This window comes from Sphingomonas sp. DC1600-2 (assembly GCF_049897605.1).
Lineage (GTDB): Bacteria > Pseudomonadota > Alphaproteobacteria > Sphingomonadales > Sphingomonadaceae > Sphingomonas.
In genome coordinates this window covers 488,487-601,781 of the sequence record NZ_JAFCWO010000002.1, presented here as the reverse complement: position 1 = coordinate 601,781, position 113,295 = coordinate 488,487, and the positions used below count along the sequence as shown (strand labels likewise).

108 protein-coding genes, 1 tRNA gene and 1 pseudogene (2 of these 110 running past the window's edge) are annotated in these 113,295 nt (G+C 64.7%); 64 read left to right on the top strand and 46 right to left on the bottom strand.

What is annotated here, in order from left to right; all coding sequences use genetic code 11:
* Positions 1-788, bottom strand: the 5' portion of a protein-coding gene (gene rsmI / locus ACP7BL_RS06405; RefSeq protein ID WP_426257888.1) for a 16S rRNA (cytidine(1402)-2'-O)-methyltransferase. 46 nt of this gene lie to the left of the window's left edge; only the first 788 of its 834 coding nucleotides appear in the window; it begins with the start codon at positions 786-788; the stop codon falls past the left edge of the window.
* An 11-nt stretch (positions 789-799) separates the two neighbouring features.
* Between rsmI and ACP7BL_RS06400 the strand changes: the two genes are divergently transcribed.
* A complete protein-coding gene (locus tag ACP7BL_RS06400) occupies positions 800-2,008 on the top strand; it encodes a penicillin-binding protein activator (protein WP_426257887.1) in 1,209 nt (402 codons plus the stop codon).
* A 77-nt stretch (positions 2,009-2,085) separates the two neighbouring features.
* Complete coding sequence (locus ACP7BL_RS06395; RefSeq protein ID WP_426257886.1) at positions 2,086-4,020, top strand: AsmA family protein; 1,935 nt, start codon at positions 2,086-2,088, stop codon at positions 4,018-4,020.
* A gap of 63 nt (positions 4,021-4,083) precedes the next feature.
* Here the strand turns inward: ACP7BL_RS06395 and ACP7BL_RS06390 are convergent, their stop codons facing one another.
* From ACP7BL_RS06390 to rplK, 3 genes are all read right to left on the bottom strand, one after another.
* On the bottom strand, positions 4,084-4,290 hold the full coding sequence (locus tag ACP7BL_RS06390) for a cold-shock protein (RefSeq protein WP_010404074.1): 207 nt from the start codon (positions 4,288-4,290) through the stop codon (positions 4,084-4,086).
* Between the two features lie 337 nt (positions 4,291-4,627).
* Positions 4,628-5,320, bottom strand: coding sequence for a 50S ribosomal protein L1 (rplA, locus tag ACP7BL_RS06385; protein WP_010404067.1), 693 nt, complete (start codon positions 5,318-5,320; stop codon positions 4,628-4,630).
* A gap of 4 nt (positions 5,321-5,324) precedes the next feature.
* Positions 5,325-5,756 carry a 50S ribosomal protein L11 gene (gene rplK, locus ACP7BL_RS06380; protein WP_033966441.1) on the bottom strand — a complete coding sequence of 144 codons (432 nt, stop codon included), beginning with the start codon at positions 5,754-5,756 and terminating at the stop codon, positions 5,325-5,327.
* A gap of 260 nt (positions 5,757-6,016) precedes the next feature.
* On the opposite strand from rplK, the gene ACP7BL_RS06375 reads away from it, so the two are divergent.
* Complete coding sequence (locus tag ACP7BL_RS06375) at positions 6,017-7,798, top strand: sensor domain-containing phosphodiesterase (protein ID WP_137902804.1); 1,782 nt, start codon at positions 6,017-6,019, stop codon at positions 7,796-7,798.
* 31 nt (positions 7,799-7,829) lie between these two features.
* On the opposite strand, the gene ACP7BL_RS06370 is transcribed toward ACP7BL_RS06375, so the two are convergent.
* Entirely contained in the window at positions 7,830-10,394 is a 2,565-nt protein-coding gene (locus ACP7BL_RS06370; protein ID WP_426257885.1) for a TonB-dependent receptor, read from the bottom strand.
* A gap of 100 nt (positions 10,395-10,494) precedes the next feature.
* Entirely contained in the window at positions 10,495-12,090 is a 1,596-nt protein-coding gene (locus ACP7BL_RS06365) for a sulfotransferase (RefSeq protein ID WP_426257945.1), read from the bottom strand.
* 128 nt (positions 12,091-12,218) lie between these two features.
* On the opposite strand from ACP7BL_RS06365, the gene ACP7BL_RS06360 reads away from it, so the two are divergent.
* Entirely contained in the window at positions 12,219-13,493 is a 1,275-nt protein-coding gene (locus tag ACP7BL_RS06360; protein ID WP_426257884.1) for an APC family permease, read from the top strand.
* Between the two features lie 120 nt (positions 13,494-13,613).
* Here the strand turns inward: ACP7BL_RS06360 and ACP7BL_RS06355 are convergent, their stop codons facing one another.
* Together ACP7BL_RS06355 and ACP7BL_RS06350 are read right to left on the bottom strand one after the other, a co-directional pair.
* A complete protein-coding gene (locus tag ACP7BL_RS06355) occupies positions 13,614-15,209 on the bottom strand; it encodes a phytoene desaturase family protein (protein ID WP_426257883.1) in 1,596 nt (531 codons plus the stop codon).
* Positions 15,206-16,453, bottom strand: a complete 1,248-nt coding sequence (locus ACP7BL_RS06350; RefSeq protein ID WP_426257882.1) for an aromatic ring-hydroxylating oxygenase subunit alpha — start codon at positions 16,451-16,453, stop codon at positions 15,206-15,208. The genes ACP7BL_RS06355 and ACP7BL_RS06350 overlap by 4 nt, the downstream gene beginning before the upstream one ends.
* A 67-nt stretch (positions 16,454-16,520) precedes the next feature.
* On the opposite strand from ACP7BL_RS06350, the gene ACP7BL_RS06345 reads away from it, so the two are divergent.
* Positions 16,521-17,132 (top strand): TetR family transcriptional regulator C-terminal domain-containing protein, encoded by a 612-nt coding sequence (locus ACP7BL_RS06345; RefSeq protein WP_426257881.1) that lies wholly within the window; start codon positions 16,521-16,523, stop codon positions 17,130-17,132.
* On the opposite strand, the gene ACP7BL_RS06340 is transcribed toward ACP7BL_RS06345, so the two are convergent.
* The 8 genes from ACP7BL_RS06340 to ACP7BL_RS06305 form a co-directional block, all read right to left on the bottom strand.
* A complete protein-coding gene (locus ACP7BL_RS06340) occupies positions 17,099-18,475 on the bottom strand; it encodes a M20/M25/M40 family metallo-hydrolase (RefSeq protein WP_426257880.1) in 1,377 nt (458 codons plus the stop codon). The two genes, ACP7BL_RS06345 and ACP7BL_RS06340, sit on opposite strands and share 34 nt — an antisense overlap.
* A gap of 211 nt (positions 18,476-18,686) precedes the next feature.
* Entirely contained in the window at positions 18,687-19,988 is a 1,302-nt protein-coding gene (locus ACP7BL_RS06335; protein WP_426257879.1) for a dicarboxylate/amino acid:cation symporter, read from the bottom strand.
* Positions 19,989-20,114: 126 nt separating this feature from the next.
* Complete coding sequence (nusG, locus tag ACP7BL_RS06330) at positions 20,115-20,651, bottom strand: transcription termination/antitermination protein NusG (RefSeq protein WP_033966826.1); 537 nt, start codon at positions 20,649-20,651, stop codon at positions 20,115-20,117.
* A gap of 17 nt (positions 20,652-20,668) precedes the next feature.
* A complete protein-coding gene (gene secE, locus ACP7BL_RS06325; RefSeq protein WP_029622476.1) occupies positions 20,669-20,866 on the bottom strand; it encodes a preprotein translocase subunit SecE in 198 nt (65 codons plus the stop codon).
* Between the two features lie 194 nt (positions 20,867-21,060).
* On the bottom strand, positions 21,061-21,735 hold the full coding sequence (locus tag ACP7BL_RS06320; RefSeq protein WP_426257878.1) for a glycoside hydrolase family 25 protein: 675 nt from the start codon (positions 21,733-21,735) through the stop codon (positions 21,061-21,063).
* Positions 21,736-21,868: 133 nt separating this feature from the next.
* Positions 21,869-21,945: transfer RNA gene (locus ACP7BL_RS06315), tRNA-Trp, on the bottom strand.
* A gap of 46 nt (positions 21,946-21,991) precedes the next feature.
* A complete protein-coding gene (locus ACP7BL_RS06310) occupies positions 21,992-24,349 on the bottom strand; it encodes a putative bifunctional diguanylate cyclase/phosphodiesterase (protein WP_137902779.1) in 2,358 nt (785 codons plus the stop codon).
* A 65-nt stretch (positions 24,350-24,414) separates the two neighbouring features.
* Positions 24,415-26,205 (bottom strand): fatty acyl-AMP ligase, encoded by a 1,791-nt coding sequence (locus ACP7BL_RS06305; RefSeq protein ID WP_426257877.1) that lies wholly within the window; start codon positions 26,203-26,205, stop codon positions 24,415-24,417.
* 121 nt (positions 26,206-26,326) lie between these two features.
* Between ACP7BL_RS06305 and ACP7BL_RS06300 the strand changes: the two genes are divergently transcribed.
* The 5 genes and pseudogenes from ACP7BL_RS06300 to ACP7BL_RS06280 form a co-directional block, all read left to right on the top strand.
* The gene (locus ACP7BL_RS06300; protein WP_249340845.1) at positions 26,327-26,887 is read left to right on the top strand and encodes a regulatory protein RecX; all 561 of its coding nucleotides are present in this window, start codon (positions 26,327-26,329) and stop codon (positions 26,885-26,887) included.
* Positions 26,888-26,982: 95 nt separating this feature from the next.
* The gene (locus ACP7BL_RS06295) at positions 26,983-27,576 is read left to right on the top strand and encodes a cold-shock protein (RefSeq protein WP_126847149.1); all 594 of its coding nucleotides are present in this window, start codon (positions 26,983-26,985) and stop codon (positions 27,574-27,576) included.
* 10 nt (positions 27,577-27,586) lie between these two features.
* Positions 27,587-28,084: a DUF192 domain-containing protein gene (locus tag ACP7BL_RS06290; protein ID WP_126846876.1), complete on the top strand. Its 498-nt coding sequence runs from the start codon at positions 27,587-27,589 to the stop codon at positions 28,082-28,084.
* A 41-nt stretch (positions 28,085-28,125) separates the two neighbouring features.
* Complete coding sequence (locus ACP7BL_RS06285; RefSeq protein ID WP_126846878.1) at positions 28,126-28,518, top strand: NADH:ubiquinone oxidoreductase subunit NDUFA12; 393 nt, start codon at positions 28,126-28,128, stop codon at positions 28,516-28,518.
* Positions 28,519-28,706: 188 nt separating this feature from the next.
* Positions 28,707-28,940, top strand: a pseudogene (locus ACP7BL_RS06280) (DUF2155 domain-containing protein); the annotation flags it as partial.
* A 35-nt stretch (positions 28,941-28,975) separates the two neighbouring features.
* Here ACP7BL_RS06280 and aat read toward each other — a convergent pair.
* The 3 genes from aat to ACP7BL_RS06265 form a co-directional block, all read right to left on the bottom strand.
* Positions 28,976-29,737, bottom strand: a complete 762-nt coding sequence (gene aat / locus ACP7BL_RS06275) for a leucyl/phenylalanyl-tRNA--protein transferase (RefSeq protein WP_426257876.1) — start codon at positions 29,735-29,737, stop codon at positions 28,976-28,978.
* On the bottom strand, positions 29,734-30,459 hold the full coding sequence (locus ACP7BL_RS06270; protein WP_426257875.1) for a ParA family protein: 726 nt from the start codon (positions 30,457-30,459) through the stop codon (positions 29,734-29,736). The genes aat and ACP7BL_RS06270 overlap by 4 nt, the downstream gene beginning before the upstream one ends.
* Positions 30,460-30,530: 71 nt before the next feature.
* A complete protein-coding gene (locus ACP7BL_RS06265) occupies positions 30,531-30,905 on the bottom strand; it encodes a hypothetical protein (protein ID WP_137902776.1) in 375 nt (124 codons plus the stop codon).
* A 241-nt stretch (positions 30,906-31,146) separates the two neighbouring features.
* On the opposite strand from ACP7BL_RS06265, the gene ACP7BL_RS06260 reads away from it, so the two are divergent.
* From ACP7BL_RS06260 to ACP7BL_RS06165, 20 genes are all read left to right on the top strand, one after another.
* A complete protein-coding gene (locus ACP7BL_RS06260) occupies positions 31,147-32,136 on the top strand; it encodes a cysteine synthase A (protein WP_033964888.1) in 990 nt (329 codons plus the stop codon).
* Positions 32,137-32,190: 54 nt separating this feature from the next.
* Entirely contained in the window at positions 32,191-32,499 is a 309-nt protein-coding gene (locus ACP7BL_RS06255) for a hypothetical protein (protein WP_310065588.1), read from the top strand.
* Positions 32,500-32,832: 333 nt separating this feature from the next.
* On the top strand, positions 32,833-33,333 hold the full coding sequence (locus tag ACP7BL_RS06250) for a division/cell wall cluster transcriptional repressor MraZ (RefSeq protein ID WP_033964889.1): 501 nt from the start codon (positions 32,833-32,835) through the stop codon (positions 33,331-33,333).
* On the top strand, positions 33,330-34,289 hold the full coding sequence (rsmH, locus tag ACP7BL_RS06245) for a 16S rRNA (cytosine(1402)-N(4))-methyltransferase RsmH (protein WP_137902775.1): 960 nt from the start codon (positions 33,330-33,332) through the stop codon (positions 34,287-34,289). The genes ACP7BL_RS06250 and rsmH overlap by 4 nt, the downstream gene beginning before the upstream one ends.
* On the top strand, positions 34,289-34,882 hold the full coding sequence (locus tag ACP7BL_RS06240; protein ID WP_341203016.1) for a hypothetical protein: 594 nt from the start codon (positions 34,289-34,291) through the stop codon (positions 34,880-34,882). The genes rsmH and ACP7BL_RS06240 overlap by 1 nt, the downstream gene beginning before the upstream one ends.
* Positions 34,879-36,618 (top strand): peptidoglycan D,D-transpeptidase FtsI family protein, encoded by a 1,740-nt coding sequence (locus tag ACP7BL_RS06235; RefSeq protein ID WP_033967286.1) that lies wholly within the window; start codon positions 34,879-34,881, stop codon positions 36,616-36,618. Before ACP7BL_RS06240 ends, ACP7BL_RS06235 begins: the two co-directional genes overlap by 4 nt.
* Positions 36,615-38,030: a UDP-N-acetylmuramoyl-L-alanyl-D-glutamate--2,6-diaminopimelate ligase gene (locus tag ACP7BL_RS06230; protein ID WP_310065590.1), complete on the top strand. Its 1,416-nt coding sequence runs from the start codon at positions 36,615-36,617 to the stop codon at positions 38,028-38,030. Before ACP7BL_RS06235 ends, ACP7BL_RS06230 begins: the two co-directional genes overlap by 4 nt.
* A 115-nt stretch (positions 38,031-38,145) precedes the next feature.
* On the top strand, positions 38,146-39,519 hold the full coding sequence (locus ACP7BL_RS06225; protein ID WP_426257874.1) for a UDP-N-acetylmuramoyl-tripeptide--D-alanyl-D-alanine ligase: 1,374 nt from the start codon (positions 38,146-38,148) through the stop codon (positions 39,517-39,519).
* Complete coding sequence (gene mraY / locus ACP7BL_RS06220; protein WP_033967285.1) at positions 39,519-40,589, top strand: phospho-N-acetylmuramoyl-pentapeptide-transferase; 1,071 nt, start codon at positions 39,519-39,521, stop codon at positions 40,587-40,589. The genes ACP7BL_RS06225 and mraY overlap by 1 nt, the downstream gene beginning before the upstream one ends.
* A complete protein-coding gene (gene murD / locus ACP7BL_RS06215) occupies positions 40,586-41,989 on the top strand; it encodes a UDP-N-acetylmuramoyl-L-alanine--D-glutamate ligase (RefSeq protein ID WP_426257873.1) in 1,404 nt (467 codons plus the stop codon). Before mraY ends, murD begins: the two co-directional genes overlap by 4 nt.
* The gene (locus ACP7BL_RS06210; protein WP_010404008.1) at positions 41,986-43,224 is read left to right on the top strand and encodes an FtsW/RodA/SpoVE family cell cycle protein; all 1,239 of its coding nucleotides are present in this window, start codon (positions 41,986-41,988) and stop codon (positions 43,222-43,224) included. Before murD ends, ACP7BL_RS06210 begins: the two co-directional genes overlap by 4 nt.
* Positions 43,221-44,381 (top strand): undecaprenyldiphospho-muramoylpentapeptide beta-N-acetylglucosaminyltransferase, encoded by a 1,161-nt coding sequence (murG, locus tag ACP7BL_RS06205; RefSeq protein ID WP_426257872.1) that lies wholly within the window; start codon positions 43,221-43,223, stop codon positions 44,379-44,381. Before ACP7BL_RS06210 ends, murG begins: the two co-directional genes overlap by 4 nt.
* On the top strand, positions 44,378-45,781 hold the full coding sequence (gene murC / locus ACP7BL_RS06200; protein WP_426257871.1) for a UDP-N-acetylmuramate--L-alanine ligase: 1,404 nt from the start codon (positions 44,378-44,380) through the stop codon (positions 45,779-45,781). The genes murG and murC overlap by 4 nt, the downstream gene beginning before the upstream one ends.
* A 122-nt stretch (positions 45,782-45,903) precedes the next feature.
* Positions 45,904-46,776, top strand: coding sequence for a UDP-N-acetylmuramate dehydrogenase (gene murB, locus ACP7BL_RS06195; protein WP_426257944.1), 873 nt, complete (start codon positions 45,904-45,906; stop codon positions 46,774-46,776).
* Positions 46,773-47,702, top strand: a complete 930-nt coding sequence (locus ACP7BL_RS06190; RefSeq protein WP_426257870.1) for a D-alanine--D-alanine ligase — start codon at positions 46,773-46,775, stop codon at positions 47,700-47,702. The genes murB and ACP7BL_RS06190 overlap by 4 nt, the downstream gene beginning before the upstream one ends.
* Positions 47,699-48,661: a cell division protein FtsQ/DivIB gene (locus ACP7BL_RS06185; RefSeq protein ID WP_033966107.1), complete on the top strand. Its 963-nt coding sequence runs from the start codon at positions 47,699-47,701 to the stop codon at positions 48,659-48,661. The genes ACP7BL_RS06190 and ACP7BL_RS06185 overlap by 4 nt, the downstream gene beginning before the upstream one ends.
* A 33-nt stretch (positions 48,662-48,694) precedes the next feature.
* Positions 48,695-49,957, top strand: a complete 1,263-nt coding sequence (gene ftsA, locus ACP7BL_RS06180) for a cell division protein FtsA (protein WP_033966106.1) — start codon at positions 48,695-48,697, stop codon at positions 49,955-49,957.
* A 112-nt stretch (positions 49,958-50,069) separates the two neighbouring features.
* Positions 50,070-51,536, top strand: a complete 1,467-nt coding sequence (ftsZ, locus tag ACP7BL_RS06175) for a cell division protein FtsZ (protein ID WP_033966105.1) — start codon at positions 50,070-50,072, stop codon at positions 51,534-51,536.
* A 249-nt stretch (positions 51,537-51,785) separates the two neighbouring features.
* Entirely contained in the window at positions 51,786-53,795 is a 2,010-nt protein-coding gene (locus ACP7BL_RS06170) for an SPOR domain-containing protein (protein WP_426257869.1), read from the top strand.
* A gap of 16 nt (positions 53,796-53,811) precedes the next feature.
* Positions 53,812-54,981 carry a deoxyguanosinetriphosphate triphosphohydrolase gene (locus ACP7BL_RS06165; protein WP_126846922.1) on the top strand — a complete coding sequence of 390 codons (1,170 nt, stop codon included), beginning with the start codon at positions 53,812-53,814 and terminating at the stop codon, positions 54,979-54,981.
* A 68-nt stretch (positions 54,982-55,049) separates the two neighbouring features.
* On the opposite strand, the gene ACP7BL_RS06160 is transcribed toward ACP7BL_RS06165, so the two are convergent.
* Entirely contained in the window at positions 55,050-55,337 is a 288-nt protein-coding gene (locus ACP7BL_RS06160) for a hypothetical protein (RefSeq protein ID WP_033967042.1), read from the bottom strand.
* Positions 55,338-55,550: 213 nt separating this feature from the next.
* Between ACP7BL_RS06160 and ACP7BL_RS06155 the strand changes: the two genes are divergently transcribed.
* From ACP7BL_RS06155 to ACP7BL_RS06140, 4 genes are all read left to right on the top strand, one after another.
* On the top strand, positions 55,551-57,089 hold the full coding sequence (locus tag ACP7BL_RS06155) for a DUF1800 domain-containing protein (protein WP_137903096.1): 1,539 nt from the start codon (positions 55,551-55,553) through the stop codon (positions 57,087-57,089).
* Positions 57,090-57,093: 4 nt separating this feature from the next.
* The gene (locus ACP7BL_RS06150) at positions 57,094-58,242 is read left to right on the top strand and encodes a DUF1501 domain-containing protein (protein WP_137903097.1); all 1,149 of its coding nucleotides are present in this window, start codon (positions 57,094-57,096) and stop codon (positions 58,240-58,242) included.
* 61 nt (positions 58,243-58,303) lie between these two features.
* Positions 58,304-59,485, top strand: a complete 1,182-nt coding sequence (gene ubiM, locus ACP7BL_RS06145; RefSeq protein ID WP_033965059.1) for a 5-demethoxyubiquinol-8 5-hydroxylase UbiM — start codon at positions 58,304-58,306, stop codon at positions 59,483-59,485.
* A gap of 28 nt (positions 59,486-59,513) precedes the next feature.
* The gene (locus ACP7BL_RS06140) at positions 59,514-59,912 is read left to right on the top strand and encodes a group II truncated hemoglobin (protein WP_126846931.1); all 399 of its coding nucleotides are present in this window, start codon (positions 59,514-59,516) and stop codon (positions 59,910-59,912) included.
* 14 nt (positions 59,913-59,926) lie between these two features.
* Here the strand turns inward: ACP7BL_RS06140 and ACP7BL_RS06135 are convergent, their stop codons facing one another.
* The gene (locus tag ACP7BL_RS06135; protein WP_426257868.1) at positions 59,927-61,681 is read right to left on the bottom strand and encodes an aspartyl protease family protein; all 1,755 of its coding nucleotides are present in this window, start codon (positions 61,679-61,681) and stop codon (positions 59,927-59,929) included.
* Positions 61,682-61,909: 228 nt separating this feature from the next.
* On the opposite strand from ACP7BL_RS06135, the gene argS reads away from it, so the two are divergent.
* From argS to tatC, 8 genes are all read left to right on the top strand, one after another.
* Positions 61,910-63,634: an arginine--tRNA ligase gene (gene argS, locus ACP7BL_RS06130; RefSeq protein ID WP_033965028.1), complete on the top strand. Its 1,725-nt coding sequence runs from the start codon at positions 61,910-61,912 to the stop codon at positions 63,632-63,634.
* Positions 63,634-64,311 (top strand): SPOR domain-containing protein, encoded by a 678-nt coding sequence (locus ACP7BL_RS06125; protein WP_426257867.1) that lies wholly within the window; start codon positions 63,634-63,636, stop codon positions 64,309-64,311. The genes argS and ACP7BL_RS06125 overlap by 1 nt, the downstream gene beginning before the upstream one ends.
* A gap of 78 nt (positions 64,312-64,389) precedes the next feature.
* Entirely contained in the window at positions 64,390-65,397 is a 1,008-nt protein-coding gene (locus ACP7BL_RS06120) for a glycoside hydrolase family 3 N-terminal domain-containing protein (protein WP_426257866.1), read from the top strand.
* Positions 65,398-65,437: 40 nt separating this feature from the next.
* On the top strand, positions 65,438-66,169 hold the full coding sequence (locus tag ACP7BL_RS06115; protein WP_033965033.1) for a segregation and condensation protein A: 732 nt from the start codon (positions 65,438-65,440) through the stop codon (positions 66,167-66,169).
* Entirely contained in the window at positions 66,166-66,753 is a 588-nt protein-coding gene (gene scpB / locus ACP7BL_RS06110) for an SMC-Scp complex subunit ScpB (protein WP_426257865.1), read from the top strand. The genes ACP7BL_RS06115 and scpB overlap by 4 nt, the downstream gene beginning before the upstream one ends.
* A gap of 26 nt (positions 66,754-66,779) precedes the next feature.
* Positions 66,780-67,016 (top strand): twin-arginine translocase TatA/TatE family subunit, encoded by a 237-nt coding sequence (locus tag ACP7BL_RS06105; protein WP_033965037.1) that lies wholly within the window; start codon positions 66,780-66,782, stop codon positions 67,014-67,016.
* 17 nt (positions 67,017-67,033) lie between these two features.
* Entirely contained in the window at positions 67,034-67,429 is a 396-nt protein-coding gene (tatB, locus tag ACP7BL_RS06100) for a Sec-independent protein translocase protein TatB (protein ID WP_126846935.1), read from the top strand.
* Positions 67,426-68,205, top strand: a complete 780-nt coding sequence (gene tatC, locus ACP7BL_RS06095) for a twin-arginine translocase subunit TatC (protein ID WP_137903099.1) — start codon at positions 67,426-67,428, stop codon at positions 68,203-68,205. The genes tatB and tatC overlap by 4 nt, the downstream gene beginning before the upstream one ends.
* A 55-nt stretch (positions 68,206-68,260) precedes the next feature.
* Here tatC and ACP7BL_RS06090 read toward each other — a convergent pair whose 3' ends face one another.
* From ACP7BL_RS06090 to ACP7BL_RS06080, 3 genes are all read right to left on the bottom strand, one after another.
* Positions 68,261-68,395, bottom strand: coding sequence for an entericidin A/B family lipoprotein (locus ACP7BL_RS06090; RefSeq protein WP_010403958.1), 135 nt, complete (start codon positions 68,393-68,395; stop codon positions 68,261-68,263).
* 283 nt (positions 68,396-68,678) lie between these two features.
* Positions 68,679-70,265: a sensor histidine kinase gene (locus ACP7BL_RS06085; protein WP_126846939.1), complete on the bottom strand. Its 1,587-nt coding sequence runs from the start codon at positions 70,263-70,265 to the stop codon at positions 68,679-68,681.
* A 7-nt stretch (positions 70,266-70,272) separates the two neighbouring features.
* Positions 70,273-70,629 (bottom strand): hypothetical protein, encoded by a 357-nt coding sequence (locus ACP7BL_RS06080; RefSeq protein ID WP_137903100.1) that lies wholly within the window; start codon positions 70,627-70,629, stop codon positions 70,273-70,275.
* Between the two features lie 82 nt (positions 70,630-70,711).
* Between ACP7BL_RS06080 and ACP7BL_RS06075 the strand changes: the two genes are divergently transcribed.
* From ACP7BL_RS06075 to ACP7BL_RS06030, 10 genes are all read left to right on the top strand, one after another.
* A complete protein-coding gene (locus tag ACP7BL_RS06075) occupies positions 70,712-71,518 on the top strand; it encodes a response regulator (RefSeq protein ID WP_126846943.1) in 807 nt (268 codons plus the stop codon).
* Between the two features lie 69 nt (positions 71,519-71,587).
* Positions 71,588-71,728: a hypothetical protein gene (locus tag ACP7BL_RS06070; protein ID WP_033965040.1), complete on the top strand. Its 141-nt coding sequence runs from the start codon at positions 71,588-71,590 to the stop codon at positions 71,726-71,728.
* A gap of 78 nt (positions 71,729-71,806) precedes the next feature.
* Positions 71,807-72,451 carry a sigma-70 family RNA polymerase sigma factor gene (locus tag ACP7BL_RS06065; protein WP_126846945.1) on the top strand — a complete coding sequence of 215 codons (645 nt, stop codon included), beginning with the start codon at positions 71,807-71,809 and terminating at the stop codon, positions 72,449-72,451.
* A 279-nt stretch (positions 72,452-72,730) separates the two neighbouring features.
* Entirely contained in the window at positions 72,731-75,400 is a 2,670-nt protein-coding gene (locus tag ACP7BL_RS06060) for a glutamine-synthetase adenylyltransferase (RefSeq protein ID WP_426257864.1), read from the top strand.
* Positions 75,397-75,867, top strand: coding sequence for a peroxiredoxin (locus ACP7BL_RS06055; protein ID WP_126846949.1), 471 nt, complete (start codon positions 75,397-75,399; stop codon positions 75,865-75,867). The genes ACP7BL_RS06060 and ACP7BL_RS06055 overlap by 4 nt, the downstream gene beginning before the upstream one ends.
* A gap of 223 nt (positions 75,868-76,090) precedes the next feature.
* Positions 76,091-77,284 carry a M23 family metallopeptidase gene (locus ACP7BL_RS06050; protein WP_010403942.1) on the top strand — a complete coding sequence of 398 codons (1,194 nt, stop codon included), beginning with the start codon at positions 76,091-76,093 and terminating at the stop codon, positions 77,282-77,284.
* 59 nt (positions 77,285-77,343) lie between these two features.
* The gene (gene erpA / locus ACP7BL_RS06045; RefSeq protein ID WP_426257943.1) at positions 77,344-77,685 is read left to right on the top strand and encodes an iron-sulfur cluster insertion protein ErpA; all 342 of its coding nucleotides are present in this window, start codon (positions 77,344-77,346) and stop codon (positions 77,683-77,685) included.
* A gap of 30 nt (positions 77,686-77,715) precedes the next feature.
* Positions 77,716-78,486: an exodeoxyribonuclease III gene (gene xth / locus ACP7BL_RS06040; protein ID WP_341203040.1), complete on the top strand. Its 771-nt coding sequence runs from the start codon at positions 77,716-77,718 to the stop codon at positions 78,484-78,486.
* Between the two features lie 41 nt (positions 78,487-78,527).
* Positions 78,528-79,328, top strand: a complete 801-nt coding sequence (locus ACP7BL_RS06035; protein WP_426257863.1) for a transporter — start codon at positions 78,528-78,530, stop codon at positions 79,326-79,328.
* Between the two features lie 182 nt (positions 79,329-79,510).
* Positions 79,511-79,765: a hypothetical protein gene (locus ACP7BL_RS06030; RefSeq protein WP_426257862.1), complete on the top strand. Its 255-nt coding sequence runs from the start codon at positions 79,511-79,513 to the stop codon at positions 79,763-79,765.
* Positions 79,766-79,828: 63 nt separating this feature from the next.
* Here ACP7BL_RS06030 and ACP7BL_RS06025 read toward each other — a convergent pair whose 3' ends face one another.
* Complete coding sequence (locus ACP7BL_RS06025; RefSeq protein ID WP_426257861.1) at positions 79,829-80,986, bottom strand: N-acetyltransferase; 1,158 nt, start codon at positions 80,984-80,986, stop codon at positions 79,829-79,831.
* Positions 80,987-81,108: 122 nt separating this feature from the next.
* On the opposite strand from ACP7BL_RS06025, the gene ACP7BL_RS06020 reads away from it, so the two are divergent.
* Positions 81,109-82,209, top strand: coding sequence for a fatty acid desaturase family protein (locus ACP7BL_RS06020; RefSeq protein WP_426257860.1), 1,101 nt, complete (start codon positions 81,109-81,111; stop codon positions 82,207-82,209).
* 83 nt (positions 82,210-82,292) lie between these two features.
* Here the strand turns inward: ACP7BL_RS06020 and ACP7BL_RS06015 are convergent, their stop codons facing one another.
* From ACP7BL_RS06015 to ACP7BL_RS05965, 11 genes are all read right to left on the bottom strand, one after another.
* A complete protein-coding gene (locus ACP7BL_RS06015; RefSeq protein WP_426257859.1) occupies positions 82,293-84,377 on the bottom strand; it encodes a catalase in 2,085 nt (694 codons plus the stop codon).
* A gap of 80 nt (positions 84,378-84,457) precedes the next feature.
* A complete protein-coding gene (locus tag ACP7BL_RS06010; protein WP_426257858.1) occupies positions 84,458-84,652 on the bottom strand; it encodes a hypothetical protein in 195 nt (64 codons plus the stop codon).
* A gap of 5 nt (positions 84,653-84,657) precedes the next feature.
* Positions 84,658-85,755: an LPS export ABC transporter permease LptG gene (gene lptG / locus ACP7BL_RS06005; RefSeq protein WP_426257857.1), complete on the bottom strand. Its 1,098-nt coding sequence runs from the start codon at positions 85,753-85,755 to the stop codon at positions 84,658-84,660.
* On the bottom strand, positions 85,752-86,963 hold the full coding sequence (lptF, locus tag ACP7BL_RS06000; protein WP_426257856.1) for an LPS export ABC transporter permease LptF: 1,212 nt from the start codon (positions 86,961-86,963) through the stop codon (positions 85,752-85,754). Before lptF ends, lptG begins: the two co-directional genes overlap by 4 nt.
* Before the next feature lie 90 nt (positions 86,964-87,053).
* Positions 87,054-89,009 (bottom strand): ATP-binding protein, encoded by a 1,956-nt coding sequence (locus ACP7BL_RS05995; protein ID WP_033965050.1) that lies wholly within the window; start codon positions 89,007-89,009, stop codon positions 87,054-87,056.
* A gap of 51 nt (positions 89,010-89,060) precedes the next feature.
* The gene (gene spt, locus ACP7BL_RS05990; protein ID WP_126846965.1) at positions 89,061-90,323 is read right to left on the bottom strand and encodes a serine palmitoyltransferase; all 1,263 of its coding nucleotides are present in this window, start codon (positions 90,321-90,323) and stop codon (positions 89,061-89,063) included.
* A gap of 4 nt (positions 90,324-90,327) precedes the next feature.
* A complete protein-coding gene (locus ACP7BL_RS05985; RefSeq protein ID WP_010185174.1) occupies positions 90,328-90,570 on the bottom strand; it encodes an acyl carrier protein in 243 nt (80 codons plus the stop codon).
* A 60-nt stretch (positions 90,571-90,630) separates the two neighbouring features.
* The gene (locus ACP7BL_RS05980; RefSeq protein WP_426257855.1) at positions 90,631-91,536 is read right to left on the bottom strand and encodes an NAD(P)H-binding protein; all 906 of its coding nucleotides are present in this window, start codon (positions 91,534-91,536) and stop codon (positions 90,631-90,633) included.
* Positions 91,537-91,558: 22 nt separating this feature from the next.
* The gene (gene proB, locus ACP7BL_RS05975; protein WP_033965051.1) at positions 91,559-92,671 is read right to left on the bottom strand and encodes a glutamate 5-kinase; all 1,113 of its coding nucleotides are present in this window, start codon (positions 92,669-92,671) and stop codon (positions 91,559-91,561) included.
* 9 nt (positions 92,672-92,680) lie between these two features.
* On the bottom strand, positions 92,681-93,724 hold the full coding sequence (gene obgE / locus ACP7BL_RS05970) for a GTPase ObgE (protein WP_010403913.1): 1,044 nt from the start codon (positions 93,722-93,724) through the stop codon (positions 92,681-92,683).
* A 35-nt stretch (positions 93,725-93,759) separates the two neighbouring features.
* The gene (locus ACP7BL_RS05965; RefSeq protein ID WP_426257854.1) at positions 93,760-94,341 is read right to left on the bottom strand and encodes a TetR family transcriptional regulator; all 582 of its coding nucleotides are present in this window, start codon (positions 94,339-94,341) and stop codon (positions 93,760-93,762) included.
* Between the two features lie 56 nt (positions 94,342-94,397).
* Here ACP7BL_RS05965 and ACP7BL_RS05960 point away from each other — a divergent pair, with 56 nt between their 5' ends.
* Entirely contained in the window at positions 94,398-95,258 is an 861-nt protein-coding gene (locus ACP7BL_RS05960; RefSeq protein ID WP_426257853.1) for a metal-dependent hydrolase, read from the top strand.
* 494 nt (positions 95,259-95,752) lie between these two features.
* Here the strand turns inward: ACP7BL_RS05960 and ACP7BL_RS05955 are convergent, their stop codons facing one another.
* The 8 genes from ACP7BL_RS05955 to ACP7BL_RS05920 all read right to left on the bottom strand — a co-directional run bounded on the left by ACP7BL_RS05955 (position 95,753) and on the right by ACP7BL_RS05920 (position 102,949).
* On the bottom strand, positions 95,753-96,508 hold the full coding sequence (locus ACP7BL_RS05955) for a phosphoadenylyl-sulfate reductase (protein ID WP_426257852.1): 756 nt from the start codon (positions 96,506-96,508) through the stop codon (positions 95,753-95,755).
* Entirely contained in the window at positions 96,501-96,998 is a 498-nt protein-coding gene (locus ACP7BL_RS05950; protein WP_260591525.1) for a DUF934 domain-containing protein, read from the bottom strand. The genes ACP7BL_RS05955 and ACP7BL_RS05950 overlap by 8 nt, the downstream gene beginning before the upstream one ends.
* Positions 96,991-98,670: a nitrite/sulfite reductase gene (locus ACP7BL_RS05945; RefSeq protein ID WP_426257851.1), complete on the bottom strand. Its 1,680-nt coding sequence runs from the start codon at positions 98,668-98,670 to the stop codon at positions 96,991-96,993. Before ACP7BL_RS05945 ends, ACP7BL_RS05950 begins: the two co-directional genes overlap by 8 nt.
* A 1-nt stretch (position 98,671) precedes the next feature.
* Entirely contained in the window at positions 98,672-98,968 is a 297-nt protein-coding gene (locus ACP7BL_RS05940) for a DUF2849 domain-containing protein (RefSeq protein ID WP_126846979.1), read from the bottom strand.
* Positions 98,965-99,753, bottom strand: a complete 789-nt coding sequence (gene cobA / locus ACP7BL_RS05935) for a uroporphyrinogen-III C-methyltransferase (RefSeq protein WP_426257850.1) — start codon at positions 99,751-99,753, stop codon at positions 98,965-98,967. The genes ACP7BL_RS05940 and cobA overlap by 4 nt, the downstream gene beginning before the upstream one ends.
* A 92-nt stretch (positions 99,754-99,845) precedes the next feature.
* On the bottom strand, positions 99,846-100,022 hold the full coding sequence (locus ACP7BL_RS05930) for a hypothetical protein (RefSeq protein WP_231564988.1): 177 nt from the start codon (positions 100,020-100,022) through the stop codon (positions 99,846-99,848).
* An 87-nt stretch (positions 100,023-100,109) separates the two neighbouring features.
* Positions 100,110-101,522 carry a succinylglutamate-semialdehyde dehydrogenase gene (astD, locus tag ACP7BL_RS05925; protein WP_126846983.1) on the bottom strand — a complete coding sequence of 471 codons (1,413 nt, stop codon included), beginning with the start codon at positions 101,520-101,522 and terminating at the stop codon, positions 100,110-100,112.
* 68 nt (positions 101,523-101,590) lie between these two features.
* A complete protein-coding gene (locus ACP7BL_RS05920) occupies positions 101,591-102,949 on the bottom strand; it encodes a protein adenylyltransferase SelO family protein (protein ID WP_426257849.1) in 1,359 nt (452 codons plus the stop codon).
* A gap of 50 nt (positions 102,950-102,999) precedes the next feature.
* Between ACP7BL_RS05920 and ACP7BL_RS05915 the strand changes: the two genes are divergently transcribed.
* Genes ACP7BL_RS05915 through ACP7BL_RS05905 form a run of 3 tightly spaced genes read left to right on the top strand, consistent with a single transcriptional unit; the run spans position 103,000 to position 105,779 of the window.
* Complete coding sequence (locus tag ACP7BL_RS05915) at positions 103,000-103,875, top strand: alpha/beta fold hydrolase (RefSeq protein ID WP_426257848.1); 876 nt, start codon at positions 103,000-103,002, stop codon at positions 103,873-103,875.
* Between the two features lie 33 nt (positions 103,876-103,908).
* Positions 103,909-104,667, top strand: a complete 759-nt coding sequence (locus tag ACP7BL_RS05910) for an SDR family oxidoreductase (protein ID WP_400135955.1) — start codon at positions 103,909-103,911, stop codon at positions 104,665-104,667.
* A complete protein-coding gene (locus tag ACP7BL_RS05905; RefSeq protein ID WP_341203057.1) occupies positions 104,664-105,779 on the top strand; it encodes a glycosidase in 1,116 nt (371 codons plus the stop codon). The genes ACP7BL_RS05910 and ACP7BL_RS05905 overlap by 4 nt, the downstream gene beginning before the upstream one ends.
* Positions 105,780-105,818: 39 nt before the next feature.
* Here ACP7BL_RS05905 and ACP7BL_RS05900 read toward each other — a convergent pair whose 3' ends face one another.
* Both ACP7BL_RS05900 and ACP7BL_RS05895 read right to left on the bottom strand, forming a co-directional pair.
* A complete protein-coding gene (locus ACP7BL_RS05900) occupies positions 105,819-106,457 on the bottom strand; it encodes a Bax inhibitor-1/YccA family protein (protein ID WP_126847167.1) in 639 nt (212 codons plus the stop codon).
* 82 nt (positions 106,458-106,539) lie between these two features.
* Positions 106,540-106,719, bottom strand: coding sequence for a YdcH family protein (locus ACP7BL_RS05895; RefSeq protein WP_341203058.1), 180 nt, complete (start codon positions 106,717-106,719; stop codon positions 106,540-106,542).
* A gap of 241 nt (positions 106,720-106,960) precedes the next feature.
* On the opposite strand from ACP7BL_RS05895, the gene ACP7BL_RS05890 reads away from it, so the two are divergent.
* The 7 genes from ACP7BL_RS05890 to leuB form a co-directional block, all read left to right on the top strand.
* A complete protein-coding gene (locus tag ACP7BL_RS05890; protein ID WP_426257847.1) occupies positions 106,961-108,100 on the top strand; it encodes a glycosyltransferase in 1,140 nt (379 codons plus the stop codon).
* Positions 108,101-108,168: 68 nt separating this feature from the next.
* Entirely contained in the window at positions 108,169-109,572 is a 1,404-nt protein-coding gene (locus tag ACP7BL_RS05885; protein WP_426257846.1) for an NAD(P)H-dependent flavin oxidoreductase, read from the top strand.
* Between the two features lie 70 nt (positions 109,573-109,642).
* Complete coding sequence (locus tag ACP7BL_RS05880) at positions 109,643-110,599, top strand: polysaccharide deacetylase (protein ID WP_426257845.1); 957 nt, start codon at positions 109,643-109,645, stop codon at positions 110,597-110,599.
* Positions 110,596-111,510 (top strand): GNAT family N-acetyltransferase, encoded by a 915-nt coding sequence (locus tag ACP7BL_RS05875; RefSeq protein ID WP_426257844.1) that lies wholly within the window; start codon positions 110,596-110,598, stop codon positions 111,508-111,510. The genes ACP7BL_RS05880 and ACP7BL_RS05875 overlap by 4 nt, the downstream gene beginning before the upstream one ends.
* 170 nt (positions 111,511-111,680) lie before the next feature.
* Positions 111,681-112,265: a hypothetical protein gene (locus tag ACP7BL_RS05870; protein WP_426257843.1), complete on the top strand. Its 585-nt coding sequence runs from the start codon at positions 111,681-111,683 to the stop codon at positions 112,263-112,265.
* A gap of 150 nt (positions 112,266-112,415) precedes the next feature.
* Positions 112,416-113,042, top strand: a complete 627-nt coding sequence (gene recO, locus ACP7BL_RS05865; protein WP_426257842.1) for a DNA repair protein RecO — start codon at positions 112,416-112,418, stop codon at positions 113,040-113,042.
* A gap of 47 nt (positions 113,043-113,089) precedes the next feature.
* Positions 113,090-113,295, top strand: the 5' end (the start) of a protein-coding gene (leuB, locus tag ACP7BL_RS05860; protein ID WP_426257841.1) for a 3-isopropylmalate dehydrogenase. The gene runs 847 nt beyond the window's last position; the window shows 206 of its 1,053 coding nt (coding positions 1-206); its start codon is at positions 113,090-113,092; its stop codon lies beyond the right edge, outside the window.

Here is a 113,295-nt window from a genome sequence, read left to right as displayed (position 1 = left end):
AGCCCGAGTTTCTTGGCGACTTCGCTCGCCGCCTGGCCGGTCGACAGCCGCGTCAGTGCTTCGGTGAGCGCTGCATCGGCATCGTCGGCGCTGGCGGCTTCGGGGGCGCCGGGCGGGGCGACGACCACGACGATCTCGCCTTTGGGCGGTGCGTCGGCATAGCGCGCGGCGAGCTGCGACAGCGTGCCGGTTACCGCTTCCTCGAAATGCTTGGTGATTTCGCGGGTTACCGCTGCCTCGCGGTCGCCGAGACCTTCGGCCAGTGCGGCGAGCAGCGCGGCGAGGCGCGGGCCGGATTCGTAGAGCACCAGGGTCGCGCGGATCGCGGCCACTTCGGCGATGGCGGCGGCGCGCGCTTGCGCCTTGGAAGGCAGGAAGCCGAGGAACAGGAAACGGTCGGTCGGCAGCCCGGCGAGCGTCAGCGCCGCCACAGCCGCACAGGGGCCGGGAATGGTCCACACGGCATGCCCAGCCGCGCGCGCATCGCGCACAAGCTTGTAGCCGGGGTCGGAGATGAGCGGCGTGCCCGCGTCGGACACCAAGGCGACCGCTTCCACCCCCATGCGGGCGATCAGGCCGGGGCGGACTTCTTCGGCATTATGGTCGTGATAGGGAACCATTTGCCGCTTCACGCCGATATGATGCAGAAGTTTGGCCGTCACGCGGCTGTCTTCGACGGCAATTACGGCGGCATGCGTCAGGATGTGCGCGGCCCGCGGCGAAAGATCGCCGAGATTGCCGATGGGGGTGGCAACGATGTAGAGGCCGGGCGAAAGATCAGGGGTCATCAGGAGCGGTCATGGCAGAGCGGGATACGACAGGGCAACGGCCCATCGGCTTTAAACGACTTTTGCGGTTGGCGGCGATTGCGGGGGCGGTGGCGCTGGCCGGGTGCCAGACGGTCGTCCCGCGTGGCCCCGCGCAGGTAAAACGCCCCCCGGTCACCCGCCCGGTGCAGCCGCAGCAGCCCGTCGTCGAACAGGGCATCCCGACCGATACCCAACGCCACCGCGTCGCGCTGCTGGTGCCGCTCAGCGGCCCCAATGCCGGGGTCGGCCAGAGTCTCGCTAACGCCACGCAGATGGCGCTGCTCGATTCGAAGAATGAGCGCATCCGCATCACCAGCTACGACACCGCCACCGGTGCCGCGCTGGCCGCGCAAAAGGCGCTGGCGGATGGCAATCAGTTGATCCTCGGGCCGTTGCTGGCGGACGACGTGCGCGCAGTGGCACCGATTGCGCATCGCGCGGGCGTGCCGGTGGTCAGCTTTTCCAACGATGCGACCGCCGCTGGAAACGGTGCCTATCTGATGGGCTATGTGCCCGCCCAGTCGATTGGCCGGGTGGTCGATTATGCGCGCGAACAGGGCGTCACCACCTTTGGCGGATTGGTGCCCAACGGCACCTATGGGCAGCGGGCATCGACCGCCTTCCTGCGAGCGGTCGAATCCGCCGGGGGGCAAGTTGCGTCCTTGCAGACCTATGATCGTGTCCCCGGATCGATCACCAGCGCGATCGTCCGCATGAGCAAGAGCGCACCCTATCAGGCGATCCTCATCGCCGATGGCGGCAATGCGGCCTCGGCGGCGGTGCCGGTGCTGCGCAAGAACGGCATGGGCGGCGCGCGCGTGCTCGGCACCGAATTGTGGAATTCGGAAAGTGCGATTGCGAGCAAGGCCGCGCTGGAAGGCGCGTGGTTCGCCAGCGTATCGGACGGTCTCTATCGCCAATATGCCGCGCGCTACCGCGCACGCTTCGGCGCGGCACCGTTCCGCTTGTCGAGCCTTGGCTATGATTCAGTGTTGCTGACGATCCGCATCATGCGCGACTGGCCGATGGGCGCGGCCTTCCCGGAAGATCGCTTGAAGGATCGCGGCGGCTTTGCCGGGATCGATGGCGCGTTCCGGTTCGGTCGCGACAATGTCGCTGAACGCGCATTGGAAGTGCAGGAAATTCGCGGCGGCACCACGGTGACGATCTCGCCCGCACCCAGCGGTTTCGAGCGGTGACGATCCCGAGGGCGCAGTAACGCGCGGGATTTCGCTGCGGGGGTGAAACAATCGGGGACGCGTCGGGTTGTAGTGGGGTGATTGCTTCCGAAACCGCCGCTCCCGCCCCTCGCGCACCGCGCTGGCGCAAAATCCTGCTGGGAACGGTGCTCGCCATCTTTGGCGTGGTGACCCTGCTGGTGTTGGCGCTCGGTGCCTTTCCGGTGGGAATGATGCGGGGCCTGGTCGAAAGCCGTATCTCATCGGCCTGGGGCAGCCCCGTGCGGGTGGGCGCGGTGACGCGTGACAGCATTTTTTCTTATACGCCGGTCATCTCGGTGCGCGACGTCCATATCGCCCAGCCCGATTGGGTGGGACCGGGCGATTTCGTTCGCTTGTCGTCGGCCAGCGTGCGTGTGCCGGTGTTCGCGTTGCTGTTCGGCCATTTCCAGCCCGACCGCGTGACCATCGACGGCGGGCGCATCGCGCTGGTGCGCGACGCCACCGGACGCGCCAACTGGAAGCGCGAAGGCAAGCAAGGCGATGGACAGGGCGGTCGCCCGACTCTGTCGGACCTGACGGTCACCAACACGCAACTCGTGTTGCGCGATGCCAAGCGGCAATTGGTGGTCGCCGGACCGCTTTCGGTCGATGCGAGGAACGGGTTGCGCCTCTCCGCGACGGGCACGTTCCTCGATACGCCAGTGCGGCTCGATGCGACCGGCGGACGTATCACCGGGATCGACCCTGCTGCGCCCTATCCGTTCAGCGCCACGCTCGTCTCGCCCGCGTTGCACATGAGTGCCAAGGGCCAGATGGCGGGCGTGCTCGATACTCGCCACTTTACGGCGGCCATCACCGCTCAGGCACCCACGCTCAAGAATCTCGATCACATCATCGAGGCCGGGCTGTTTGGCACCCAGCCGATCAACCTGACCGGGGCGATCCGCCATGACGGGCATGACTGGTATGTCGACCGGATCGGCGGCAGCGTCGGGCGATCGCGCTTCGCCGGGCTGGCGACGGTCCACAAGATCGATGGCCGCACCAAGATCGATGCCAGGCTGCGTGCGTCGCAGTTCGATTTCGATGATTTGGCGGATGCGCGCGGCCATGCCGACTCGGCGGCGCGGTCGGCAGCAATTGGTCCGCGGGTGATTCCACCGACGCGGATCAACCTCAGCAAGCTCGGCAAGACCGATGGCACGATTGCCTTCCGCGTCGATCGCATCCTGGCCGGCAAGGGCACGGTGTTCCGGACATTGTCGGGCAGACTGACGCTCGATCACCGCGTCCTGACCGTCAGTAACGTGGTGGCGACGCTCGCCACCGGACGCATGGCGGGTACACTGCGGGTGGACCATCGCAGCGGACGGCCCAAGCTCTCGGTCGACCTTCGCCTTGCCGGGCTGACGCTCGATTCATTGATCGGCAAGCCCGACATGGTGTCGGGGCGCGTGCGGGGGCGCATCGTGTTGAGCGGGCAGGGGGATACGGTGCGCGAGGCGCTGTCGCGGGCGAATGGCAAGGCGGCGATGGTTGCGACCCAGGGCGAGGTGCGCCGCATGGTCGCGGATGTGCTCGGCCAGAATTTGAGCGGGGCGGTGGTGCATGCGCTCGGTTCGCCGAGCCGGATGGTGCCGCTGCGCTGCCTCGTCGCGGATTTCCGTGCGACCGATGGCGTGCTCGTGCCGCGTCCGCTGGGCATCGATACCGGTAGTTCGGTGGGGCGAGGGGCGGGCCGGATCGTGATGGATGGCGAACGGATCGCCCTTACGCTGGCTGGGACGAGCAAGAGCCGCGCGCTGTTGAAGATCGCCGATCCGATCCAGATTGGCGGCACGCTGAGCAAGCCGACGGTGACCGTGGCGGGCCTGGGCACCGCCGACAAACCGAGTAACAGCAATTTGCTGAAGGTGTTCGGGCGCTCGCTCGGCCGGGCACTCGGGCTCGAAAAGACGCCACCCGCCGTCGTTATTCCACCGCCCGCCCATTTCGACTGCGAGTCGGCGGTGGCGGCTGCGCTGCGGTGAGCGCATAGAAAAAGGGCCCGGCGATTGCTCGCCGGGCCCTTGGTCGTTCGCTTGCGCGGGCGATTAGGCCTGCTGCAGGTTCACGGCGCTCATCTTGCCGCGCTTGTCCTGCTCCAGCTCGTACTGAACGCGCTGGTCCTTATCGAGCGTGCCCATGCCGGCGCGCTCAACGGCCGTGATGTGCACGAACGCGTCTTCGCCGCCGCCTTCCGGCGCGATGAAGCCATAGCCCTTGTCTGCGTTGAAGAATTTTACGGTGCCGATGGTCATGATGGTCGTCCTTCTTATTGGGTGACGCGAGAGTCGCGCCAACCCGTGCCTAGATCAGCAGTGAAAGAAGGAAGATGGGGCCGCAAAGCACCAGAGACCGTCGATTTGCGACTGTAGCAAGCACCTGCCTAGGCGCATTTGCGGGGAATAGCAAATGGCTGGTGTTTATCGTCACCCCGGGCTCGTCCCGGGGTCTACCGCTCGCCAGATCTATCGTCCGGAATTGTGCGGCACGGTGGACCCCGGGACAGGCCCGGGGTGACGGCGTAGAGGGGTGCGCATGAAAAAAGGGCCGGGGTTTCCCCCGGCCCTTCATTCCGTAGCAAATCGCGGAGGCTTACGCCGCCGAAACCTCGGCCACGTCGACCTTGATGCCGACGCCCATGGTCGAGCTGACCGCGACCTTGCGGACATACTTGCCCTTGGCACCCGACGGCTTGGCCTTGACCACGGCGTCGACCAGCGCGTCGAAGTTGGCGCGCAGGTCTTCCGCCGGGAACGACGCCTTGCCGATGCCCGAGTGGATGATGCCGGCCTTTTCGACGCGATATTCGATCTGGCCGCCCTTGGCTGCCTTGACCGCTTCGGCGACGTTCATGGTGACCGTGCCGAGCTTCGGGTTCGGCATCAGGCCCTTCGGACCCAGCACCTTACCGAGGCGACCGACGATGCCCATCATGTCCGGGGTCGCGATGCAGCGATCGAAATCGATCGTGCCACCCTGGATGATTTCCATCAGGTCTTCCGCACCGACCACGTCCGCACCAGCGGCGCGGGCTTCATCGGCCTTCGCACCCTTGGCGAACACGCCGACGCGCACGGTCTTGCCGGTGCCCTTGGGCAGCGTGACGACGCCGCGGACCATCTGGTCGGCATGGCGCGGATCGACGCCGAGGTTCAGCGCGACTTCGATCGTCTCGTCGAACTTAGAGGTTGCGCCGGCCTTGGCGAGCGCGATGGCTTCGTCCACGCCGTGCAGCTTCTGACGGTCGATGGTGACGGCTTTTTGCTTCTTGCTGACAAATGCCATGATCTTAGCCCTCCACCACTTCGAGGCCCATCGCGCGGGCAGAACCCTCGATGATGCGCGTTGCCGACTCGAGGTCGTTGGCGTTGAGATCCTTCATCTTCGCGGTCGCGATGTCGGCGAGCTGCGAACGCTTGATCTTTCCGGCGGACACCTTGCCCGGCTCCTTCGAGCCCGACTTCAGGTTGGCGGCCTTCTTGATCAGATACGATGCCGGCGGCGTCTTCGTTTCGAACGAGAACGAACGGTCGGCATAGACGGTGATCACGGTGGGGAGCGGCGTGCCGACTTCCTGGTCACCGGTCGAGGCGTTGAACGCCTTGCAGAATTCCATGATGTTGACGCCGCGCTGACCCAGCGCCGGGCCGATCGGGGGCGACGGGTTGGCCTTGCCGGCCGGCACCTGCAGCTTGATATAGCCTGTAATCTTTTTTGCCATGTGTACTCACTCTGTAAGGGGCGGCGAGGGGAACCCACGACGCCCGGTTCAAGTTTAGCGGTTCAAGCGGATGCCATGGCACCCTCCCGCATATTCCGACAGCTATGTGCAGGAAGCTGGCGCGCATAGCGCAAACGGCAATCGGGTGCAATCGCCGTTATATCTTGCGACAATTTCGGCTCGCAAGCCCGATCCACCTGAAAACGAATCCTATATTGTAAGGTGGCGCAGTGCTGCGTCTTACGAAGGAGAGTTCGTCAATGTGTCCCGAGCAAGCCCGCCTCGACGCATTGCGGCAGCTCAATTTGCTCGACACGCCGCCGAGCGACAGCTTCGATCGGATCACGCGGATGGCAGCGATGCTTTTCGGGCTGCCGATCGCCGCAGTGTCGCTGACCGATCGCGACCGGCAATGGTTCAAGTCGCGCGTCGGGGTAGAGCACACTTTCATCCCGCGCGAGCAAGCGCCCTGCGCACAGGTCGCGGAATCCACCGGATTTGTGGTCATCTCGGATCTGCTGTCGGATCCTGCCTATAGCGACTGTCCCCTCGCACGCGACGGCATTCGCTTCTACGCCGGTGCTCCGCTTACGACGAGGAACGGTTTTGGGCTGGGCGCGCTGTGTGTCCTTGGTCACGAGCCGCGCACCGTTTCCGAGGCAGAGATGGCGGCTTTGACCGATCTTGCCGACATGGTGATGTCGCAAATCGAGCTGCAGCACGCGATCGGTCGTGTCGATCCGGTTTCGGGACTGCTCAACCGAAACCAATTGCTGGAAGATCTGGAGGATTTGGGCCGCAATACCCCGGGGGAGCGCCGCCTTCTGGCTTTGGTGGATCTGGCACCCAGCGAACAGCTCAGTCAAGGCATGAGCGTCATGGGCCCGACGTTCATCGACCAGATCGTCCAGGCAGCAGCGGAGGGCTTACGCGCGGGACTCGGTCCAGGCCGCATCGCCTATCATGTCGCAGCGACGCAGTTCGCCTTTCTTGCCTTGCCGGAGATGGAAGACGCGGCGTTTGTGGCGCGCCTGAAAATCGCATTGAACGATGCCCGCAGACGGGGGGCACACGAGCGGTTCGTGTTAACCAATACGATCGGCGTCGCGCCCTTTGTCGCGGGGCAAACTCCGGGCAGCGACGTGCTGCGGATGGCTTATAGCGCGGCGCAGGACGCGCGCCTCGCCGGGGGGCAAATCAGCCTGTACTCATCGACCAGTGACGGGAAACAAGCGCGCCGTTTCAGCCTTTTGAAGGACTTTTGCGACGCCTTCGATCTGCCGGGCGAGTTGCGCCTTGTCTACCAACCGCGAATCGATTTCGCATCGGGCCAATGCTGTGGGGCGGAGGCGCTGCTACGCTGGACGCATCCGAAACTGGGCGACGTCTCGCCGAACGAGTTTATCCCGATCGTCGAGCAGACCGCGCTGATGCGGCCGGTGACCACCTGGGTCTTGGACAAAGCGCTGGAGCAACTCGCCGTGTGGCACGCGAGCGGGATTGACCTGCAATTGTCGATCAATGTGTCAGCGGCAAACCTGGATGAGACGGATTTCGTCGAGCGGGTGCAGTTATACCTGTTGAAGCACCGCGTACGGCCCGAATTTCTGGAGTTGGAAGTTACCGAAAGTGCGATGATGTGCGATCCGGTGGTTGCACTCGCCAGGCTGCGGGCGCTGGCGGACCTCGGTATCCGGATCGCGCTGGATGATTTCGGTACGGGCCATAGCAGCCTGGCCCATTTGCAACGTTTCCCGATCAGCGTCGTGAAGATCGACCGGTCCTTCGTACAATCGCTCGATCGTGAGGTGGACCAGGCCGGCATCCTGGTGCGGACCATGATCCAATTGTCGCATGGCCTTGGCCATCGCGTCGTCGCGGAGGGCGTCGAAACGCCCCGAACCGCGGAAATTCTCGATGCACTGGGATGCGACGAGGCGCAGGGCTATCATTATGCGCGCCCGCTGGAACAACAGGATTTCGAGTGGTGGTTTCGTCAAAGGCAAGGCGCGGCGGGTAACGGATCGGCCTGCGCCGCCTGACGAAGTGCCAGGCGGCGCTACTCGTATCGCGCTAAAAGTCCGTATGCAGTCGTACGCCGATCGTCTGGGGTGTGACGGGCACGATATAGGGCCGCTGACCGCAACTGCCGCATTCCTGGAAGCGTGAGAGCTGCCCGCGGGTATCGAAGGCATTCTGGACGAAGAGTTCGAAGCTGTAGCGCTGGAACTGCACACCGGCCGCGAAATCGGCGGTGGTGAAGGCAGATAATGGCCCGAGCTGTGCGGCCGGGTTGAAGATGATGCCGCCCGGTCCAAAGGTCGCCGATCGAATGTCGGACGCGGCGGAGCCCTGGTACGACACGACCGCCTGGCCATAAGCTTTGGCTGCTCCGACCGGCACCGTGTAGCGCGCCGATCCGCTCGCCTTGAACTTGGGCGTGATCGGCAGACGGGTTCCAGCCTTTGCCGACAGGAGATTGCCCGCGCCGGTGCAGGTGAAGGTCGGGTCGTCGATCAGGCAAAGATTCTTGCGCGTCTTGGCATCGGTATAGGAGCCCGAAGCGCTCACCGACAGTGCACCGACATTGAGATTGGCGATGATCTCCGCGCCGCGAATGCGCGCATTGGGCCCGTTGTGGATTTCAGTGAAGCTGTTCGCCCCCAGGAAGGAGAATTGGAACTTGTCCCAATCCTGCTGGTAGATTGCGCCGTTCAACCGCAATGCGCCGCCCAGTAGCGTCGTTTTGGCCCCCAATTCATAGTTGGTCAGGTAATCGGCGGCATAGGCTGCGACGTCGGCGCGGCGGTTGATGCCGCCCGGGCGGAACCCGCGCGAGGCGGTGCCGTAGAGCAGAACGCCCTCAACCGGTTTCCAGCTCAAATTGAAGCGATACGTCACGCCTTGCCCGGATGCCTGCACGGGCACGACACCTTCTCCGACGCGATAGACGCCAAGATTGGTGCAGGGGCCACCCGCCACCGCAGCCGGAAGCAACGTGGTCGATCCGCCCGCTGCCACCGCATCGCGCAGGCGCGTGCCGTTGGTGGTGAAGCACCCGGCGACGCCGGTGCGCGAACTGCCCGCCGCATTGTATGGCGTGGTGCTGTAGCCATTGGCCGGATCGCGACCGAAGCCGAAAAAGCCGATCAGCGAATTGTCATAGATGAAGGCGCGCCCGCCGACGGTCGCGGTCAGCCGCGGCGTGATGTCGTAGCTGGCCTCGCCGAACATCGCATAATCCTTGTCGACGCGATGCTGTTGCGTCAGCCACAGGGTGCCGGGGTGGCCGTTAACCGAGAGCGTGTCGGCCAGACCGGGCACCTGATAATCCTGATGGATGTCATTGCTCTGGCGTTGGTAAAAGGCACCGGCGACCACGCGGAACCGCTCGCTAGACGGGCTGGCGACGCGGAATTCCTGGCTCATTTTCTTGAAATGGTCGCTGCCGATCACGCGTTGACGCGGGTCGATCGTTTTGCCGGCATTGTCCTTGAAGTAGAAATACCCCGCGATGCCGCCAACCGACGCATAGAGATTGTCATAGGCCTCGGCGTAATCGGTATAGTCGCTAGACGAGAAATCCTTGCGGTCGAGATAGGCCCCGGCATAGGTCACGTCCCAATTGCCGATCTTGCCCGCGATTGTCAGCCCGGCCTGGATGAAGCGGTCGCGGCGATATTCGGGGTAGAAATGCTGCACCTGCAGGTCGCCGACCTTGGGATCATAGCCATAGGCACCGTGGCTGCGCGTATCCTGGTACATGACGGTCGGGGTGACCGTCCAATTGCTGTCGAGATCGACCTTCAACGCCGCGCGACCGCCCGCGATTTCGGTGTCGTTATAGTCTTTCTTGACGAAGGCGCTGTTGTTGACGGTGAGGCCGTCCTTCACGCAATTGCCATTGGCATCGAAAGTGGTGCCGCTGCAGAAACGCCGCGTGCCCGGCACATTGTCGATATAGCCCGCATCGCGCTGGTAGAAACCGACGACGCGCAGCGCCATTGCGGGCGATAGCGGGATGTTGACCATCCCCTCGGCCTTGCCGCCAAAGCCGCCCTTGCTGACCTTATTGCCTTCGATATCGGCGCGGCCGTAGAAATGCGAGAGATCGGGCTGGTTGGTGATGATGCGGATCGTGCCCGCTTCGGACGAAGCGCCGTACAGCGTCCCCTGCGGCCCGGACAGGCTCTCGATTCGCGCAATGTCGTAGATGTGGACGTCGAGATTGCCACCGATCGTGGTGACGGGCTGCTCATCGAGATAGACGCCGACCGAGGGGAGCGAACCCGAATGGTTGCCATCCCCGCCCGAGGCGACGCCGCGCATATAGATGACGTTGGTGCCGGGCGTCCCGCCCAGCGCCTGGAACGACACCGAAGGCAATTGCTGCGCATATTGCGAGAAGTTCGAGATATTGAGTTCGTCGAGCTTCTTGGTGGTCAGCGCCTGGACGCTGATCGGCACATTCTGCAATGTTTCGGAGCGTTTGGTTGCGGTGACGATAATGTCGCCGCCATCGGTCGGTGCGGTGGCCGGGGCCGGTTCGGGCGGGGCGCTCTGCGCGAACGCGGGGGCTCCGAAGGCGGTCGACGACAAGAGTGCGAGAATGGCGGCACGATACCCGAACGACGACATCAGATTCCCCCTGTATTGTTTCAACAAGGTGTTCGCGACCGCAGCATCCGTCAAGCACGGTGCCGCAGGTGTGTAACAATCTTACGCGGGCGTGGCGAAATTACAACGTTGTGACGGTGGCGGAAGGATAACGGTCGAGCACGTCGCCCAGCGCGTGTCGCAGCGGGGAAAGCCACGGCTCGAACGGCTTCCACGCTTCGGTGCCCTCGCGAAAGATCGGTTGGCGGACCTGCTCCGAACTGGCGGTGCGTACGGCGCGCGCGGTTTCGTGAAAGGCGAGGCAGGCGGGCTCGAACGGCAGGCCGCAGGCGGCGAGCAAGGCGCGCACGGTTGCCTCGGTATCCTCGACCATATCCTCATACAGCACGCGGTGGACGCGGCCCGGCAGGACGGTGTCGACATGCTCCATCAGCCGCACATAATCGCGATAATAGCGGCCCATATCATCGAGCGCGTAGCTGAAGCCCTGGCCGCGCGCGAAATGCTGTTTGAAGTTGGAGAAGCAGCAGCCGAGCGGATGCCGCCGCGCATCGATGATCCGCGCGCTCGGCAAGATCAGGTGGATGAAGGGGACATGCGCCCAATTGTTGGGGAGCTTGTCGATGAAGAACGGTCGGTCGGTGCGGCGCTGGATACGGGTGCGTTGGAGATACTCTTCGCCGGTTTCGCGAAGCCGTTCGGCGGACCAGGTCGCCAGCCCCTCGGGATAGGCCGCATCCCGCCTGGCGAGCGCCGGGATATCGGGCAGTTCGCTCGTTCCCTCGACCTGGCTGTGGCTGGAGAGGATCTGCTCTATCAACGTCGATCCCGCGCGCGGCATCCCGAGGATGAAGATCGGGTCGGGCGCGGCGAAGCCCTGGCCCGCGCGTTCGGCGAAAAATCCCCTCGTGAACAGCGCAATGCTGCGGTCGACAAGGGCTTCGGTCTCGTCGGCGCTGTAGCGGATGTGCTTGCGACGGAGCGTGTTGCCCGCCGCATAATGCGCGAAGGCGCGTTCGGCGTGGCGGCGATCCTCGAACGCCTTGCCCAGCGCGAAATCGAGATGGAAGCGGTCTTCGTCGGAAATGCCGGGCTGCTCCAGCGCGGCCTGCATCGCAGCGATGTCGTCTTCGGTGAAGGTCACCGTCTTCAAATTGGCGAGGCTCCACCACGCTTCGCCCAGCGTCGGCAGCAGCGTGATCGCGCGGCGATAGGCGGCGATGCCATCGGCCTGCCGCCCGACCGTCTTGAGCATATGGCCATAGCTCATCCACACGCGCGGTTGCTCCGGCGCGTCGCCCAATACGCGTTCGTACAAGGCGATCGCTTCGTCGAACTGGCCGATCCGCCCGAAGGCGGCGGCCTGGAGATTGGCGTGGCCGGGATTGTCTGGGTCTTCGGCCGCGACGACGTCGAGTTCCGCAATTGCCTCGGCAGGGCGGTTGAGGCGGTACAGCACCAGCGCCAGATTGGCGCGCGCGGCGGTGAAGGCGGGGGACAGCTCGACCGCGCGACGCAGCAGCGTTTCGGCATCGCGGTAGCGCCCGATCCGCCCGGCCAGTTCGGCCAGCATACGGATCGCCGCGACATCGAACGGATCGTCCTTCAGATGCGCTTTGAGCAAGGGCTCGGCCTCGCCCAGCCGATTGTCGTGCAGCGCCAGCGCCGCCGCGATCAGGCGCGGGGGATAGCGACCGCTCGCCGCCATCCAGTCCATGTCCGTCGTGCTTGCCGTCTGTGTCATGGGACGGTGGTAGCGCAGAGTTGCCGAAAAGGAACTATGGCGTTGGCGCGCCGGGCGTGCTGCATTCGTGACCGGGGTCCGCCCGATCCCGGGAGACATGCATGGAGTCGGCACCGCGCCCCTTTGGCTTTTGGACCGCGACCGCCCTGGTGATGGGCGGGATGATCGGATCGGGCATCTTCGTGCTGCCCGCGCAACTGGCACCCTATGGCTGGACGAGCGTCGCGGCGTGGATTGCGGGGGTAGGGGGCGCGTTGCTGATCGCCTGGGTGCTCGCGCGCCTGACCGCGGCAATGCCCGAGGCGACCGGCGTGGTGGCGATCTGCGGTGCGGGGCTGGGGCCGTTGCCGGGGGTGCTGGTCGGCTGGAGCTATTGGGTCAGCGTGTGGTCGGCCAATGCGGTGATCGCGCTGACCGCGATCCGCTATCTCGCGCAATTCGTGCCCGTGCTCGGCGCGACATCATTGGCGCAGGCGCTGTCGGCGACGGTGCTGCTGTGGTTGCTGACCTTGCTCAATCTCGGCGGCGCGCGGCTGGCGGGGGCGTTTCAGGTGGTGACGACCTTGCTCAAATTGCTGCCGCTCGCCGCGATCGTGCTGATCCTCGCGGGCGTTGCGCTGGGCGGTGGTGCCGCGTTCCATGGCGAGTCGCACCCGCCCTTCGCCTGGTCGAACCTGACCCCGGCGCTGACCCTGGCCTTTTTCGCGATCGTCGGGTTCGAGGCGGCGAGCGTCGCCGCCGAGCGCGTGCGCGATCCGGCGCGCAATGTCGTGCGCGCGACGCTGTTCGGGTTGGGGCTGACCGGGTTGCTGTACATTGCGGTGTGCAGCGGGATCATCTTCGCACTGCCGACCGCCGAGGTCGCCAACGCGCAAGCGCCGTTCGCTCTGTTCGTCGAACGCTTCTGGGGGCATCGGGCGGGGCTTGCCACCGCTGCCTTTGCCGCGATTGCGGCGATTGGGGCGCTCAATGGCTGGACGCTGCTGCAAGGCGAGGTGCCGCTCGGGATGGCGCGCGCCGGGTTGCTGCCGCGCTGGGTCGGGCGCACCAGCGCGCGCGACGTGCCGATCCCGATGCTGTTGCTGGCGACCACCCTGGCGAGCGTGCTGGTGCTGTCCAATGCGACGCGCTCGCTCGGCGGGTTGCTGGATTTCATGCTGCGGCTGACGGCGGCGGCGGCGATCTGGCTGTATATCGGGGCGTGCCTGACCGCCTTGGTCAAGCGCATCGCGCCGGTGGCGGCGGTGGCGGGGCTGGTGTTTGCGCTCTGGGCGATGTGGGGGGCTGGGCTGGAGGCGGCGGGCTCGAGCGTTGCGCTGATGCTGACGGCGCTGCCGCTCTATTGGCTGCGGTTTGGGAGAGGTGACCTGACCTGACCGCAACCGTCACCCCGGGCTTGTCCCGGGGTCCACGGTGCCGCACTTTCTTACGCCGTAGAATGCAAACCCCCGGTGGACCCCGGGACAAGCCCGGGGTCCACCGGCGGCGGCGGCCCCCTACCCGAACAGCCGCCCCACCAAGCTCCGATCCCGCAAAATCTCGTGCGCCGCATTATGCCCTGGCGCGCCGGTCACGCCGCCGCCGGGATGCGTGCCCGATCCGCACATGTACAACCCCTTGATCGGCCCGCGATAATCGCCGTGGCCGAGCATCGGGCGCGCGGCCCATAATTGGTCGAGCCCCATGGTGCCGTGGAAGATGTCGCCGCCGATCAGCCCGAATTTACGTTCGAGATCGAGCGGGGAATGGATTTGCCGTGCGATGACCGAGGCTTTGAAATTGGGCGCATGTTCGGTCACCGTGTCGATGATCAGATCGGCCACCTCCTCGCGGTGCGCGTCCCAATCGACCTTGGGGTCGAATTGCTGGCAGAACAGGCTGGCAATATGCTGCCCCGGCGGGGCGAGGCTGTCATCGACCGTGGTCGGCAGCTTCATCTCGACGATCGGCTTTTTCGACCAGCCATGCTGCTGCGCGTCGATGAACGCCTGGTCCATATAATCCATGCCCGGCGCGATGATGATCCCGGCGGTGTGGTGCTCGGCCTTGTCCTTGCCGGGGAAGACGGTGAAGTCAGGCAATTCGGACAGAGCGACGTTCATGCGGAAGGTGCCGCTGCCCGTTTTGAACCCATTGATCCGGCGCTTGAAATCGGCGGGCATGTCGGCGGAATCGACCATCTGGCGATAGAGCAGGGCCGGGCCGACATTGGCGGCGACGGTGGTGGCGGCGATTTCCTCGCCTGATTCGAGCCGCACGCCCGCGACCTTGCCGCCTTCGGTCAACAGCTTGGCGACGGGGGCCTCGAGGCTGATCTCGACCCCGGCATCCTCGCACGCGCGCGCCATCGCCTGCGTGATCGCGCCCATGCCGCCGACCGAATGGCCCCACGCGCCATATTTGCCGTTCACTTCGCCAAAGACGTGGTGGAGCAGGACATAGGCGCTGCCCGGCGTCGATACCCCGGCATAATTGCCGACCACGGCATCGAAGGCGAAGGCCGATTTGACGTGATCGTCCTCGAACCAGCCATCGAGGAAATCGCGCGCGGATTTGGTGAACACGTCGAGCAGGTCGCGCTGCGCTTCGATCTCCATTTTTGCGATTGGCCAGCCTTGCGTTGCGCCCGAGAGAAGCGCGCGGAGGCCGCCGCCGACATTGGGCGGGGTTTTCAGCGCCAGATCGCGCAGCACCTGCGCTACCTTTTCGAGCGCGGCGTCATACGCGGGATAAGCGTCGGCATCCTTCTGGCTGAAGCGGGCGAACTGCTGTTGGGTGCGGGCGGTGCCGCCGCCGAGCGTGAGATAGGTATCGGGGAAGGGGAAGAAGTTGCTGATCGTCCGCTCGATGATGCGAAAGCCGCGATCGTGCAGCTTCATGTCGGCGATCACCTTGGGGCGGAGCAGGCTGACGGTGTAGCTTGCGGTCGAATTGCGGAAACCGGGGTGGAATTCCTCGGTCACCGCCGCGCCGCCGACGACATGGCGGCGTTCGAGCACGCGCACTTTCAGCCCCGCGCGGGCGAGGTAGAAGGCGCAGACCAGGCCGTTATGGCCACCGCCGATGATGAGCGCGTCGTAGCGTTTCGTCATAAAATCTCCCCTCCCGCTTGCGGGAGGGGGAGGGGATTTGCACCCCCCGCGCCCGCATTCCTTCCCTCCCCTAGCCCCTCCCGCAAGCGGGAGGGGGATTTTGACCAGCCCGCCGCCGGCGCGCGGTGCAGCCTTGCTTCGGGAATCCGCTCGCGGATCTTCCGCGCGAAGCTGCGCAGGCAGACCTCGCTCGCGCCGATTGGCCCGGCGGTGTAGCTGTGCGAGGCCATGCCTTGCTGGACACGCTCGATCAGCCAGGTGTCCTCGGCATTGACGACGCGGTTGATGCGCCAATTGGCGTAGCGCACCAGCTTCATCTCGCGCCGGTCATCGGGCAAAGCGAACGCCATTTCGCGCAGCACGCACGTCGTCGGCGAGGTCGGCAGCCACTGCATGAAATCGATCTGATCGGCATAGAGATCGAACGCCATGTTGGGCCACAGCTTGAAATAGAGCCACAGCCGCTGGTTCGCCTCGGGCAGATGTGGGACTGGTGGCAGATGCGTCTGGTAGAAGCGCTCCCACGGGTTGTCGGAGGGGCGATCGACGAGGCGACCCGACATCTTGTCGACCCAGGGTTCGGCCTCGATCGCATAGCTCTTGCCGAACAGTCGGGTGAGGCCGTCATGCGCCACCGGGATGTGGAGATTGTCCGAATAATTGTCGCCGACATTCTTCCAATTGACCGCGCGGTCGCGCAGCCGGACTGGGCTGAGCGTCTGCATCTCCTCGAAGCGATAGGGGGCGATCTGCGCGTCATACAGGGCCATCATCTCGGCGATCGAGGGGCCGTCGCCCTCCAGCCGGACGAACACGAAGCCGCGCCAGATCTCCAGATCGACGCGCGCGAGGCCGTTTTCGGCCAGGTCGAGCGCGGGGTAATCGCGTCGCATCGGCACGCCGGTCAGCCGCCCGTCGGTTTCATAGGTCCAGGCGTGATAGGGGCAGACGAGCTTCTTGGCGCAGCCGCTTGGCCCCTCGACCAGCCGCATCGCGCGGTGGCGGCAGACATTGGCGAAGGCGCGGATCTCATGATCGTCGCCGCGCACCGCGATGATGCTCTCGCCCAGATAGTCGAGCGTGTGGAACGCGCCGGGTTCGGCCAGATCGTTCTGGTGGCAGACGATCTGCCAGGACGGGCGGATCACCCGCGCCATCTCGACCGCATAATATTCGGGGTCGGTGTAGAGCCAGCCGGGCAAGCTCCAGTCGGCGTCGGGATCGTGATCGGCCGAGGGGGGCATGCGTGGCTCCGGTTGCTTGTTGTACGATCGTATAATAAGAATTGGCGGACTGCAATAAGGCCTTCGCATGAGCAAACCCGCTTTCTCCCGCGCCGAACCCGATGCGCGCCGCCAGTCGCTGATCGAGGCGACCGCGCGCGTGCTGGCGCGCGACGGCGCTACGGGCGCATCGGTGCGCGCGATCGCGCTGGAGGCGGGAGTGTCGCCGGGGCTGGTCGGGCATTATTTCGCCGGGATCGATGGCCTTGTCGCCGAAACCTATGCGGCGGTCGGGCAGCAGGTGCATGTCGCGCTGGCGGCGGCGGTCGCGGCGGCGGGCGATGATTCGCGCGCGCGGGTGGCGGCCTATGTCACCGCCAGTTTCGCGCCGCCGATCGCCGATCGCGCGCTGTTCGCGACCTGGATCGCGTTCTGGAGCCTGTCGGCCAAGCCAATCATCGCCGCGCGGCATGATGCGCTGTACCAAGCGTATCGCGACGATCTCGAAGCGTTGCTCGCCGCCTGCGGGCTGCCTGCGGCCGACCGTCGGCTGGCGGCGATCGCGATCACCGCGTTGGTCGATGGGCTATGGCTCGAACTGTGCCTGTCGCCGGGCAATTTCACCCCCGGCGAGGCGCGTGTCCTCGCCGAGCGGCAGCTGGAAAGCTATTTCGACAGATCGGCGAAGAGCAGCCGGTAATACCGGATCCCCGGTTCGATCGTCGAAATCGGGGTGCGTTCGTTCAGGCCGTGGCTGAAATCCTCGGACGGCTTGATGAAGGTCGGGCTCGCGCCATAGCTTGGCACATGGTGATAGCGGAACCACATGCTGTCGCTCGCCCCCGACGCCATCGCCGGGAACACCGGCACGCCCGGATAGACCTTGCCCATTGCGCGGTCGATCGCGGCGATGAAATCGGGGCGCATCGGCGAGGCATCGTTGGGGACCGAGCCTTCGCTGACATCCTCCAGCTTGACGCCCGGATCATCGATCACGCGGCCCAGCTCGGCCATGATGTCGGCGGGTTTGTGGCCGGGGAAGATGCGGCAGTTGATGTTGGCGGTGGCGCGCTGCGGCAGCGCGTTTTCGGCATGGCCGCCGCTGACCAACGTCGGCACGCACGTCGTGCCGATCTTGCCGACCGTCGCCGGATTGGCGGTTAGCGTTGCGATCGCGGTCTTGTCGGTCGGGTCGGCGACGAAGGCCTTTAGCGCGGCGCCGATCGCGGGTTCCTCGAACGGCGCGGCCTTGGCCAGCGCCTCGCGCGTCAGCGGGCTCAGTTCGGGCGTGAAGTGATAGGCACCGACCTTTTCGAGCGCCCTGGACAGCTCGACGATCGCATTGACCGGGCGCGGCATGGACGAATGGCCGCCGGGGTTGGTGACGGTCAGCCGGAAATCGGCATAGGTTTTCTCGGCACCGTTCCAGGTCCAATATTTGGGCTTGCCGGTGGTCTCATCGAGCACGCCGCCGCCGCCATCGATGTTGAGCACGAGTTCGGCGTTCTTCAGCCGCTCGGCGATCAGCGCCGAGGTCTTCATCGCGGTTTCCTCGTCGCCCGAAAACTCGATGATGATCGTGCGCTTGGGCTTGTAGCCGGTGCGGCGCAGGTCATTCAGCGCGGCGATGGCGATCGTGCCGTCGAGCTTCATGTCGGTCGCACCGCGCCCGTAGAGATAGCCATTTTCGACCACGGCGGTGAACGGGTCGCGCTGCCAATCGGCGGGCTTGGCCTCGACCACGTCCATATGGCCGGAAATGACCAGCGGCTTGAGCTTGGGGTCGCTGCCTGGCCAGGTGCCGATGAGATAGGCGGTGTCGTCGACCGGCACGATCTCGACGTCCTTGTCGGCAAAGCCGCCCGCGACCAGCGCCGCCTTGTACAGAGCGGCGACCTGCGGAGTCTGATTGCCGGGGCCTTTGACCGAACGCAGCGCGATCGCCTTCTTCGCCAGATCGAGCGCTTCGTCCGCCGCTGGAGTGGCCGCTCGCGCAGCGCTGGTCAGGAGGGTGCCGGCAAGCAGAAGGGCGAAGATGCGCATACTGGAAGGTCCTCGGGGGGCGGGTAAAGCGCGAGCGTAGCGTTTGGGGGGATTGGCGCAAGCGGGGGCGGTTCGGGCGTAGATCGAGCGCATGCATACCTCCCGTTCGCCCTGAGCTTGTCGAAGGGCTGCTTTCCCCTTGCGAGCGCCCCGCAGTGGGAGGGCAGGGCTTCGACAAGCTCAGCCCGAACGGGAGGGGGTGCGGTCTATTTCAGCCGAAACGGTGCGCCCCGCCCGACAACACCTCCTCCAATTTGGCACGGTCGAGCTTGCCCTCCCAGCGCGCGACGACGATCGCCGCGACCGCATTGCCGATGAAGTTGGTCAGGCTGCGGCATTCGCTCATGAAGCGATCGACGCCCAGGATCAGCGCCATGCCCGCTACCGGCACCGACGGCACGATCGACAGCGTGGCGGCCAGCGTGATGAAGCCCGCCCCGGTCACCCCGGCCGCGCCCTTCGAACTCAGCATCGCCACGCCGACCAGCAGCAACTGGTCGCCGATCGACAAAGGCACGTTGCAGGCCTGCGCGATGAACAAGGCGGCCAGCGTCATGTAGATATTGGTGCCGTCGAGATTGAACGAATAGCCGGTCGGCACGACCAGCCCGACCACGCCCTTGTCGCAACCCGCCGCCTCCAGCTTGGTGATGAGGTTGGGCAGGGCCGCCTCGGACGAAGAGGTGCCGAGCACCAGCAGCAACTCGGCCTTCAAATAGGCGAGCAAGCGCAGGATCGAGAAACCGTGTAGCCGCGCCACTGCGCCGAGGATGGCCAGCACGAATACGATCGAGGTGAAATAGAAGGTCGCGACCAGCCCGCCGAGATTGATCAGGCTGCTCGCGCCATATTTGCCGACGGTGAAGGCGATCGCGCCGAACGCGCCGACCGGGGCCGCGCGCATCAGGATGCCGACGATGCGGAACACGATCAGGGCGAGCCGCTCGATCAGATCGAGCACCGGCTCGGCCGCTTCGCCGACCAAAGTCAGCGCGATGCCGAACAACACCGCGACGAACAGCGTCTGCAGGATCGATCCTTCGGTCAGCGCCGAGACCATCGTGTTGGGGATGATCGACATCAGGAAGCCGACAAAGGTCGTTTCATGCGCCTGATGCGCATAACCGGCCACCGAACCGGCATCGAGCGTTGACGGATTGATGTTCATGCCCGCGCCCGGGTGAACGACATTGGCGACCACCAGACCAAGGATCAGCGCCAGCGTCGAGAAAAACAGGAAATAACCGAACGCCTTGAGCGCGACGCGCCCCACCGACTTCAACTCGCGCATGCCGGCGATGCCGCTGACCAGGCTCAGGAAGATCACCGGCGCGATCACCATCTTGACCAGCTTGATGAAGCCGTCGCCCAGCGGTTTCAGCGCTTCGCCCGTCGTTGGCCAGAAATGCCCCACCAGCGCGCCGAGCACGATCGCGGTGAGCACCTGAAAATAGAGATGGTAGTAAAAGGGGCTGGGGCCGTGCGCGGGCGTGGGGGCGGGGTGGATCGACATGGTCCCTCTCGGTCAGCCGCCGTAATCGGCGGGCGTGAAGGACGGTCCTAAAGCGTGGCGCATGGCGCGCCAGCTTTTTGTAAAATGCGGGCGCGGCGGTTGCGACGCCGCGCCCGGCAAAAACGCTTATTTGCTGCGTTCGACCTGTTCGAATTCCAGCTCGACCGGGGTGGCGCGACCGAAGATCGACACCGACACCTTGACGCGGCTGCGGTCGAAATCGAGTTCCTCGACAATGCCGTTGAAGCTCGCGAACGGGCCGTCGAGCACCTTGACCGAATCGCCGATTTCGAAATCGACCTTGATCTTCTGCTTGGGCGCAGCGGCGGCTTCTTCCTTGGTGTTGAGCATCCGCGCAGCTTCCGCCTCGGGGATCGCCTGCGGTTTGCCGTTCGGGCCAAGGAAGCCGGTCACCTTGGGGGTGTTCTTGACGAGGTGATAGACGTCGTCGTTCATGTTGAGCTTGGCGAGCACATAGCCCGGCATGAACTTGCGCTCGACCGAGATCTTCTTGCCGCGGCGCGCCTCGGTGACGGTTTCGGTCGGAACCTCGATCTGCTCGACCAGTTGCTCGAGCCCCATGCGGGTCGCTTCGGCCATGATCGAATCGCGGACCTTGCCCTCGAAACCCGAATAAGCGTGGATGATGTACCAGCGTGCCATGTGTTCGTTTACCTAGATTATTTGGCGAGGCTGAGCAGCAGCTTGACGATCGCCTCGAAGCCGGTGTCGACCACGAAGAAGAACAGGCCGAGCAGCGTCGTCATGATGACGACCATCACGCCGGTCATAATCGTCTCGCGCCGGGTCGGCCACACGACCTTCTTGGTCTCCGCCTGGACCTGTCGGATGAATTCGAGGGGGGTCGTCTTCGCCACGGGCTGTGCACTCATGTTTTCTTGGCCAAGATCAGGACATGGGCCCGCCGCCCGGGCCTGCCAAGGCCCGACGACGAGAATTCCCGATTTCGGAATAGACAAGCATTAGCGCGGGCGGCAGGCGAAATCAACTCGCCTCACGATTGGGCGACAATGGCCTGAAGATCGGAACCGCCATCGCCGCCGCATTCGCGTCAGATCACGAACGAGTCGAGCAAGGTGGGCGGACCGTTCAGATAATCGAGATCGCAATTGCCCGGTACGCCCGCGAGGTGGCCCTGTTCGGAATATTGCCACAGCGTATAGCCGGTCCACGGTTTCGGCACCGGCGGCGTCGGCGGATGGTTATAATTGGCGAGCCAGAGCGGAAACGCGGCAAATTCCGGCGGGTTGCCCAGGAAATCGGCGATGTCCTTGCGGATGTACAGGAACGGCTGGTGCCCCGTCGCCGTCACCAGGATTTTGCCGAATTCAACGATCTGCGCGACCAGTTGCGACCGGGTTTTGGTGCCCGCCTGAATGGCGCGGACATACTCATCCTCCACATCCAGCGTCGGCAGAAGATCACCCTTGCTGGGATGGTAGACGCTCAGAAACAGATCGGCCATGTCCTGCGCGGTGAACTCCGGCATACAATAATGATAAGCGCCGCGTTTCAGCCCATGGTGTTTCAGCGCCGCCCAATTTTCATCAAATTCGCTGTCTTTCTGATGGACAGCGTGACCCGATGCACCCAGATACAGTTGGCTGGCCTTTACATAAGCGAAATGGACCGTAACCGGCGCGTCCGGTTTCAGGACCACGTCCCAGGAAACCTTGCCGTTCCAGTGGGAAACATCAATTCCGAAAGTCCGGATGCCCGATGCCATAAGAACCTCCCCCGAAGTTGTGGGAGGCATAGCACGATTCTACTGTAAAACCGAATCGCGATTTCAGTCGCTTAACGCGGCGAAAGTTCTCAAGAGTGTCGGGAATTGTCCAAAGCTGCTATGGCATGGAAGGTGGCAGGGGAGCTCGGACTCGAACCGAGGGCCTTCGGTTTTGGAGACCGACGCTCTAACCAACTGAGCTACACCCCTATCAGACGGGCCGTTTAGCGAGCGGTTGCGTAGTCCGCAAGATGCCTCATGCAACGGCGCGTTCGTGGCCGTCACGATGGGCGAGTGCGCGGGCTTCGGCGACGGGCAGGGGGCGGCTGAAATAATAGCCCTGCACCTTGGTACAGCCCAGATCCTGAACCATGCGATGCTGGTCGGCCGTTTCTACGCCTTCCGCGGTGGTCGTCATGCCCAGGCTCTGCGCAAGCACCACGACCGCACGGATAATCGCGATCGGCTCGGCCACACCCTTGGCGGCACCGATAACAAAGCTCCGGTCGATCTTGATGGTCGAGAAGCGCGTGCGGCTGAGGTAACCGAGCGACGAATAGCCTGTCCCGAAATCGTCGAGGCTGAGCCGCACGCCGAGCGCCAAAATCCGTTCCAGCACCTTCACGGCACCGGTGTCGTCGCGCATGAAGACGCTTTCGGTGACTTCGAGTTCGAGGCGGTGGGCGGGCAGGCCGCTATTGGCCAAAGCCGAGGCGACAATCGACACGAAGCCGGGGTTGTGCAGTTGCTCGGGCGACACGTTGACCGCGACCCGCGTCTCGCCCGGCCAGCCGGCAGCTTCGGCACAAGCCGTGCGCAAGACCCACTCCCCGATCGGGGCGATCAGGCGCGCATCTTCGGCGAGCGGGATGAATTTTGCGGGCGAAATGACGCCCAGTTCCGGGTGCGTCCAGCGTACGAGAGCTTCGAAGCCGGTCAGGAGCCCGGTGTCGGAGTTTACCACCGGCTGGTAGTTGAGATGGAGCTCGTTATTGCTCAGCGCCTTGCGCAATGCCTGTTCCAGCAAACGACGTTCTTCCGCAGCAACATGCAATTGCGGTTCGTAGCTGGTGAACTTGCCTCCGCCAGCGTCCTTGGAACGATACAGCGCCAGATCGGCGGAGCGGATCAACATTTCAGCGGTCCGCCCGTCGCGTGGTCCGGTCGCCAAGCCGACACTGGCCCCGGTGTAGAGCGTGTGCTGATCGATCTCATACGGGCGCGACAGCGTGTCCACGATCATCTGGGCAAGGCGTTCGAGGCGCAACGTGTCGCTGGCGTCGCGGACGACGACGGCGAATTCGTCGCCGCCCAGGCGGCCGATAATTTCGTTGTCGCTCATCAAACTTGCGAGTCGTTCCGAAACGCGACTGAGCAACCGGTCTCCGACCGGGTGGCCGAGCGTGTCGTTAACCGCCTTGAAGCGATCGAGATCGATCATCATGAAGGCGCAGCGGCTGCCCCATTTTTCCGCATCCGCCATGGCACGCACCAACGCTTCGTTGATGAGCAAGCGGTTGGGGAGGCCAGTCAAGGTGTCGAGCCGTGCCATCCGGTTGATCTTGTCGGCCGATGCCCGCTGTTCGGTGACGTCCGATCCAACGCCACGAAAGCCGATAAACGCCCCGCGTTCGTCATGGCGCGGATTGGCGGCGATCTCGAACCAGCGTTCGGTGTCGCCGACCAGCACCGGCAGCAAAACGCCGCGAAACGGCTCACGTCCCTTCAGGTTGTCGGACAGTTGGCGCAGCCCAGCCGAGAAATTTCCCGCTTCCCAAGTCGGCCCGGCGAGCACCTGCAGCAGCGACTTGCCGTTGATCGAGACCGGATCGAGCCCGACCGAATGCGCAAAGCGGGACGATGCGCGGACCACCCGGCGACCGGCATCGGTTTCCCAAAGCCAGTCTGCGCCATGGTCTTCCGCTTCCCGCAGCAACAGGCTGACGGTTTCATCACGCTCCGCCAGCGAAATTTCGCCCGCGCGGATCAGCACCAGGGCGCGCGCGCGACTGAAACAGCCGATCATCAGCAAAGCGGTAAACAGCAGCACCGCTGCGGCAAAGAGCGGCCCCCCGACAAAAAACAGCATCGCCGCAATCGCCGAACCCAAAATACCGAGAAAGCTGAGCGTCGCCAGCGGCAGCGCAGCCATTGCGGTGGCGGACGCGGTCATCAACAGCGATAGAACGATCCACAATCCAAGCGCTGTCCCGGCATCGGCCCGCATGCCGAGTGCGAGCGGCGGCACCGACCAGACTGCGGCGAGCGCGATGCCTTCCAGCACGGTATCGCGTACATCGCGCAATCCCGCCGCGTTGCCCGCCCGCTGGCGCGCGGCGAGACGGCGAAAGGTAACCGCCACCGACACGGCGGCGACCACCGTCGCCCAACTTGCCAGTGCCCATAACGGGGCGATATGGGCGAGGATCAGCGTGACGAGCGCTGCACCGACGACATTCGCCCCAAGCAGGAACAGCGCCAATTGCCCACCGGCATGAAGCTGGGCCGCGCGAATCGGGCCCCAGTCGGTGGTGTCCGCCGGGTCGTAAAGGCCGAGCAATGCCCGGCCGTCGATCCGCGGCGTTGCGAATTGAGAGGTGCTGTCGGTGCTCACGACACCGACACTACCGCAAGCAGCGTTAGCGGATCGTTATAGCCGCCCGACTTTTTTGCGGGCCGTTACGCCGCCAGATCGTAGGGCTTGATATCGCCGTTCAGATACAGGTTGCGTGCCTTCGCCCGGCTGAGCTTGCCCGAGCTGGTGCGCGGCAATGTGCGCGGCGGGATCAGTTCGATCACGCAGTTCATCCCGGTAACCGAACGCACCCGTTCGCGGATCTCATCGCGCAGGCGCAGGCGCTCGGCATCGTCCGAGCTGCGGCACTGTACAAGAACGGCGGGGGTTTCTTCCCCACCGGGGGTGGTGATGGCGAAGGCCGCGATGTCGCCCGCCTTGAAGCCGGGCAGTTGCTCGACCGCCCATTCAATATCCTGCGGCCAGTGGTTGCGGCCGTTGATGATGATCATGTCCTTGGCGCGGCCGACGATGTAGACATAACCGTCGCTGAGATAGCCCATATCGCCGGTGTCGAGCCAGCCATCGACCAGGCAGGCATTGGTCGACGCCTCGTCGCGGAAATAGCCGACCATCACCGACGGCCCCGAGCACCACACCTTGCCAATCGCGCGTTCGGGCAGCGGCGTGCCGTCTTCTTCGCGAATCTCGACCTTCATGTCGCGCACGGGCTTGCCGCAATTGACGATCGCGCGGAACCGCTGTGGCCGGTCCTGCCCGACGGGGACGCCCGACAATTGGGTTTCCTCGACCAGTTCGACGCGAATGCCCTCGGTCGGCGGCATGATCGACACCGCCAGCGTCGCCTCGGCCAAACCATAGCTCGGCAGGAAGGCGCTGGCCTTGAAACCGGCGTCGCTGAAGGAATCGACGAAGCTCTGCATCACGTCGGGCCGGATCATGTCGGCACCATTGCCCGCGATGCGCCAGCGCGACAGGTCGAAGCGGTCGGACGCCTTGGTCTGGCTCGACATGCGGCGGGCGCAAATGTCGTAGCCGAAGGTGGGCGAATAGCTGACCGAAGTGCCGGGGTTACGGCTGATCATGTCGAGCCACGCCAGCGGACGGCGCGCGAAATCCTCGGTCTTCAGATAATCGGTCGACACCTGGTTGGCGACGGGCGACAGGAAGCAGCCGACCAGCCCCATGTCGTGATACCAGGGCAGCCACGACACGCAGCGGTCACTCTCGATCAACTGCATGCCATGGGAATGCGCCGCAAGGTTATTGAGCAAGGCGTGGTGCGTGATCGCCACGCCATGCGGGAAGCGCGTCGAGCCGCTTGAATATTGCAGATAGGCGATGTCGTCGCCGCGTGCCTGCGGCAGGGCCACATCCGGCGCGCTGCGGGTAGCAAAGCTGGACCAGTCCATGCCTGCGACCCCGGCCAATCCCGCCGCATCGCCCGCCATTTGGGACAGTTCCGGGGGATAGATGAGCATCACCGGATCGCAGCTCGTCAATTGCACGCGAAGCTGCTCGATATAGGAATCGCGCCCGCCAAACGATGTTGGCAACGGCAATGGCACGGGCCAGGCACCCGCATAGATAACGCCGAAGAACAGGGCGGCGAATTCGGGGCTGGTTTCGGCGACGATCGCAATGCGATCGGCGGGCTTGATCCCCGCCGCGACCAGCCGGCGCGCCATCGCCAGCGCATCGTCGCGCAGCTCGGCAAAGCGATAGGGCCGGGTCAGCGCACCGCGCGCGTCATGGAAATTCAGCCCGCGTTGTCCGCTTGCCGCATAATCGAGCGCGGCACCCAGCGTGTCGAAATCGGCGAACCGGCGCGCCAGAGTGTCCTCGGTCGGTGTCGCGATCGCCTTGGGTGTTGCCACTGCGGCGGTTCGCACGTCTGCATCGCCCAAAAGATCGTCCGAAACATCGATAGTCATGTGTCTCTGTGCCCTTGATCGCAGCGACCCCCGGCCGCTGCGCCTCTAATTCCTTCGGCATGCACCCCTGCTTATGCCAAGCGTTCAAAATCCGGTTCGACTGTGGCACAATGATGGCGTCATGCGCGATCCCATCCGTAACCCGTCAAATCCCAAAGAGATACGCATTGCGCCCGCATTGGATGCAGCGGCATTGGAGCGCCTTGCGCTGCGCTATGTCGAACGTTTCGCGACGACGCGGGGCCGGTTGACCGCCTACCTTTTGCGGAAGGTTCGCGAGCGTGGATGGGAAGGCGAAGACGCTGACCCTGCCGCGCTGGCCCAAAAGCTGGCGGATCTTGGCTATATTGACGACCGTGCCTTTGGGGAGGCGCGGGCGGCGGCGATGGGGCGGCGCGGCCTGGGCATGCGCCGCGTGACGGGCGCGCTGCGCGAGGCTGGCCTCGCCGAGGAGGACCGCGCGGCGATTGTGCCGGACGTTGCCACGCGGGCAGTAGAGACCGCGCTGGCCTTTGCCCGCCGCCGTCGAATCGGGCCTTTCGCGCGCGTACAGGCGGATCGAACGGAGCGCGAAAAGCACATTGCGGCGATGATTCGCGGCGGCCACGATTTCACGCTCGCGCGTCGTATTGCCATGATGGCACCCGATGAGGATTGCGATCGATTGTTCGAAAACCGATAGATTCCGCTTCCTGTCTGTGGAGTTTCGCACAGAACTTGTCTGATTTTTCTCTAGCCTGCGGTCGGTGCTACGCCAGCGAGTGGGGGGGTATCGGCATGCTGAACGAAACGATTTTGTTGCCCGATAGATCGAAAAGCGCGGAACAGGCCAAGGCGGAGACGACTACGACCGGCGCGTTGACCCGCGTCTATTCGGGTGTTCTAAAATGGTTCGACATCACGCGCGGGTTCGGCTTCCTGGTCGCCGACGATCCGACCGTGGGCGATATCCTCATTCATTTTTCGGTGTTGCGCCCGCACGGGCGGCGCAGCCTTCCCGAAGGCGCGCGTCTGGAATGCGTGGCGGCTTTGCGAGATCGTGGACTGCAGGCCATCGAGATTCTTTCGATCGATTTGACCGATGCCGCCGAACCGCTCGACCGCCTGCGGCTGTCTGCCCCCATCGCGCAGGATCGCGACTGCGGTCTTGATAAAGCGGGCCCGTTCGAACCGGTGACGGTCAAGTGGTTCAATCGACTGAAAGGCTATGGCTTTCTGGTGCGCAATGACGATTCGGCGGATGTTTTTGTCCATGTCGAGACGTTGCGTCGGTCTGGACTGGCCGATGTGGAGCCGGGGCAGCTATTGCTTGCGCGGATGGTTGCAGGGGATAAAGGCCCCCTTGCAGTGGTCGTGCAACAGGAAGGCTGAATCCCGTATCATGCGCGTTCGATGGGTAACGCTGTTGGCCGTTGCGGCGCTGGGCGTGGCAAGTGGCTGCAGCGGCACGACTGCGGCATCCGATCCGGTCGAGGCATCGGCGCAGACGGTCACGGTGACCATCAAGAGCGCCAACGGCCAACATACCTTCCTCGTCGAGACGGCCCGCACCAAGGATGAGCAGGAGCGGGGGCTGATGTTCCGCACCGACATTCCGCAAAATGGCGGGATGCTGTTCGCCCCTTATCCGCCAGAGGGTGGCCCCCCGCGCGAGGCGAATTTCTGGATGAAGAACACGCCGAGCCCGCTCGACATTATTTTCATCCGTGCAGACGGCACGATCGCGCGGATTGCCGAAAATACCGCGCCGCAATCAGAAACGCAGATCCCGTCGGGCGAACCGGTCAGCGCGGTGCTGGAACTTCGCGGGGGCCGCGCGCTCGACCTTGGCATCGCCGAAGGCGATCCTGTTGCCTGGGCGGGGCAGAAGAGCCAGTGATCGCAGTTGAAGGCAGCACGGCGTCGCGCTAAGCGCATTTCATGGGCATCAATCTCAATCCTTTCACCTGGTGGACCGGCGCGAGCTGGGGCACTGCCTTTGGTCTGCGCGGCAAAGCGCGCGTAGGCGAAGACGCGCTTGGCAACGTCTATTATGAGGGCGGGCGCGATACCGCGGGCAATCCACGCCGCTGGGTGATCTACAACGGTCCCAATGATTCGAGCCGAGTCGCGCCCGAGTGGTTCAGTTGGCTCCACCATCAAGTCGATGACGTGCCGTCGCGCGCGCTGCCTGCGCCGCGCGCTTGGCAAAAGCCGGCCGAGCCCAATTTGACCGGCACGGTGGCCGCCTATCGCCCGAGCGGCGCGCTGGAAAAGGGCGGTGTGCGTGCCCCCGCGACCGGCGATTACGAAGCGTGGACGCCCGACGCGTGATTCGTCCCGCGCCGGGCGGCGTGACGCTGGTACTTGCCGCAGTGCTGGCCGGGTGTAGCCCGTCGAAAACGGTTGCGCCGGAACCCAAGGAAACCCCTGAAACCGCGCTCGACGCCGACACCAGCGCCAGCAACATCGTCACGGTGGATGTCGGGGACGGAGTCGATCCGAGCTATGGTGCGACCCCGATGGCGGAACGCGTCGCGACCTTGGGACTGTTGAACAAGCGTAACGGCGTGTCGCGCGATATCGTGCTGAAACCCGGAAAGGCGGCGCGGATCGGCGATGTCGTAGTGCGGTTGCGCGCGTGCGAGCAAACCGCGCCGTGGGAGCAGGAACATTATACCGGGGCATTCGTCCAGGTTGATGTCGCGGGCAGCGACAAGAACTGGCGGCGCGTTTTTTCGGGGTGGCTGTTCAAGGAGCGACCCGCGCTCAACGTCGTGCAGCACCCGATTTATGATGTGTGGGTCAAGAGTTGCGCGATGACCTTCCCCGAAGGCGGACCGAACTCCGTGGCGGGAACCGGTTTGTCCAACACCGGCGAGGCCGCTCGATCCAGCGCGAAGAAGTCGCCCACCCCCGACGCCGAGGCCCCCGAGCCGACCGCTCCCGCGATCGCGGCCGACAACGCCACCAGATAATCGCTACGGCTGATCTCGATCGCGCCAAGCGAGGCGAGGTGATCGGTCATGAACTGGCAATCCAGCAGCGAAAAGCCGCCGACGCGCAGCCGTGCCACCAGCCACGCCATTGCGATTTTCGACGCATCGCGGGCGCGGCTGACCATGCTTTCGCCGAAAAAGGCGCGCCCCAGTGCCAATCCGTAAAGCCCGCCAACCAGTGTCGCCCCGTCCCAGACCTCGACCGAATGCGCAAAGCCCATCGCGTGAAGCTGGATGAAGACGCGTTCGATCCCGGGGTTGATCCAGGTGTCTGGCCGGTTCGGGACCGATTCCGCGCACAACCGCAGCGTTTGCGCAAAGGCGGTGTCCGCAGTGACGCGATAACGATCCGCGGCGAGGGTCTTGCGCAGCGAGTGCGAGAGATGAAAGCCATCGAGCGGCAGGATCGCCCGCTCTTGCGGTTCGACCCAATAGACCTCTTCGGCGTCGCGACTGTCGGCCATCGGAAAGACGCCGACCGAATAGGCCCCCAGCACCAGTTGCGGGTCGAGCGTTTGGCGAGGGGAGGGCGAGTCGTCCGTGGCGCGGGTCACGCAGCCAAGCGGCGCTCGATCGCCTGCCACAAGTGCGCAAACGCCTGTGCTCCGGCTGATCGCGCGGCAAAGCTGCCGACCGGGGCGCGCCTGGCGGTCACTTGCTCGATCAGGCTGGCCATTGGCACGACGGGCCAATCGGGATGGCGGGCGAGTGCCTCGGCATGAAGTTTGCGGCGACGATCGACCATCGAATGGACCGGCATGATCTGCGCCTTGGTGCCAAGGTGCTTGATGACCTCGGTCAGCGCCCGTTCGGACAGTGGCGACGGGATGACCGGGACGACGATCAGATCGGCCGCGCGCATCACCTGGTCGCTGGTCTCGGTCAGGCCGGGCGGGCAGTCGAGCAGGATGCGATCATAATCCTTGCGCAACCCGACCAGCAGTTTTTGCAGGCGCTTTTTCTTGTCGAGTTCGTGGAACAGCAGATCGAGCCCGCGCAATGAGGCGTCCGCGCCGATCAGGTCGAGCCGGGGCGTCGCGGTCTTTTCGATCAGTTTGTCGGGTTCGACATCCTTGGCGAAAACCGATTGCGCCTGATCCTTGAGCTTGCCGTTGTCGGCACGTTGCGACAGCAAAAAGGTGCTGGCGGCTTGCGGATCAAGATCCCACAACAGCGTCCGCCGCGAGGACAGCGTCGCCGATGCCCAGGAAAGATTGACGGCGAGCGTCGTTTTGCCGACGCCGCCTTTCAAACTGTAGATCGCAATCGTCGACACTGTTTTAGCCCCTCGCTCAGGAACGGCCTATCGTGGCGAATGCCGACGATGCGTGCAACCGGTGGCGAAGATCAGATGTCGCAAAGCTGCTTGGGCTTGCCCGGCTGAGTCAGCGTCACCGCCTTTTCGTTGCCGGTCATTTCATAGCCATCGGCCTTGAGCGGATCGCCTGCCTTTTCGGCGGTGAGCTTGACAGGCGTACCCTTCTCGGTCGCCTTGACCAGCGCCTGCTTGTCGCCCTGGAAGAAGGTGACGTAGACAAGGCTGTTGTCCTTGCAGCGGAAGGTGACTTCCTTCCGGATCGCGGGCGGCAATTCGACCGGGGCCTTGTTGGCCAGCACCGACGCCATCGGGTCGGGCGCGACCGTCGACACTTCGGTCGGCTTGTTTTCGCAAGCCGAGAGCATCAGGAAAAGGGCGGCGGTGGGGAGGATGCGCTTGGTCATGGCATTTTTCTTCGCGCACGCAGCACGGGGCGTCAAGAGTGGTGTTTCCCGTAAGGTGCGTCATTTTTTGCGCCGCAATAATTCCGTAACACAAGCTCCACATTTTCGCCGATTTTCCGCCGGGATTTTGCGCCGATTGGGGTAATGGGCGGCCCGTCCTGTCGCTTTAAGCGTTTGCGCTTGCACGAGCCCAAGCAACGCTCGCTTGCCCCGGTCGCCAACACGCGGCATTTCAGGATGTATGCACGTCACCCCAAACTCGCTCGCCCTTATTGGCAATACACCGCTCGTCCTGCTCAAGGGGCCAAGCGAGGCGGCCGGGGGTGAGATTTACGGCAAATGTGAATTTGCCAATCCCGGCGCTTCGGTAAAGGACCGCGCAGCGCTCGGCATCGTCGAGGATGCGGAGGCGCGGGGGCTGATCGAGCCCGGCGGGTGTTTTGTCGAGGGGACCGCCGGTAATACGGGGATCGGCCTGGCGCTGGTCGCCAATGCCAAAGGCTATCGCACGATCATCGTGATGCCCGAGACGCAAAGCCGCGAGAAAATGGACACGTTGCGCGCGCTCGGGGCCGAGCTCGTGCTGGTGCCGGCCGCGCCCTATTCGAACCCGGCACATTTCGTCCACACGTCGCGGCGGATCGCGGAGGAAACCGCGAACGCGGTTTGGGCCAACCAGTTCGACAACATCGCCAATCGCCGAGCGCATATCGTTGGCACCGCCGAGGAGATCTGGGCGCAGATGGACGGGCGAATCGATGGATTCACCTGCGCGGCTGGCACCGGCGGCACGATCGCGGGAGTCGGGATGGGGCTGAAGGCAAAGGACGAGGCTGTCTGTATCGCGCTCAGCGACCCGCACGGTGCTGCCCTCTATGAATATTATGCGCATGGCGAGTTGAAGGCCGAGGGCTCTTCGGTCGCCGAGGGAATCGGGCAAGGGCGAATCACCGCCAATCTGGAGGGCGCGCCGATCGATACGCAATTTCGCATTTCGGATGCGGAGGGAATGGAATGGGTGACGCGGCTGCTGGCGGAAGAAGGGCTGTGTCTCGGCCTGTCGTCGGGGATAAACGTGGCAGGGGCGGTACGACTGGCGCGCCAGCTTGGACCTGGCAGCCGCGTGGTGACGATCCTGTGCGACACCGGTTTTCGCTATCTCTCAACGCTCTACAATCGCGCCTGGCTGGAGGAGAAGGGCTTGGCGGTTCCGCCTTGGCTTAGGGGCTGAGAATCGTCGGCATCGACAAGCACGCGTTAACGCGTTACATTTATGCCACAGCCTATGAAAATTCTTGCTCAAGACCCAGCGCAGACGATGCAGCGTGCGAAAGTCGGGATGATCGGCCTCGCCGCGGTCCTGCTGCTCATCGGCCTCGCTGCCGCGATCTTCGCGACGGTCAGTCGCGATCGGCAAGTTGCCGCTATCGGTAGTGCGCGTCCCGACGTTGTCGCGACGATGGTTTCCGGAAATACCGCCGATTCGGCGAAGGAGCCGCTGGCCGAGCTCGGCGTCGCGCCCAGTGCCGTTACCCCCGCCAGCAATCAGAGCGATGCTGCTTCGTCAAAGGCTGCTGCTGCACCCGTTCGGTGACGCCCCCTTCACCGGGGATTTTCGGGGAAAACGCCCCGCCGGGACCGGTTTTGCCGGTTAATCCCCCGATTGTAACCCCTCGATCTGCGAACGCACCAAGAACAAGCTGATATGGCATGCCTAAAATCCCCGAAGAAACGCGACGATTGAGGCTCTCTCCCCTCAAATCCCCGTGTTTCCCCTTGTATCCCCGGCTCGCCCCGTGTTACTTCTGATCTATCAGGGGCAGACTCATCTCGCCTGCGCATCATGCGCTGACCATGCGGGCACCTAGCGTCGCGATCCCGCGATTCTGGGCACGGGAGGGGCTTGCCCGACGGGTGCGGGGTAAGCGTGGACGATCGGAGCGAATATCAGGGAGACGGCCTCGGTCTTGTCGATGACAAGGGCCGGGTCGCGATTCCTGCATCGCTGCGACAAGCGCTGGCGACCAACAGCCCGCGTGCCGACGGCAAGGATGGCGGCACCGTCATCGTCGGCGTCCATCCGCAACAGAAATGCCTGCGCGCCTATGACCCGGCCTATGTCAAAATCCTGAAGGCCGAGATCGAGGCGATCCAGGCGCGCCAGCTCAATGAATTGGGTGAGCCAAACTACAATCTGAAGCGCCGCGGCGCGAGCGGCGAGCCCGTGCCGTTCGACGGCTCGGGCCGCTTCATCATGCCGGGTTTTCCGCGCGATTACGCCAATATCGGTGAGAACGCCTTCTTCTGGGGCACGTTTGACTGGATCGAGATCTGGGATCCAAAGACGCTGGTCGATGCGGTCGATGTCGATCCGGCGATGCAGGCGGCGTGCCGCTATCACTGCAAGGTGAAGGGGATTGCGCTGTGAGCGACGCCCCGCACATTCCCGTGCTGCTGGAGGAAGTGGTCGACGCGCTCGCCATTGCGCCCGGCGAGGTCCATGTCGACGCGACCTTCGGCGCGGGCGGCTATACGCGGGCGATGCTGGCGCGTGGCGCACGCGTGTTCGCCTTCGATCGCGATCCTGATGCGATTGCGGCGGGCGAGGCGCTGGTGCGCGACGCCGATGGCGCGCTGACGCTCGTTCCTGCCACTTTTTCCGCGCTGGATGCCGAATTGACCGCGCGCGAGGTCGTGCCGGTGCAGGGCGTGACGATGGACATCGGCGTGTCGTCGATGCAACTCGACCAGGCCGAGCGCGGGTTCAGCTTCCAGTCGGACGGCCCACTCGACATGCGGATGAGCCAGGAGGGCGAAAGCGCCGCCGACTTCGTCAACGAAGCCGACGAAGGTCGGATTGCCGACGTGCTCAAGACCTATGGCGAGGAGCCGCGCGCGAAACGGGTCGCGCGCGCGATTGTCGCCGCGCGGCCGATCACGCGGACGAGCGAGCTGGCGCATGTCGTGCGCCGTGCGCTCGGCTACAAACCGCATGACAAGAAGGACCCGGCGACGCGGACCTTTCAGGCGATTCGTATTCACATCAATCGCGAGCTGGGCGAGCTGGCCGACGGGTTGGCGGCGGCCGAGCGTGTACTCGCTCCTGGCGGGCGCTTGGCGGTGGTGACCTTTCACAGCCTGGAAGATCGCATGGTCAAGCGCTTCCTGCGCGAGCGCTCGGGCGGGCTGCCATCGGGATCGCGGCACTTGCCGGAAGTGGCGGCGAAGCACGCTCCGAGCTTCGAACAGGTCGGGCGCGGGGTTCGCGCCAGCGACGACGAGATTGCGCGCAACCCGCGTGCGCGGTCGGCCACCTTGCGTACTGCACGGCGTACCGGTGCCGCGGCGTGGCCGGAAACACCTGGGACAGAGGGATTGTTATAATGCTGGGGCTGGCGTGGAAGAGTCTCGGATGGTTTCTGGCCGGCGTCGCGGTGGCGCTCGGCTTTCTGCTCGTGCCGTTGCAGGTTGCGGCGGAACGCAAGAAGCTTGACCGCACTGCGAGCGAGATCGAGCGTGCGCGGCGGGATATCCGCGCGCTGGAGACCGAATTCGACACCCGCGCCAACCTCGCGCAGCTCGACAAATGGAATGCCGAGACGCTTGGTCTGGTCGCGCCGGCCGAGGGGCAGTTCGTGCAGGACGAAGCAGCGCTCGCTTCGATCGAACCGGGCAGCGCCCCTGCGCCCGGAACGCCCGCCGTGCAGATGGCCTCGTTCGTGCCCGCAGCGCCCGTTACCGCGATGACCAGCCAGCGGTCTCCCGCCCCGCAACCCGCCACAGCCGTGGCACCCGTATCGCGAGACGAGCGCGCGGTGATCCAGCGCGCCGCTCCCCCACCGCGCGCGGCGATGGCAGCCGCCGCGCCGCCCAGGCCGCGTGCTGCGGTCGCGATGCTCGACCGGGCTTTGCTCGACGATAGCATGATCGGGGATTTGCGCAGCGGCGCTCGAGCGGAAAGCCGGTCGGCGCGATGAGCACACTCGTCGCGCGCCCCCTTCCGGCCAGGCGATCGAGCGATCAGCGTCATGCGCTGGTCGCGGTTGCGCATGTGCGGCTGATGATGCTGATGCTGCTGATCGGCGCGGGTTTCCTGCTGGTGATAGTGCGGATCGCACTGCTGGGTCTGCTCGGTTCCCCAGCCGGTGCGGCGACGCTCACCGTCAATCCGGTGGTGCGCGCCGACATTCTGGATCGCAACGGCCAGCCACTGGCGCGCACCATCGAAGCCTGGACGATCGGCGTGCGTCCGGCGGAATTGCTGGGCGACCGCCAGAGCCTCGCCGACCGACTGGCGGCTGCGATGCCCGATCATGATTCGGCCTGGTATCTGCAGCGCCTGACGATGAAGGCGAAGTTCACCTATCTCGACAAGCACGCCTCCCCGGCGATGGTGAACGAGATCCACGCGCTCGGCGAGCCCGGCATCGTCTTCGCGCGCGAGCCCGAGCGGCTCTATCCGCAATCGACGATGGCGGCGCACGCGCTCGGCTATATCGGGCCGACCGCGACCGACCCCAACATCATGGGTCGCGCCGGGATCGAGCGCGCCTTCGATGCGCGGCTGACCGATCCGCGCCACCGCGGCGAACCGATTGCGCTGTCGATCGACGCGCGCGTGCAGACGGCGATGGAAAGCGAACTCGGCCGGGCGATGGTCACCTTCCAGGCCAAGGCGGCGACCGGACTGGTGCTGGACGTGCACACCGGGGAGGTGATCGCGATGGCCTCGCTGCCGGTCTACAATCCCAACAAGCTGACCGGCACGACCAGCGATGCGCTGCGCAACAACGTGACGCAATCGGTGTACGAACTGGGCTCGACCTTCAAGCCGATCACCATGGCGACCGCGATCCAGAGCGGCACGATCACCTCGATGGCGCGCCGCTTCGATGCCACCGCGCCGCTCAAGGTCGGTGGCTTCACGATTCACGACGAACGCGGCGACCCGAAGCGCTGGCTCAACATCCCAGAAACGCTGATCTATTCGTCCAATGTGGCGACCGCCCGCATTGCTGACGAGCTCGGCAAGGACAAGCTTTCGGCGATGTTCACGGGCATGGGCTTTGGCGAGCGCCCGTCGATCGAACTGCGCGAGCGCGCCGGGCCGATCTGGCCGCGCTATTGGGGCCGCACCACGGTGATGACGACGGCTTACGGCCACGGCATCGCAGTGACCCCGCTGCACTTGGCGAACGCTTATGCGACGATGGTCAATGGCGGGATCTGGCGGCCGACGACCTTGCTCAAGGTCGCGCCCGGCCAGGCCCCTGCGGGGCGGCGCGTACTGAGTGAGCAGACAAGTGCGCGGATGCGCCAGTTGCTCCGGCTCGTCTGCCTGTACGGCACCGGGCGCAAGGGCGATGCGCCCGGCTACCGCGTCGGCGGCAAGACCGGCACCGCCGAAGCGGCGTCGAACGGCGGCTATGACCATCACCGCAACGTCGCCACCTTCGTTGCCGCTTTCCCGATGGACGCGCCGCGCTATGTGGTGCTGGCCATGCTCGATTCGCCCGAAGGCACCAGGGAAACTGGTGGCTGGAAGACAGCGGCGTGGAACGCCGCGCCGGTGGTGGGGCGCGTGATCGCGCGGACCGGGTCGATCCTGGGCGTGATGCCCGACGCGAGGCGCGACGTTGATATTAGCGATCTCCGGCCGATGCTGACTCTCGTCGCCGGGGCAACGCCGCCGAGCGGCGCGGAGGAACAGTGAAGCTTTCAACGCTGGTCGGCGGTGCGCCGGATGCGATGGTCACGGGTTTTGCGATCGACCATCGCAAGGTCGCGCCGGGCGTCGTGTTCGGTGCCTTTCAGGGCGCGGTCGTCAATGGCGAGGACTATATCGCCGCCGCCGTCGCGGGAGGTGCGATTGCGGTGGTGGCACGCCCGGAGGCGCACGTCGTCGGCGCGCTGCACATTGCGGATGCCAACCCGCGCCGCCGCTTCGCCCAACTCGCCGCGCAGTTCTTCGCGCCCTTCCCGGAGGTTGCGGTCGCGGTCACCGGCACCAACGGCAAGACCTCGACGGTCGAGATGGTGCGACAAGTGTGGCGGATGGCTGGGTTCCACGCCGCCTCGATCGGCACGCTGGGCGTCACCACCGCCGATGACCGCGTCTCGACCGGGCTGACCACGCCCGACATCGTCACTTTCCTGTCCAACGTTGCCGGTTTGAAGCGCGAAGGCGTCAGCCATGTTGCGTTCGAGGCGTCGAGCCACGGCCTGTCGCAATATCGCACCGAGGGGCTGGCGGTGCAGGCTGCCGCTTTCACCAATCTCAGCCGCGATCATCTCGATTATCACGGTACGATGGCGGCGTATCTTGATGCCAAGCTGCGCCTGTTCAGCGAAGTGCTCGCCGATGATGGCACGGCGGTGGTGTGGGCGGACGATCCCGCCTCGGCCCGCGTCGCCGAGGCCGCGCGCGCGCGCGGCCTTCGCGTGCTCTCGGTCGGAACCACGGGCGAAACGCTCAAGCTTGTCGGGCGCGAGCCGACCTTGCTGGGGCAGGGGTTGGTGATCGAGGCGGAAGGCAAGAGCTATAAGGTTACGCTGCCACTGATCGGTGCCTATCAGGCCGCCAATGCGCTGACCTCGGCGGGCTTGGTGATTGCGTGCGGCGGCGATGTCGCCACGACGATCGCTGCGCTGGGCCGGTTGCAACCAGTGCGCGGGCGGCTGGAGCGTGCGGTGATCGCGGCCCACGGCGCGCCCGTTTATGTCGATTACGCGCATACCCCCGACGCGCTCGAAGCGGCGATTTCGGCGCTCAAGCCGCATGCGGCGGGGCGGCTGATCGTGGTGATCGGCGCGGGCGGCGATCGTGACCAGGGCAAGCGCATCGAAATGGGGCGCATCGCCGCGGCGATGGCCGACCATGTCATCGTCACCGACGACAATCCCCGCTCGGAAGACCCTGCCGCGATCCGCGCGATGGTGCTGGCAGGCGCGCCCGGTGCCACCGAAATCGGATCGCGCCGCGAGGCGATCGGCGCGGCGATCGCCATGGCCGGGCCACAGGACATCGTCCTGATCGCAGGCAAGGGGCATGAGCAGGGGCAGATCGTCGGCGATCTGGTGCTGCCGTTCGACGATGTCAGCGTCGCGCGGGAGATGGCGGCATGAGCGGGCATTTCTTATTCCCCTCCCGCTCGCGGGAGGGGTTAGGGGAGGGGACAGGCGCAAGCTGTCCCGCCCTTGCTTCCCTCCCCCAACCCCTCCCGCGAGCGGGAGGGGAGTTATGAGCCTGTGGACTTCCGCTGCGATCGCCGCTGCCACCGGCGGCACGGCATCGGGCGACTTCACCACCACCGGCGTGACGTTCGATTCGCGCGAAGTCGGCCCCGGCGACCTGTTCGTCGCGATGACCGGGGCTGCGACCGATGGGCATCGCTTCCTCGACCAGGCGTTTGCACGCGGCGCTGCGGGCGCGTTGGTATCGCAGCCGAGCGTCCACCCGCATGTCCTCGTCCCCGATACGATGGCCGCGCTGGAGAACCTTGCCCGCGCCGCCCGCGCGCGCACGGCGGCAAAGATCATCGGCGTCACCGGGTCGGTGGGCAAGACCGGCACCAAGGAGGCGCTGTACGCCGCGCTGGAGCGGAGTGCGCGGGCGCGGACGCACCGCTCGGTCAAGAGCTACAACAACCATACCGGCGTGCCGCTCAGTCTCGCCCGGATGCCCGCCGAAACGCGCTTCGGCGTGTTTGAAATGGGGATGAACCATGCGGGCGAACTGGCGCATTTGACGACGTTGGTGCGCCCGCACGTTGCGATCATCACCACCATCGCCCCGGCACATACCGAATTTTTCCGCGACGAGGCGGCGATTGCGGATGCGAAGGGCGAGATTTTTCAGGGCCTGGAGCCGGGCGGGGTCGCGATCGTCCCGTTCGACAGCCCGCATCGCGATCGTCTGGTCGCTGCGGCGACGCCGTATGCGGCACGGATCGTGACCTTCGGTCTTGACAAGGGGGCAGACGTCCGCGCCATCGAAACGATGCGCACCGAAAGCGGCGGCACCTTCGTCACCGCCGTGGTGGGCGCGCGCGAACTGAGCTTCACGATCAGCCAGCCGGGGCAGCATTGGGTATCCAACAGTCTGGCCGTGCTGGCGGCGGTGGATGCGGTTGGCGGAGATTTGGCGCTGGCGGGGCTCGCGCTGGCCGAACTGGGTGGTCTGGCCGGGCGCGGCGCGCGTTTTACCGTCGCGGTGGGCGACGGGCAGGCGCTGGTGATCGACGAAAGCTACAACGCCAACCCATCCTCGATGCGCGCGACGCTCGCGGTGCTCGCCGCTGAACCGGCCAAGCGCAAAATCGTCGTGCTCGGCGAAATGCGCGAGCTTGGCGATGGCAGCGATGCCTATCATGCCGGGCTGGCCGAACCGGTGCTGGCCGCTGGCGTCGAAGCGGGCATTCTGGTCGGTGAACGGTCGCGCCCGCTGCTGAACGCGCTTGAGGGCAAGGGCGATTTCGTCCATGTCGCCGACGCCGCTGCGGCGCGCGCCAGCCTGTCCACGATGCTGGCACCGGGCGATGCGGTGCTCATCAAGGGATCGAACGGCGTGGGGCTGGCGGCGGTTGTCGCTGGCCTGCGGAGCGGGGAACACTAATGCTCTATTTCATCGCCGCCTATCTCGGCTTCCCGAGCGTGCTGAACCTGTTTCGCTATCTGTCGTTCCGCACCGGCGGCGCGGTCGCAACCTCTTTGTTCCTGGGTTTGCTGATCGGCCCGCGCTTCATCGGCTGGCTGCGCGTGCGCCAGGGCAAGGGGCAGCCGATCCGCACCGACGGCCCGCAAACGCACCTCGCCAAGCGTGGCACGCCGACCATGGGCGGGCTGATGATCCTGACCTCGATGGTGTTTTCGATCCTGTTGTGGATGGACTTGTCGAACCCGTTCGTCTGGGCCTGCACCTTCGTGACGCTGGGCTTCGCCGCGATCGGTTTCCTCGATGATTATGACAAGGTGCGCAAAGCGAGCACGGCGGGCGTTTCCGGACGGCTGCGGCTGGTCTGCGAATTTGCGATTGCGGGGATCGCCGCGACGATGATCGTGCATGAAAACGGCACGCATTTGTATTTGCCGTTTTACAGCGGGCCGGTGATCGAGCTTGGCTATTTCTACATCGTGTTCGCTGCCTTCACCATCGTGGCGTTCGGCAATGCGGTGAATTTGACCGATGGGCTCGACGGTTTGGCGACTATGCCGGTCATCATCGCGGCGGTCGCGTTCATGCTGATCGTGTATCTGGCGGGTAACGCCAAGTTCGCGGCCTATCTCGGCATTCCGCACGTGCCGCACGCGGGTGATCTGGCCATCTTTTGCGGCGCGATTGTCGGCGCGGGGCTGGCGTTCCTGTGGTTCAACGCGCCGCCGGCGGCGGTGTTCATGGGCGATACCGGCAGCCTAGCCCTCGGCGGCGCGCTTGGCGCGATCGCGGTGGTGGCGCATCATGAAATCGTGCTGGGCATCATCGGCGGGCTGTTCGTGATCGAAGCGATGAGCGTCATCATCCAGGTGTTCTTCTACAAGCGCACTGGCCGCCGCGTGTTTAAGATGGCACCGATCCACCATCATTTCGAGCAACTCGGCTGGAGCGAGCCAACGGTCGTGATCCGGTTCTGGATCATCGCGCTCGTGCTCGCGCTGGCAGGGCTGTCGACGTTGAAGCTCCGGTGATCGTATCGCCCCTCTGGCGCGGCAAAAGCTACGCTGTGCTGGGGCTTGCGCGCTCTGGTGCCGCGACCGTGCGCGCGCTGCTGGCGGGCGGCGCGGCGGTGACGGCGTGGGATTCGGATGCGGCGCGGCGTGAAGCGCTTTCGTCTCCCTCTCCCCGCTTGCGGGGAGAGGGTCGGGGAGAGGGGGAGCCTGCAACAGGCGGCACGTTCGGCACTCCAGGACAGCCCCTCTCCCCGACCCTCTCCCCTAAAGGGGAGAGGGAGACTCTGGTGTTCGCCGATCCCGAAACGATCGATCTTTCCGGTTTCGACGCGCTTGTCGTGTCGCCCGGCGTGCCGCTCAACCGCCATCCGGTCGCGGCCAAGGCGCGAGCGGCAGGGGTGCCGATCATCGGCGATATCGAGCTGTTCGCGCAGGCGCGGCCCGCTTTGCCGCCGCACAAGGTGGTGGGCGTCACCGGCACCAACGGTAAATCGACCACGGTCTCGTTGATCGATCACATCCTGCAAACGGCCGGCGTTCCGTCGCGCTTGGGCGGTAATATCGGTTTGCCGATCCTGGAGCAGGAGCCGTTGCCCGAAGGGGGCGTCTATGTGCTCGAGCTTTCCAGCTATCAGATCGACCTGACGCAAAGCCTCGACTGCGATATCGCGGTGCTGCTCAACATCACCCCCGACCATCTCGATCGCTACGACGGGTTCGATGCTTATGCCGCATCCAAGGCCCGCTTGTTCGCGATGCAGTCCCCAGCGCACGAAGCGATCATCGGCATTGGCGATACCCCCTCGGCGCTGATCGCGCGCAGCCTGTCGGCGCGGGCTGAGCATCTCACCAAGATCGCGCCCGGTGTGTGCATGGACCAATCGCGCTGGCCATCGTTGCAGGGGCCGCACAATGCCCAGAACGCGTTGGCCGCGATTGCGGTGGCGCAGGCGCTCGGCGTGCCCGAGGCTGCGATCGATGCCGCCCTGCAAAGCTTTGTCGGATTGGCCCACCGCATGGAACGCGTCCGCGTCCTGCGCGGCGTGACCTATATCAACGACAGCAAGGCGACCAATCCCGAATCGACCGCCCCCGCACTGGCCGCCTTCGGGCGGGTTCACTGGATTGTGGGCGGCAAGGCCAAGGCCGACGATCTCGATGCGTGCGCTCCGCACTTCGGGCATGTCGTGCGCGCGTACACCATCGGGCAGGCCGGCCCGCGTTTCGCCGAAATCCTGCAAGGCAGGGTGCCGGTCGAGCAAAGCGGCGATCTCGCCACCGCCGTTGCCGCCGCCGCGCGCAACGCACAGCCTGGCGACACCGTGTTGCTGTCGCCGGCGTGCGCCTCGTTCGACCAGTTTCGCGATTTTGAGGATCGCGGGCAGCAGTTCCGCCGCGTGGTCGAGGCGCTGGCATGAGCGAGGCGCGCGGGCCGACCCCGAAATTGTGGCGGAGCATGAAAGGGCGCGGCGGTCGTGGCGATCGTTCGGCGCTGGGCATGTGGTTCTGGGATATCGACCGGATGCTGCTTTTGCTGACGCTGCTGCTGATCGCGGTCGGGCTGGTCGCGGTTGGCGCGGCGTCGCCAGCGGCCGCAACGCGCTATTCGGACGACAAGCACCATGTCCCGCCGCTTTATTATCTGTGGTGGCAGTTGGCGTGGGTCGGCGTGTCGTTGCCGGTGTTGCTGGTCGTCTCGATGCTGCCGGTGGCGATCGCCCGGCGGATGGCGTTGATCGGGACGATCGCCTGTTTGGTGCTGCTGATGCTGGTGCCGGTGGTTGGGGTCGAGAAGAACGGCGCGACGCGCTGGCTCAATTTTGGCGTATCGCTGCTCCAGCCATCCGAGTTTCTGAAGCCGTTCTTCATCGTGACGGTCGCGTGGATCCTGTCGATGCGCGCGCAGGATGAGGCGTTACCCGTCGTGTTCATCACCGGCGCGATGACCGCGTTGGTCGCGGTGCTGTTGATGCTGCAGCCCGATTTCGGGCAGACCGTGGTTTTCTGCGTGGTGTGGATGGCGCTGCTGATGATTTCGGGCACATCGCCCAAAGTGATCGTTGGATTGATCGCGGCGGTGCCCGCCGGTCTGGTCGCCGCCTATCTGTTCTACGGTACGGCGCGCGCGCGCATCAATGCCTTCCTGTTTCCGGGGACGGAAGGGGTGGGGGCCGCCGACCATTTCCAGACCAATGCGGCGCACGACACGATCACCGCAGGCGGCTGGCGTGGCACCGGGCCGGGCGGCGGATCGATGAAGTTCCGTCTGCCCGAGGGACATACCGATTACATCTTCTCGGTCATCGGCGAGGAGTTCGGGCTGCTCGCATGTATGGTGATCGCGTTGCTGTTTCTGGCGATCGTGGTGCGGGTGTTCGTGAAGCTGCTCGACGAGGAGGACGAATTTCGCCTGTTCGCGGCGGCAGGGCTTGCTACGCAATTTGGTGTGCAGTCGCTGATTTCGATGGCGGTCAATACCGGGCTTGCGCCATCCAAGGGCATGACCTTGCCCTTTATCAGTTATGGCGGATCCTCGCTGATCGCTTTGTCGATCGGGATGGGCTTGCTGCTGGCGTTCACCCGGCGCAATCCCTTTGTCACGCGATCAAAATACATCGCCCAGCGGGGCAGCGGGCATCGGAGCGGGGTATGAGCACGGCACGGCATTTCGTTTTGGCGGCGGGCGGCACCGGCGGGCACATGGTCCCGGCGGCAGCGCTGGCGGCGGAACTCATCAAGCGCGGGCATTATGTCGCGCTGATCAGCGATGAGCGCGGGGTGCGCTTTCCCGGCCTGTTCGAGGGCATCCAGACGCACATCCTGCCCGCCGGGCGGCTGAGCGGCGGGCCGATCGGCTATGTCAAGGCGGCGTCGGCAATGCTGAAGGGCCGCGCGATGGCGATCGAGCTTTACAAGAGCTTCCGGCCCGATGCGGTGATCGGTTTCGGCGGCTATCCTGCGCTGCCCGCCCTTCTGGCGGCGTTCAATCAGGGCATCCCGACCGCAGTGCATGAGCAGAATGCCGTGCTCGGCCGGGTCAACCGGCTGGTCGCGAACAAGGTGGATGCGATCGCCACCTCTTATGAAGACGTCGCGCGGCTGGCACCGAAGTTGCGGGTGAAGACGCATCTGGTCGGAAATCCCGTGCGCGATGCGGTGCTGGCGCTGCGTTCCAAACCCTATCCGCTGCTGGAAGAGGACAGTATCTTCCGCGTGCTGGTCACGGGTGGCAGCCAGGGCGCGAGCGTGCTGAGCCAGGTCGTCCCCGATGGGCTGTCGCTGCTGCCGGTCGCTTTCCGCCGTCGTCTGCAAGTGACGCATCAGGCGCGGATCGAGGATATCGACGCGTGTCGCGCGAAATATGCCGAACTGTCGATCGCGGCCGATCTGGCGACCTATCTGCCCGATCTGCCCGAGCAACTCGCCTGGGCGCATCTGGTGATCGCGCGGGCAGGGGCCTCGACGCTAGCCGAGCTGACCTGCGCGGGCCGACCCGCGATCCTGGTGCCGCTGCCGTCCGCAACCGATGATCATCAAACCGCCAATGCGCGCGAAATGACGCAAGCGGGCGGCGCGCGCACGATCGACCAGCGCAATTTTACGCCGGTTGAGTTGGCCAAGCAGATGCAGCGGCTCGGACTTGATCCCGAGGCGTTGCAAAATGCGGCCGGGCGGGCGCGGTCGTGCGGTCGGCCCGATGCGGTGCGCGATCTCGCCGATCTGGTCGAAAGCCTGGGCGACACGCCCGGCGACATGCCGATTGGCGCGCCGCGCGCGGCTAGTCTGGGAAAACGGGAGGCTTTTGCGTGAAGGGTGTCGCAACCGACATCGGGACAATCCACTTCGTCGGCATCGGCGGCATCGGCATGTCGGGCATTGCCGAAGTGATGAAGAATCTCGGTTATGCCGTGCAGGGGTCGGACGTGGCCGAGGGCTATGTCGTGGAAGGGCTGCGCGCCAAGGGCATTCCCGTCGCGATCGGCCACCGTGCGGAAAATCTGGGCGATGCGGCGGTGATCGTCACCTCGACCGCGATCAAGCGCGGCAATCCCGAAGTCGAAGCGGCGCTGGAGCGGCGCATTCCGGTGGTGCGCCGCGCGGAAATGCTCGCCGAGCTGATGCGCCTGAAATCGACCGTCGCGGTCGCGGGCACGCATGGCAAGACCACGACGACCAGCATGGTTGCGGCCTTGCTCGATGCGGGCGGGGTCGATCCCACCGTTATCAATGGCGGTATCATCAACAGCTATGGCTCCAACGCGCGTTTGGGCGCGAGCGACTGGATGGTGGTCGAAGCCGACGAAAGCGACGGCAGCTTCCTCCGGCTGGACGGCACGATCGCGGTCGTCACCAATATCGATCCCGAACATCTCGACCATTATGGATCGTTCGATGCGGTGAAGGATGCGTTCGTCGAGTTCGTCGAGAATGTGCCTTTTTATGGCGCGGCGTTGCTCTGTCTCGATCACCCCGAGGTGCAGAACATCATCCCGCGCGTGCGCGACCGGCGCGTGGTGACCTATGGTTTCTCGGCGCAGTCGGACGTGCGCGGCGTCAACGTGACGCCCACGCCCGGCGGCAACCGCTTCGAGGTGATCATCCGCCACCGCGACGGCACGACGCGCTCGATCGAAGGCATCGATTTGCCGATGCCGGGGCGGCACAATGTCCAGAACGCGCTCGCCGCGATCGGCGTGGCGCTCGAACTCGGTATCGATGATGCGACGATCCAGCAGGGTTTCGCCAAGTTCGGCGGCGTGAAGCGGCGCTTCACCAAGGTGGGCGAGACGGCTGGTGTCACGATCATCGACGATTACGGCCATCACCCGGTCGAGATCCGCGCCGTGCTGTCGGCGGCGCGCGAGGGCGTGCAGAACCGCGTGATCGCGGTGGTGCAGCCGCATCGCTATTCGCGCCTCGGCGATCTGATGGAGGAATTCCAGGGCGCGTTCAACGATGCCGACATGGTGTTCGTGGCACCGGTTTATGCAGCCGGCGAGGCCCCGGTCGAGGGGGTCGATGCCGAGGCGCTGGTCGAGGGGCTAAAGCGGCGCGGGCATCGCTCGGCCGCGACGATTGCCGATGCGGCAGCGCTGGCGGAGGCGCTGGCGAAGGTGGTGCAGCCCGGCGACATGGTGGTGTGCCTCGGCGCGGGCGATATTACGAAGTGGGCGGCTGGCTTGGCGGCTGGCATCGAGGCGGCGCGATGAGCAGCCTTGCCCCTTCTTCCCCCCTCCCGCTTGCGGGAGGGGCTGGGGGAGGGCCTGTCGGAGGCGTTCCGCACGCGTCCAGGTCATTCCCTCCCCTAACCCCTCCCGCAAGCGGGAGGGGAATTGAAGGGCGCATCACCCCCGCCGCACCCCTCGCACCCCTAGTCTGGTTCAAGTCCGGCGGCGCTGCGCAGTGGCTGTTCGAACCGAAGGATGTCGCCGACCTCAGCGCCTTCCTCGCCGCGCTCGACCCGGCGACGCCGGTAATGGCGCTCGGCCTCGGCTCCAACATGATCGTGCGCGATGGCGGCGTTCCCGGCGTGGTCATCCGTCTCGGCAAACCCTTCGCCAAGGTCGAGCTGCTCGATGCCACCACGCTGCGCTGCGGCGGTGGGGCGAGCGGGATCCTCGTCTCCTCCACCGCGCGCGATGCTGGGATTGGCGGTGTGGAATTCCTGCGCTCGATCCCCGGCACTGTCGGCGGCTTTGTCCGCATGAATGGCGGGGCCTATGGCCGCGAGACCAAGGATATTCTGGTGGAGTGCGAGGTCGTGCTGCGCTCGGGCGCGCGGCAAGTGCTGGCGGTCGAGCAGCTGGGCTACACCTATCGTCATTCGACCTTGCCCGAAGGCTGTGTCGTGGTCAGCGCCACCTTCCACGGCCATGCCGAGGACCCCGCCGTCATCCAGGCCGAAATGGACCGCATTGCCGCCGCGCGCGAGGAATCGCAGCCGCTGCGCTCGAAGACGGGAGGATCGACCTTCAAGAACCCGCCCGGCCATAAAGCCTGGGCGTTGATCGATGCCGCCGGGTGCCGGGGCCTGCGCATCGGCGATGCGCAGGTCAGCGAGAAGCATTGCAATTTCCTGCTCAACCTCGGTTCGGCGACCAGCGCCGAGATCGAGGCGCTGGGCGAAGAGGTGCGCGCGCGGGTCAGGGCGCATTCGGGCGTGACCCTCGAGTGGGAAATTCAGCGGGTGGGGGTCGAAAAGTGAGTTTGCACGTCGCAGTCCTGATGGGCGGCTGGTCGGCCGAGCGCGACGTGTCGCTGATGACCGGCGCCGACGTCGTAAAGGCGCTGGAGTCGCTCGGCCACCGCGTCACCGCGATCGATATGGGGCGCGACGTCGCGATCAAGCTTGCCGAAGCCAAACCCGACATCGTGTTCAACGCGCTGCACGGAACGCCGGGCGAAGACGGTTCGGTGCAGGGCATGCTCGACCTGATGGGGTTGAAATACACCCATTCCGGCCTCGCCACCTCGGTCATCGCGATCGACAAGCAATTGACCAAGCTGCTGCTCGTTCCCGCCGGGATTCCGATGCCGGGCGGGCGCATCGTCAAGAGCGAGACCCTGTACGCTGGCGACCCGCTGCCGCGCCCATACGTGCTCAAGCCCGTCAACGAAGGCTCCTCGGTCGGGGTCGCGATCGTCACCAACGAAGGCAATTACGGCAGCCCGATCGCGCGCAGCACGCCGGGGCCGTGGTTGGAATTCGAGGAGCTGCTCGCCGAACCTTATATTCGCGGGCGCGAGCTGACCACGGCGGTGCTGGGCAGCGAAGCGCTCGGCGTCACCGAGCTCAAGCCGAAGAATGGCTGGTACGATTATGACGCCAAATATACCGACGGGCTGACCGAACACGTCTTCCCGGCGGATGTGCCCGACGAAATTGCGGCGGCCTGCAAGCGCATCGCGCTCGACGCGCACCGGCTGCTTGGGTGCAAAGGCGCGTCGCGGTCGGATTTCCGCTGGGATGACGAACAGGGTGTCGACGGGCTGTTCCTGCTCGAGGTCAACACCCAGCCGGGCATGACGCCGCTCAGTTTGCTGCCCGAACAGGCGCGGCATTGCGGCATTTCCTATCCGGCGCTCGTGCAGACGCTGCTCGACGAGGCGCTGAAGGGGGGGGCGGAATGAGCGCCACGATCAAGCGCGGCACCGTGCGCCGACCGGTGCAGCCCAAGCGGCGTCCCCCGCCCAAGGTCTCGACGATCGACCGGGTGATCGCGATGCTGCCGGTCAGCGAAGCGACGCTGCGCCGGATCGCAACGTGGACGATCATGGGCGTGGTCGGTGCGGTCGGGCTGGCGACGGCCTCCTATTTCGGGGTGCCGGGCGCGGTCGGCTCGGCGCTGGGCGAAGCGATCGGTGAAGCGGGTTTCCGCGTCACCAATATCCAGATCACCGGGCTCAACCGGATGGACCATAATGTCATCTACAAGATCGCGGCCAACCAGCCGTCAATGGCGATGCCGCTGGTGAGCCTCGAAAAGATCCGGCAGGATCTGGTCGCGCATAGCGGCTGGATCGAGGATGCGCATGTTTCGCGGCGCTTGCCCGACACGCTGATCGTGCATGTCGTCGAGCGTGAACCGAGCGCGATCTGGCAGAAGGACGGACAACTCGCGCTGATCGCGGCCAACGGGACGTGGCTGGAGCCGGTCGATCCGCAGGCGATGCCCGATTTGCCGCTCGTCATCGGGGCGCACGCCAATGAACAGGAGCCGGCCTATCGCCAATTGCTCGACGTGGCACCGGCGCTGCGCGGGCAAGTGAAGGCGGCGACCTGGGTCGGAAATCGTCGCTGGACGCTGACCTTTGAGACCGGAGAGACGTTGGCACTGCCCGAGGGTGCGGACGCAGCGGGCAAGGCTTTGGTGAAGTTTGCCGAGCTCGACGGCGTCAAGCCATTGCTCGGCAAGGGGTGGCTTGGCTTCGATATGCGCGATCCGACGCGGTTGGTCGCGCGCAAGCCGGGCACGGTTTCGAACCGGGCGATCACCGATCCGGCGGCTCCCGTGGCGGGGGCAACCGGAGCGGCCGCGCAGCCAGTGCGAATCGAAGCGAAACAATCGGGGCCAGCCGGTGAGGGATAGGGTATCGAAGCCGGACAACAGGGGTATGGCGTAATGGCGAAGGCAGCACCGGAAGGTTTGATCACCGCACTCGACATCGGCTCCTCCAAGGTGTCGGCGATGATCGCGCAGAAGGGCGATGGCGGCGAGCTGATCGTGCTCGGCACCGGCCAGCGCGAGAGCAAGGGCGTCAAACGCGGCTATATCGCCGATGCCGCCGCGACCGAAGTTGCGGTGCGCGAAGCGGTCGAACAGGCCGAACGCATCGCCGGCACCAATATCGAGAATGTCTGGGTCAGCTTTTCGGCGGGCGGGCTGGTGTCCGATGTCGCCTCGATCGAGTTTGAGCTAGGCGGCCACCGCGTCGAGCAATCCGATATCGACGCGCTGTTGCAGGCGGGGCGCGATTCGATCGATCCGGCGGGCCGCATGGTGCTGCATGCGCAGCCAGCGCTCTATACGCTCGATGGGCTGACGGGCGTGAAGCGACCGCTCGGGCTCCATGCCGACCGGCTCGGCGTGCATATCCACGTCGTCGCCGCCGATGGGTCGCCGGTGCGCAATCTCGGGCTGTGCGTCGCGAACGCGCATCTCGAAGTGAAGTCGATCATCGCCTCGCCAGTGGCGACGGGCATGGCGTGCCTGAGCGACGAAGAGCGTGAGCTTGGCGTGGCCCTGGTCGAACTGGGGGCAGGGATCACCAACGTTTCGCTGTTCGCGGGCGGAATGCTGGTCGGGCTGATGTCGATCCCGATCGGCGCGCAGGACATTACCGACGACATCGCGTCTGCTTTCGGCACGCGCCGCGCGCAGGCCGAGCGGATGAAGTGCGTTCACGGCTCCGCCAATGCAAGCCCACGCGACAATCACGAGATGATCGACGTCGCGCCGATATCGGCGGAGGAAGATGCCAGCGACGGCACGCGCATCACCAAGGCGCAATTGATCGCCGTCATCCGCCAGCGGCTCGACCATTTGATCGGCGAAGTCGGCAAGGCGCTGGCCGAGTTGAAGTTTGAAGGGCCAGTCGGACGTCAAGTCGTGCTCACCGGTGGCGGTGCCGAACTGAAGGGCATCGCCGATTACGCACAGCAGGCGCTGGGGCGTTCGGTCAGGATTGGGCGGCCGCGCGGCCTCACCGGCCTGCCGGAAGCGCACGCGACGCCTGCGTTTACCACGCTTGCTGGGCTGGCTTTCTATGCGGCGGCGGACCCGGTCGACCTGCGGGCCTTGTCGAGCAAGCAGCAATTGGTGCATCGCCCGAAGGGATTTGCGCTGTTCCGCCGTTTGCTGGCAGCGGCGCGGGCGAATTATTAAAGAATTACGACAGGATTTAGCTGTTCGCGCTGGAACGACCGCAAGCGATGGTGCAGAACAGGTTCAAGCAGATTTTTCGCGCCGGGGTGTGGGCGCACGGTGGAGACGAACTATGAGCATCGAATTTTTGCCACCCGAAGTTGACGAACTCAGCCCGCGCATCGCCGTGATCGGTGTCGGCGGCGCTGGCGGCAACGCCATCGCCAACATGATGCGCGCCGATGTGCAGGGCGTCGACTTCCTTGTCGCCAACACAGACTCGCAGGCGCTGAAGCAATCGACCGCCAGCCACAAGATTCAGCTCGGCGCGAAGATCACGCAAGGTCTGGGCGCAGGCAGTCGTCCCGAAATCGGCCGCGCGGCGGCAGAGGAAACGATCGAGCAAGTCACCAAGATGCTCGAAGGCGCACACATGTGCTTCATCGCGGCCGGCATGGGCGGCGGCACCGGCACCGGTGCGGCACCGGTCATCGCCAAGGCGGCGCGCGACATGGGCATCCTGACGGTCGGCGTGGTGACCAAGCCGTTCGCCTTTGAAGGCACGCGTCGCGCGAAGAGCGCCGAAGCGGGCATCGAGGAGCTGCAGAAGTACGTCGATACGCTGATCGTCATCCCCAACCAGAACCTGTTCCTGGTGGCGAATGCGAACACGACCTTCAAGGAAGCGTTCCAGATGGCGGACGAAGTCCTCCAGCAGGGCGTTCGCGGCATCACCGATCTGATGGTCATGCCCGGCCTCATCAACCTCGATTTCGCCGACGTGCGTTCGGTGATGCAGGAAATGGGCAAGGCGATGATGGGCACGGGCGAAGCCTCGGGCGACAATCGCGCGATCGAGGCGGCGTCGAAGGCGATCGCCAACCCGCTGCTCGACGGCGTGTCGATGAAGGGGGCCAAGGGCGTCATCGTTTCGATCACCGGTGGCGACGATATGCGCCTGCTCGAAGTCGATGAAGCCGCGAACCACATTCGCGAACTGGTCGATGAAGACGCGAACATCATCTGGGGTTCGGCGTTCAACCCCGAACTCGAGGGCAAGATCCGCGTCTCGGTCGTCGCGACCGGGATCGAGGCCGAGGCGCGCCCGGCGGTTGCTCCGGCCCCAACGTCGCGCGCGTTCAGCTTCACGGCTGCGAAAAAGACGGAGGAACCGGCACCCCTGGCGGCTCCCGAGGCCGACATCGCCCCGGCGGCACCTACGGTCTCGGCACCCGAGCCTGCTGCGACGCACGATGATGAACTGGTGCTCGGCAGCGAAGCTGCCGTCGCGCCGGAGCCGGTGGCGGCACCGGTCCGGACCTTCGGGGAAGACTTTGATGTCCCCGCAGCGGCGGCGGACGATACGCCGACCGAAGCTCCGACGCGTCGCCGTTGGCTGTCGCCGGGTGCCGCCGCGGTGGAGGACGCTCCCGCCCTCCCGCCCGAGCCAGTCGTGCCAGCCCCGCGCGTGAAATTGGGGGGCACGTTGTTCGAGCGGATGTCGAGCGTATCGCGCGGGGTCGCGCGCGACGACGAGCCTACCCCGGACAAGGATGCGCTGGACATTCCACGGTTCCTGCATCGCCAGAACAACCAGTAACCGATGCCCGCGCGGTGCCCGCCATGGCGGGCACCGCTTGCCGAAGATGCGGGTCGGCCCGTCGCAGCCGATGGCTTGCCACATTGCCGGTTGCATCCCGAGCGGGTCTAGAGCGCAGCATGTTCGGGTTGATTCTTCCGGCGCGGGCAAGTCGGCGTCCGCAGGACATTTTGCGGCGCTCTTGTGGGTTCCTTCGTTTCACTCGAAAAGAACGGGTGGCGGTAGAGCCATCGTGATCTAGGAAACGGGATGCGCATTCGTCTTGCCAGTTCGATCATCGCACTGGCCACTTGCGGAACGGCTGCGCAGGCACAGACCGGGATCGCATCGCCTTATCCGCCCGCGCCCTATCCCTCGACCGTTCAGCCGTTGTCAGATGCCGATTTGCTTGCGAGCGAAATTCGCGCATTGGCGGTCGACCCCAACAATCTGTCGGCATTGGTCCGCGCGGGGGAATTGGCGCTAAAGCTGGATGACGATACCGCCGCCGCCGCTTTTTTTGCGCGCGCCGAGCGGATCGACCCCCGCAACGCGCGAGTCAAAGCCGGAGAGGGGGCGTTGCTGGTCGCGGCCGAGCGTCCTGGCGATGCGCTGCGGCATTTTGCCGAGGCGGAGACGCTCGGCGGTGATCCGCGGACCTTCGCGGCCGATCGCGGGCTGGCCTATGATCTCGTCGGCGAACAGGAACGCGCGCAACGGGAATATCGACTGGCGCTGAGGGCCGGGGCCAATGACGAAACCCAGCGACGCTACGCTTTGTCGCTTGGTATTTCCGGCAAGCGCGAGTTGGCGCTGGCCCAAATCGAACCGCTGTTGCGCAAAAGTGATCGTGGCGCGTGGCGTGCGCGGGCCTTCATCCTTGCGATGGCGGGCGACAAGGCGGGTGCGGAGAAGATCGCAACGAGCATGATGCCCGCCGGCATGGCGCAGGGGCTGCAGCCGTTCTTCGAAATTCTGCCGGCGCTGCGCGCGCCGGATCGCGCTTTTGCGGTGCATTTTGGCGAAGTCCGTCCCAGCCCGGAACGGTTGGCGGACGCGCGGATGGTGCCCCCGCTGGCTGCGCTCGGCCCCGACCCGACCGCGCCGGTCGCGGTCGCGGCGGTGGCGAAGCCGACCGTCGCCGTTGACGCCCGCGAAGAGCGCCGCAAGGCGCGCAAGACCCGGAAAGATCAGGAGCATGCCCAGGCGACAGCAGTGGCGGCGGTGGCAGCGCCGACGCCACAGCCGCAACTGGTTCCTCCGACCTATGCCGCCCCGCCCGCGTCTTCTGCCGTGGTTCTGGCGTCAAACTCGGTGCGCGTGCCCGTAACGCCGCCCGCGACCCCGCTTCCGCACGCAACGTTCAACGCTCCCGCCACAGTTGTCCCGCAAACCGGTGTGCCGGTCCGAACCGTCCCGCTGCAGCCGCAATCGCCGATGTCGAAAACGGGGGCATCGCCGGCCGTGTCGGCCAATCCGGTCGCCCCGGGCAATACACCCCCCATGCCGACGGCGTCGCTAGCGGGTGTGACGCGCTTCAGCGCGCCTCCAGCCGCGGTGCCGCAACGACCATCGCCTGCGGTGGTCGCGCCGGTCGTCGTACAGGCCCCGACGCAGACGATTACGCCAGCACCGGCCCGTCCGGCACCGACCCCGGTGCGCAGCGAGGAATCGATCCTCGCGGCGATCATTTCGGACATCAAGGTGCCCGGAGCGGAGACTCAGAGCGAGGCACCTGCACCGGCCGCCCAGCCAGTGGCTGTTCGTCAAGCGCCGGTTTCGCAACCCGTGGTCGAGGCGCAGCCCGCAGCCGACCGCGAACGGGAAATTGCCGCCGACAAACAGGCCGCCGACCGGCGGGCCGCCGATAAGAAAGCGGCCGCGGAGAAGAAGGCGCTTGCCGACAAGAAAGCCGCTGCGGACAAGAAAATCGCCGACGCAAAGAAGGCTGCCGCTGACAAAAAGGCGGCGGAAGAGAAGAAGAAAAAGGACCCCAAATTCCTGGAGCCGTCACGCGTCTGGGTGCAGGTGGCAGGGGGTGCGAATGTTGGGGATTTGCCCAAGCAATGGACCAAGATCCGGGCCAAGGCGACCAAGGCGTTTGGCGGCAAAAGTGCCTGGACCACGCCACTCCGCGCGACCAACCGGTTGTTGACCGGGCCCTTCAAATCGGAGGACGAGGCGCAGCGCTTCGTCAACGATCTTGCCAAGGACGATATTTCGGGCTTCGTCTTTGTGAGCGAAGCGGGCCAGAAGATCTCCAAACTTCCCGCGAAATGAGAAGGTGTTGGGTAGCATGACGATGCTTGCGCCATGGGCCTCGCACCCGGAGCGCAGTCGCGGTCGGCTCCACCCCGAGCCGAGCGGCGAGGGGCGGAGCGCGCGCGGCCCGCGCGACGCGTTCCAGCGCGATCGCGACCGGATCATCCATTCGATCAGCTTTCGGCGCTTGCGGCACAAGACGCAGGTGTTCCTGGCCCCCGATGGCGACCATTTCCGTGTCCGTCTGACCCATAGCCTGGAGGTCGCGCAGATAGCCCGCACGATCGCGCGCGCACTTGGGCTGAACGAAGACCTCACCGAAGCGCTCGCGCTGGCGCATGATATCGGCCACCCGCCGTTCGGCCATGCCGGGGAGGATGCGCTGCAAGCCGCGCTGGCAGGGCAGGGCGGGTTTGACCATAATGGCAATACGTTGCGCGCATTGATGACGATCGACAGCCCGTATCCGTGCTGGAACGGGCTTAACCTGACGTGGGAAACGCTGGAGGGGCTGGCCAAACACAATGGACCGATCGCCAATCCGGGTTGGGCGCTGGCCGAGTGCGATGCCGCCTTTCCGCTGGAGCTGACGCGCTGGCCGAGCCTGGAGGCGCAGGTCGCCGCGATCGCCGACGATATCGCCTACGACAATCACGATATCGATGACGGGTTGCGTGCCGGTCTGCTGACGCTTGAGCAATTGCTGGAGGTGCCGGTGGTGGCGCGCGGCTGGGCCGATGTCTGCGCCCGCTTTCCCGGCATTGCTCCGGCGCGGCTGGTGGGGGAATTGATCCGCTCGCAGATCGGCGCGATGGTCAACGATCTGATCGCGGAAACCCGATCGCGATTGACCGGGATTGGCGACCTTGCCGATGTGCGCGCGGCGGGGCGGTGTCTGGTCGGCTTCTCAGCCGAAATGCGCGAAGATGAGCGCGCGCTAAAGCGCTTCATGTACGCCAATCTCTACCACCATCCGCGCCAATTGGAGGCGGCGCGGGCGGCGGAGGGGATCGTGACGGGGCTGTTCGCCGCCTATCGCCTGGACCCGACGCAGATGCCGGGCGATTGGAGTGCGCGGATGCCGCAGGACGAACCGGGGCGCAGTCGGCATATCGCCGATTTCATCGCAGGCATGACCGACCGCTACGCGGTTGCCCGCTATCGTGCGGCAGTGGGGCCGATCGACTTGCCGGAGGTCTTTTAGCGCCCGCTGACAAGCGAAGCGCGTCCCCGGCCGATACCGGCGACGCGCCTCGCTATGCGATCCACCGCTTAGCGGAAGGCGATGTCGGTCTTGGTCAGCTTCGCCTGAGCGTTGGGAATGGTGAAGGACACCGGAACGCCGCGCGAATAGCCGGTGATATGGTCGCCGCGAACCTGGAGCTGGAACGTGCCGCCTGAGGCAGCGCGACCGCTGATGACGACATATTTGCCCTTGTTCACGGTGGTGTAGGTGTAGGTGTCACCATCGCGCGTGAAGGTGCGCTGCGCGGCATCGTTGGCAAAGGCAGGCGAAGCGGCGGCGAGCAGAGCCGTGGCGGCGAAGAGAGTCTTGAACATGATCGTTCCTTTCCTGGGGAGTTAAGGCCGATCGCGCATCCCCTCCCGGTGGATGTCCTGCTGTCGCGTGAATTTATATTGCAGTGCAGCAAAGTGCCCAAGCGCAAACGACGCGCGTGCAGTTGCAACAAACGAACGCCACGGCCGTTTCGGGCACAATTCTGCGACATATGCGGCCCATAGATTACGGGCCGATTCGCAAGGACGACGTTGATGACCAAGGCGAGTATTGCCCTAAACCGCTTCGGCCTGGGCGCGCGGGGTGACCAACCGGTGCCTGCTGACCCGCTTGGCTGGCTGACGGGCCAATTTGCGAAATATGATCCCGTACCGGATGTGATTGCCAGCGCGCCGACCAGCGCGGGGGTCTCCGCCGAACTGGCCGACTATTTTCGACAGCAACGCGCGCTGCGGGCGCAACAGGCGACCAAGCTCGGCGGCCCGGCCGCTCCGCCGCCCGCCGCCGCCATCGCGATGGCGGGTGCAGCCTCGGCCGGTCTCCAGATGGGGACCCAGCCGGTGCAGCCGCGAACTCTGTCGCAAGGGGCCGTCCCGTCACCGGGCAAGGACGATGCGATGCGCCAGGCGCGGCAATTTGCGCAGCGGACTGGCCGGGGCGACTATGCCGGGGCAGTGGGCGCGCGCGCGACCAATGCCCTGGTTACGGAAACGCCGTTTGTCGAACGGCTGGTGCATTTCTGGGCGAATCATTTCGCGGTCTCGGCCGATAAGCTCGAAGTGATCGGTCTATCGGGAACCTTGGAATTCGAGGCGATCCGGCCGCATGTGCTGGGCACCTTCCGGGATATGCTGATCGCGGTGGAGCAGCATCCGGCGATGTTGCTGTATCTCGATCAGGCGGTATCGGTCGGCCCGACATCGCCGCTTGGGTTGAAGATCGCCGCTCGTGGCAACCGCAAGGTTGGCCTGAACGAAAATCTCGCACGCGAAATTCTCGAACTGCACACACTCGGCGTGCGCACTGGCTATACGCAGGCCGACGTCACCGAATTCGCACGCGCGATGACCGGTTGGACGGTCGCCGGGATCGGGCGCGGGCCTGGGTCTGCGGCCGCCGGAACGGACGGGCTGCCCGGTGATTTCGTCTTTGTCGCCCCGCTGCACGAGCCGGGCGATCGCATGATCATGGGCAAGCGCTATCCGGCTGGCGGGGTGGAGCAGGCGCGGGCTGTGCTGTCCGACGTGGCCGTCGCCCCGGCGACCGCCACCCACATCGCGACCAAGCTCGCGCGGCACTTTGCGGGCGATACACCGCCACCCGCGATGGTCGAGCGTTTGCAAGCGGCTTTCCTCACCTCCGGGGGGGATTTGCCAACGCTATACCGCGCGCTGATCGCTTCGCCCGAGGCTTGGGTCGAACAACCGGTAAAGTTCAAGACGCCGTGGGAGTGGACGATCTCGTCCATGCGCGCGTTGAATGTGAAGACGGCGGACCCGCAAGCGGTGGTCGGGCTGCTCAATCAACTTGGGCAACCGACGTGGAAGCCGGGCCAGCCGATCGGCTTTGACGATATTGCGGGAAGCTGGGCTGGACCCGATGCCGTGTTGCGCAGGGTCGAAGCCGCCGAGCGCTTCGCCGCGCGGGCGGGCAATATCGATGCCCGCGCGCTGGCACCGAAAGTGTTGCCGGGCTCCGTCAGTGCAGCCACGCAAACCGCGCTCGCGAATTGCGAAAGTCCGGCACAGGCGGTGGCGTTGCTGCTCGTCGCCCCCGAATTCATGCGGAGATAAGAGCATGTACGATCGTCGTTCGTTTATCGGCGCTAGTGTCGCAAGCGCTTTGACGCTCGCCTTGTCGCCGCGCATGGCGTTTGCCAAGGCCGAGACCGACAAGCGTTTTGTCTTCATCATCCAGCGCGGTGCTGCCGATGGCCTTGGGATCGTTGCCCCGGTCGGCGATCCAGCCTTCGTCGGCGCACGCGGCGATCTCGCGGCGGATTTCGCGACGGCTGCCAAGCTCGATTCGATGTTTGCGCTGCATCCAGAATTGTCTGTGCTCGGGGGGCTTTATACCAAGAAGCAGGCGCTGTTCGCGCACGCGGTCGCCTCGCCCTATCGGGACCGGTCGCATTTCGACGGGCAGAACGTGCTCGAGAGCGGCGGGACCAGCGCCTACCAAGTCAAGGATGGCTGGCTTAACCGACTGCTCGGCGTGCTGCCGCCGACCGAGGCCAAGGCGATTGCGGTGTCGGCGACGGTGCCGCTGGCGCTGCGCGGACGCCATGACGTGTCCTCATATGCGCCATCCGGCCTGCCACAGGCCTCGGACGACCTGATGCAGCGCGTGACGATGCTGTATCAGGGCGACAGCCAGCTCCACGCTTTGTGGAGCGAAGCGATGAACACGCGGCAATTGACCAGCGATCTCGCAGGTGGCGGCGGGGCCAATGCCGCGGCGACGGGGGCGCTGGCCGCGCGCTTGCTCGCCCCCGCCGACGGCGCGCGCATCGCGATGATCGAAACTGGGGGGTGGGATACCCATACCCAGCAGCGCCAGCGCCTGGCGGGGCAGCTCAAGGGCCTCGACGCGATGATTGCCGCCCTGCAAACCGGGCTGGGGCCGCTGTGGAACGACACGATGGTGCTGGTGGCGACCGAATTCGGCCGGACGGTGGCGATCAACGGCACTGGCGGCACCGATCACGGGACGGGCACCGCAGCAATGCTGATCGGCGGCGGGGTGCGCGGTGGCCGGGTGCTGGCGGATTGGCCGGGGCTGCGTCCCGCAGCCCTGTTCGAAGCGCGCGACTTGAAGCCGACGATGCAGCTCGACGCGTTTATCGGCGGCGCAGTCGCGGGGCATTTCGGGGTCGACCCGGCGCGGACGATGGCCGCGCTGTTCCCGGAAACCAAGCGGGTCGCGGCGGTGCGCGGGCTGGTGTGATTTTCGCGCGCGCTTGATCTCGCGCAAGGCGCGTCGGCTGCTGCCGGGCGAAAGCCGCACAATGACCATTCCGCAGCCTTATGATATCCTCATTGTCGGTGCCGGCCCTGCCGGGCTTGCGCTCGTGCGTGCGCTGGCCGGTTCGCGCCTGCGGATCGGCATCCTTGATCAGGCTCCGGTCGCGACGCTGTCCGCTCCGCCGTGCGACGGCCGGGAGATTGCGTTGACCCAGCGGTCGGTGGCGACGTTGCAGCGGCTCGGTGCATGGCAGCGCCTGGATCCGGCGCAAATCTCCCCGCTATGCGAGGCGCGGGTGCTCAACGGCGGGCGCTCCTTTGCTTTGTCCTTTGCGGGACCGAATGTCGGCGACCGGCTCGGCTCGCTCGTGTCCAACCATCATATCCGGCGCGCGCTTTATGACGCGATCGAAGGGCAGGACGGCCTGACCTTGCTGGCGGGTGCGTCGATCCGCAGCGTCCGGACCGACATGAATTGCGCGTCGGTGACGCTGGACGACGGGCGCACGCTGTCGGCGCAGTTGGTGGTCGGCGCGGATTCGCGATTTTCGTTCGTGCGGCGGCAATTGGAAATTGGCGCGCAGATCAATCCGCTCGGTCGATCGATGCTGGTCGCGCGTGTCGCCCACGCAGCGGTGCATCGCGGCGTCGCCACCGAATGGTTCGGGCATGGCCAGACGATCGCCATGCTGCCGCTTTCCGACGGTCGCTTGTCGTCGGCGGTGCTGACCCTGCCTTCGCCTGAGATCGATGCGCTGGCGGCGCTGGATCGTCCCGCGCTGAGTGCGGAATTGACGCGGCGTTTCCGGGCGCGGCTGGGGCCGATGCAGGTGCTTGACGGGCCGCATGTCTATCCGTTGACGACAACCTATGCGCACCGCTTCGTCACCCGACGTGCCGCCTTGGTCGGGGATGCGGCGGTCGGCATGCATCCGGTCACCGCGCATGGCTTCAATCTCGGGTTGCAGGGTGCTGCGAAACTCGCCGAGTTGATCGCGCAGGCCGCGCAGGGCGGACATGACATCGCCGGAAACGTGCTGCTGCGGCGCTATGAGGCGGCCCATCGGCTGGCGAGCGCACCGCTCTATGCCTCTACCAACCTGTTGGTACGCCTCTATACGGACGATCGGCCGATCGCCCGGATGGCGCGTCCGCTTGTGCTGCGTGCGGCCGCACGGTTGCCGATGGTGCGGACGGCGATCACGCGGCGGCTGATGCAGCAGTGATACCCCAATGCCGACCGGAGACGTTAAGATGACCGCCACTGCCGAAACGACCGCCCCCTCGTTGTTCGCGCGGATTGGCGGGACCGAGGGCGTGCGCGCGGTCGTCGAGCGCTTCTACGATCTGATGCAGGACGATCCGCGCTACGCCGCCTTGCGGGCGATGCATGCAGAGGATCTGTTCCCGGTACGCGTGTCGCTGACACAGTTTCTCTCCGCCTGGCTTGGCGGGCCGCGCGACTGGTTCGAGGCGCGGCCGGGCACCTGCATCATGTCGATGCACCGCGCGATGGGAATCACCTCCGAAACCGCGGCGCAATGGGTGGAGGCGATGAGCCGGGCGATGGCGGAGGCCCGCGTCGAAAAAGCGCTCGGCACCCAGATGCAGCAAGCCTTCCTGCGTATGGCAGGCGCGATGATGCAGGTGTAGCGCGGGCGCTCCGCTTATTCCTCGAAGCCGATCTTGCGCGCCCGCTCTGCAACCTTCGGATTGATGTTGAGCGCGGCCGCGCGATCTGCTGCTGCCTGGGCGGCGTTGCCCATCCGCTTATGGGTCACCCCGCGCATGTAGAGCGACCAGGCGGTGCGTGGTGCGAGCGCCAGGGCTGCGTCATAATCCGCCAAGGCCTGACCCAGCTCGCCACGCCGCAGCCGCACCAGAGCGCGGCTGTCGAGAAAGGTCGAGCGCTTCGGATCGGCCTTGATCGCCGCATTGCAGTCGGACAGCGCCTTGTCGAGCTCGCGGTTGAGCAGTCCGCGGGCCCAGCAGCGGCCGTTGAAGGCGCTGCTGCGGGCGCTGTCTTCCGGATGGCTCTTTAGCCACAGATCGTAATTGCGCAGCGCGTCCTCAGGACGATCGAGATCGTTAGACAGACTGGCCACGGTGAGCCGTTTCTCCGACGATGGTGGAAGCGCAGCATCGGCGGCCTGGACATCGTCGGCGGCACCCGCGCGGTTGCCGCGCCGTATCCGCAGCGAAGCGCGTGTCAGACGGGCGTCTGCCATCGCCGGGTCGAGCGCGATCGTTTTGTCGAGATCGGCCATCCCCAGGTCGAAGTGCTGGCTCGCAAGATGCGCCAGCGCGCGCTGGTAAAAATACCGGGGCTCGGTCGGTGCCAATGCGCAGGCCTTGTCGAAATCCGCCAGCGCCTCGGGCAAATGTCGATTGGACGCGTAGACCGCACCGCGTCGACTATATCCTTCGGCGGTGGTCGGTTCGGCGGCCTTGTTGGTCAAGTCGAGGGCGGTGCCATCGGCGGAAAAGACGGTCTTGGGCGAGAGCCCGAAAACGGGGCCACCCTCATAGGTGATGAAGAGCTGACGCAGCGCGTTGGAAACGAACATGCGGTGGGTAAGGAAGAAGTCGACACCGATCAGCATGTCGGCATTGCCAAGCTCCAGTTGACCGATCCGGATTTGGGGATGACGGATCGCTTCGCCGCCAATATCGATCGTGTCGAACGTCGCCCGCCAGGTCGGAACGCGGTGTTGGCCGAGGCCGTGACTGGGCCCCACCGACACCACGCCGGGCGTTTCGGGGGTAATGCCGAGACGTTTCGCCATCGCGAGCGACAACATCGAACTTTGCGCACCGCTGTCGAACATCGCGCGCACTTTCACCCCATTGAGCAAAACGGTGCCGACCGTATGCGGCTTGAATCTGGTGTCTTGCCCTGCTTCCAGCGACACGATCGTTACCGGCTTGGTACCTGCCCAATAAGCGAGATTGCTGGCGCGGCATCCCTGCGTCTTGATCAGGCGGACCACGCCATGCGGCAAATCGTATTCGACATCGGCGAGGCCAAGAATGTTCTGCCCGATCAAGCCTGCCGTGCCGGTGTCGCTGCCGCCGACGACGAAGTCGATTTTTGGGATCGCGACGCCGGCAAGCGAAAAGTCCTTGGTGACGGCGACGCCGACCGAGGCATCCCCGCCAATGCCCTTGAGACGGAACCACGGGGGGGCGGGGGTGACGCGCAGACCGAACTCCGCCGCGCTGGCTGCGGAAATGGTGCTGTAGAAGGCTCCGCTGTCGAGAATGAAGCGCGCTTCTTTGCTACCGAACTTGGCCGCCAGTTGCGGCTCCGCCCCCGTCATGGTGACGGGGAATTCGACGATTTTGCTGGCCTGACACTCCGCCATGGCGGGAACCGGGGCCAACAACGCCAGCACCGGCGGGAGCAATCGGAACACTCGCATGGCAGGCCTCGGGGCAGAACTCGGGGGCGCTTATCATCGCGGAAATTGGAAGAAAAACACAACACCATTCCAAGACGAAAGCCAGCATAACGCCATGTGCTGCCTTGGGAAATCGAAATCACGAGGGTTGCCTTGCGCCGCGCGAATGCAGAGCGCCCGCCAGCCATGTTTTGCCCAGTGGGGCGAACTCGGCTAAGGGCCGCGCTCGCTTACATGACCGGACCTGCCATGACCCTGTACACCCGTTTCGCCGCGCATATCGATGCGGTGCTCGATGCCCTTGAAGCCAGCGGTGATCTGCCGAGCGGGCTCAGCCGCGCCAACGTGACGGTAGAGCCGCCGCGCGATGTTTCGCATGGCGATCTTGCGACCAACGCCGCGATGGTGCTGGCCAAGCCCGCCGCCACCAATCCGCGCGCGCTGGCCGAGAAGATCGCCGCGAAACTGGAGGGGCTCGACGAAGTGGCGAGCGTCGCCGTGGCGGGCCCTGGCTTCATCAACATGACGCTGACCGACGATACGTGGCGCGCCGAATTGTCCGCGATCCGCGATGCGGGCGACGATTACGGGCGTTCCTCGCGCGGTGCTGGCATCACGGTGAACGTCGAATATGTCTCGGCCAACCCAACCGGGCCAATGCATATGGGGCATTGCCGTGGCGCGGTGGTGGGCGATGCGCTGGCCAATCTGCTCGAATTTTCCGGGCACAAGGTAATCCGCGAATATTATGTCAACGATGCCGGTGGGCAGGTCGATGTGCTCGCGCGCTCGGTCCATATGCGGTATCTGGAGGCACTGGGCGAGACGATCGAGATCCCCGAGGGCCTGTATCCGGGCGATTATTTGATTCCGGTGGGGCAAGCGCTGGCTGCCGAATTTGGCGATGCGTATGTCGGCAAGCCCGAGGGCGAATGGCTGGTGCTGTTCCGCACGCGCGCCGTCGCGGCGATGCTGGAACTGATAAAGGCCGATCTGGCGCTGCTCGGCATCCATCACGACCTATTTTCGTCCGAGGCGGAATTGCAGGCCGAGGGCAAGCCCGAGGCGGCCGAGCACGATTTGCGCGCGCGTGGGTTGATCTATGACGGCCTGCTCGAAGCGCCCAAGGGCCAGGAATTGGAAGATTGGGAGCCGGTCGTGCTGCCGCTGTTCCGCTCGACGCAATTTGGCGACGATCAGGACCGGCCGATCAAGAAGTCGAATGGGCAATGGACCTATTTCGGTGCCGATCTCGCTTATCATTATCAAAAGGCGCAGACCGCCGACGCGCTGATCGACATTTGGGGTGCCGACCATGCCGGTACGGTCAAGCGCATCGTCGCGGCCGTGCAGGCGCTGACCGGGGGCAAGACCCGCTTCGACGTCAAGCTCGTCCAGATGGTGCGACTGATGCGGAATGGCGAGCCGATCAAAATGTCGAAGCGCGCGGGCAATTTCGTCACGCTGGCCGATGTCGTGCGCGAAGTCGGCAAGGATGTCGTCCGCTTCACCATGCTGACGCGCAAGGCCGATGCGCAGATGGACTTCGATTTCGCCAAGGTGGTGGAGGCGTCGAAGGACAATCCGGTGTTCTACGTCAATTATGCGCACGCCCGTGTCGCGTCGCTGCACCGGCGGGCGGCGGAAGCAGGGATCGTGTGCGATTCGGTCGACCTGTCCCAACTTGATACGGAAGACCTGGCGCTGGTGAAGTTCGCCGCCCAGTTCCCGCGCATCGTCGACACCGCAGCGGCGGCGCGCGAACCGCACCGGATTGCCTTCTATCTCTATGACTTGGCGGCATCGCTTCACGCTTTGTGGAATGTCGGAAACGACCGGCCCGACCGCCGTTTCCTGTTGCCGGACAATCCCGCCATGACATGTGCACGGCTTTTCTTGGCCGACGCGATCGGGCAGATTATCCGCAATGGGTTGGGGATCATGGGGGTCCAGGCGGTCCAGGAGATGAACTGATGGCGACCGGCGAATTCGATGTCCGCGATGAGGATCGGCTCCCGTGGCTGGAGACGGTTGAAGACGCTTATGACGATGGTCCGTCGATCGTACGGATCATCGTGCTGGTCGTGATCGCGCTGGCGATCGTTGCGGCGGCCATCCTGGGCTACCAATATTACAAGAAGCACCAGAGCGTGGACGGCAATGGCGCGCTGATCACCGCCCAGGCGGGAGACTATAAGGTCAAGCCGGATGATCCCGGTGGTTTGAAGGTCGAAGGCGAGGGCGATACCGCGATCGCCACCAGCAATGGTGCCGGGACCGCCAATGCGTCGATCGACATGAAGGCGCTGCCGGAGAAGCCGGTCGAGGGCAAGAAGGTCGCGCCGACCCCGGTTGCTACCGGATCGGACAAGGCCGTGACGGCGATTCCAGGTGCCAAGGGCGCGCCATCGGGCGGCGCGCTGGTCCAGCTCGGTTCCTTCCCGGACGAAGCCGAGGCGAATACGGCCTGGACCAAGATCTCCAAGACCTACGGCTATCTCGCGCCGCTTGGGAAATCGGTGCAGGCGGCACAGGTGAACGGCAAGACGGTGTACCGCTTGCGCGTGAATGCGGGCAGCGCGGGGCAGGCCAGCAGCCTGTGCAGCAAGCTGGCTGCGGCGGGACAGGCGTGCTTCGTACCGCACGATTGAGGCGCGCCGTTCGGCTTTTTGGTCGGTCGTCGGCGGTATAGACTACTCAGGCTGGCGTCGGGCTTGTAGGCAGCGGGTATGAAGCCCGTCATCTTCGGCCTTTCCGGCCTTGCCCTGACCCCCGCCGAGCGCGCCTTCTTCGCGAGTGCTAACCCCGCCGGGTATATTCTGTTCAAACGCAATATCGAGAGTCGCGCGCAAGTGCGGGCGCTGACGGATAGTCTGCGCGACCTGTCGGGGCGCGGCGACGTACCGATCCTGATCGATCAGGAGGGCGGCCGCGTCGCACGGATGGGGCCGCCCGAATGGCCGAGCTTCCCGGCGGGCCCCGCGTTCGATGCGCTGTACGACATTGCGCCCATCTCCGCGATCGAGGCGGCGAGCGCCAATGCCGAGGCGATCGCTTTGATGCTGGCTGAAGTTGGCATCAACGTCGATTGCCTGCCGCTGCTCGACGTGGTGCAGCCCGACACGACCGAGGCGATCACGATCCGTGCGCTTGGGTCGGAACCGATGCGCGTTGCCGCTTTGGGCCGGGCGATCCTGCAGGGGTTGCAGCGTGGCGGCGTGGTCGGGGTGGTCAAGCATATGCCCGGGCATGGCCGCGCGAAGCTCGATACGCATTACCATTTGCCGACCGTTACCGCTTCCGATGCCGAATTGGAGGTCGATCTGGAGCCGTTCGCACGGCTCAACGACGCGCCGATGGGGATGACCTCGCATATCGTGTTCGAAGCCTGGGACGCCGCCCACCCGGCGACGCTTTCCCCGGTGGTGGTCGAGCGGATCATCCGGCAGCGGATCGGTTTTGACGGACTGTTGATGACCGATGACATCGATATGAAGGCGCTATCGGGCACGGCGGCCGACAAAGCGGCGGGGGCGATTGCCGCCGGGTGTGATCTGGTGCTCGATTGTTGGGGGCGGATGGACGAAATGGAGGCGATCGTCGACCGGCTGGACGAGATGTCGCCAGTGTCGAGCGCGCGGCTCGATCGCGCGATGGCGACGGTGGCGGGTGTGCGTGCCGAGGGCGATGTGGCAGCGCTGATCGCCAAACGCGACGCCCTCTTAGCGCTCACTTAAAATCCTCCCCGGCATGGGGAGGATTTGCTAGGCTTCGTTTGTGACCGACGAACCAGAAACGCTCACGCTGGATTTGGAGGGGTGGGAAGGCCCGCTCGACCTGCTGCTGGCGCTTGCGCGCAATCAGAAGGTGGACCTGAAGGCGATTTCGATCCTCGCGCTGGTCGACCAATATCTGCGCTTCGTCGAGGAGGCGCGCGCGATCAAGTTGGAGCTCGCCGCCGACTATCTGGTCATGGCGGCGTGGCTTGCCTATCTGAAATCGGGCCTGCTGCTGCCACGCGACCCCGAAATCGAGCCGTCGCCCGAGGAACTGGCGCTGCGGTTGCACCTGCGGCTCGAGCGCCTGAGCGCAATGCGCGAGGCCGGCGCTCGGCTGGTGGCGCGCGATCGGGTCGGGCGCGACGTGTTTTTGCGGGGCGCGCCGGAGGGCTTGCGGACGCAGCGCAAGGCGCTGTGGCAGGCCGAAATCTATGATCTGATCGCGGCGTATGGCGTCATCAGCGCGCGCACACGCCCGGTGCTGCATGTCGTGGCGCATCGCGCGGTGATGACGTTGGAGACGGCGCTGGAGCGGGTGTCGGCGCTGGTTGGCACGCAAATCGATTGGGCGACGATCGAAAGCTTTCTGCCCGAGCAAGCGAATGGTGCCTTTCGCAAATCGGCGCTCGCCTCCAGCTTTCTCGCCGCGCTGGAACTGGCCAAGCAGGGCAGGATTGAACTGCGCCAGCAATCGCCCTTTGCGCCGCTCTACATCCGGGCCTTGGCATGAGCGCGCCCGATCCGCCGGTCCGCGCGGTGGAGGCGGTGCTGTTCGCAGCGACCGAGCCGATGACCGTCGATGCGATCCGTACGCATCTGGAGGGCGTGGAGGTGCGTGCCGCGCTCCGCACCCTTCAGGCTGATTATGCCGGGCGCGGGATCGAACTGGTGCAGCGCGGCGACCGCTGGCATTTCCAGACCGCCGCCGACATGGCGCATTTGCTGCGCCGCACGCATGAGGAACCACGCAAGCTCAGTCGCGCGGGGATCGAGACGCTGGCGATCATCGCCTATCACGAGCCGACGACTCGCGCCGAGATCGAGGCCATTCGCGGGGTCGCGATTTCCAAGGGCACGCTCGACGTGCTGATGGAGGCCGGCTGGATTCGGCCCGCCGGGCGGCGCGAGGTGCCGGGGCGACCGTTGCTGTATGCGACCACTCCGGGCTTCCTGGCGCATTTCGGTCTCGCCAGCAGGCGCGACTTGCCCGGGATCGACGATTTGCGCGCGGCGGGCCTGCTCGATCCGGTCGATCTCGCCTTCGAACGGGTCGATACCATGGGAGAGGTGGAAGTTTCCGACGAGGAGGACTAGATAGGAGGGAATTCAGGAGATCGATCATGGGTGGTTTGAGTTTTGTACACTGGCTGATCTTCGGCGGGATCGCGATCCTCGTCCTGGGTGGTGGCCGGTTCTCGAACATGATGGGCGACGTCGCCAAGGGCATCAAGTCGTTCAAGAAGGGTATGGCTGAAGACGACGAGCCTGTGCGCGAACCAAGCCGGATCGAAGCCAAGAAGGCGGCGGAACCGGTGTTCGACCGCGATGGCAATCGCATTCGCGAAACCGAAATCTGATTTAGCGCTCCGCTGCCATGTTCGATGTCGCATCCTCCGAGGTGATCCTGCTCGGGGTCGTGGCCTTGCTCGTCATCCCGCCCAAGGATTTGCCCAAGGCGATGCGGATTGCCGGGCAATGGGTCGGGCGTGTGCGCGGCGTCGCCAATCAGTTTCGCTCAGGCTTCGACAACATGGTGCGCGAGGCCGAGTTGCAGGAAATGGAAAAGAAATGGGCGGCCGAAAACGCGCGGATCATGCGCGAGCACCCGCCCGAGCCCGTCCAGATGCTACCGATGGCCGATACGCCCGCTGCCCTGCCGCACGACGCCCATGACGAAGATGCGCCGCCGGTGATGGTAGAGCCGCCAAATGTGCATGGTGCCCCGCCAGTCGCATTGCCGGGCGATGCCGAGCCCAAGGCGCATCCGTGAACGCTCCGATCGATGACCTCGAAGCGAGCCGGGCACCGCTGCTCGATCATTTGATCGAGCTGCGCCGTCGGCTGTTCTTCTGCATCGTATCGGTGCTGGTCGCGTTGATCGGCACCTATATCTACTCGCGCGAAATATTCACGGTGCTGGTGCATCCGCTGCTCGCGGCCGGGCAGAAACGGATCGTGACGATCGGCGTGTTCGACGGCTTTTTTGTGCAGTTGAAGGTGGCATTGTTCGCCGCGATCATGATCTCATTCCCGGTCATTGCGAACCAACTGTGGGGTTTTGTCGCGCCGGGGCTCTACCGCAAGGAAAAGCGTGCGCTCCTGCCGTTTCTGTTCGCCACGCCGGTGCTGTTTATCCTTGGTGCGTCGATGGCGTATTTTGTTGCCATCCCCTCGGCGCTGCATTTTTTCCTGAGCTTCCAGGGCAATCTGGGTGGCGTCGAGCAGGAGGCGCTGACCTCGGTTGCGTCCTATCTCGATTTCGTGATGCAGTTCCTGTTTGCCTTCGGGCTGGCTTTCCTGTTGCCGATCCTGCTGATGCTGGTCGAGCGCGCCGGGCTGGTGACGCGCAAGCAATTGGTCAGTGGGCGGCGCTACGCGATCGTCGGCTGCTTCGCGGTGGCGCTGGTGTTGGCCCCGCCCGATGCCGGTTCGATGATCATCCTAGCGATCCCGCTGGTCGCACTGTACGAGCTCGCGCTGATCGCGATCTGGTTTACCGAGCGGCGGCGCGGCAAAGAGGCGGCGACGGAATTGGTCGAAAGCTGACAAGCAAAAGGCCGCCCCGCATCATCGGGACGGCCTTCGATCGGTTGGTAAAGGCTTATTTGGCGCTGTCGGCCGTTTTGGCGACGGTGTCGCCTGCCGATTTCACATCCTTGCCGACGCCTTCGACGGTGTTGCACGCGCCCAGCAGCAACGCGGTAGCGGCGATAGCGATCGTGGTGATCTTGCGCATGATACTCTCCTGAAGACTGTCCGGGATAGCCCGGATGCCTCGCTCCCAATGTTTGGCGATACGCTTGGTTCCGCCTCGTCGAGATAACGCGTGCGGTCAGGCGCAACGGATGAAAAAGCTTGGGCCTGGACGCGCTACCGGGGGGGGAGGGGAAGCGCGGCCAGGCCCGTGTCTTGGATAGCGAGAGCGGGGGGGCATAAAGTCGCTATCCGAACCTGAAAACGGGCCTCGCGCGCTTCGGTTCCGAAAAAATTTGACCTCGGCGTTTTTTATGGCGCGAAATTCAATCGCGCCCGGTTACTGCAACGGCGATCTCATAAGCGCCGACCAGTGGATCGTAGTGAAGCTTCGACCGCAATTGGCGCGCGAGCCCTTCGATCACCCGGCCGTAACGTTCGGCGACCAATGCCCGCATTCTGTCATCGTCGACCAGAGCTGGAGAGTTGACCCTCAATATGGCGCGATCGTCGGTGGGGGCGGCACCGATGGAAATGCGAACTTGTGCCGTCGGGCTGACCGTCATCGCCAATTCGACGATCTCGGTCAGCAGGAAAGCGATCGCAATCGCGACATCCTGATTCGCCAGATAGGGCGCAATGTCGAGCGTAACGCCGATCGGCGAATCGTCCGGCGCGGTCGCGCGGATATTGGAGGCGAGTTCGCCAATGACCGAGCGTAGCGAAAGTCCGCGATTTTCCTCAAGCTCGGCAAAATGGTTGCGGTGGACCACGGCGAGCGCATCTACTCGACGCTGGATCGATGCGTAAGCCTGCGTTGCCTCTGCGCTCCGTGCTGCCCGGGCGTGGAAGTTTATCAGGCTGGAAATGACCTGAAGATTGTTTTTGACGCGATGATGGACTTCGCGGGTCAGCTTTGTCTGGCGCACCAGCCCTTCGGCCAGCCCGGCTTCATGTTCGGCAACCGTCCGGCTGATCGCCCGAAAGGTTTCCCCCAATTCACGAATTTCCTGTGCCGGGAGCGCGTGCATTGCGCCCGGATCGATTTCTTCGCCTGGCACAAAATTGGCTACGCGGGAACGCAACTGTCGCAGCGACCGGATCAGCAGGCGATCGACCACAAACCAGCCAATGCCGGCTGCGGCCGCCCACATGATGATGGGCAGGATGAGCGAGACCAGAACGGGCGAAGTGATCGGGGCGCTGCGCATGCGCGTGGTAAGCGCGATTTCTCCAAGCCCAATCCCCATGCTCAGGCCCGCGCGGCGTTCCAGGGGGGCTTGTCGTGGCAGGTCGGAGAGTATGAGCGCATCGGTGCCGAGCACCAGACGCGCTTCATAAGGCATGGCATAGCCGCTCGGGGCGGCGGTTGCCGCGAGAACATCGACGGGAAAAAAGGCGGCGGCGCGGGTTCGTCCTGACGCGCTCGTTGTGGCAAGCGTCAGCCCCCGACCCGGGTATATCCGTGCCGCAATGGTCTTTTCGGCACCGGCGGCGGTAGGCCAGGGTGCCACCGGCAGTTGCTCGCCGCAAATCAGACGACTGCGGGCATCCATAATCATGAAACGCGTGCCCGCAGCGATTTGCGGCGCGAATACGCCCTGCGCCCGGGCGCAACTCGGAGCGTCTCCCGGATCTGCCTCCAATGCGTTGAGGGACACACGCAGCGCGGTCATATCCCCGACCAACTCGATGGCGAGCTTGCGGGCGCTTTCGGTTGTCGTGACGCGCAGCTGGGCCTGCGTTGCCTCGTCGGCGAGTTCCGCCGTGCGCAATGTTGCAAAGAAGGCGATGATCGCCAGCGGCAGAAGCGCGGCGCTGAGAATCAGAAAAATTTTCGCACCTGTCGGGATGCGATCGACTAGACCGCTTCCCGGACGCGCGGGGGCGGGGTCCCCGGCGATATCCGTCATCGGGAAATCAGTCCAATTTTCCTAAAAGATCCAGCATTTCGGGCGGAATCGCTTCCTCCACCGTGCGCTGATAGACGGTGCGCAAGGCCGCGCCCATATCGCGGTCCTTGCTTTGAACCTTCGCGCCGGTATCGGCCGCGCGTGCCGCACCCGGCTTCTTTGAAGATTCGTCGCCCGAACGCAATGCCGTCCCCCTGAAAACCCGGACATGCCGGATAGTGTTAAAATGCGGCCGTAACAATCCGGCTTGAACCATATGATACGGTGAACCCGTAAAAACAGATTGCATCGCTCCGAGTTCCCCCATGAAACCAAATTGCGCGTCGTTGGTTCCATGCCCAATGCGAATTAACTCCGATGCCATCGGAGCAACAAAACGCGTTGCATATGCGGGGGGCCGCTTCCACAAGGCCCTTCGAGATTATCTCAGGGAGACTCCGACAGTCATGTCGCTAGGACAGCAACTTGCCCCCCATCTTCCGTTCCTGCGCCGCTACGCGCGTGCCCTGACGGGCAGCCAATCGCACGGCGATCGTTATGTGCGCGCCACGCTTGAGGCGATCGTCGCCGCACCCGAAGAGTTCCCGCGTGAGGTTGACCCGCGGCTGGGCCTGTATCGGATGTTCCACGCCATCTGGAACTCGACCAATTACGACGAGAGCCCGGAAAATATGAGCGCGGCGGACGGTGACGGTCAGGAAGCGATCGCGCGGGCACGCCTCGCCCGGATGACCCCGCTATCGCGCCAGGCCCTGTTGCTCACCGCGATGGAGGGCTTCACGCCCGAGGATGCAGCCTATCTGATCGATGTCGACACCAGCGAGGTTGAAGCGCTGGTCGCCGAGGCGCTGAGCGAGATCGAAAAGCAGACGCGCGCGCGGGTGCTGATCATCGAAGATGAGCCGATCATTGCGATGGATATCGAAACGATCGTTCGCGATCTCGGCCATGAAGTGACCGGTGTCGCAGTCACGCGCGACGAGGCCGTTGCACTGGCGATGGAGGACCGTCCCGGCTTGGTGCTGGCCGACATCCAGTTGGCCGACGACAGTTCCGGCATCGACGCGGTCAAGGATATCCTTGCCGAATTCGAAGTGCCGGTCATCTTCATCACGGCTTTCCCGGAACGGTTGTTGACGGGCGAGCGCCCCGAGCCGACCTTCCTGATCACCAAGCCCTTCCAGCGCTCGACCGTGAAAGCGGCGATTGCGCAAGCTCTGTTCTTCGACCAGGCAACCGTTCCCGCCGCTTAAGGGAACCGATTCGTGCCCCCGTGGGTTGGGTTCCATACGATACGGAGCCACAACGACACGGGGGCGCTTATGGCGGACGACGAGAAAATCGAACTGAGCGGCCAAGATGCACGTGCCGGGGCGACTCCGCACGTTACGCGTTACGTCCTCGCGATCTCGTTGACGCTGGTTGTGGTGGTGTTTGCTGCGCTGCTGTTTCTCTACCGCTGAATTTTTCGATGCCGCAGGCGTGATGGACTTCGGCGTCCGTCGGGCCCATCTGTGTTCCGCTACGCGAGACTATATTTCATGACCGACGCGATTGACCAGGAAGAAGACGAGGCAGCGCCCGAGGTCGTCGAGCACGTTTCGCTTTCCGACGCCGAGTTCAAAACTCAGTTGGCGCAGGTCATACCTCATCTGCGTGCTTTCGGGCGCTCGCTTTCCGGCAATCGCGATCTGGCAGATGATCTCGTCCAGGAAACGTTGATGAAGGCGTGGGCGGCGCGGTTGCGCTTTCAGGCCGGCACTAACATGCGGGCGTGGACCTTCATCATCCTGCGCAATCTTTATCTCAGCCAGATGCGCCGCGCGCGCTTCAAAGGCGAGTGGGACGATTTGGTGGCGGATCGTATCCTTGCCGCGCCGGCGAGCCAGGATAAGCATGTCGAGTTGGGCGATATGCAGCGTGCATTGCTGCATTTGCCGCAGCCACAGCGGGAAGCGCTGATTCTGGTTGGTGCGGGTGGCTTTGCCTATGAGGAGGCCGCCGAGATTTGCGGGGTCGCCGTCGGGACGATCAAGAGCCGCGTCGCGCGAGGCCGGGTCGCGCTGGAAGCCGTCATGAACGACAATACGCTGGCATCGCGCCGCACGCACTCCAATGAGCCCGGCATGTCCGCCCTGGACACCATTATGGGCGAAGTCGACGATCTCAGCCGCGATCGCGGCTGAGATCGTTATCTCGCGATTTGCCTGGTAATCGGCACACGATCCAGCGCCTGTAGCAAGTCCGCAAAGGAGTCGTCTGCATCAGGCGTGGTGTATGCGGTGTGGAGGGTTACCCTCAGCGCGTCGGAGCGCGATGGTGCTGCAACGACGTAAAGCATATCGCTCGAGTTCCGCGTATAAGGGGCATCGCACATTGACATATGTCAATAACGGACGAAGACGCCTTTTGTTGCTCGCCCATTGTGCCATATCGGCCTGAAATCATCGCGATACGGGAAAGACATGCTTTTCGACCCGCGTATCATCGATGCCGTTGCCCGCGCGCGACAATGGTCGTCGTTTTTGAGCATGCTGTTGCAGCGCGAGCCGGAGATGGCGGCGATGCTGGAAAATGGCGTCCTGCCCGAGCTTCATAGCCTGGCGCGCGATCTCGCCGACATGCCGACGCCACGACGCCTACGGCTCGAGCGGCGGCGGCTCGCGCTGCGCGTGGCGATCGGCGATCTCGCCGGATGCGACGATTTGACGGCGGTGACACACGCCCTGTCCGATTTTGCCGATCGAGCGCTCGATTCCGCGATCGTCACCGCGATTGCGGAGCGCACGCCGGACGCCCCCGTGCAGGGCTTCACCGCGATCGCATTGGGCAAGCAGGGCAGTCGGGAACTGAATTATTCGTCCGACATCGATCCGATCCTGCTGTTCGACCCGGCAACGCTGCCGTGCCGGCCCCGCGAAGCGCCGGAAGAAGCGGCCGTTCGGATCGGCAAGCGGGTGGTCGAGATCCTTCAGGCGCGGGACGGCGATGGCTATGTCCTGCGCGTCGATTTGCGCCTGCGCCCGTCGCCGGAGGTGACGCCGATCGCTTTGTCGGTCGACGCGGCGCTTTCCTATTACGAATCGTTGGCACTGCCGTGGGAGCGCGCGGCCTTTATCCGGGCGCGGGCGGCAGCAGGTGACATCGCACTGGGGACCCGTTTTCTCGAAGCGGTTAAGCCGTTCGTATGGCGGCGTGCGCTCGATTTCGGCGCGATCGGCGAAATCCGCGGCATTTCGCGCCGAATCCGCGATCATCATGCGCGCGGGCAAGCGTTCGGCCCGGGCTTTGACCTCAAGCGCGGACGCGGCGGTATTCGCGAGGTCGAATTCTTCGCGCAAATTCATCAATTGATCCACGGCGGGCGCGATCCGGCGCTGCGCGTTCCGGCAACGCGGGATGCATTGGGGGCGCTGGCGGCGGCGGGCTGGGTGGATGCTGCGGAAGCGGCGGCGCTGGTACGCGCCTACACGCTGTTTCGCACGATCGAACATCGCGTGCAAATGATCGACGATCGCCAGACGCACCATTTGCCGACGGGTGCAGCGCTCGATGGCGTCGCGAAGTTGCACGGACTCGAGGACGCGAACGCCCTTCTGGACCTTTTGCGGCCGCATGTTCTGGCGACTGCGGCAAGCTATGATGCGTTGGATCCCGAAGACGGCGATGCTTTGTCTTTCGACCGGGACCACCTTTTGGCGCAGCTCAGCCAGGCCGGTTTCGGTGATGGCGATGTGGCGAGGCAGCGCATCGAGCAGTGGCGAAGCGGCACGTACCCCGCCTTGCGCAGCCCGGCGGCGCGCACCGCGCTCGAGGCGGTTTTGCCGGGCCTCGTTGCCGCGCTGGGCAAGGCACCCGACCCGCAAGGTGCGATCGTTCGACTGGACCGGATGCTGGCGCGGCTGTCGAGCGCGGTCAATTTCTTCCGGTTGCTGGAGGCGCGGCCTGCACTGGCGCGGTTGCTGGGGTTGATTCTCAGCCATGCCGAGACGCTGGCCGAAGAATTGGCACGGCGGCCCGAATTGTTCGACGGGTTGATCGACGCAACCGCACTCGATCCGGTGGCCGATACGGCGACGCTCGCCCGCGAAATGTCGGCGGGGGCGGATTATCAGGCACGGCTCGATCATGTGCGGCGTGTCGTCGGCGAGAAGCGCTTCGCCCTGGGCACGCAGATCGTGTCGGGTGTGTCGGATCCGCTCGCGGTTTCTGCGGGCTATGCGCGTGTGGCAGAAGCGGCGATCGGGGTCCTTGCCGAGGCGACGATCACCGAATTTTCGGGCACGCACGGCACGGTGCCGGGCAGCGAGCTGATCATCCTGGCGCTTGGGCGGATGGGCGGCGGCGCGCTGACCCACGCCTCTGACCTTGATCTCATCTATCTCTTCACCGGCGATCATCTCGCCGAGTCCGACGGACCCAAGCCACTCGGCGCGGTGCTCTATTACAACCGTCTGGCGCAGCGCATCAGCGCCGCGCTCTCGGTGCCGACCGCCTCGGGGCCGCTCTATGAGATCGATACCCGCTTGCGGCCATCGGGCACGCAGGGCCCGCTCAGCGTCTCGCTGGAAGGGTTTGCACGCTATCAACGCGAAAACGCGTGGACGTGGGAGCATATGGCGCTGGCCCGCGCACGGCCGGTGTTCGGATCGCCCGCCGCGCGCGCCGCCGTAGACACGGTGATCGGCGATGTCCTGCGGGGCGATCGTCCGGTGCGCAACGTCGTGGCGGACGCGATCGCGATGCGCGCGGAAATGGCGGCGCATAAACCGCCGCTCGGACCGCTTGATGCAAAGCTGCTGCCCGGCGGCTTGGTCGACCTCGAATTCGCGGTCCATATGGTGCAACTTGAGACCGGCCTTGGCCTCGATCCCAATTTGCGCGTCGCGATCGCGGCGTTGATCGCCGCAGGACGGGCCCCGTCTGAGATGCTCGCGGCGCATGATTTCCTGACGCGGCTGCTCGTCACGCTGCGGCTGGTTGCGCCCGACGCCCAGCCGCCGCGCCCGGCGACGCAGGGCCTGGTCGCGCGCGCGCTGGGACTGGCGGACTGGGCCGAGGTTCTTGCATCGCTCGAAACGACCCGGCAGGAGGTTGCCATCTGGCTGGCGGATGTGGAGGGTGTGGAACCGTGACGATCATCGAGGAAGGCGGGACGCTTCCTGCTATTGAGCTTGCCACTCCGAGCGGAGATCGCCTCAACCTGCGCGACTATGTCGGAAAGATCTTTGTCCTGTATTTTTACCCCAAGGACGACACTTCGGGCTGCACGCGCGAAGCGCAGGATTTCAGCAGCCATTATGCAGAATTTCAGGCGCTGGGGGCGGCCGTTCTCGGCGTTTCGCGGGATACGCCGGCCAAGCACCAGAAGTTCATCGACAAATACGATCTGACGGTGCCGCTCGCCACCGACGATAGCGATGCGGCGATGCAGGCGTTCGGCGTGTGGGTCGAAAAGAAGTTATACGGCAAGACCTATATGGGAATCGATCGCTCCACCTTCCTGTTCGATGCAGCAGGGATTCTGGTTCGCGATTGGCGCAAGGTGAAGGTGCCGGGGCATGTCGTCGACGTGCTCGAGGCGGTCCGCGCGCTCGGCTGATCGATTCGATTCGGGGGCTTTATGGATAGCCTTAACGATTTGCGCAACGACTCGGCGCAACGATCAGCCGCTTCAACGTGACCCGTGGCGGAAGGCCTTGCCCGAGTGTCACAAACTCCGTCACACACTGCCCGTCCGGATACAGGGGGGCTGTATACGGGCGATAGAGGGGCGGGCGCTGGCGTTTTCCGGCATTCGCATAAAAATAGGTCGCCGGGGTCACATGAACTCAATTTCGATTGCGTCTGGCGTGCGGCTGGTGTCGCGCCTCAAGGCCTATTTCAAGACCCGCGACTTTATCTTTCATGATGGGCGCGACCTGAAGCGCTTTAGCCTCGGCGCGCGCGCACAGGCCACGATGGCGGGTGTTGCCGGCGTTACGCTGTGCTTCTCGGCCTATGGCGTGGCGCAAGCCGCCGTTGGTGCGGTCGCGATGACGGGCATCGTCGGTGCGCCGCTGTCGCCCGAAGCCAAGGTCGCCCAGATGCAGGTCCGCGTCCGCAAGATGCAGGCCGATGTCGCCTCGATCAAAGCTGCCGCGCAGGCACACGCCAAGCGCGTCGAACAGCGCCAGGCGCTGCTGGTTGCGGTCGTTTCCGGCAAGGGTGATGTCGCCGCGCTGTCGCAGCCAACGCCGACGATCGATCCCAAGGCGGATGCCCTGGCCGCTGACGTTGTCGCACCGCTCAAGAAGGTCGAGCAGCAGCAAGTTGCGGTCGCAGCCCGTGCACAACGGGTCGCCGAGCAGCGGTTTGTTCGGGCCGTCGCGCATGTCCGCAGCCTTGGCCTGGCACCGGAGCGCCTGATGCCGCGCCAGCCCGCCATGGGCGGCCCGTTTGAAGCGGCGGATAGCGCTGCGGCAGAGGCCGATTTGCGCGCCGACACCCAGTTCCGGTCGCTGTTCATGACCTGGAAGAAGCTGGATACGCTGGAGCATGGCGTTATCGCCATTCCATCGGCGCAGCCGGTCGAGCATCTGGCATTCACCAGCAATTACGGCATCCGTTCCGATCCATTCCGCGGGACCGCCGCAATGCATGCCGGGGTCGATATCCCCGGGCCAGTTGGCACGCCGGTCTACGCGACTGCCGATGGCATGGTCGATCGCGCCGAGCGTTCGGGCGGTTACGGCAATTTGGTCGAGCTCGACCATGGCAAGGGGATCCAGACCCGGTACGGGCATCTGTCCAAGATCCTGGTCGAGGCGGGCACGCGCGTGCATCGCGGGCAGTTGATCGCGTTGATGGGCTCGACCGGGCGTTCGACCGGGCCGCATCTGCATTATGAAGTGCGGATCGATGGCCATGCGGTGAACCCGGTGCCGTTCCTGCAAACCGCCGATTATCTGCTGGCGGCGCAGGATCGCTCGATCCACACCATTCCGGTGGCGGTGGGCGGCCCGGCTGCGGCGGACTGATCGGGCGTAATAGGCCGCGTGCGGTTGCCGATCCCGGCGCGAGCGCCTATCTCTTGCGCATGGATGCTATCCTCGCCCCCGACATCATCTTGACTCCCTCCGCTGCGGCGCGCGTTGCGACGATTGCGGCGAAACAGGGCAAGCCCGCGATTTTGCGCCTTTCGGTGGATGGCGGCGGTTGCTCGGGGTTCCAGTATAAATTCGGTTTTGCCGAATCGATCGAGGCCGATGACGCGATTGCCGAGCATGACGGCGTCCGCCTGGTGGTCGATTCGATCAGCCTCGATCTCGTGCGCGGGTCGGCGGTGGATTATGTCGAGGAACTCGGTGGTGCCGCTTTCAAGGTGACCAACCCCAACGCCGCGTCGGGTTGCGGTTGCGGTTCCAGCTTCTCGGTGTAACGTCCGCCCCGGACAAAGGGGCGCTGCTGCGTGAAGATCGTTACCTACAATATCAACGGCATCAAGGCGCGCTTGCCGCGCCTGCTGGAATATCTCGCCGAACAGCAGCCCGATGTGGTGTGCCTGCAGGAGCTCAAGACCAGCGACGAAACCTTCCCCGAGGCGGATATCCGCGCGGCGGGATATGGCGCGGTGTGGCACGGGCAGAAGAGCTGGAACGGCGTGGCCGTGCTGGCGAAGGGGCAGGACCCGATCGAGCGGCAACGCGGCCTGGCGGGCGAAACTGAGGACGATCACAGCCGCTATCTCGAAACCGAGGTGAACGGTGTGACAATCGCTTCGCTCTATTTGCCGAATGGCAATCCGCAGCCAGGGCCCAAATTCGACTATAAACTGCGCTGGATTGACCGCTTGGCGGCGCGCGCGCGCGAATTGCTGGCGGAGGAAACGCCGGTCGTGCTGGCGGGCGACTACAACGTCATTCCCAATGACGACGATACCTATTCGGTGCGGGCGATGCAGGACGATGCGTTGATGCAGCCCGAAAGCCGCGCGGGTTTCCGCGCGTTGCTCGCGCAGGGCTGGACCGATGCATTGCGCACGCGGCATCCGGGCGGGGGCGTGTGGACCTTCTGGGACTATCAGGCGGGCGCGTGGCAGCGCGACGCCGGTTTCCGCATCGATCACCTGCTGCTGAGCCCGGTCGCGGCCGACCGTCTGATCGACGCGAGCGTCGACAAGGCCTATCGCGGGCGCGAAAAAGCCAGCGACCATGCACCCACTTGGGTTGAACTGCGTTAGAGCCGCAACGACCCGCGCGGAGGTCGTGCGGAGGATGGTGCATGAAGCTACGCTGCGGGGGATTGGCGGCAATCGCGATATTGGTGCCGAGCGTGGCGCGCGCCGAGGACCGAAGCTACTGCCCCACGCGGCCAAGCCTGGGCACGACCGCGTGCACGATCGCGCCGAAGCATGTCTCGGTCGAAACCGCGATCACCGATTGGACGCTCGACAATCAGCCCGATCGGCGCACCGATACGGTGTTGCTGGGGGATACGTTCGTGCGCGTTGGCGTCACCGATACGATTGAGGCGCAATTCGGCTGGACGCCCTATGGCCATGTCCGCACCCGCGACAAGGCGACCCAGGCTGTCGAAGACGCTGGACGGGTTGGCGACGCGACGCTGGGGTTCAAGGCCAATCTCCTGCATCCAGATGGCAATGGGGCCTCGATTGCGGTGCAACCCTTTTTCAGTATGCCGGTCGGCCGCACGCCGGTGGGGGCGGGTGATTGGGGCGCGGGCGTCATCGTGCCCGCGACTTTGGATCTGAGTAAGACGGTGAACCTGGTCACCACCAGCGAGGTGGACGCCGCCGTCAATCTCAGCGGCCATGGTCGCCATATCGCCTATTCGGAAGTCGTCGGTGTCGGGGTAAAACTGCCGCATCACCTGACCTTCACGCTGGATAGCCAGGTGCTACGGGATGAGGATCCCGAGGAGAAGACCACGCAAGTGCTCGGATCGGCCTCGCTTGCGTGGAAGGCGAAGAAGGATCTGCAATTTGACCTGGGCGTGGTCGCTGGCCTCAATCGCGCGGCCCCGGACACGGAACTTTATGTCGGGATTTCGCGGCGTTTCTGACCCATGCCCATCCCATCAAATCGGACCAGTTCCCGAAAGTTGGCGGGCATTGCTATTCATTTCCGGTTCAATAATATCAGTAAGTCTCTGAAAATAAGTCCTTTCAGTGTTTGGCATGAGTAATGCACCAACACGGTTGCGGGCCGACCACCGGAACCCGCCGACCTAGCGGAGGACCGACCATGACCAACCTTTTCCTGATTGCCTCGAGCGCCGTGCTGAGCGTCACCGCATCGCCTCTCGTTGCGCGCGATGCCAAGCCCGTTGCTGCCGAAAGCCAGCCAGTGGGATCGACCCAGCGTGCGCCAAGCGAAAATACCGCCCGGAAATATTGCGTGGTGGATACCGTCACCGGCTCGCGCCTTTCCCATAAGGTTTGCAAGACACGGCAGGACTGGATCAGCCAAGACGGTTTCGATCCGCTCGCCAAGCAGTGAGCGCAACGGGATGCGGTGCCGCGATCCTGCGCGGCACCGCCTTCCCGGCGGCGGGCACGGGCGTTACAGCGTCTTGCCGTAGATCCAGTAGCGCTTGTTGATCGTGCATTCGATCGCCTCGGCAATCGAGCGCATTCCCTGATTGTCTTCCAGGATCCAGCCGATCTCGCCGCGCGTGGCACCATAATTGGCGACCGACGCCTGCTTGATATATTCGATCATCATGAAGGCGAGCTGGCTCGCCAGGCGCGAGGATTGCAGCTCTTTCAGCACCCCCATCAGCGGTACGCGCATCGTTTTCACGCGCGGTCGACGCAGCCACAGCAGCAGCTTTGCCCAGCCGAAGGGCAGCAAATTGCCCCGCAAGGGCATGATCGCCTCGTTGAGATCCGGCAGTGTGATCATGAACGCGACGGGATTGCCATCGACTTCCGCAATGCGGATCAAGTCGTTGAACACGATCGGCTTCAGCTTGACGCCGACATCTTTGATTTCGGGGGGCGTCAACGGCACGAAGCCCCAATTGTCCGACCAGGCATCGTTCAGGATCGACAGGATAATGGCGGCTTCTTCGTCGAACTTGGTCTTGTCGACGTTGCGGATACGGATGCGCGGGTTTTTCTCGCCCGAGGCGATGATTCGCTGCAGCAGCGGCGAAAACGGCTTGGTGATATCAAGCTCATAGGTCAGCAATTCCTTGACCTTGGTATAACCCGCCGCCTCGATCCAGCCGCGATAATCGGGCTTGGCATGGCCCATCATGATCGTTGGCGGGTGATCGAACCCCTCGACCAGAAGGCCGGGCTCTTCCCAGATCGACATGCTGATCGGGCCCAGCACCCGCGTCATACCCTGATCGCGCAGCCATCCCTCCGCCGTGGCGATCAGCGCCTTTGCGATATCCCCGTCCTCCGCGTCGAGCAGCCCGAACTGGCCGCAGCCGGGCCCGAAGCCCTTGGCCGGGTTCATCTCCAGCGCCAGCGTGTCGATATGGGCGGAGATCCGACCGACGACCGTACCGCCCCGCTCGGCGAGGAACAGTTGCGCCTTGGCGTGGCTGAACCAGCCATTCTTGGCCGGGGTGATCAGCCCGAGCGCCTCGCCCTTCAGGGGCGGCACCCAATTGGGATCGTTGGCATATAAGCGGAAGGGCAGGTCGACGAAGCGCTTGCGATCGGCTTTGCTGTCGATCGGGCGAATGGAAAGCGGAGCATTGGCCACGGGCAGGTCACCTCAAAGAAAGCGAGCGAGCAGTCTCGCGTGCGGCGGCTGGTGTCAAGCGTGCCACTGGCCCCCTGTTGCTGCCACCATCTAGCCACTATCTTCCTGCAATGGCTCACTCCATGAACACTTCGCTTTCCCTGCACCGCAGCGCTGGTGTGCCCGCTGGCATCGCGCCGCGCGTGCGATTGTCGACGATCGCCGATGACAAGGCGATGCTGCGTACCGCTGCGGAACTTACCCGAGATTTGAACGCGCCCACCCCGGCGATCTATTGGACCGATCTGCTGGTCTCGGCGGCGATCGGCTACGGTGCGCTGGCGATCGCGCTGAGCGTCGATGCGGTCGGATGGGTGATCGTGGCGGGCGTGGTCGCGGTGCTGGCCCTGTATCGCGCGGGCAGCTTCATCCACGAAGTGACGCACATCCGACACACCGCGCTGCCGGGCTTCCGCCTGGGCTGGAACATCATTGCCGGGGTTCCGTTGCTGGTGCCGTCCTTCATGTATGAAGGCGTCCACAATCTGCATCACGCACGCACGCGCTATGGCACGAGCGAGGACCCGGAATATCTCCCGCTGGCGTCGATGAAGCCGTGGACGTTGCCGGTGTTCATCCTGACCTCGATGCTCGCGCCGGTCGCGTTGCTGGTGCGCTATGCCGTGCTGACGCCGCTGTCGCTGGTCATCCCCGGCACGCGCCGCATTCTGATCGAGCGCTATTCGTCGCTGTCGATCAATCCGTCCTTCCGGCGTCGCATGCCAGAGGGCGCGGCGGCCGCGCAGTGGCGCTGGCTGGAGGCCGCGTGCAGCGCCTGGGCGATCACCTTGGTTGTACTTGTCGCGACCGGGGTATTTCCGCTCGGCAAGTTCGCGATTCTGCTGGCGATCACCTCGGGCGTCTATGTGCTCAACCAGGTGCGCACGCTGGTCGCGCATCTGTGGGACAATGACGGCGAGGTGATGACCGTCACCGCGCAATATCTCGATTCGGTCAATGTGCCGCCGCCCGCCACCTTGCCGCTGCTCTGGGCACCGGTCGGCTTGCGCTTTCACGCGCTGCACCATTTGCTGCCGGGCGTGCCCTATCATCACCTGCTTGAGGCGCATCGCCGCCTGAGCGCCGCTCTGGGCGTCGAATCGCCGTATCACAAAGCGAACTATGCCGGCTTGCCGGGCCTGGTTGCACGGCTGGTGCGCAGCACGATGGCGCGCCGGGCCTAGGCCCGGTGCCCTGATCCCTGCCACATGCGAAAACGGCTGCTGCAAGATCCCTTGCAGCAGCCGTTTTGCATTTCAGGCAACGTTTAAGCGAGGGTGCGCACCTTCGGCTCGCGGTCCCAATAGCGGCGTTTGGCGGCTTCGACGAAGCCGCCGAGATCGGTGATGCCTTCGTCCGCCTCGACCCCGGCCTTGTCGAGCAGCGGTTGTGCCGCAGCGGAGGCACCGATCGCCTTGAGGTGGCCAAAGGCGTCCATCACCCACTGGACCGCAGCGGCTTCCTTGAGCAGCATCGCGCAGCCCTCCTTGGATAGCACCACCGCGCAGGCGTCGACCGTCACCGAGGGCTGGCCGGCCAATTGCGCATCGGCCTTCACCGTGCTGCCGTCCGACAGTTTGACCGCGCCGACCTTCGGCGCGATGGTGAGCGGGTGCCCGCCAGCGGCCTTTACTGCCTTGGTCACCTGCGCGAGTTCGCCCGCGTCGCTGCCATCGGCGAACAGAATACCGACCGTGCGCCCTTCGAGCGTCGTTTTCTCACGCGGCCCGCGGATGATGCGAAGGGCGGGCGAGGGGTCCATATCGAGCACGGGTGCCGCAGTAGCGGACGCCTTGGGCAGTTTCATCCCCAGACCGTCCGCGACTCGCTGCGCCAAATCCTCGTCGACGTTGCGCAGATTCGCCATCATCGCGACGCGGATATGCTCGATCGACACCTTCGACAGTTCGAACACGAAGGCCGAGGCGATATGCGCTTGCTCGGCCGGGTCCACCGAGCGGAAGAACAGCCGCGCCTGGCTGTAATGGTCGGCAAAGCTTTCCGGCCGGATCCGCAGCTTCTGCCCGTCTTCGTCCGCCGGGAAGGTCTTATAACCGTTTTCCGGGTCCTCGCGCGCGCCACCGGGTTCGCCCGCTTTGGCCAGGCTGTTGGGCTCGTAATTCGCCCGGCCCTTGGGCACCTGCATTTGCATGTGCCCGTCGCGTTGCTGGTTCAGGAACGGGCAGCCTTCGCGCCCCTTGGCCGCGTTGATCGGCAATTGGTGGAAGTTGACCGAGCCGAGGCGCGACAATTGCGTGTCGGTATAGCTGAACAGCCGCCCCTGCAGCAGCGGATCATTGGAGAAGCCGATGCCGGGGACCACATGGCTCGGCACGAAGGCGACTTGCTCGGTTTCGGCGAAGAAATTGTCCGGATAGCGGTCGAGCACCATCTTGCCGACGATGCGTACCGGCAGCACTTCCTCGGGGATGATCTTGGTCGCGTCGAGCACGTCATACGGCTGGCTGTTGGCGAAATCCTCGTCGAACAGCTGCACCCCCAATTCCCATTCGGGATAATCCCCCCGGCCGATCCGTTCGAACAGGTCGCGACGGTGGAAATCGGGGTCGGCACCGGCGATCTTGACCGTCTCGTCCCAGATCGTCGAGGCGAGCCCGGCTTTGGGCTTCCAGTGGAATTTGACGAAGGTGCTCTTCCCCTCGGCCGAGATGAAGCGGAAGGTGTGCACGCCAAAGCCTTCCATATTGGCCAGCGTGCGCGGCAAGGTGCGATCCGACATCGCCCATAGCGCCATGTGCGTCGCCTCGGGCATCAGCGAAATGAAGTCCCAGAAGGTGTCGTGCGCGGAGGCCGCCTGCGGGAAGCCGCGATCGGCCTCCATCTTCACCGAATGGATCAGGTCGGGGAATTTGATCGCATCCTGGATGAAGAAGACGGGGATGTTATTGCCGACCAGATCCCAATTGCCCTCGCGGGTATAGAATTTGACCGCAAAGCCCCGAACGTCGCGCGGGGTGTCGACCGATCCCGCACCCCCGGCGACCGTGGAAAAGCGCGCGAACACTTCGGTGCGCTGGCCCTTTTTCTGGAACAGGTCGGCGCAGGTGATGTCGGCCAGGCTGTCGGTGCATTCGAAATAGCCGTGCGCTGCGCTGCCGCGCGCATGAACGATGCGTTCGGGGACGCGCTCATGGTCGAAATGGTTGATCTTCTCGCGGAAGATTTCGTCTTCCAACAGCACCGGGCCGCGGGTGCCGGCCTTTAACTGGTTCTGATTGTCGCTGATCGGGATGCCGTGGTTGGTGGTCAGTACCGGATGTTCGTCATCCGCCACCTGATGGGTTTCGCCGCCAGTGCCGGCGTTCAGGGCAGTGTCGTTGGTCATGATCATCCTCGCCTTGTGCGGGGATCTAACGGCCTGAAAGCACAACAGGTTTCGGCGAGCGAGAATTAAATGCCGCTGCGCTCGCTTTATCGTCCGTTAGGGGCTGTCTGGCGGATCGGTAGCGTGACCGATACGGGCTCGAGCGGGACGGTAAGGAGTACCGCCACGGACAAGATGCCGATCACGACCATCACCCACGCGCGATCACGGGCATCGCGGATGATCTGAACGACACAATAAGCAGCGACGGCAAGGAGCGCGATGCTCCACCCCAATGCCATCGCCGCTATTCCTCGGTCCGGATCAGCACCGCTTCGCCGATCATGAAGAACAGCAGGAACGGGGCCCAAGCCGCGAGAAAGGGGGGATAGGCACCGAGATTGCCCATCGCCAGCGCGAAATTGTCGGCGACGAAATAGAGGAAGCCGAGCATCATCCCGATCACCGCGCGGATGAACAGCTTGCCCGACCGCGCCAGGCCAAAGGCAGCGACCGCACCCAGCAGCGGCATCAGCACCGAGGACAACGGCCCCGCCAGCTTATGCCACATTGCACCCTCCAGCGCCTTGGTGGGGCGACCACCGGCCTTCAGATCGGCGATCGTATCGCGCAGCGCGCCGAACGACAGTCCATTGGCATCGATGTTCGACAGCGCAAATTGATCGGGCCGCACATCGCGGCCAATCACCACGGTTCCGACCTTCGCCAACTTCCCGCTGGCAACGTCAAAACGTGTTGCCGGGCCGACTTTCCAGCCACTCGCGACCCGCACCCCGGTCTTGGCGGTAATGATGCCGACCAGATTGCCGCCGGTGCGATCAAACAGCGTAATGCCCGACAGGCGTGTCGCATCGCCGCGTCCCCGCACCTGGTCGACTTGCAGCAGATCGTCGCCGTCGCGCACCCACACGTTGGTGCGGTCGCCCCGGTCCACCGGTACCGGGCCATATTCGACCTTCTGCCATTGATCGAGCGTTGCGGTCGCGCGGCTGACAATGCGGTCGTTGAAGGTGAAGGAGATGAAGGCGACGCCCAGGCTGGCGATCAACAGGGGGGCGAGCACCTGATGCGCCGACATGCCCGATGCCTTCAGTGCGATCACTTCGCTATTCTGGTTGAGCGTGGACAGCGTGATGATCGTGCCCAGCAACACCGAGAAAGGCAGGAATTGCGCGATGATTTCAGGGATGCGCAGCGACAGATAGCGCAGGATCTCGGGCTGGCCATTGCCCGCATGCGCCAGAATGTGGCCCGATTCGGTCAGCAAGTCGAGCGCCTGCAACACCAGCACCAGCATCATCAGCACAGCGAAGGTGCGCGTGAGGAACATCTTGCCCATGTAGAGCGCGACGGTGCGCGAGGGGAAAAGGTCGAGTGCGGTCATGCCGCCGCTTCCTTGGATCGGTTGGCGTCGCGCCGTCCAGGCATCAATTTGCCAATCGCCTTGCCGAGCTTGGAGAAGACCCGCTCCAGCGCGCCGATCGGTTGCCCGCCGGGGACGAAGGCGATGGTGTAGAACATCCAGAGCGTCAGCCCGGTAAAGACAGTGAACGGAATCCAGATCGCCAGCACCGGATCGATCTTGCCGAGGCCGCCCACCGCCTGCGCATATTCGTTCACCTTGTGATACGCCACGATCATGATGATCGCGAGGAACACGCCCAGCGCCGATGTCGAGCGTTTTGGCGGGATGCCGAGCGCGAGCGCAAGCAACGGCAGCACCAGGATCGAGAGCACTTCGGCGGTGCGGAAGTTGAAGGCGGCGCGGCTGGTGTCGCGTTCCTCCTTGGTGGAATCGTGGTCGGTGCCGACCTTGACCAGTTCCGGCAGGGTCCGCTCGAGATTTTCGCCGCCGCGAATCCGGAAACTCTCGGTTTTGGGCAAGGAAATCGGCAAGCTGAACGCCGTGAACCGCAGGACCCGTGGCGACGCGACGCGCGCCTCGGTTCGGATCAGCGTGCCATCCGTGAGGCGGAAGATGATCTCGTCGGGATTGTCGATCGCAAAGAACTGCCCGCTGGCGGCGGTGACGGCGATCGAGCCACCCTTGCCGTCATCGCGGCGCAGGAAGATGCCCGAGAGCTTGCGCCCATTGTCATGGCTCTGCTCGATCCTGAGCGTCATGTTGTTGCCGAAATGAGTGAATTCGCCAACTTTGATCGACGCGCCCAGCGCGCCGGTGCGCAATTCGAAGCGCAACTTCTCGTAATTGTAACGGGCATCGGGCTGAACAAAGCCGACGATGGCGAAATTGAGCAGGCCGAGCGTAATCGCGTACATATAGGGGACGCGCAGCATCCGCGGATAGCTCATGCCGACCGCGCGCATCACGTCGAGTTCGGATGAGGTCGCCAGCTTGCGGAAAGCGAGCAGCGTGCCGAGCAACAGCCCGACCGGAATACCCAGCCCGACATATTCCGGCAGCAAATTGGCGAGCATCCGCCACACCACGCTGACCGGCCCGCCCTCGGTCGCCACGAAATCGAACAGGCGCAGCATGCGGTCGAGCACCAGCAACATCGCAAAGATGACCAGTGTGGAGAACAGCGGCACCGCGATCAGTCGGGCCATGTAGCGGTCGATGGACTTCATGATGGGAGGAAGCTGGCCTCTGGCCGGAGGGGAGGGGGAACCCGCATTATGCGGCTATATCGGTGCGCGCGCCGTCCGTCAGCTACGAAATCATTCGGCGGCGACGGCGGTGGGCGCGGCGCGTGCCGATCGCGCGTCCAGCGCTGCGGCAATCGCCCGTTCGAGCCCGGCCAGGGTAAAGGGCTTGCGCAGCACGTGATGGCCGCCAAATTCGACCTCACCACCGGCTTCGCCCGCATAACCGGTGACGAACAGCACCGCCATATCGGTGTGGCGATGCTGGAGCGCCGCGACCATTTCGGGGCCGGTCTGCCCCGGCATCAGAACGTCGGACATCAGCAAGTCGACGTGCGCGAGCTGATCGAGCGCCGCCGGAGCCGCAAGCGGATCGCTGCAGGCAACGGGGCGATGGCCGAGTTCGCGCAGGGCACCGATCGTCGCGGTCAGAACGCGCGGATCATCCTCCACGACAAGGATGTCCAGCGTCGGGGTATTGGGCAAATCGATCGCCGCGTTTTCGGAATGCGGCTCAGCGACGGTGCCGTCCGCATAGCGCGGGAGATAGATCGTAACCGTGGTGCCCCGTCCGACTTCGGAGCGAAGTCCAACCTCGCCCTCGGCCTGCCGCACGAAGGCGAAGACCTGGCTGAGGCCAAGGCCCGTGCCTTTGCCCGCAGGCTTGGTCGTGAAGAAGGGTTCGAACACACGTTCGAGCAGCTCCGGCGTCATCCCGCAGCCGGTGTCGGTAACACTCAGCGCGACATATTCCCCCGCGCGGCAAGTGCCGACCGCGCCCTCGGCAAGCGTCTCGGCGGCAGCGGTAATGGTCAACTGGCCACGCCCGTTCATCGCGTCGCGGGCATTAACGGCAAGGTTTAGCACCGCGTTTTCAAGCTGGTGCCGATCCGACCGCACCAGCCATGCCGCGTCATTGGCGGCGTTGACCGTAACCTTGATGCCGTCGCCCAGCGTGCGGTCGAGCAAGTCGGACATGCCCTTGACCAGCGCCACCGGTTCGATCGGCTCCGATCGCAACGCCTCTTCGCGCGAGAAAGCGAGCAACTGCCGGGTCAGTGCGGCGGCGCGATTGGCACCGTCGGCGGCATTGTCGATATGGCGGCGCGCGGCGGCGGGATCGCTATCGATCTGCCGCTTGGCGAGTTCGAGACCGCCCAGAACGACCGCCAGCATATTGTTGAAATCGTGCGCGATGCCGCCGGTCAACTGGCCGACTGCCTCCATTTTCTGGACCTGGCGCAGCTTGCTTTCCTGCGCCAGCAGCACGGCGGAGGCGCGGGCGACCGCCGCTTCCAACTCGACGGCGCGGTCACGCTCGGCCTCGGCCTCGGCGCGGGCGGTTGCGCGTTGACCAAGCGCGGTCACCGTCAGCCAGCCGAGCGCAATCGCCCCCAGCACGAGCAGCACGCCGAACACCGACAAGGCGCTGGCAATGCCGCTCGATCGCGCGACCGAACTCATCGCGTCACCGGTGCGACGGGAGAGCAGCGTGCGTTCCTGTGTCCCGATCCGGTCGAGCAACGTGTCGATCCTGGTCAGCGACGGCGATTCGCGGGTCTTGTAGAACAGGGCGAGCGCCTGGGCGTTCTTGCCATACAGGGTGCTGCGCGCGGTCAGCGACAATTCCTCGCGGCGCGCTTCGAAGGCTTGGCGCAATTGCTTGAGCAGCACTTGCTGTTCGCGATTGTCGTGCGTGATCTGGTCGAGGCGCGCCAATTGTTGCCCGGCCAATTGCCAGTCGGCCGAATAGGCCTGGCCAAGCGTGGTATCGGCGCTGATGACATAGCGGCCGAGTGCCGCCTCGGCATGGGCCATCGTCCCGGCCAGATTGGCCGAGAGGATCATCACCTCGTAACTGTGCGTCTGCAATTTCAGCGCGCGGTCGCGCTGACGGTTCGCCTCGGCAAGCGTCAGGTTGAGCGCGACCAGCACCAGCGCACCCAGCACCGCCACCACGACCAACGTGACGGTGCGCCAAGCCGCGCCAGGCGGGTCCGCTTCTGTTGCCTCGGCCACTGTCCCGCTCATGTCAGCTTTTTAGCCCAAGCGAGCATTTTTGAACAGGCGGCGGACAGGCGGTCAGCCGATTGCACCGGTGGCGCGCCCTGCAGCGGCGAACATCGTCAGCACCGTGGCGATTTGCTCGGGCGTATGCTCCGCGCAGAGCGAGCAGCGCAGCAGATAAGTGCCAGCCGGGGTCGCCGGGGGGCGCGCCATGTTGACGTAAAGCCCGCCTTCGAGCAGCGCCTGCCACATTGCCACGGCCTGTTCCTGGTCGTTCAGGATGATCGCGATGATCGCGCTGTCGGGGTTTTCCGTGCCGAGCTTGAAGCCAAGCGCCTTCAGGCCGCCATGCAGCGACCGGGCATTCTCCCACAATTGCTGCCGTTTCTTGTGCGCGTGCTTGAGCTTGCGGATCGAGGCCGCAGCGGTGGCGACGACCGACGGCGGCAGCGAGGCGGTGAAGATATAGGGACGGCAGGCGAGGCGGATCGCCTCGAACTTCGGATGGTTGGAAATGCAGAAACCGCCAACCGTGCCGACCGATTTGGAAAAGGTGCCGACGACGAAATCGACATCGCCCTCGCAGCCTTGCTCCTCATACACGCCGCGCCCATTGGGGCCGTAAAAGCCCATCGAATGCGCTTCGTCGCTCAGCACCATCGCACCATGCTTCTTGGCGACGGCGACCATTTCCTTCAGCGGCGCAATGTCGCCGAGCATCGAATAGACGCCTTCCAGCACGACCAATTTGCCCGGCTCCTTGGGCAGGCGACCGAGCCGCTTGTCGAGATCCTCGACGCTGTTGTGGCGGAAGCGGACGATCTCGGCATTGCCCTGCTGGCAGCCGTCATAGATCGAGGCATGGCTGTCGGCATCGAGGATGACATATTCGCCCTTGCCCGCGAGCGTCGAGATCATGCCGAGATTGGCCATGTATCCGGTCGAGAACACGATCGCGCCCGACACGCCGTAAAAGTCGCGCAGCGCATCCTCGACCTCGATATGGTCACGGAAGGTGCCGTTGAGCATCCGGCTGCCATTGGTGCCCGACCCGAACTGGTCGAGTGCTGCGTGACCGGCGGCGATCACGTCGGGATCGAAGGTCATCCCCATATAATTGTAGGTGCCGAGCAGGATGGTGTCGCGCCCTGCGATGACGGCCTCGGTCGGGGATTTCACCTGCTCCATCACGATCGCGAACGGATCGGTCACACCGGTGTCGATCAGCGCCTGGCGTTCGGCGATCAGCGCGTCGAACTTCGACATCAGGTCGCGCTCGGGCGCGATCGTCGCGGGATCGGCGGGGAGGCTTTCGGTCACAAGGCCGGCATCGCTCATCGGATCAGCCCTTCAGCTTCGCGACGGCATCGACCAATTGGCCGACGGTTTCGATTTCCGCCTGCATGTTCATGGTGATGATGATGTCGAACTCATCCTCGATCGCCGCGACGAAATCCATCACGGTCAGGCTGTCCCATTCGAGATCGCCCTGGAAGGTCGTCGCATCGCTCAGCGTAACACCCTTTTTGTTGAAGGGTTCGATCTGCGCGGTGACGGTATCGTAAATGGCCTGGCGGTCGCTCATGGTCAGTCCTTGAAGTGTTGTATCGCTGTGCCGCCAAAATGCGGCGGCTTTATAGCACGCCTATAACAAGCCGTTCGCGCGATACCATGCCGCCGTTGCGGCAAGCCCTTGTGGCGTCGGCACCTGCGGCACCCAAAGCGCCGGATCGGGGCGCTTGGAGGGGGAGGCAGTCCAGTCCGGATGGCAGAGATAGCCGACGCGGTCGGCGGTCAGCTTTGCGGCCTTGCCGCGGAATATCTGGTCGATATGGGCGGCAAGCGACAGGATCGCCTTGGGCAGCGCCACCGGCAGCACCTTGTGGCCGACCGCGACACCAACCGCGCGGGCCAATTCGGCGTAACTCCAGCCGCCCGGTTGGCCATCGTCGGGTTCGTAGATTTCGTGGGAGGGGCCTGCCTCGGCAAGCGCGAGCAGCAAGGCAGCGACATCGCCGACCTCGATCACCGATACGCGGCCCGCCGGGGGAAGCAGCGCGATCCCCATCCTCGCCATGCGGAACAGGTCGCGCATTTCCATGTCGCCGGGGCCATAGATGGCGGGCGGCCGCACCATCGCCCAATCGAGGCTGGACTTGGCGACGACTTGCTCGGCTTCATCTTTGGACCAGCCATAGATGGACAGGTCCGGTTCGCGCGCCGCCAGTGAGGAGACGTGGACGAAGCGGCGGGCATCGGCGCGCTCGGCGGCATCGACGACCGCTTGCGTACCCGTGATATTTCCTGCGGCAAATCCGGCTCGATCGGGTGCGTTGACGACACCGGCGACGTGAATCACCGTGTCTGCCTCGGTTACCAGCCGATCAAGCGCTGCGGGCGTGTCGAGTGCGCCCTCGATCCACATCACGCCAGCCCGTGCGGGTTGCGGGCGACGGGTGAGCGCCCGCACCTCATGCCCGGCGGCGAGCGCGAGATCGATCAGCCGCGATCCGACAAAGCCGGTGCCGCCGGTAATGGCGAGGATGGTCATCGTTGTGCTTCCTCCGCGCGGATCACACCAGCGCCATATGGTTGCGGTGGATGAGTGCCGCGCGCGGGGCATAGCCGAGGATCGCGGCATGTTCGTCGCTACGCTTGCCGGTGATCGCGGCGGCGTCGGCGGCATCATATTCGCTGAGGCCGCGGGCCAGCGTCCGCCCGTCCGGCCCGACGACCGACAGCAAGTCCCCGCGCGCAAAGCTGCCCGAAACCTGCGTTGCCCCGGCGGCGAGCAAGCTCTTGCCGTCGGCCAGCGCGCGCGCCGCGCCTGCGTCGATCATGATCTCGCCTTTGGCAGTGAGTCCGCCCGCCAGCCAGGCCTTGCGTGCGGGTGCGGCACGTTCGGCGGCGAACACCGTACCACGCGCGGTTGCGTCGAACGTGGCGAGCGGATGCTCGGCATGGCCGGAAACGATCGCGAGCTGTGCGCCGGCAGCGGTGGCAATGCGCGCGGCGGCGATCTTTGAGACCATCCCGCCAGACCCCATGCCCGATCCCGATCCGCCATCGGCCATCGCCTCGATCCGCGCATCGATTCGCTCGACGCGCGGGATCAGCGTGGCGTCGGGGTTGGTGTTGGGGTTGGCGTCGTACAGTCCGGCGACGTCGGACAACAGGATCACGCCCTGCGCGCCCGCCGCCTGCGCCACCCGCGCGGCGAGCCGGTCATTGTCGCCGAAGCGGATTTCCTCGGTGGCGACGCTGTCATTTTCGTTGATCACCGGCACCACACCCAGCGACAGCAGTCGCCCGAGCGTGGCGGCAGCGTTGAGATAGCGACGGCGGTCCTCAAGGTCATCGAGCGTCACCAGCATCTGCGCGGCGGTCAGCCCCTCTGCTGCTAGCAATTCGGCCCAGACGCCCGACAGTGCGATCTGCCCGGTAGCAGCGGCGGCTTGTGCATCTTCCAGGCTGGCACGGCCGCCCTTGGGCAGCTTCAACCGCCGTGCCCCCAGCGCAATCGCGCCCGACGACACCACCGCGATTTCCTGGCCCAGGCGAGCGCGTGCGGCGATGTCGGCCACCAGGCTCGCCAGCCATGCCCGCCGCACCGTCCCATCGGGCGCGACGAGCAGCGACGAACCGACCTTGACGATCAGGCGTGGCGCGGAGGCGGGGGAGAACATGCCGCTATCTCAAACAGGCGACCATTCGCCCGGTGGCGTGTCGTCGTCGCGCGCGGGGGCACCTTCGGCCGGGCCGATCACTTCGATCAACCGGTCGACCACCGCGTCGATCCCGGCACCGCCCGCGCCCGACATCGGCAGCACGTCGGCCTTGCTCGCGCGCTTCAGCTTGGTGACGAGCTTCTTCACGTCGGCGGGATCGAGCGCGTCGATCTTGTTGAGGCCGATCACTTGCGGCTTGTCCACAAGCCCCGCGCCGTACGCGTCGAGTTCTGCACGGACGATCCGGTAGTTTTCCACAGGGTTATCCTCGGTCGCATCGACCAAATGGAGCAACACCTTGCAGCGTTCGATATGGCCGAGGAAGCGGTCGCCGATCCCGGCACCGTCCGCTGCACCTTCGATCAGGCCGGGAATATCGGCGACGACGAATTCGCGGTTGTGGCGGCTGACCACGCCCAATTGCGGGCGCACCGTGGTGAAGGGATAGGCACCGACCTTGGCCTGCGCATTGGTCACCGCATTGATGAAGGTCGATTTGCCGGCATTGGGAAGACCCACAAGCCCGGCATCGGCGAGCAGCTTCAGCCGCAGCCACACCCACATTTCCTGATAGGGCCAGCCGGTGCCGTGCTGGCGCGGGGCGCGATTGGTCGAGGTCTTGTAGGTGGCGTTGCCGCGACCGCCATCGCCGCCGCGCAGGAACACGATGCGCTCGCCCGGCACGGTGAAGTCCGCCAGCACTTCCTCCTTGTCCTCGCTCAGCACCTGGGTGCCGACGGGGACGCGGATGATGAGGTCGTCGCCACCTGCGCCGGTGCGGTTCGAGCCCGATCCGCCATGGCCGCGCGGGGCACGGAAATGCTGGGTGTAGCGGAAGTCGATCAGCGTGTTGAGGCCAGCGACGGCCTCGAACACGATATCGCCACCCTTGCCGCCATTGCCGCCGTCAGGGCCGCCATATTCGATGAACTTTTCGCGCCGGAAACTGACGGCACCGGGGCCGCCCGCGCCCGATCGGACGAAGATCTTTGCTTGGTCAAGAAAATGCATGACCGCTCTTTAGCGGAAATTGCGATTTTAGCCAGTCAGGCTGGCAGCACGCTGCGCGAGGCGATCAAAGCGCGCGTCGCGATGGTCCGCGCGGCCTCTGGCGGCAGGCCCAAAGCGCTCGCCATCGCCTTGCCGAGCAGTGCATCGCCCATCGCCATCAGCACCAGCTGGAGCGTGTCCTCGTAGATCAGCTTTCCCGAATCCGCATCCTCGGCCAGTTCGTCGACCAGGCGGTGAATCGCGTTGAGAACTGGGTCAAGCGCATCGTGATTGCCGGACAGGATCATCCAGGTCGCCATCGCCCCCGCGCCATGGGCAAAGGCGTCGAAGGTGAGATCGACCACTTCGCGCGGATCGGCCTCGCCCACGCGCGCGCGCTTCGCCGCCGCGCCGATTTGTGCGGTGATCGAATCCGCGAGATGCGTGATCAGCGCCTTTTGCAAATCCGCCGCCGAGCCGAAATGATGCAGCAGATTGGCGTGCGTCCGCCCAATCCGCGCCGCCACCGCCTTTAGCGTAACCGCTTGCGGACCCTGTTCGACCAGCAGCGCACGTGCCGCGTCGATCGCGGCATCCCGTGATTCTTCCGGGGTAAGCCGTTTGCGCACTATTGACACGAGTGTAAGTAGCTCATAGTTTCAGACCTGTTCTTCCCTGCTGTACGGAGTTTCCCGTGGCGAAAGCAACAAGTCCTGCAGATCTGTCGATTACACCGCGTGATTTGCGCTTTGGGCGCGGCACGGCGATGCGGCGGTGGTGGCTCAACAATGATCCGTTTGCGACCGCCTTCTACAACGCGCTGTCGGTGACCTTCCCCAAGGGCGAGGGCTTTTTCATCGAAAGCGTGCGCAATTTCCGCGAGGGCACGCCGCCGCGCCTGCACGCGGAGATTCAGGCGTTTATCAAGCAGGAGGTGATCCACACGCGCGAACATGTGGCGTTCAACCGTCATGTCACCGATCAGGGCTATGACGTGACGCTGCTGGAGCGGCATATCGACGAGGCGCTGGCGCTGACCAAGGGGCGTCCGCCGATCGCGAGCCTGGCCGCGACGATGGCGCTGGAGCATTTCACTGCGATGCTCGCGCATCAATTGATCGCCGATCCGCGTCACCTGAAGGGCGGGGACGAACAGGCGGCCGCCTTGTGGCGCTGGCACGCGGCCGAGGAGATCGAGCATAAGGGCGTCGCCTACGACACCTGGCTCCACGCAACGCGCGACTGGTCGCGGTGGCAGCGGTGGAAGATCAAGGCCTTCGTGATGTTGGGCACGACGCACAAGTTCTTTGTCGGGCGGTACAAGGGTATGCTCGAACTGCTGCGGCAGGACGGCATTACCGGTGCCCGGGCGCATTTCGGCATCCTGTGGTATGCGCTCGGGCAGCCGGGGATGGCGCGGAAAATCCTGGGGGCGTGGCTCGCTTTCTTCCTGCCGGGCTTTCATCCGTGGAAGCATGACGACCGCGCGTTGATCGCACTGGCAGAAAGTGATTATGCGGCGGCGGTGTTGCCGAGGGCGGTTGTTGCGGCTTGAGGGCTTGGCGGCGGATTAAGGTCGATTTGGGATGAAGGCCCGAGCGAAAGCGCTGAACGGCATGGTGTGGTGGGTAACTGCCGTTCGGCCAATCCTAAAGATTTGGCGATTACTTATTTTACAAACCTAGCTTGTTAGTGGTGGTCTGTTCCGTGATTTACGTCTGGAGTGTGGTGGCTATGGGAGCGATCGATCATGCCGTCGGCACCCCCAGTTCTATCGTCATGCCCTGTCCCGCGATTGCGATGTCCACGGATATTCCAGATCGCAGCGGCAGCAATTAGAAATAAAGGTGCGATCGGGATGATCTGCGACAGGCTCATTCGGGTTTCTCCATGGGCTTGTGCTTCACGATCTTGCGCAGCCTCTCGTCAAAACGCACTTCGTTGTCGTCAGAAATCGCGATGCAACTGTCGGCCATGAGAGAAGTTAGCCATGACGCGCGAACGGCCGCAAGTGGGCGATTGTCGACTGATCGCTAAAACAGTCCAGCCCTAAAACACCGGCTCCTCGCCCGGTTTTTCGGGCACGTGAATGCCGCATTCGACCTTTTCCCAGCCGCGCCAACGCCCGGCGCGCGGATCTTCGCCGGGAAGCACCTTGCTCGTGCATGGGGCGCAACCGATCGAGGGATAGCCCTCGGCCTCGAGTGGGTGGCGCGGCAATTGGTGTTCGGCGAAATAGGCGTCGAGCCGCGCTTTGTCCCAATCCGCCAGCGGGTTGAGCTTCAAGCGACCCTCATCCTCCTCAAAGCGCGGCATCGCCTTGCGCGTGCCCGCCTGGAAGCCCTTGCGGCCCGAAATCCAGGCGTCGAACGGGCTGAGCGCGCGGCGCAGCGGCTCGACCTTGCGCAGGTCGCAGCACCCGTCGGGATCGTAATTCCAGCGCAAGCCGGTGCCGTCCTTGGCCGCGAGCAAACGCGGATCGGGCCGGAACACCCGCAAGTCGGTGAAGCCGAGCTGCTCCGACAGTTGGTCGCGATAGGCCAGCGTTTCCCCGAAAATCTTCTGCGTGTTGAGGAAGATCACCGGAATATCGCGGTCGATCTGTGCAATCAGGTGGAGCAGCACCGCGCTTTCGGCGCCGAACGACGATACCGCCGCGACGCGCCCTTTGAGTTCGCCGGTCAACAGTTCGCCCAGCATCTCGCTGGTGCCGACCCCGGCGAAACGCGCCTCCATTGCCGCTGCATCGGCGGCAGAAAAGGGCGCGACGTCGATCAGGTCGAGCTTGCGGGCAATACTAGCCATGCCGCAGCGCCCAGACCGGCACGCGCCCGTCAGCGGCCCTTTGATAGACATTCTCGTAGCGCGTAAGCGCGGCTTCGAGGGTTGCGGGATCGATCTCGGCTTGCGGCGCGAAGCTGTCAAAGCCGCAGCGCTTCATCAGCGGCATCTGGTCGACCAGCACATCGCCCTGCGCGCGCAATTCGCCGGTATAGCCCGCCTCGCGCAGCACGCGCGCGGCGGAGTAACCACGGCCATCGCGGAAGCTGGGGAAGCTCACTTCGACCAATGCGATCCGGTCGAGATAGGGCAGCAGCGCGCGCGCATCGTCGCCCGCTTCGAGCCGCACGGCGGTGGCGTTGGTTTGCGAGTCGAGGAACGCGTCGAGCGTGACGGCGGGCTCGTCTGAAATCGCGTCACCCCGGCGCGGGCCGGGGTCGGCTTGAGGGTGCTGGGGTGCGTCCAACGGGGCGGCTCCGGCCTGCGCCGGGGCGACGGTTTGGGCCTTATCCATACAGCGCCTCCTTGAAGGGTTCCATGCCGACTCGGCGATAGGTGTCGAGGAAGCGCTCGCCCTCCGCGCGTTTGGCGAGATAGACGTTGGTCACGGTTTCAACCGCATCGACGATGCCGTCCTCGTCAAAGCCGGGGCCGGTGATCTTGGCGAGGCTGGTATCCTCCGCGCCCGATCCGCCGAGCAGCAATTGGTAATTTTCGGTGCCCTTCTTGTCGACGCCGAGGATGCCGATGTGCCCGGCATGGTGATGGCCGCAGGCATTGATGCAGCCGCTGATCTTGAGCTTCAACTCGCCCAGATCGCGCTGGCGGTTCTGATCGGCGAAGCGCGTCGCGATCTTCTGTGCGACCGGAATAGAGCGCGCATTGGCGAGGCTGCAATAATCAAGGCCGGGGCAGGCGATGATGTCGCTGATCAGGTCGAGATTGGCAGGTGCCAGACCCGCCGCGTCGAGCGCCTGCCAAATGGCGTGAAGATCGGCCTTGCGGACGTGCGGCAGCACGATGTTCTGCGCATGTGTCACGCGCAGTTCGTCGAAGCTGTAGCGCTCGGCGAGATCGGCCATCAGGTCGATCTGCTCGGCGGTGGCGTCGCCGGGGATGCCGCCGGTGGGTTTCAGGCTGATCGTGACGATCGCATAGCCCGGTTGCTTGTGCGCGGCGGTGTTTTGCGCGCGCCATGCCTGGAAATCACCGTTCGCTTCGAGCGCAGTCGAGAAGCCCGTCGCAGACGCAGGTGTCTCGACTTCGCTCGACACGAACGGGGCGTCGGCGGGGACGAACGCAGGCGGTGCGAACATCGCGGCAATGCGGTTAAACTCCGCCTTGGGCGGATCGAGCCCGAGCGATTTGACGTGCGCGAACTCTTCCTCGACCTGGCGGCGATATTCGTCGGCACCCAGTTCATGGATCAGGATCTTGATCCGCGCCTTGTAGATATTGTCGCGGCGGCCGTAGCGATTGTAGACGCGCAGGCACGCCTCGACATAGCTCAGCAAATCGTCGGCGGTGACGAAATCCTTGATCTCGGGGGCGATCATCGGGGTGCGGCCCATGCCGCCGCCGACATAAATGCGCCCGCCGAGCACGCCATCCCGTTCCAGCAATTGAATGCCGATGTCGTGCAGCCGCATCGCCGCGCGATCTTCCTCGGCCCCGATCACCGCGATCTTGAACTTGCGCGGAAGGTAGCTGAATTCGGGGTGGAAGGTGCTCCACTGCCGCAGCAATTCCGCCCACACACGCGGATCGGCGACTTCGTCGGCGGCGGCCCCGGCATATTGGTCCGACGAGATATTGCGGATGCAATTGCCGCTGGTCTGGATCGCGTGCATCTCGACCGTCGCCAACTCGGCGAGGATATCTGGCGCGTCGGACAGTTTGATCCAATTATACTGGATGTTCTGCCGCGTGGTGAAATGGCCGTAGCCACGATCGTACTTGCGCGCGATCGTCGCCAGCATCCGCATCTGGCGGCTGTCGAGCGTGCCATAGGGGATGGCGACGCGCAGCATATAGGCGTGGAGCTGCAGATACAGGCCGTTCATCAGCCGCAGCGGCTTGAACTGGTCCTCGGTGATCTGTCCCGCCAGACGGCGCCTTACCTGATCGCGAAACTCCTCGACGCGGGCATCGACGATCTGCTGGTCATATTGGTCGTATTTATACATGTCAGATTACCCAGCTTCCGGCCGCAGGATCCGCAGGCTTCAAGGTCAGATCGGGCCGCACCGTCGGACCGAGCGCGCGGACGCGGTCCTTTATGTGTGCTGGGCGCGGGCCTTCCGGCGTGGCGGTGGCGTCGATCACATAGGCACCGTTGACCCGGCGCGCGCCTTCCTCGGCGCGGGCGATGCTTTCGCCCTGGTCGCCGACATCGGCGGCGTCCTCGACATGGCGGGACCAGCTTGAGCCCGTCCACCACAGCACATCACCCGTCGGCAAATCGTTTCCGGTCAGCAGTTTCAAGCAACAGACTCCGCAATTCTGGCCCAGCGACCGAGCTTATCCTCGGCGTCGGACAGATCGACAACTTCGCCGACGACGATGATCGCCGGGGACGCGACCTTTTCGCGCTCGACCATCGACCCGAGGTCGGCGAGCAGAGTGCGGATCGCGCGGTGCCCGTCGAGCGTGCCGCGCTCGAGCACCGCGACCGGCATTTCGGGGGCGACGCCGTCGCGCATCAATTTGTCGGCAATGTCGCTGGCGGTGGCGACGCCCATATAAATGACGAGCGTGCGGCCCTTGCCGGCCAGCCCGGACCAGTCCTGATCGGTCAGTCCCTTGCATTGCCCGGCAACGAAGCTGACCGCGCTGCTATGGTCGCGGTGGGTCAGCGGCAGCATCGCCTCCGCCGCGCAGCCCAACGCTGCCGACACGCCGGGGATTACCTCGACCGGCAGACCGGCGGCGCGCACCGCTTCAACCTCTTCGCCGCCACGCCCGAAGATGAACGGATCGCCGCCCTTCAGCCGCACCACGATCGCGCCGGTCTTCACATGCGCGATGATGAGGGTGTTGATCGCCTCCTGCGGCAAGGTGTGCCGGGCTCGCTGCTTCGCCACGGAGATTCGCTGTGCGGTCGTGGGGGCGAGCTCGAGCACGCGCGGATCAATCAAACCGTCATGTACCACGACATCAGCGCTTTCGAGCGCCGCGACCGCGCGCACCGTCAGCAAGCCGGGGTCGCCCGGGCCCGCACCGACGAGAATGACGCGCCCGCGCGCGGTGGGATCGAGAAGCGTTGCCATCGTTATGCGATGGGCTGGACCTGCGCCCGGGGCAATTCACGGTTGCTTGGGGGCTGGGTAGACCAGCTTTTTCCCACTTACTTGATGGGGGATCAGTCCTTGTTCGCCAATTCCCTCGATCGCCGCGCCAATTTGGCGGCTTCGTCAATCAGCAAGGCAGCGACCTCGCTGTCGCGTTCGCGGATCGCAATGGCGAGGCAATTGTCCGATTCGGTTTTCAGCTTGCGGGCGCGGGGCGGTTCGCAATCGGCGGTGTCAGCGTTTTTCACGAACACGCAAAAGCCTGGAATGCGCGTAAGTTCCTGAATTCGCGGCCAGCGGTTGGCCGAAACCCGATAAGTCGACCGCCAACCGCGTTACGCGTCGCGCAAACCGACACCGATCGAAGCGCGCGCCTGGTCGGCCTCGCTTGAAACGACGGGATAGGCGCAATAGTCCGCCGCGTAATAGGCGCTTGGCCGATGATTGCCCGACCAGCCGATGCCGCCGAACGGGGCTCCGGAGGAGGCACCGTTGGTCGGCTTGTTCCAATTGACGATTCCGGCGCGCGCATTGGCCCAGAACTGGTCGTACAAAGCCGGGTTCTGGCTGAGCAACGATGCCGACAGGCCGTAGCGCGTGTTGTTCGCTTCGGTAATGGCATCTTCGAAGCTGGATTTGCGGATGACCTGCAGGATCGGGCCGAACAGCTCGATGTCGGGCCGGTCGTTCATTTCGGTGGTGTCGATCAAGGCGGGGCGCAGGAACGGGCGGTCCGCAATCGGGCGTTCGAGATGGCGGATCGGCCGCCCGCCACGCATCATCAGTTCGAGGAAGCTCTCGCTGAGCAAATCGGCGCTCTCATTGTCGATCACCGGCCCCATGAACGGCGACGGGGTGGCATGAGGTTCGTCGACGATGATGCGGTTGACCAGCTTGGTCACTTCCCCAAGCAGCGGCTCGAACAGCTTTTCGTCGACGATCAGGCGGCGCGCGGCAGTGCAGCGCTGACCGGCACTGGTGAAGGCCGATTGCACGATGACGATCGCGGCGGAATGCAAATCGGGCGAATCCCACACCACGATCGGGTTATTGCCGCCCATTTCGAGGGCGAGAATTTTCTCTGGTCGGCTCGCGAACGCGCGGTTGAGCGCGATGCCGGTGTGCGCCGATCCGGTGAACAGCAGACCATCAATGCCGTCATGCGCGGCGAGCGCCTTGCCCTCGGCGGCACCCCCGATCAACAGGCGGACGCACCCCTCGGGCACGCCGCCGGCATGGAAACATTCGACCAGAAAAGCGCCCGAGGCCGGGGTCTTTTCCGACGGCTTGAACACCACTGCGTTGCCTGCGAGCAAGGCCGGCACGATATGGCCGTTGGGCAAATGCGCCGGGAAATTATAGGGCCCGAGTACCGCGAGCACGCCATGTGGCTTGTGCCGCAACGCCATGCGCCCGCCCATTTGCGAATCGAGCCGCCGCTGCGGCGTGCGTTCGGCATAGGCCGTCACGGAAATGTCGACCTTGGCGATCACGGTTTCGACTTCGGTGCGGGCTTCCCACAGCGGTTTTCCGGTTTCGCGCGCGATCAGATCGGCAAAGGCATCGGCACGCGCACGCACGACATTGGCGACGCGGCGCAGGGCCTCGATGCGATAGGCGAGGGGCTGTGCCGCCCAGCTCGCCCAGCTTGCCCGGGCAGTGGCCACCTCGGCGTCGACATCGCCAATCGAGCCACGCCACAAGGTGGCACCGGTCGCGGGTTCGAAGGAAAGAAGTTCGGAAGACATTTACAACGGCCTCTGCCTCAGAATCGTGCGCAAATCCACTCTGCTCGCGGCGGTTCGCTCACTATGGGTTACGTCATCGCCTCGCCCATCTCGCGGATGCGCGCGATTTTGGCATGAAAGGGCTGCCAATCGTCCTTCTGGTCGATCGCCGCCCAGATCGTCTCGACTTCGTCGATCAACATCGAACAGGGCGGGCCCTGCCAATAATGATGGTCGCGGGGCTTGCGGGCGACGTAAGGCGTAAGCGCAGCGCGCACCTCGGCGAAGGCCTCGCCTTCGGGCGCGACGCCGCCGAACGTGTCGAAGAAAAAACCATCAAGGCCGCTTTCGCTCGTCCGCAGCGCGCGTTCGACCGTCTGCACCAAGCCACGGTCCTGCTGCGGATCGCGTGGCGTGACGCCCAGTCGCCACAAGATCGCGTGGGACACCGCAAGCTGGTAGCGCTCTGCGAAGCTTTCCAGCACTGCGATCAGCGGTTCGGCCGCGCTGATCGTGCGCAGGCTGACCGCGAGCTGCATCACGTCCCAGTGAATCGCCTCGGGCTGGCGGCCGAAGGCATAGAGTCCGGCATGATCGAAATAGGCGGCGGTGAAACCTGGGTCCCAGGTCGGCGCGAATCGCCACGGGCCGTAATCGAAACTCTCGCCCGTCACGTTGATATTGTCCGAATTGAGCACGCCGTGGACGAACCCCGCTGCCATATAGCTGGCGGCGAGCGTCGCGGCGCGACCGACCACCAGATCGAGCAGACGCTCGGCGGCATTCTCGCCGGGCACCTCGTCATACAGGTTGCGCAGGACATATTCGACCAGCCGCGTCATGTTCTCGGCATCGCGCAGATAGGCGATGCGCTGGAAGGTGCCGATGCGGATGTGGCCGTGGCTGAGCCGCACCAGCACCGCCGAACGGGTGGGGGAGGGCTCGTCGCCGCGCTCCAGCGCCTCGCCGGTTTCGATCAGCGAGAAGCTGCGCGAGGTTTCGACGCCCAGCGCTTCCAGCATTTCGGTGGCGAGCACTTCGCGCATGCCACCTTTCAGCGTCAGTCGCCCGTCGCCAAAGCGGCTCCAGGGTGTCGTGCCGGACCCCTTGGTGGCAAGGTCCATCAGCCGCCCGCGCGTGTCGCGCAATTGCGCGAACAGAAAGCCGCGCCCGTCGCCAATCTCGGGATTGTACACGCGGAACTGGTGGCCGTGGTAGCGCAGTGCCAGCGGCTCCGCGAGACTGCCCGGCAGGCTCTCGAACCGCCCGAAATGCCGCAGCCATTCGTCGTCGCCCATCGTATCAAGTCCGACCTCCCGCGCCGCGCGATCGTTACGAAAGCGCAAGCGGGTTTCGGGAAAGTCGGCGGCGGCGACGGGATCGTAAAAGGCATCCCCCAGTTCGAGGATCGCGCTTTGCGGCGCATATGCTTGCGGGGTGATGCTCATGCGTGGATATGGAGGGTGCCGGCCGCAGGACGCAACCCCAGGATCTGACCATGTCGCCTTACGAAAATCGATATTGGTGGTCGAATGACGGGGTGCGGCTGCACTATCGCGAGTATCCGGGCCCCGACGATCGCCCGCCGATCCTGTGCCTGCCCGGCCTGACGCGTAACGCGCGCGATTATGACGACCTCGCGCGGCGGCTGTCGCCACAGTGGCGTGTGATCGCAGTCGATCTGCGCGGGCGCGGCGAGAGCGGCTACGCCAAGGACCCGATGACCTATGTCCCGCTTACCTATGTGCAGGATATTGAGGGGCTGCTCGGCGAACTGGGCGTGGCGCGCTACGTCGCGATCGGCACCTCGCTTGGCGGAATCGTGACGATGTTGCTGGCGGGGACGGCGCGCGAAACGCTGGTGGGGGCCGTGCTCAACGACGTCGGCCCGGAGATCCGGCCCGAAGGGCTTTCGCGTATCCGCAGTTATGTCGGCAAATCCAGTAGCTGGCCCACCTGGATCCATGCCGCGCGCGCGGTGGCGGAGGCGAATGGCGACGTCTATCCCACCTATGGCCTCGAAGACTGGCTGGCGATGGCCAAGCGCTTGTATCGGCTCAACAGTGCGGGGCGGATCGTGCTCGATTACGATATGAAGATCGCGGAGCCGTTCCGCGTGCCGGGCAATGAGGCCGGCCCCGATATGTGGCGCGCGCTCGACCGCTTGAAGGACGTACCCACGCTGATCGTGCGCGGGGGCAAGTCCGATATCCTTGCCGCGAGCGTCGCCGAGCGGATGGTCGCCGGGCTCACCGTTGGCGAATTGGTTACGGTCCCCGGGATCGGTCATGCCCCGACGCTTGGCGAACCGGAGGCGCTCGCCGGGGTCGATCGCCTGCTCGCGCGGATTGCGGCGGAACCGGCACCGGGCTGACGCGTCTCCCGGCAGTATAACCGGGAGCTTCGCATGACTGACCTTTCCGATGCGCATACCGCAATGCCCAGTTTGAAGGGCAAGCGCGTGATCATCACCGGCGGCACGACCGGGATCGGCCGTGCTATCGCCGTGCTGCTGGCGAGTGAGGGCGCGCGCGTGTTTATCTGCGGCCGCAGCGCGGCGCACCTGGCCGACGCGCTTACGCGCATTCGCGAGGTTGGCGAGGGCGACGGCATCACGCTCGACCTTGCCGAGCCTGCGAGCCCGAAAGCGTTCGTCGAGGCCAGCCGGGCGTATCTCGGCGGCGTCGACGTGTCGGTCATCAACGCCGCTGTCGCTGCCGAGGGGCTGAGCGACATGTCCGAGGAGGACGTGCGCTATGCCATCGCGACCGATTTTACCGGGTATCTGATGACTGCCCACGCCTCGATCGCGGCGCTTGGCGACGCGGGCGATATCGTGTTGATCGGCTCGATGAGCGCGCATGTGCTGGGCCCCAATTCGACCGTGTATGCCGGAATCAAATACGGCATTCAGGGTTTTGCCGAGGCGTTCCGTAGGGAAATGGGACCCAAGGGCATTCGCGTCGCTTTGGTCGAGCCGGGCCTGACCGGATCGACGATGCAGGAGCCAGAGATGCCGCCGGAAAAACAACGCGAGAAGATCCGCGACGAAACCGCACTGCGCGCCGAGGACATTGCGGTCGGCGTCCAGTATATCCTGACGCAACCGCGTCGCGCGGTCGTGCAACAATTGACCATCACGCCTCGAAACGAGAATTCGGAATGAGCTTTTCCCATGATGCGCTGATCTTCGGTCCCGCCGATGTCGACCTGGCGCGGTCGCCGCTTGCAGGCAAGGTGGATGCCGAAACCTATGTGCTGGGCGCGTTCAACCCCGGCATGACGCGGCTGGCGAATGGCAATCTGCTGCTGATGGTGCGCGTGGCGGAGGCGTTGCGGGCACCGATGACGGACCAGCATATCAACGCCCTGCGTTGGTTCGACGGGGGGTATTGCCTCGATGCCTGGCCGCTCGATTTTGTCGATACCTCCGATCCGCGCAAGTTCATGATGCGGGGCGGCGGATGGAAGGTGATGGCGCTGACCTCGCTGTCGTGGTTGCTGCCGGTCGAACTTACCGCCGACGGCACCCGCGTTGAGGCGGTGCATTACGACAAGGCCGTCACCCCGCGCGCCTCATACCAATGCTACGGCGTCGAGGATGCGCGGATCAGCAAGGTCGGCGATCGTTATCTGATGACGACGTGCTCGGTCAGCCCCGAGCGGCATTCGACCACGCTCTACACCTCCGACAACGCGCTCGACTGGACGCTGGAGGGGATCGTGCTCGATCACCAGAATAAGGACATGCTGATCTTCGAGGGGCTGATCGGCGGTAAGCATTGGGCGCAGACGCGGCCGCTGGGCGATTTGTATTTCGCGTATCCGCCGGGCAGCGAGTGGCGCGCGGGGCCGTCGATCAATCTCGCCAGTTCGCCCGATGCGCTGCATTGGAAGCCCTATGACAAGCCGGGCATCCGCCCCCACGCCGCGACGATGGCGACCGCGCGGATGGGCGGCGGGGCTCCGCCGATCGCGACGCCCGAAGGCTGGCTGACCTTGTGGCACGGCGTGGAGCCGTCGGGCGTGGTCGGGATTTACCGGACCTATTGGTCGATCCTTGATCGTGACGATCCCAGCATCGTCCTGCGGACCAGCCACGATCCGCTGATCGAGGCCAATCCGGCGCTGACCGATCCGATCAAGGAGCTGATGTACCTCGACAATGTTGTGTTCACGACGGGCATTGTCGACGCCGGCGACCACTATGTGGTGGCCAGCGGCGAGGCCGATCTCGCCTGTCGCATCACGCATATCCCGAAATCGGCCTTCGCCTGAACGAACCCCTCCCGCGTGGTAGCGGGAGGGGGTAAGGCCTTATTCCTCGCGCTGGCCCATCAGGCCCAGCAGCAGCTGGAACAGGTTGATGACGTTGAGGTACAGCGACAGCGCGCCCATGATCGCGAGTTTTTCGGCAGCTTGGGTGCCGGCGTACGCGAAATATTCGCTCTTCAGGCGCTGCGTGTCCCAGGCGGTGAGTCCGGTGAACACGACGACACCGGCGACCGAGACGACGGTCTGCAGCACCGACGAGCCGATGAACAGATTGACCAGGCTCGCGCCGATCACGCCGATCAGGCCGACCATCAGGAAGGTCGACATCTTGGTCAAGTCGCGCCCGGTGGTGTAGCCCCACAGGCTCATGCCAGCGAACAGCGCGGCGGCGGTGAAGAACGCCTGCGCGATGCTGGTGCCGGTGAACACCAGGAAGATGCTCGCCATCGACACGCCCATTACCGCTGCGAAGGCGAAGAAGGCGGTGCGGGCACCCGACGTCGTCATCCGGTCGATGCGGAACGAGAAGAACATCACGAAGGCGAGCGGCGCGAACATCGCCACCCATTTGAGCGGGGTGCCGAAGATCAGCGCCACCAGCGCGGGCGTCGAGGCAACGCCCAGCGCGACCAGCCCGGTCAGCGCCAGGCCGATCCCCATGTTGCGATAAATGCCGAGCATGTAGCTGCGAAGCCCCTCGTCGCGCGCGGCGACGGTATTGGGGATGGTGCGATAGACATTGGGTTGCACGGGTGTGGGTCCTTTATGCGGTAGCGGTGACGCGCCGGGTCAGCGCGCGGTGAAGATGGTCCTTGATCGCGAGGCGGCGCTTCTTCAGCGCGGCGATGTGCAGGGGATCGGGGGCCAAACGCGCGCGCTCGCGCGCCACGGCGGAGTCGATTGCGCGGTGGAGGGCGGTCAGGCGGTCGATCATTTTGGTCATGGCAGCAGCCTCTTCTTCGATGGTGAAATCGATCGGGCTGTTTCGGGGCGGGGACGGTGTCATGGGCCGTCCAGCACCGAGCGAGCTCGATGCGGTCCGACATCACGAGGGCTTGTTCAGCCCTCGCCAGAGGGGCCCGGTCCGCATCCCGACAATATGGAGCGTTGCGCGCGCTTTCAAGAGGCGGGCGAGATGACTGGGGAGATGACGTGGCATTCATTTGCCGCTAACGCCCGGCCAAATGGCGCGCCCGGTCAACATTCTGCATCTGCACTCCACCTTCTCGCTGGGCGGAAAGGAGGCGCGCGCGGTGCGCCTGATGAACGCCTTTGGCGACCGTGCGCGGCACACGATCGTGTCGAGCATGGACGGCCAGTACGGCGCGCGCGATGCGATCGCCAAGGGCATCGATTACGAGATCGCGCAGAACCCGCCGCCGCTGACCGGCGGCCCTTCGGTAAAGCGCTACGAAGCGATCGCGGCCTATATGCGCCGCTTCGATTTGGTGCTGACCTATAATTGGGGCGCGATCGACGGGGCGATGGCGCGGCGCGTGTCGTCCGCCGGGGTGCCGCCGCTGGTGCATCATGAGGACGGTTTCAACGCCGATGAAGCCGATGGGCTGAAGCCGACGCGCAACCTCTATCGCCGCTTCGCGCTGACCAAGGCGGCGGCGTTGGTGGTGCCTTCCGAGACGCTGGAAGACATTGCGCTGAAAACGTGGAAACAGCCGCGCGAGCGCGTCCACCGGATCGCCAATGGCATCGACACCGCGCTCTATGCGCAAAAGCCCAAGCCCAATGCGATTCCCGGCTTCAAGCGCAAGCCGGGCGAAATCGTGATCGGCACGCTTGCCGGACTGCGCGAGGTGAAGGACCTGCCGATGCTGGTCCGGGCGGTGGGCGGCATGTCGGCGCGCGTGCGGCTGGTGATCGTGGGCGAGGGGCCCGAGCGGCAGGCGATCCTCGACACCGCCGAGCGGATGGGGATGCTCGACCAGTTGGTGATGCCCGGCTTCCTGCCGCGCCCGCACGAATATATCGGGCTGTTCGATATTCTGGCGCTATCGTCCAAATCCGAGCAATTCCCGATCTGCGTGATCGAGGGGATGGCGGCGGGCTTGCCGATCGTGTCCACACCGGTCGGCGATGTGCTGCGGATGGTCGTACCCGAAAACAGCAGCTTCATCGAAAAGCGCGGGCATGAGGTCTTGATCCGCGATGCGCTGGAGGCGCTGGCCAAATCGGACCCGGAAGGGCGGCGCTGGCTCGGCGAACTCAACCGGCGCAAGGCGGTGGCCGAGTATGACGAGGCCACCATGATCGCCCGCTATGCCGGGCTCTACGGCGCGGTGATCGGGCGGCCGGAGGCCTTCGTCTAATTGACGATTTGCCCGTCGGTGCATCCAAAGCGTATATCATACGTAAGTTTAAGTCGGAGGCTGTCACGTTGTTCAAAGGTTTGAAGCCCATCGTCTATGGCGGCCGCGAGGTCTGGCCCCTGGTCGAGGGTGGCAAAGGCGTCGCCGCGACCAATCACGCGAGCGCGGGGGCATGGGCCGCGGCGGGCGGCATCGGCACGGTTTCGGCCGTCAATGCCGACAGTTACGATCCCGACGGCAAGATCATCCCACAAGTCTATAGGGCGCTCACCCGCCGCGAACGGCATGAGGAACTGATCGACTATGCGATCGAGGGGGCGGTGCAGCAGGTGCGCCGCGCGTTCGACATTGCCGGTGGTAAGGGCGCGATCAACATCAACGTGCTGTGGGAAATGGGCGGAGCGCAGCGCATCCTGCACGGTGTGCTGGAACGCACGCGCGGACTTGTCTCCGGAGTCACGTGCGGCGCGGGCATGCCCTACAAGTTGAGCGAGATCGCGGCGTCCTATGAAGTCAGCTATCTGCCGATCGTCAGCTCGGGCCGCGCCTTCCGCGCGCTGTGGAAGCGCGCATATTCGAAGGCGGCGGAATGGCTGTCGGCGGTGGTGTATGAGGATCCGTGGCTGGCGGGCGGCCATAACGGCCTGTCCAATGCCGAGGACCCGCTCGTCCCGCAGGACCCGTATCCACGCGTGAAGGCGCTGCGCGAGACGATGCGCGAGGGCGGCATTGCCGACAGCGTGCCGATCGTTATGGCAGGCGGCGTCTGGTATCTCCGCGACTGGTCCGACTGGATCGACAATCCCGAACTGGGCACGATCGCTTTCCAGTTCGGCACGCGCCCGCTGCTGACGCAGGAAAGCCCGATTCCCGATGCGTGGAAGGCACGCCTCACCAATATCGAGGAAGGCGAGGTGCTGCTGCACCGCTTCTCGCCCACCGGTTTCTATTCGAGCGCGGTGCTCAACCCGTTCCTGCGGCATCTGCAGGCGCGTTCCGAACGGCAGATCGCCTTTTCGACGCAAAGTGCCGGGGACCATGTGTTCCAGCTCGACGTGGGGGTGAAGGGCAAGAACTTCTGGGTGACGCGCAACGACCTGCTGCGCGCGCGGCAGTGGTTCGGCGATGGCTTTACCGACGCGCTGAAAACGCCCGACAACACGCTCGTCTTCGTCACGCCACAGGACAAGGGCGTGATTCGCAAGGACCAGGCCGATTGCATGGGTTGCCTCAGCCAGTGCGCTTTCTCATCCTGGTCCGACACCGAGACCAATTCGACCGGCCGCCTGGCCGACCCGCGCAGCTTCTGTATCCAGAAGACGCTGCAGGACATCGCGCATGGTGGCGATGTCGAACAGAATCTGATGTTCGCTGGGCACGGTGCTTATCAGTTCAAGCGCGATCCGTTTTATTCCAACGGGTTTGTGCCGACGGTGAAACAATTGGTTGACCGCATTTTGACCGGAGACTGATGTCTTAGCGCTGTCGCAATGTTTGTTGGGTTGGTGAAATCTTCATCCCGTCGCATTAGGTGCCGACGGGATGACTTCTCCCGTTTTCCTGACCGTCGATACGGAATTGATGTGGCGCCATCACAGCGATGGCCTGGCCGGGGCGGAGATTTTCGCGCGTTCGCTGGAACCGGCGGGCGTCGGGGTGTCGTATCAGCTTGAGGTGCTCGCGCGGCATGGGCTGAAGGCATGCTTCTTCGTCGATCCGATGCCGGCGTTGACCTTTGGCCTCGCGCCCGTCCGGGCGATTGTGGAAACGATTTTGGCGGCCGGGCAGGAGGTGCAACTCCATTTGCATCCGAACTGGACCGCCGCTGTGGCAGGCGACAAGGGCGTAAGCGCCGCGCGATTCGAACTCATCGAATATAGCCTGGCCGAACAGCGCGCGCTGATTCGCGGGGCGACCGAGTTGCTTGTCGCGACCGGCGCGCCGCATCCGATCGCGTTTCGCGCGGGATCGTATAGCGCCAATGCGGATACGCTTTGCGCCCTTGCCGAGCTCGGCTTCGTCTATGACGCCAGCCACAATGGCGGCGAGCATCCTTGGCCGAGCGCGATCGACCTCCCCGCCGCGCAGATCGCACCGCTGCGCCATCGCGGTGTGATCGAGGTGCCGGTGACGCTGATCGAGGAGAAAGCGGGTGCTCTGCGCAACTTCCAGATCTGCGCGCTGTCGGCGGGCGAAATGCGCGCAGCCCTCGACCATGCGCTCGACCGGCACCATGCGGCGGTGACGATCGTCAGCCACGGCTTCGAGCTCGCCAACCGCGCGGGCACGCGGCCCAATGCGGTGCATGTCCGCCGCTTCGAAGCGTTGTGCGCGTTGCTCGCCGAACGCGCGACCGAACTGCCGACGATGCATTTCGCGGATCGCCCAGAGTTGCGGCTTGGGCAATATGACGTTCCGCTCGGCCCCGATCCACTGCGCACGCGCTGGCGTCAGGCCGAGCAATTATGGTCCAACATGGTCGCGGAACGGGCCGCATGAGGATGGCGGAGCCGCTGCCCCTGCGGTTCCAGATCGGCGCGCGGACGCTGGCTGCGGTGGAGCGGTACTTGGTGCGCGTGCCGCTGTCGCTGGGGCAGGTGCTGGACGGGGAAGCGCCCCGCTTGCCGCCGCTCGATGCGCGAGCGCACGGTTATCTCGTCACCTCCGTGCCTGCTGTGCAGCGCGCCGCGATGCTGGCGGCAGCACCCGGCATGATCGCGCAGGTGCGGCAACGCTATACGCGGCATTATACCGATCTTGGCCTCGGGTTCGACGCGTATCAGGCCGCGCTGTCGGGCAACACGCGCTCGGGCCTCAAGCGCAAGACGCGGCGGGTGATGGAGGTGTCGGGCGGGCTGCTCGACGTGCGGCGGTTCCGCACGCCCGAGGAGATGCAGCGCTTCCACGACATTGCGCGCGGCATTTCGCGGCGCACCTATCAGGAGCGTTTGCTGGGCGGCGGTCTGCCCGACGATGCGGCGTTTCTGCAAAGCCTTGATGCGCTGGCAGCGGCGGATTCGGTGCGCGCGTGGCTGCTCTATATCGCCGGGGAGCCTGCCGCCTATCTCTATTGCCCGGTCGTGGCGGGCACAGTGCGCTATGACCATGTCGGGCACGATCCGGCGTTCAACGATCTGTCGCCGGGCGGGGTGTTGATGCTGGAGGCGATGCGCGACCTTTATGCCGAGCCGGGCCTCACGCAGTTCGATTTCACCGAGGGCGACGGCCAGCACAAGCGCAGCTTCGCCACGCATGGGGTCGCCTGTCTCGACTTGCTGCTGCTGCGCCCCTCGCTCGCCAATCGCGCGACGATGGTGGCGCTCGATGTGTTCGACCGCAGCGCGGCGTGGGGCAAGCGCGCGGTCGCGCGGCTGGGGCTGGAGGCGCTGGCGAAGCGGGTGCGGCGGTAGGGGGTGGGCTTCACCTGCGGCGCTCCACTCCTCAATAGCCGTCAAGAACAATCATTGTTATTGTGATCGAGCGCAACATCTCCACATGAACAATTGCAGGGTTATAGCAGATTTCGGATGAATGATGTGATGACGTGGATTCCCGCTTCATTGGCGATAGGGAGAGTAAATTGAATCTGTCGATCAGTAGCAAAGAACGGAGAAAATTATTCGATAATTTGCGTAAATTATCGTTCAATGATGCGTCCGCTGACACGGCTCCCAATGAGCTATTTCCGTATGGTCTTATCAGTCGTCAGCCGCGCGATCGACAATACGATCGAGAGACCGCGCTCATAGCTGCCACCGGAGTTGAGCAAGGGCTCGAGTGTGCCATTGCGGCGCATCTCTGCAGGCGCGAAGACGCTAGCAAGCTGCTGTTTGCGGACGAAGGGGTCCTAAGGGATTTCAATGCGAAAATAAAAATGGCGTATATTATTGGCGTCGTGGGAAAGAAAACGGCTGCCGACATACAGGCGATCCGTGGTGTGCGAAACGCTTTCGCGCACGCGAGGGCAGTAATCTACTTTGAAACACCAGAAGTTAAGGCGGTATGCAACTTAATAACCTTACCCCAGCGTGAACCGATGACTATGGGTGGAATTGAGTTTAACGACGCTCGCGAAAGATTCATCCAATCATGTTTTCGGCTACATTTGCATCTTTTGTGCTACCAACCGGACAGAGAGGCGCATAATCCTTCGCTATTGGATTAGCCTCCACAACTCTCATATTCCCTCTCTCTAGTGGTCGGCCATTGAGCGAAAGTTGCTTAAGAGCTAACCACCCGATCTAAGCAAAATCACCAATCCCTTATCGCCCACGCCAAGGCTGGCGAAAACTCGCCCCCGCGCTACACCGCCGCCATGCATCTGCGTGTCGAAGCCCTGATCCTCGCCATCCGCCATCATGGCGAGCATGGCGCGATCGTGCGGGCGCTGACGGTCGAGCATGGGTTGCAGGCGGGCTATGTGCGCGGCGGGCGGTCCAGTCGTATTCGGCCGATCCTGCAACCCGCCAATCGCGTGATCGGCGAATGGCGCGCGCGCACCGATGACCAGCTTGCGAGCCTGAGCGTGGAACTCGTCACCAGCCGCGCGCCGCTTTATGCCGAGCCGCTGCCCGCCGCCGCGCTCGATTGGGTGACGACGCTGACCGCCGCCGCTTTGCCTGAGGCGCAGCCCTATCCGCGGCTCTATGCGGCGCTCGACGGGACCATCATGGCGGTCGAATCCGCGCCCGCCGCGCGGGGATGGGCGCTGGCGCTGGCACGCTATGAACTGCTGCTGCTGGCGGAGCTTGGCTATGGGCTGGAGCGCGACACGCTGCCGCGCGCACTCACCACCGGCGTCGCGCCCGATTGGGAGGACATTCTCGCCGCGCTCGCGCTTACCGGCGACGCGCTGGAGCGGCAGATCCTGGTGGATCGGAGGGCGGCGACGCTCGATGCGCGGGCGCGGCTGGTCGATCGGTTGAAAAGGGCGGTTGCGTGAGGCGCTTCGCCTCGGCATTGGCCTGCGCAGCATAAGGGAGCACGCCTGTGGCACTGATCGCACTTCTCGCCGGAGACGGCATTGGCCCCGAAGTCACGCATGAGGCGCGCCGCGTGCTCGAAGCGCTCGACCTTGGCCATGCGTTTGAGAGCGCGCCGATCGGTGGTGCGGCGTATCGCCAGACCAGCCACCCGCTGCCGCCCGAAACGCTCGCGCTGGCCAAACGCGCCGATGCGATCCTGTTCGGCGCGGT

What these genes read in the sequence shown, in the direction of transcription:
- ACP7BL_RS06185 (WP_033966107.1), top strand. Translation starts at nt 47,699, where the DNA reads ATGAGCGCCACGATCAAGCGCGGCACCGTGCGCCGACCGGTGCAGCCC.
- ACP7BL_RS05985 (WP_010185174.1), bottom strand. Translation starts at nt 90,570, where the DNA reads ATGAGCGACCGCCAGGCCATTTACGATACCGTCACCGCGCAGATCGAA.
- ACP7BL_RS06120 (WP_426257866.1), top strand. Translation starts at nt 64,390, where the DNA reads ATGAAGCCCGTCATCTTCGGCCTTTCCGGCCTTGCCCTGACCCCCGCC.
- ACP7BL_RS06265 (WP_137902776.1), bottom strand. Translation starts at nt 30,905, where the DNA reads ATGACCAAGCGCATCCTCCCCACCGCCGCCCTTTTCCTGATGCTCTCG.
- ACP7BL_RS05955 (WP_426257852.1), bottom strand. Translation starts at nt 96,508, where the DNA reads ATGGCTAGTATTGCCCGCAAGCTCGACCTGATCGACGTCGCGCCCTTT.
- ACP7BL_RS06165 (WP_126846922.1), top strand. Translation starts at nt 53,812, where the DNA reads ATGACGATGCTTGCGCCATGGGCCTCGCACCCGGAGCGCAGTCGCGGT.
- ACP7BL_RS06150 (WP_137903097.1), top strand. Translation starts at nt 57,094, where the DNA reads ATGTACGATCGTCGTTCGTTTATCGGCGCTAGTGTCGCAAGCGCTTTG.
- ACP7BL_RS05905 (WP_341203057.1), top strand. Translation starts at nt 104,664, where the DNA reads ATGAGCTTTTCCCATGATGCGCTGATCTTCGGTCCCGCCGATGTCGAC.
- ACP7BL_RS05880 (WP_426257845.1), top strand. Translation starts at nt 109,643, where the DNA reads ATGACTTCTCCCGTTTTCCTGACCGTCGATACGGAATTGATGTGGCGC.
- ftsZ (WP_033966105.1), top strand. Translation starts at nt 50,070, where the DNA reads ATGAGCATCGAATTTTTGCCACCCGAAGTTGACGAACTCAGCCCGCGC.
- ACP7BL_RS06140 (WP_126846931.1), top strand. Translation starts at nt 59,514, where the DNA reads ATGACCGCCACTGCCGAAACGACCGCCCCCTCGTTGTTCGCGCGGATT.
- ACP7BL_RS06125 (WP_426257867.1), top strand. Translation starts at nt 63,634, where the DNA reads ATGGCGACCGGCGAATTCGATGTCCGCGATGAGGATCGGCTCCCGTGG.
- ACP7BL_RS06340 (WP_426257880.1), bottom strand. Translation starts at nt 18,475, where the DNA reads ATGCGCATCTTCGCCCTTCTGCTTGCCGGCACCCTCCTGACCAGCGCT.
- ACP7BL_RS06305 (WP_426257877.1), bottom strand. Translation starts at nt 26,205, where the DNA reads ATGACTATCGATGTTTCGGACGATCTTTTGGGCGATGCAGACGTGCGA.
- ACP7BL_RS05980 (WP_426257855.1), bottom strand. Translation starts at nt 91,536, where the DNA reads ATGACCATCCTCGCCATTACCGGCGGCACCGGCTTTGTCGGATCGCGG.
- ACP7BL_RS06080 (WP_137903100.1), bottom strand. Translation starts at nt 70,629, where the DNA reads ATGGCATCGGAGTTAATTCGCATTGGGCATGGAACCAACGACGCGCAA.
- tatB (WP_126846935.1), top strand. Translation starts at nt 67,034, where the DNA reads ATGTTCGATGTCGCATCCTCCGAGGTGATCCTGCTCGGGGTCGTGGCC.
- ACP7BL_RS06105 (WP_033965037.1), top strand. Translation starts at nt 66,780, where the DNA reads ATGGGTGGTTTGAGTTTTGTACACTGGCTGATCTTCGGCGGGATCGCG.
- scpB (WP_426257865.1), top strand. Translation starts at nt 66,166, where the DNA reads ATGAGCGCGCCCGATCCGCCGGTCCGCGCGGTGGAGGCGGTGCTGTTC.
- nusG (WP_033966826.1), bottom strand. Translation starts at nt 20,651, where the DNA reads ATGGCACGCTGGTACATCATCCACGCTTATTCGGGTTTCGAGGGCAAG.
- mraY (WP_033967285.1), top strand. Translation starts at nt 39,519, where the DNA reads ATGCTCTATTTCATCGCCGCCTATCTCGGCTTCCCGAGCGTGCTGAAC.
- ACP7BL_RS06210 (WP_010404008.1), top strand. Translation starts at nt 41,986, where the DNA reads ATGAGCGAGGCGCGCGGGCCGACCCCGAAATTGTGGCGGAGCATGAAA.
- ACP7BL_RS06320 (WP_426257878.1), bottom strand. Translation starts at nt 21,735, where the DNA reads ATGGCATCGGGCATCCGGACTTTCGGAATTGATGTTTCCCACTGGAAC.
- ACP7BL_RS05900 (WP_126847167.1), bottom strand. Translation starts at nt 106,457, where the DNA reads ATGCTCGGCATTTATCGCAACATGGGGATCGGCCTGGCGCTGACCGGG.
- lptF (WP_426257856.1), bottom strand. Translation starts at nt 86,963, where the DNA reads ATGAAGTCCATCGACCGCTACATGGCCCGACTGATCGCGGTGCCGCTG.
- proB (WP_033965051.1), bottom strand. Translation starts at nt 92,671, where the DNA reads ATGTTCTCCCCCGCCTCCGCGCCACGCCTGATCGTCAAGGTCGGTTCG.
- ACP7BL_RS06030 (WP_426257862.1), top strand. Translation starts at nt 79,511, where the DNA reads ATGACCAACCTTTTCCTGATTGCCTCGAGCGCCGTGCTGAGCGTCACC.
- ACP7BL_RS06155 (WP_137903096.1), top strand. Translation starts at nt 55,551, where the DNA reads ATGACCAAGGCGAGTATTGCCCTAAACCGCTTCGGCCTGGGCGCGCGG.
- ACP7BL_RS05910 (WP_400135955.1), top strand. Translation starts at nt 103,909, where the DNA reads ATGACTGACCTTTCCGATGCGCATACCGCAATGCCCAGTTTGAAGGGC.
- ACP7BL_RS06090 (WP_010403958.1), bottom strand. Translation starts at nt 68,395, where the DNA reads ATGCGCAAGATCACCACGATCGCTATCGCCGCTACCGCGTTGCTGCTG.
- ubiM (WP_033965059.1), top strand. Translation starts at nt 58,304, where the DNA reads ATGACCATTCCGCAGCCTTATGATATCCTCATTGTCGGTGCCGGCCCT.
- ACP7BL_RS05945 (WP_426257851.1), bottom strand. Translation starts at nt 98,670, where the DNA reads ATGTATAAATACGACCAATATGACCAGCAGATCGTCGATGCCCGCGTC.
- ACP7BL_RS06060 (WP_426257864.1), top strand. Translation starts at nt 72,731, where the DNA reads ATGCTTTTCGACCCGCGTATCATCGATGCCGTTGCCCGCGCGCGACAA.
- ACP7BL_RS06085 (WP_126846939.1), bottom strand. Translation starts at nt 70,265, where the DNA reads ATGACGGATATCGCCGGGGACCCCGCCCCCGCGCGTCCGGGAAGCGGT.
- ACP7BL_RS05890 (WP_426257847.1), top strand. Translation starts at nt 106,961, where the DNA reads ATGGCGCGCCCGGTCAACATTCTGCATCTGCACTCCACCTTCTCGCTG.
- ACP7BL_RS06345 (WP_426257881.1), top strand. Translation starts at nt 16,521, where the DNA reads ATGAGCAAACCCGCTTTCTCCCGCGCCGAACCCGATGCGCGCCGCCAG.
- ACP7BL_RS05950 (WP_260591525.1), bottom strand. Translation starts at nt 96,998, where the DNA reads ATGGATAAGGCCCAAACCGTCGCCCCGGCGCAGGCCGGAGCCGCCCCG.
- rplA (WP_010404067.1), bottom strand. Translation starts at nt 5,320, where the DNA reads ATGGCATTTGTCAGCAAGAAGCAAAAAGCCGTCACCATCGACCGTCAG.
- ACP7BL_RS06360 (WP_426257884.1), top strand. Translation starts at nt 12,219, where the DNA reads ATGGAGTCGGCACCGCGCCCCTTTGGCTTTTGGACCGCGACCGCCCTG.
- ACP7BL_RS06160 (WP_033967042.1), bottom strand. Translation starts at nt 55,337, where the DNA reads ATGTTCAAGACTCTCTTCGCCGCCACGGCTCTGCTCGCCGCCGCTTCG.
- ACP7BL_RS05915 (WP_426257848.1), top strand. Translation starts at nt 103,000, where the DNA reads ATGTCGCCTTACGAAAATCGATATTGGTGGTCGAATGACGGGGTGCGG.
- ACP7BL_RS06365 (WP_426257945.1), bottom strand. Translation starts at nt 12,090, where the DNA reads ATGGACTGGATGGCGGCGAGCGGTCGCTATCCCCCGCGCCTGATCGCG.
- ACP7BL_RS06290 (WP_126846876.1), top strand. Translation starts at nt 27,587, where the DNA reads ATGCGCGTTCGATGGGTAACGCTGTTGGCCGTTGCGGCGCTGGGCGTG.
- ACP7BL_RS06020 (WP_426257860.1), top strand. Translation starts at nt 81,109, where the DNA reads ATGAACACTTCGCTTTCCCTGCACCGCAGCGCTGGTGTGCCCGCTGGC.
- ACP7BL_RS06370 (WP_426257885.1), bottom strand. Translation starts at nt 10,394, where the DNA reads ATGTCGTCGTTCGGGTATCGTGCCGCCATTCTCGCACTCTTGTCGTCG.
- ACP7BL_RS06355 (WP_426257883.1), bottom strand. Translation starts at nt 15,209, where the DNA reads ATGACGAAACGCTACGACGCGCTCATCATCGGCGGTGGCCATAACGGC.
- ACP7BL_RS06035 (WP_426257863.1), top strand. Translation starts at nt 78,528, where the DNA reads ATGAAGCTACGCTGCGGGGGATTGGCGGCAATCGCGATATTGGTGCCG.
- rplK (WP_033966441.1), bottom strand. Translation starts at nt 5,756, where the DNA reads ATGGCAAAAAAGATTACAGGCTATATCAAGCTGCAGGTGCCGGCCGGC.
- ACP7BL_RS06010 (WP_426257858.1), bottom strand. Translation starts at nt 84,652, where the DNA reads ATGGCATTGGGGTGGAGCATCGCGCTCCTTGCCGTCGCTGCTTATTGT.
- ACP7BL_RS06015 (WP_426257859.1), bottom strand. Translation starts at nt 84,377, where the DNA reads ATGATCATGACCAACGACACTGCCCTGAACGCCGGCACTGGCGGCGAA.
- lptG (WP_426257857.1), bottom strand. Translation starts at nt 85,755, where the DNA reads ATGACCGCACTCGACCTTTTCCCCTCGCGCACCGTCGCGCTCTACATG.
- ACP7BL_RS06240 (WP_341203016.1), top strand. Translation starts at nt 34,289, where the DNA reads ATGCTGGGGCTGGCGTGGAAGAGTCTCGGATGGTTTCTGGCCGGCGTC.
- ACP7BL_RS06375 (WP_137902804.1), top strand. Translation starts at nt 6,017, where the DNA reads ATGTGTCCCGAGCAAGCCCGCCTCGACGCATTGCGGCAGCTCAATTTG.
- ACP7BL_RS05895 (WP_341203058.1), bottom strand. Translation starts at nt 106,719, where the DNA reads ATGACCAAAATGATCGACCGCCTGACCGCCCTCCACCGCGCAATCGAC.
- obgE (WP_010403913.1), bottom strand. Translation starts at nt 93,724, where the DNA reads ATGCATTTTCTTGACCAAGCAAAGATCTTCGTCCGATCGGGCGCGGGC.
- murG (WP_426257872.1), top strand. Translation starts at nt 43,221, where the DNA reads ATGAGCACGGCACGGCATTTCGTTTTGGCGGCGGGCGGCACCGGCGGG.
- ACP7BL_RS06400 (WP_426257887.1), top strand. Translation starts at nt 800, where the DNA reads ATGGCAGAGCGGGATACGACAGGGCAACGGCCCATCGGCTTTAAACGA.
- ACP7BL_RS06235 (WP_033967286.1), top strand. Translation starts at nt 34,879, where the DNA reads ATGAGCACACTCGTCGCGCGCCCCCTTCCGGCCAGGCGATCGAGCGAT.
- ACP7BL_RS06170 (WP_426257869.1), top strand. Translation starts at nt 51,786, where the DNA reads ATGCGCATTCGTCTTGCCAGTTCGATCATCGCACTGGCCACTTGCGGA.
- spt (WP_126846965.1), bottom strand. Translation starts at nt 90,323, where the DNA reads ATGAGCGATGCCGGCCTTGTGACCGAAAGCCTCCCCGCCGATCCCGCG.
- erpA (WP_426257943.1), top strand. Translation starts at nt 77,344, where the DNA reads ATGGATGCTATCCTCGCCCCCGACATCATCTTGACTCCCTCCGCTGCG.
- cobA (WP_426257850.1), bottom strand. Translation starts at nt 99,753, where the DNA reads ATGGCAACGCTTCTCGATCCCACCGCGCGCGGGCGCGTCATTCTCGTC.
- argS (WP_033965028.1), top strand. Translation starts at nt 61,910, where the DNA reads ATGACCCTGTACACCCGTTTCGCCGCGCATATCGATGCGGTGCTCGAT.
- ACP7BL_RS06225 (WP_426257874.1), top strand. Translation starts at nt 38,146, where the DNA reads ATGAGCCTGTGGACTTCCGCTGCGATCGCCGCTGCCACCGGCGGCACG.
- ACP7BL_RS06285 (WP_126846878.1), top strand. Translation starts at nt 28,126, where the DNA reads ATGGGCATCAATCTCAATCCTTTCACCTGGTGGACCGGCGCGAGCTGG.
- ACP7BL_RS06070 (WP_033965040.1), top strand. Translation starts at nt 71,588, where the DNA reads ATGGCGGACGACGAGAAAATCGAACTGAGCGGCCAAGATGCACGTGCC.
- ftsA (WP_033966106.1), top strand. Translation starts at nt 48,695, where the DNA reads ATGGCGAAGGCAGCACCGGAAGGTTTGATCACCGCACTCGACATCGGC.
- ACP7BL_RS05875 (WP_426257844.1), top strand. Translation starts at nt 110,596, where the DNA reads ATGAGGATGGCGGAGCCGCTGCCCCTGCGGTTCCAGATCGGCGCGCGG.
- ACP7BL_RS05995 (WP_033965050.1), bottom strand. Translation starts at nt 89,009, where the DNA reads ATGAGCGGGACAGTGGCCGAGGCAACAGAAGCGGACCCGCCTGGCGCG.
- ACP7BL_RS06075 (WP_126846943.1), top strand. Translation starts at nt 70,712, where the DNA reads ATGTCGCTAGGACAGCAACTTGCCCCCCATCTTCCGTTCCTGCGCCGC.
- ACP7BL_RS06390 (WP_010404074.1), bottom strand. Translation starts at nt 4,290, where the DNA reads ATGACCATCGGCACCGTAAAATTCTTCAACGCAGACAAGGGCTATGGC.
- ACP7BL_RS06050 (WP_010403942.1), top strand. Translation starts at nt 76,091, where the DNA reads ATGAACTCAATTTCGATTGCGTCTGGCGTGCGGCTGGTGTCGCGCCTC.
- astD (WP_126846983.1), bottom strand. Translation starts at nt 101,522, where the DNA reads ATGTCTTCCGAACTTCTTTCCTTCGAACCCGCGACCGGTGCCACCTTG.
- recO (WP_426257842.1), top strand. Translation starts at nt 112,416, where the DNA reads ATGCATCTGCGTGTCGAAGCCCTGATCCTCGCCATCCGCCATCATGGC.
- ACP7BL_RS06350 (WP_426257882.1), bottom strand. Translation starts at nt 16,453, where the DNA reads ATGCCCCCCTCGGCCGATCACGATCCCGACGCCGACTGGAGCTTGCCC.
- ACP7BL_RS06255 (WP_310065588.1), top strand. Translation starts at nt 32,191, where the DNA reads ATGAAAATTCTTGCTCAAGACCCAGCGCAGACGATGCAGCGTGCGAAA.
- ACP7BL_RS06300 (WP_249340845.1), top strand. Translation starts at nt 26,327, where the DNA reads ATGCGCGATCCCATCCGTAACCCGTCAAATCCCAAAGAGATACGCATT.
- ACP7BL_RS06295 (WP_126847149.1), top strand. Translation starts at nt 26,983, where the DNA reads ATGCTGAACGAAACGATTTTGTTGCCCGATAGATCGAAAAGCGCGGAA.
- ACP7BL_RS06260 (WP_033964888.1), top strand. Translation starts at nt 31,147, where the DNA reads ATGCACGTCACCCCAAACTCGCTCGCCCTTATTGGCAATACACCGCTC.
- ACP7BL_RS06065 (WP_126846945.1), top strand. Translation starts at nt 71,807, where the DNA reads ATGACCGACGCGATTGACCAGGAAGAAGACGAGGCAGCGCCCGAGGTC.
- ACP7BL_RS06135 (WP_426257868.1), bottom strand. Translation starts at nt 61,681, where the DNA reads ATGCGAGTGTTCCGATTGCTCCCGCCGGTGCTGGCGTTGTTGGCCCCG.
- ACP7BL_RS05920 (WP_426257849.1), bottom strand. Translation starts at nt 102,949, where the DNA reads ATGAGCATCACCCCGCAAGCATATGCGCCGCAAAGCGCGATCCTCGAA.
- ACP7BL_RS06335 (WP_426257879.1), bottom strand. Translation starts at nt 19,988, where the DNA reads ATGTCGATCCACCCCGCCCCCACGCCCGCGCACGGCCCCAGCCCCTTT.